Annotated in this window: 92 protein-coding genes and 1 tRNA gene (1 of these 93 only partly in view); 40 read left to right on the forward strand and 53 right to left on the reverse strand. The window is 63.4% G+C overall.

The window, feature by feature from the left end:
- The 7 genes from D1012_RS15760 to uvrC form a co-directional block, all read left to right on the forward strand.
- A protein-coding gene (locus D1012_RS15760) for a MupA/Atu3671 family FMN-dependent luciferase-like monooxygenase (RefSeq protein ID WP_118154368.1) crosses the window boundary here: on the forward strand, positions 1–187 show its 3' portion. Its footprint begins 4,316 nt before the window's first position; the window shows 187 of its 4,503 coding nt (coding positions 4,317–4,503); its start codon lies beyond the left edge, outside the window; its stop codon occupies positions 185–187.
- Entirely contained in the window at positions 180–809 is a 630-nt protein-coding gene (locus D1012_RS15765) for a 4'-phosphopantetheinyl transferase family protein (protein WP_158569371.1), read from the forward strand. Before D1012_RS15760 ends, D1012_RS15765 begins: the two co-directional genes overlap by 8 nt.
- A 103-nt stretch (positions 810–912) precedes the next feature.
- Entirely contained in the window at positions 913–1,122 is a 210-nt protein-coding gene (locus tag D1012_RS15770; RefSeq protein ID WP_118154374.1) for a hypothetical protein, read from the forward strand.
- 60 nt (positions 1,123–1,182) lie between these two features.
- Positions 1,183–1,977 carry a S49 family peptidase gene (locus tag D1012_RS15775; RefSeq protein ID WP_118154377.1) on the forward strand — a complete coding sequence of 265 codons (795 nt, stop codon included), beginning with the start codon at positions 1,183–1,185 and terminating at the stop codon, positions 1,975–1,977.
- On the forward strand, positions 1,978–2,160 hold the full coding sequence (locus tag D1012_RS15780) for a hypothetical protein (RefSeq protein ID WP_118154380.1): 183 nt from the start codon (positions 1,978–1,980) through the stop codon (positions 2,158–2,160).
- A gap of 3 nt (positions 2,161–2,163) precedes the next feature.
- Positions 2,164–2,937 (forward strand): SDR family oxidoreductase, encoded by a 774-nt coding sequence (locus D1012_RS15785; RefSeq protein WP_118154383.1) that lies wholly within the window; start codon positions 2,164–2,166, stop codon positions 2,935–2,937.
- A gap of 285 nt (positions 2,938–3,222) precedes the next feature.
- A complete protein-coding gene (gene uvrC / locus D1012_RS15790; protein WP_118154386.1) occupies positions 3,223–5,133 on the forward strand; it encodes an excinuclease ABC subunit UvrC in 1,911 nt (636 codons plus the stop codon).
- Here the strand turns inward: uvrC and D1012_RS15795 are convergent.
- The 4 genes from D1012_RS15795 to D1012_RS15810 all read right to left on the reverse strand — a co-directional run bounded on the left by D1012_RS15795 (position 5,117) and on the right by D1012_RS15810 (position 9,445).
- Complete coding sequence (locus D1012_RS15795; RefSeq protein WP_118154389.1) at positions 5,117–6,328, reverse strand: winged helix-turn-helix domain-containing protein; 1,212 nt, start codon at positions 6,326–6,328, stop codon at positions 5,117–5,119. The genes uvrC and D1012_RS15795 overlap by 17 nt on opposite strands.
- Positions 6,329–6,379: 51 nt before the next feature.
- Entirely contained in the window at positions 6,380–7,417 is a 1,038-nt protein-coding gene (locus D1012_RS15800; RefSeq protein WP_435530928.1) for a fatty acid desaturase, read from the reverse strand.
- 153 nt (positions 7,418–7,570) lie between these two features.
- Positions 7,571–8,758 (reverse strand): dual-specificity RNA methyltransferase RlmN, encoded by a 1,188-nt coding sequence (gene rlmN / locus D1012_RS15805; protein WP_118154639.1) that lies wholly within the window; start codon positions 8,756–8,758, stop codon positions 7,571–7,573.
- A gap of 162 nt (positions 8,759–8,920) precedes the next feature.
- Positions 8,921–9,445, reverse strand: coding sequence for an invasion associated locus B family protein (locus tag D1012_RS15810; RefSeq protein WP_118154397.1), 525 nt, complete (start codon positions 9,443–9,445; stop codon positions 8,921–8,923).
- Positions 9,446–9,617: 172 nt separating this feature from the next.
- Here D1012_RS15810 and D1012_RS15815 point away from each other — a divergent pair, with 172 nt between their 5' ends.
- Both D1012_RS15815 and D1012_RS15820 read left to right on the forward strand, forming a co-directional pair.
- Positions 9,618–10,610, forward strand: coding sequence for an asparaginase (locus D1012_RS15815; RefSeq protein ID WP_118154401.1), 993 nt, complete (start codon positions 9,618–9,620; stop codon positions 10,608–10,610).
- Between the two features lie 259 nt (positions 10,611–10,869).
- Positions 10,870–11,217, forward strand: a complete 348-nt coding sequence (locus D1012_RS15820) for a DUF2794 domain-containing protein (RefSeq protein WP_118154404.1) — start codon at positions 10,870–10,872, stop codon at positions 11,215–11,217.
- A gap of 47 nt (positions 11,218–11,264) precedes the next feature.
- On the opposite strand, the gene D1012_RS15825 is transcribed toward D1012_RS15820, so the two are convergent.
- From D1012_RS15825 to D1012_RS15835, 3 genes are all read right to left on the reverse strand, one after another.
- Positions 11,265–12,089: a C40 family peptidase gene (locus D1012_RS15825; protein WP_118154407.1), complete on the reverse strand. Its 825-nt coding sequence runs from the start codon at positions 12,087–12,089 to the stop codon at positions 11,265–11,267.
- Between the two features lie 13 nt (positions 12,090–12,102).
- Entirely contained in the window at positions 12,103–13,494 is a 1,392-nt protein-coding gene (locus D1012_RS15830; RefSeq protein ID WP_118154410.1) for a leucyl aminopeptidase family protein, read from the reverse strand.
- Between the two features lie 77 nt (positions 13,495–13,571).
- Positions 13,572–13,961: a hypothetical protein gene (locus D1012_RS15835; RefSeq protein WP_118154642.1), complete on the reverse strand. Its 390-nt coding sequence runs from the start codon at positions 13,959–13,961 to the stop codon at positions 13,572–13,574.
- Between the two features lie 142 nt (positions 13,962–14,103).
- Between D1012_RS15835 and D1012_RS15840 the strand changes: the two genes are divergently transcribed.
- From D1012_RS15840 to D1012_RS15850, 3 genes are read left to right on the forward strand one after another with little or no spacing between them, the layout of a single operon-like run.
- The gene (locus D1012_RS15840; RefSeq protein WP_118154413.1) at positions 14,104–14,748 is read left to right on the forward strand and encodes a carbonic anhydrase; all 645 of its coding nucleotides are present in this window, start codon (positions 14,104–14,106) and stop codon (positions 14,746–14,748) included.
- 50 nt (positions 14,749–14,798) lie between these two features.
- On the forward strand, positions 14,799–15,779 hold the full coding sequence (locus D1012_RS15845) for a sodium-dependent bicarbonate transport family permease (protein WP_118154416.1): 981 nt from the start codon (positions 14,799–14,801) through the stop codon (positions 15,777–15,779).
- Between the two features lie 5 nt (positions 15,780–15,784).
- Entirely contained in the window at positions 15,785–16,093 is a 309-nt protein-coding gene (locus D1012_RS15850; RefSeq protein ID WP_118154645.1) for a P-II family nitrogen regulator, read from the forward strand.
- Positions 16,094–16,152: 59 nt separating this feature from the next.
- Here D1012_RS15850 and D1012_RS15855 read toward each other — a convergent pair whose 3' ends face one another.
- Both D1012_RS15855 and D1012_RS15860 read right to left on the reverse strand, forming a co-directional pair.
- A complete protein-coding gene (locus tag D1012_RS15855; RefSeq protein ID WP_118154648.1) occupies positions 16,153–17,175 on the reverse strand; it encodes an aspartate-semialdehyde dehydrogenase in 1,023 nt (340 codons plus the stop codon).
- A gap of 135 nt (positions 17,176–17,310) precedes the next feature.
- Complete coding sequence (locus D1012_RS15860; protein WP_118154419.1) at positions 17,311–18,477, reverse strand: MFS transporter; 1,167 nt, start codon at positions 18,475–18,477, stop codon at positions 17,311–17,313.
- A 150-nt stretch (positions 18,478–18,627) separates the two neighbouring features.
- Here D1012_RS15860 and D1012_RS15865 point away from each other — a divergent pair, with 150 nt between their 5' ends.
- Positions 18,628–19,680 (forward strand): DUF4424 family protein, encoded by a 1,053-nt coding sequence (locus tag D1012_RS15865; RefSeq protein ID WP_158569372.1) that lies wholly within the window; start codon positions 18,628–18,630, stop codon positions 19,678–19,680.
- Here D1012_RS15865 and D1012_RS15870 read toward each other — a convergent pair.
- The 6 genes from D1012_RS15870 to D1012_RS15895 form a co-directional block, all read right to left on the reverse strand.
- Positions 19,677–20,933 carry an MFS transporter gene (locus D1012_RS15870; RefSeq protein WP_118154425.1) on the reverse strand — a complete coding sequence of 419 codons (1,257 nt, stop codon included), beginning with the start codon at positions 20,931–20,933 and terminating at the stop codon, positions 19,677–19,679. The genes D1012_RS15865 and D1012_RS15870 overlap by 4 nt on opposite strands.
- Positions 20,934–21,066: 133 nt before the next feature.
- A complete protein-coding gene (locus D1012_RS15875) occupies positions 21,067–21,993 on the reverse strand; it encodes an NAD-dependent epimerase/dehydratase family protein (RefSeq protein WP_158569373.1) in 927 nt (308 codons plus the stop codon).
- A 102-nt stretch (positions 21,994–22,095) separates the two neighbouring features.
- Positions 22,096–22,893 (reverse strand): glycosyltransferase family 2 protein, encoded by a 798-nt coding sequence (locus tag D1012_RS15880; RefSeq protein ID WP_118154431.1) that lies wholly within the window; start codon positions 22,891–22,893, stop codon positions 22,096–22,098.
- Positions 22,890–23,462: a DedA family protein gene (locus D1012_RS15885; protein WP_118154434.1), complete on the reverse strand. Its 573-nt coding sequence runs from the start codon at positions 23,460–23,462 to the stop codon at positions 22,890–22,892. The genes D1012_RS15880 and D1012_RS15885 overlap by 4 nt, the downstream gene beginning before the upstream one ends.
- Positions 23,463–23,466: 4 nt before the next feature.
- Positions 23,467–24,597 carry a ceramide glucosyltransferase gene (locus tag D1012_RS15890; RefSeq protein ID WP_233517151.1) on the reverse strand — a complete coding sequence of 377 codons (1,131 nt, stop codon included), beginning with the start codon at positions 24,595–24,597 and terminating at the stop codon, positions 23,467–23,469.
- On the reverse strand, positions 24,594–25,388 hold the full coding sequence (locus tag D1012_RS15895; protein ID WP_118154437.1) for a UDP-2,3-diacylglucosamine diphosphatase: 795 nt from the start codon (positions 25,386–25,388) through the stop codon (positions 24,594–24,596). The genes D1012_RS15890 and D1012_RS15895 overlap by 4 nt, the downstream gene beginning before the upstream one ends.
- Before the next feature lie 189 nt (positions 25,389–25,577).
- On the opposite strand from D1012_RS15895, the gene D1012_RS15900 reads away from it, so the two are divergent.
- The gene (locus D1012_RS15900) at positions 25,578–25,928 is read left to right on the forward strand and encodes a DUF1304 domain-containing protein (protein ID WP_118154439.1); all 351 of its coding nucleotides are present in this window, start codon (positions 25,578–25,580) and stop codon (positions 25,926–25,928) included.
- Between the two features lie 19 nt (positions 25,929–25,947).
- Here the strand turns inward: D1012_RS15900 and D1012_RS15905 are convergent, their stop codons facing one another.
- The 3 genes from D1012_RS15905 to D1012_RS15915 form a co-directional block, all read right to left on the reverse strand.
- Entirely contained in the window at positions 25,948–27,213 is a 1,266-nt protein-coding gene (locus D1012_RS15905; protein ID WP_118154442.1) for an NAD(P)/FAD-dependent oxidoreductase, read from the reverse strand.
- Positions 27,214–27,279: 66 nt separating this feature from the next.
- Complete coding sequence (locus tag D1012_RS15910) at positions 27,280–28,206, reverse strand: 4-hydroxyproline epimerase (protein WP_118154445.1); 927 nt, start codon at positions 28,204–28,206, stop codon at positions 27,280–27,282.
- Positions 28,197–29,156 carry a dihydrodipicolinate synthase family protein gene (locus D1012_RS15915; RefSeq protein WP_118154448.1) on the reverse strand — a complete coding sequence of 320 codons (960 nt, stop codon included), beginning with the start codon at positions 29,154–29,156 and terminating at the stop codon, positions 28,197–28,199. Before D1012_RS15915 ends, D1012_RS15910 begins: the two co-directional genes overlap by 10 nt.
- Before the next feature lie 131 nt (positions 29,157–29,287).
- Here D1012_RS15915 and D1012_RS15920 point away from each other — a divergent pair, with 131 nt between their 5' ends.
- The 9 genes from D1012_RS15920 (at position 29,288) to D1012_RS15960 (ending at position 38,582) form a co-directional block, all read left to right on the forward strand.
- The gene (locus D1012_RS15920; protein WP_118154451.1) at positions 29,288–29,923 is read left to right on the forward strand and encodes a helix-turn-helix domain-containing protein; all 636 of its coding nucleotides are present in this window, start codon (positions 29,288–29,290) and stop codon (positions 29,921–29,923) included.
- Positions 29,924–30,165: 242 nt separating this feature from the next.
- Positions 30,166–31,263, forward strand: a complete 1,098-nt coding sequence (locus D1012_RS15925) for a sulfate/molybdate ABC transporter ATP-binding protein (protein WP_118154454.1) — start codon at positions 30,166–30,168, stop codon at positions 31,261–31,263.
- Positions 31,260–32,261, forward strand: coding sequence for a sulfate ABC transporter substrate-binding protein (locus tag D1012_RS15930; protein WP_118154457.1), 1,002 nt, complete (start codon positions 31,260–31,262; stop codon positions 32,259–32,261). The genes D1012_RS15925 and D1012_RS15930 overlap by 4 nt, the downstream gene beginning before the upstream one ends.
- Entirely contained in the window at positions 32,258–33,100 is an 843-nt protein-coding gene (cysT, locus tag D1012_RS15935) for a sulfate ABC transporter permease subunit CysT (RefSeq protein WP_118154460.1), read from the forward strand. Before D1012_RS15930 ends, cysT begins: the two co-directional genes overlap by 4 nt.
- A complete protein-coding gene (cysW, locus tag D1012_RS15940; RefSeq protein WP_199489529.1) occupies positions 33,100–33,927 on the forward strand; it encodes a sulfate ABC transporter permease subunit CysW in 828 nt (275 codons plus the stop codon). Before cysT ends, cysW begins: the two co-directional genes overlap by 1 nt.
- A gap of 481 nt (positions 33,928–34,408) precedes the next feature.
- Entirely contained in the window at positions 34,409–35,704 is a 1,296-nt protein-coding gene (gene ugpB / locus D1012_RS15945; RefSeq protein WP_118154463.1) for a sn-glycerol-3-phosphate ABC transporter substrate-binding protein UgpB, read from the forward strand.
- Positions 35,705–35,779: 75 nt separating this feature from the next.
- Positions 35,780–36,661, forward strand: coding sequence for a sn-glycerol-3-phosphate ABC transporter permease UgpA (gene ugpA / locus D1012_RS15950; RefSeq protein WP_118154656.1), 882 nt, complete (start codon positions 35,780–35,782; stop codon positions 36,659–36,661).
- The gene (gene ugpE, locus D1012_RS15955; RefSeq protein WP_118154466.1) at positions 36,654–37,523 is read left to right on the forward strand and encodes a sn-glycerol-3-phosphate ABC transporter permease UgpE; all 870 of its coding nucleotides are present in this window, start codon (positions 36,654–36,656) and stop codon (positions 37,521–37,523) included. The genes ugpA and ugpE overlap by 8 nt, the downstream gene beginning before the upstream one ends.
- A complete protein-coding gene (locus tag D1012_RS15960) occupies positions 37,524–38,582 on the forward strand; it encodes a sn-glycerol-3-phosphate import ATP-binding protein UgpC (RefSeq protein ID WP_118154469.1) in 1,059 nt (352 codons plus the stop codon). It abuts the gene before it with no gap.
- A gap of 27 nt (positions 38,583–38,609) precedes the next feature.
- Here the strand turns inward: D1012_RS15960 and D1012_RS15965 are convergent, their stop codons facing one another.
- Together D1012_RS15965 and menC are read right to left on the reverse strand one after the other, a co-directional pair.
- A complete protein-coding gene (locus tag D1012_RS15965; RefSeq protein WP_118154472.1) occupies positions 38,610–39,308 on the reverse strand; it encodes a GNAT family N-acetyltransferase in 699 nt (232 codons plus the stop codon).
- The gene (gene menC, locus D1012_RS15970) at positions 39,305–40,438 is read right to left on the reverse strand and encodes an o-succinylbenzoate synthase (RefSeq protein ID WP_118154475.1); all 1,134 of its coding nucleotides are present in this window, start codon (positions 40,436–40,438) and stop codon (positions 39,305–39,307) included. Before menC ends, D1012_RS15965 begins: the two co-directional genes overlap by 4 nt.
- A 166-nt stretch (positions 40,439–40,604) precedes the next feature.
- Here menC and D1012_RS15975 point away from each other — a divergent pair, with 166 nt between their 5' ends.
- The 11 genes from D1012_RS15975 to D1012_RS16025 all read left to right on the forward strand — a co-directional run bounded on the left by D1012_RS15975 (position 40,605) and on the right by D1012_RS16025 (position 53,435).
- Positions 40,605–41,489 carry a MurR/RpiR family transcriptional regulator gene (locus tag D1012_RS15975; protein WP_118154479.1) on the forward strand — a complete coding sequence of 295 codons (885 nt, stop codon included), beginning with the start codon at positions 40,605–40,607 and terminating at the stop codon, positions 41,487–41,489.
- Between the two features lie 41 nt (positions 41,490–41,530).
- Positions 41,531–43,096 carry an ABC transporter substrate-binding protein gene (locus tag D1012_RS15980; RefSeq protein WP_118154482.1) on the forward strand — a complete coding sequence of 522 codons (1,566 nt, stop codon included), beginning with the start codon at positions 41,531–41,533 and terminating at the stop codon, positions 43,094–43,096.
- Positions 43,097–43,102: 6 nt separating this feature from the next.
- Positions 43,103–44,029 carry an ABC transporter permease gene (locus D1012_RS15985; RefSeq protein WP_118154485.1) on the forward strand — a complete coding sequence of 309 codons (927 nt, stop codon included), beginning with the start codon at positions 43,103–43,105 and terminating at the stop codon, positions 44,027–44,029.
- The gene (locus D1012_RS15990) at positions 44,026–44,907 is read left to right on the forward strand and encodes an ABC transporter permease (RefSeq protein ID WP_118154488.1); all 882 of its coding nucleotides are present in this window, start codon (positions 44,026–44,028) and stop codon (positions 44,905–44,907) included. The genes D1012_RS15985 and D1012_RS15990 overlap by 4 nt, the downstream gene beginning before the upstream one ends.
- Positions 44,907–45,896, forward strand: a complete 990-nt coding sequence (locus D1012_RS15995; protein ID WP_118154659.1) for an ABC transporter ATP-binding protein — start codon at positions 44,907–44,909, stop codon at positions 45,894–45,896. The genes D1012_RS15990 and D1012_RS15995 overlap by 1 nt, the downstream gene beginning before the upstream one ends.
- Entirely contained in the window at positions 45,880–46,851 is a 972-nt protein-coding gene (locus D1012_RS16000) for an ABC transporter ATP-binding protein (protein WP_118154491.1), read from the forward strand. Before D1012_RS15995 ends, D1012_RS16000 begins: the two co-directional genes overlap by 17 nt.
- Positions 46,852–46,854: 3 nt before the next feature.
- On the forward strand, positions 46,855–48,390 hold the full coding sequence (locus D1012_RS16005) for a M81 family metallopeptidase (protein WP_118154494.1): 1,536 nt from the start codon (positions 46,855–46,857) through the stop codon (positions 48,388–48,390).
- A 323-nt stretch (positions 48,391–48,713) separates the two neighbouring features.
- Entirely contained in the window at positions 48,714–50,315 is a 1,602-nt protein-coding gene (locus D1012_RS16010; RefSeq protein WP_118154497.1) for an OpgD/OpgG family glucan biosynthesis protein, read from the forward strand.
- Positions 50,312–50,527 (forward strand): hypothetical protein, encoded by a 216-nt coding sequence (locus D1012_RS16015; RefSeq protein WP_158569374.1) that lies wholly within the window; start codon positions 50,312–50,314, stop codon positions 50,525–50,527. The genes D1012_RS16010 and D1012_RS16015 overlap by 4 nt, the downstream gene beginning before the upstream one ends.
- Positions 50,528–50,530: 3 nt before the next feature.
- Positions 50,531–52,309 (forward strand): glucans biosynthesis glucosyltransferase MdoH, encoded by a 1,779-nt coding sequence (gene mdoH / locus D1012_RS16020; RefSeq protein WP_118154503.1) that lies wholly within the window; start codon positions 50,531–50,533, stop codon positions 52,307–52,309.
- Positions 52,284–53,435, forward strand: a complete 1,152-nt coding sequence (locus D1012_RS16025) for an OpgC family protein (RefSeq protein WP_158569375.1) — start codon at positions 52,284–52,286, stop codon at positions 53,433–53,435. Before mdoH ends, D1012_RS16025 begins: the two co-directional genes overlap by 26 nt.
- Before the next feature lie 143 nt (positions 53,436–53,578).
- Here D1012_RS16025 and mtaB read toward each other — a convergent pair whose 3' ends face one another.
- Positions 53,579–54,862: a tRNA (N(6)-L-threonylcarbamoyladenosine(37)-C(2))-methylthiotransferase MtaB gene (gene mtaB / locus D1012_RS16030; protein ID WP_118154509.1), complete on the reverse strand. Its 1,284-nt coding sequence runs from the start codon at positions 54,860–54,862 to the stop codon at positions 53,579–53,581.
- Positions 54,859–55,701: a diaminopimelate epimerase gene (gene dapF / locus D1012_RS16035; protein WP_118154512.1), complete on the reverse strand. Its 843-nt coding sequence runs from the start codon at positions 55,699–55,701 to the stop codon at positions 54,859–54,861. Before dapF ends, mtaB begins: the two co-directional genes overlap by 4 nt.
- 97 nt (positions 55,702–55,798) lie before the next feature.
- Between dapF and D1012_RS16040 the strand changes: the two genes are divergently transcribed.
- Positions 55,799–55,874 (forward strand) — tRNA-Lys (locus D1012_RS16040).
- A 204-nt stretch (positions 55,875–56,078) separates the two neighbouring features.
- Here the strand turns inward: D1012_RS16040 and D1012_RS16045 are convergent.
- The 9 genes from D1012_RS16045 to D1012_RS16085 all read right to left on the reverse strand — a co-directional run bounded on the left by D1012_RS16045 (position 56,079) and on the right by D1012_RS16085 (position 65,966).
- Positions 56,079–56,870: a metallophosphoesterase family protein gene (locus tag D1012_RS16045; protein ID WP_118154515.1), complete on the reverse strand. Its 792-nt coding sequence runs from the start codon at positions 56,868–56,870 to the stop codon at positions 56,079–56,081.
- Positions 56,867–58,540, reverse strand: coding sequence for an ABC transporter permease (locus tag D1012_RS16050; RefSeq protein WP_118154518.1), 1,674 nt, complete (start codon positions 58,538–58,540; stop codon positions 56,867–56,869). The genes D1012_RS16045 and D1012_RS16050 overlap by 4 nt, the downstream gene beginning before the upstream one ends.
- A 10-nt stretch (positions 58,541–58,550) precedes the next feature.
- The gene (locus D1012_RS16055; protein ID WP_118154521.1) at positions 58,551–59,504 is read right to left on the reverse strand and encodes an ABC transporter substrate-binding protein; all 954 of its coding nucleotides are present in this window, start codon (positions 59,502–59,504) and stop codon (positions 58,551–58,553) included.
- A gap of 13 nt (positions 59,505–59,517) precedes the next feature.
- The gene (locus D1012_RS16060) at positions 59,518–60,612 is read right to left on the reverse strand and encodes an ABC transporter ATP-binding protein (RefSeq protein ID WP_118154524.1); all 1,095 of its coding nucleotides are present in this window, start codon (positions 60,610–60,612) and stop codon (positions 59,518–59,520) included.
- A 179-nt stretch (positions 60,613–60,791) separates the two neighbouring features.
- Positions 60,792–61,601 carry a DeoR/GlpR family DNA-binding transcription regulator gene (locus D1012_RS16065; protein ID WP_199489530.1) on the reverse strand — a complete coding sequence of 270 codons (810 nt, stop codon included), beginning with the start codon at positions 61,599–61,601 and terminating at the stop codon, positions 60,792–60,794.
- Positions 61,602–61,684: 83 nt separating this feature from the next.
- Positions 61,685–62,764 (reverse strand): ABC transporter permease, encoded by a 1,080-nt coding sequence (locus tag D1012_RS16070; RefSeq protein ID WP_118154527.1) that lies wholly within the window; start codon positions 62,762–62,764, stop codon positions 61,685–61,687.
- On the reverse strand, positions 62,761–64,323 hold the full coding sequence (locus tag D1012_RS16075) for a sugar ABC transporter ATP-binding protein (RefSeq protein ID WP_118154530.1): 1,563 nt from the start codon (positions 64,321–64,323) through the stop codon (positions 62,761–62,763). Before D1012_RS16075 ends, D1012_RS16070 begins: the two co-directional genes overlap by 4 nt.
- Positions 64,320–64,964: a DUF2291 family protein gene (locus D1012_RS16080; protein ID WP_118154533.1), complete on the reverse strand. Its 645-nt coding sequence runs from the start codon at positions 64,962–64,964 to the stop codon at positions 64,320–64,322. Before D1012_RS16080 ends, D1012_RS16075 begins: the two co-directional genes overlap by 4 nt.
- Before the next feature lie 60 nt (positions 64,965–65,024).
- Entirely contained in the window at positions 65,025–65,966 is a 942-nt protein-coding gene (locus tag D1012_RS16085; protein ID WP_118154536.1) for a D-ribose ABC transporter substrate-binding protein, read from the reverse strand.
- A 340-nt stretch (positions 65,967–66,306) separates the two neighbouring features.
- Here D1012_RS16085 and D1012_RS16090 point away from each other — a divergent pair, with 340 nt between their 5' ends.
- The 4 genes from D1012_RS16090 to D1012_RS16105 are packed head-to-tail and all read left to right on the forward strand — an operon-like array spanning position 66,307 to position 71,024.
- A complete protein-coding gene (locus tag D1012_RS16090) occupies positions 66,307–67,773 on the forward strand; it encodes an L-fucose/L-arabinose isomerase family protein (RefSeq protein ID WP_118154539.1) in 1,467 nt (488 codons plus the stop codon).
- A 13-nt stretch (positions 67,774–67,786) separates the two neighbouring features.
- The gene (locus D1012_RS16095) at positions 67,787–68,611 is read left to right on the forward strand and encodes a transketolase (protein ID WP_233517152.1); all 825 of its coding nucleotides are present in this window, start codon (positions 67,787–67,789) and stop codon (positions 68,609–68,611) included.
- Positions 68,611–69,573 carry a transketolase family protein gene (locus D1012_RS16100; protein WP_118154542.1) on the forward strand — a complete coding sequence of 321 codons (963 nt, stop codon included), beginning with the start codon at positions 68,611–68,613 and terminating at the stop codon, positions 69,571–69,573. Before D1012_RS16095 ends, D1012_RS16100 begins: the two co-directional genes overlap by 1 nt.
- Positions 69,570–71,024, forward strand: coding sequence for an FGGY family carbohydrate kinase (locus tag D1012_RS16105; protein ID WP_118154545.1), 1,455 nt, complete (start codon positions 69,570–69,572; stop codon positions 71,022–71,024). Before D1012_RS16100 ends, D1012_RS16105 begins: the two co-directional genes overlap by 4 nt.
- A 37-nt stretch (positions 71,025–71,061) precedes the next feature.
- Here D1012_RS16105 and D1012_RS16110 read toward each other — a convergent pair whose 3' ends face one another.
- From D1012_RS16110 to D1012_RS16210, 21 genes are all read right to left on the reverse strand, one after another.
- Positions 71,062–71,388, reverse strand: coding sequence for an ArsR/SmtB family transcription factor (locus D1012_RS16110; protein WP_118154548.1), 327 nt, complete (start codon positions 71,386–71,388; stop codon positions 71,062–71,064).
- Between the two features lie 11 nt (positions 71,389–71,399).
- Entirely contained in the window at positions 71,400–71,603 is a 204-nt protein-coding gene (locus tag D1012_RS16115; RefSeq protein ID WP_118154551.1) for a YgaP family membrane protein, read from the reverse strand.
- A gap of 51 nt (positions 71,604–71,654) precedes the next feature.
- Positions 71,655–74,822: an efflux RND transporter permease subunit gene (locus D1012_RS16120; RefSeq protein WP_118154554.1), complete on the reverse strand. Its 3,168-nt coding sequence runs from the start codon at positions 74,820–74,822 to the stop codon at positions 71,655–71,657.
- Positions 74,815–75,825, reverse strand: a complete 1,011-nt coding sequence (locus tag D1012_RS16125) for an efflux RND transporter periplasmic adaptor subunit (protein WP_118154668.1) — start codon at positions 75,823–75,825, stop codon at positions 74,815–74,817. The genes D1012_RS16120 and D1012_RS16125 overlap by 8 nt, the downstream gene beginning before the upstream one ends.
- Positions 75,826–75,946: 121 nt before the next feature.
- A complete protein-coding gene (locus tag D1012_RS16130; protein WP_118154557.1) occupies positions 75,947–77,011 on the reverse strand; it encodes an acyltransferase family protein in 1,065 nt (354 codons plus the stop codon).
- Positions 77,008–78,048 carry a glycosyltransferase family 2 protein gene (locus tag D1012_RS16135; RefSeq protein WP_118154560.1) on the reverse strand — a complete coding sequence of 347 codons (1,041 nt, stop codon included), beginning with the start codon at positions 78,046–78,048 and terminating at the stop codon, positions 77,008–77,010. The genes D1012_RS16130 and D1012_RS16135 overlap by 4 nt, the downstream gene beginning before the upstream one ends.
- Positions 78,045–79,511, reverse strand: a complete 1,467-nt coding sequence (locus D1012_RS16140) for an O-antigen ligase family protein (protein WP_118154563.1) — start codon at positions 79,509–79,511, stop codon at positions 78,045–78,047. Before D1012_RS16140 ends, D1012_RS16135 begins: the two co-directional genes overlap by 4 nt.
- Entirely contained in the window at positions 79,508–81,607 is a 2,100-nt protein-coding gene (locus tag D1012_RS16145) for an alpha-L-arabinofuranosidase family protein (RefSeq protein WP_118154566.1), read from the reverse strand. Before D1012_RS16145 ends, D1012_RS16140 begins: the two co-directional genes overlap by 4 nt.
- Positions 81,608–82,615, reverse strand: coding sequence for a glycosyltransferase family 2 protein (locus D1012_RS16150; RefSeq protein WP_158569376.1), 1,008 nt, complete (start codon positions 82,613–82,615; stop codon positions 81,608–81,610).
- 10 nt (positions 82,616–82,625) lie between these two features.
- On the reverse strand, positions 82,626–84,665 hold the full coding sequence (locus D1012_RS16155; protein WP_118154572.1) for a GumC family protein: 2,040 nt from the start codon (positions 84,663–84,665) through the stop codon (positions 82,626–82,628).
- Complete coding sequence (locus D1012_RS16160) at positions 84,662–85,864, reverse strand: glycosyltransferase (RefSeq protein ID WP_118154671.1); 1,203 nt, start codon at positions 85,862–85,864, stop codon at positions 84,662–84,664. Before D1012_RS16160 ends, D1012_RS16155 begins: the two co-directional genes overlap by 4 nt.
- Positions 85,864–87,003: a DegT/DnrJ/EryC1/StrS family aminotransferase gene (locus D1012_RS16165; RefSeq protein ID WP_158569377.1), complete on the reverse strand. Its 1,140-nt coding sequence runs from the start codon at positions 87,001–87,003 to the stop codon at positions 85,864–85,866. The genes D1012_RS16160 and D1012_RS16165 overlap by 1 nt, the downstream gene beginning before the upstream one ends.
- A 97-nt stretch (positions 87,004–87,100) precedes the next feature.
- The gene (rfbG, locus tag D1012_RS16170; RefSeq protein ID WP_118154578.1) at positions 87,101–88,210 is read right to left on the reverse strand and encodes a CDP-glucose 4,6-dehydratase; all 1,110 of its coding nucleotides are present in this window, start codon (positions 88,208–88,210) and stop codon (positions 87,101–87,103) included.
- Positions 88,207–89,106 (reverse strand): NAD-dependent epimerase/dehydratase family protein, encoded by a 900-nt coding sequence (locus D1012_RS16175; protein WP_118154581.1) that lies wholly within the window; start codon positions 89,104–89,106, stop codon positions 88,207–88,209. Before D1012_RS16175 ends, rfbG begins: the two co-directional genes overlap by 4 nt.
- On the reverse strand, positions 89,103–89,936 hold the full coding sequence (locus D1012_RS16180) for a sugar phosphate nucleotidyltransferase (RefSeq protein ID WP_199489531.1): 834 nt from the start codon (positions 89,934–89,936) through the stop codon (positions 89,103–89,105). Before D1012_RS16180 ends, D1012_RS16175 begins: the two co-directional genes overlap by 4 nt.
- Positions 89,929–90,972, reverse strand: a complete 1,044-nt coding sequence (locus D1012_RS16185) for a UDP-glucuronic acid decarboxylase family protein (protein WP_118154678.1) — start codon at positions 90,970–90,972, stop codon at positions 89,929–89,931. The genes D1012_RS16180 and D1012_RS16185 overlap by 8 nt, the downstream gene beginning before the upstream one ends.
- 19 nt (positions 90,973–90,991) lie before the next feature.
- Complete coding sequence (locus D1012_RS16190) at positions 90,992–92,050, reverse strand: glycosyltransferase family 4 protein (RefSeq protein WP_147335720.1); 1,059 nt, start codon at positions 92,048–92,050, stop codon at positions 90,992–90,994.
- Positions 92,047–93,024, reverse strand: a complete 978-nt coding sequence (locus D1012_RS16195; RefSeq protein ID WP_118154589.1) for a glycosyltransferase family 2 protein — start codon at positions 93,022–93,024, stop codon at positions 92,047–92,049. Before D1012_RS16195 ends, D1012_RS16190 begins: the two co-directional genes overlap by 4 nt.
- A complete protein-coding gene (locus D1012_RS16200) occupies positions 93,017–94,336 on the reverse strand; it encodes an oligosaccharide flippase family protein (RefSeq protein ID WP_118154592.1) in 1,320 nt (439 codons plus the stop codon). Before D1012_RS16200 ends, D1012_RS16195 begins: the two co-directional genes overlap by 8 nt.
- Positions 94,333–95,505: a polysaccharide biosynthesis/export family protein gene (locus tag D1012_RS16205; protein WP_118154595.1), complete on the reverse strand. Its 1,173-nt coding sequence runs from the start codon at positions 95,503–95,505 to the stop codon at positions 94,333–94,335. The genes D1012_RS16200 and D1012_RS16205 overlap by 4 nt, the downstream gene beginning before the upstream one ends.
- Entirely contained in the window at positions 95,502–96,641 is a 1,140-nt protein-coding gene (locus D1012_RS16210) for a glycosyltransferase family 4 protein (protein WP_118154598.1), read from the reverse strand. Before D1012_RS16210 ends, D1012_RS16205 begins: the two co-directional genes overlap by 4 nt.
- A gap of 980 nt (positions 96,642–97,621) precedes the next feature.
- On the opposite strand from D1012_RS16210, the gene D1012_RS16215 reads away from it, so the two are divergent.
- A complete protein-coding gene (locus D1012_RS16215) occupies positions 97,622–98,308 on the forward strand; it encodes a sugar transferase (protein ID WP_118154601.1) in 687 nt (228 codons plus the stop codon).
- 411 nt (positions 98,309–98,719) lie between these two features.
- Here the strand turns inward: D1012_RS16215 and D1012_RS23030 are convergent.
- Positions 98,720–98,929 (reverse strand): hypothetical protein (locus D1012_RS23030; RefSeq protein ID WP_233517153.1); only part of this gene is annotated, 210 nt, incomplete at its 5' end.

The following is a 98,929-nucleotide window of genomic DNA, read 5'->3' on the forward strand; positions in this document are numbered from 1 at the left end:
GCTGTCGATCACCGATATATTCCGCTTTCCCACCCTGTCGGCCTTGGCGGCGCATCTGGATGACGGCCCGAAGTCTGCCGCCGTGGGGGCCAAGCCTGCCACCTTGGCGACGCAAGCCGATGCGCGCGCCGATGCCATGGCGCGCAGGCGGGCGATGCGGGCGGGGCGGACGGACGTGGATGCCTGACGCAGACTTACTGTCGGCGTTGCGCGGCATCGCGCCTGATTGCGCGGGGGTAGGCTGGTCCGACCCGTGTGCCGTGTATCCGCTGATGCCGGGCGAGGTTTTGCCGGGGGCGGTGCCCGCACGGCTGCGGGAGTTCGCGGCAGGGCGTTTTGCGGCGCGGATGGCGATGGCGGCGATTGGCAATCCGGCGCAGGCAATCCCGCAGGGCGCGGATCGTGCGCCGGTCTGGCCGGTGGGCTTGGTAGGGTCGATCACCCACACTCGGGCCGCCTGTCTTGCTATGGTGATTCCCGCAGCCACCAGCCGGGGGATCGGTATTGATCTGGAAGCGGATACCCCGCTGGAGCCGGATCTGTGGGAGGCGATCCTGCGGCCCGAGGAACGGGCGGGAATGACCGGGGCGCAGGCCAAGGCGGTGTTCTGCGCCAAAGAGGCAGCGTACAAGGCCCAATATGCGATCAGCCGTACCCTGTATGGCTTTGACGCGATGCGGGTTGAGATGCAGGACGATCACTTTTCAGCGGTCTTCGTGCACTCGGTGCCGCCCTTTGCCAGTGGGGACCGGATTGCCGGGAGAATCGTCCGGGCGGGAGGCCATGTGCTGACGCTGGCGCAGCTCTGATGCTGCATTGCAGCGACGAATTGTCGCGACAGGCGCACAATTTGCGCTATCCTGCCCAAAACTGCATGTCCGGAGGAGGGGGTGCGGTCTTTGGGAGGATTATATGAGCAAACTTGTCGCATTGGCCTGTGTGATCAGCTGGTCGGGGTTCTGGGCCTTTGGCTATCTGGCTCTGTCGGCGGATATTCAGGATCAGAACCAGATTCTTGTGGCCAGCCTGTTGGCCGCACTGGGCTTTGTCAGCGGGGTTTTTGCCTATATCAAGCTGGCCCGTGACAAGCCGGAGACGTACACTCGCGCCCGGCACGGCTAAACCGGGGCGAAACGCCGCTTTGCTCTTGTTCGATGGCATGGTCCGACTTACCTCTGGACCATGAAGCACCTCATCCCCTTTTTGCCAAAACATCCCCTCGTGCCTGTCATCCGCCTGCAAGGCGCGATTGGCACCGGGGCACGCAGCCTGTCAGATCAGGCCTTGGCCCCGTTGTTCGAGCGGGCGTTTTCCCGTGGCAAACCGGCGGCGGTGGCGCTGGTCATCAACTCCCCCGGTGGGTCGCCGGTGCAATCGTCGCTGATTGCTTCGCGGATCCGGCGGCTGTCGGACGAGAAAAAGGTGCCGGTGCACTGTTTTGTCGAGGATATCGCGGCATCGGGTGGCTATTGGCTGGCAACAGCGGCGGATCAGATCTGGGTGGACGAGTCGTCTCTGGTGGGGTCTATCGGCGTGATCTATGCCAGCTTTGGCCTTCATGAGCTGATGCAGAAAAACGGGGTGGAACGCCGGGTGCATACTGCGGGCCGCTCCAAGTCTTTCGCCGACCCGTTCAAACCCGAACGCCCCGAGGATGTCGAGCGTATCAACAATATGCTGGCCCCGCTGCACGAGAACTTCATCGCTCAGGTCAAGGCGCGGCGCGGGGCGCGGCTGAAGCCGGATGCCGATCTGTTCAACGCCGATATCTGGGTGGGCCGCGCCAGTGCAGAAAACGGGCTGACCGATGGCGTGGCTCATCTGGTGCCCAAGATGAAAGAGCTGTTCGGCGACAAGGTGCGGCTGGTGCCTTACGGCATTCGCCGTGGTCTCTTGCAGCGCTTTGGTCTGACGATGAGTGATACGGTGATGGCATCGGTCGAGGAGCGCGCGCTTTGGGCGCGCTACGGGCTGTAGATGCTGTTCAAGATCATCCTGATCTTTCTGCTGGCCATGGTGCTGGTCGGCATGGTGGGCAAGCTGGTGTTTCCGTCGGCGATTGACCGGATGAAAAGCAAGGCGCTGGGTCGCGGGCCTGTGTGCCGGGCCTGTGGGCGCTATATCATCGGCAAAAGCTGTGATTGCGGGAAAAAGGGCTGAGACATGGCGGCATTGGTGACTGGGGCAGGTAAGCGGCTTGGCCGCGCTATGGCGCTGTATCTGGCTGGGCGTGGGCATGATGTGGCAGTGCATTACGCCTCGTCAGCGGATGAGGCGGCGGCGGTAGTGGCCGAGATCGAGGCGATGGGGCGCCGCGCCGTGGCGGTGCAGGCCGAACTGCTGGATGAGGCGCAGGTAGAGACGCTGGTGATGCGTGCAGCGGCGGCTTTGGGGCCGCTGACCGTGCTGGTCAACAATGCTTCGATCTTTGAATATGACACGGTGCAGAGCGGCACGCGCACCAGCTGGGACCGCGCGATCGAGAGCAACCTGCGCGCGCCATTCGTGCTGACGCAGGGGTTTGCCGCGCAATGCCCGCCTGCGGTAAGCGATGAAAATGGCGAGCCGGTGGCGCAGGGGCTGGTGGTCAATATGATCGACCAGAGGGTGCTGAAACTGACGCCGGAGTTTGCCAGCTATACCATTGCCAAGATGGGGCTCTGGGCGCTGACGCGGACAGCGGCGCAGGGTCTTGCACCGCATGTGCGGGTCAATGGCATCGGGCCGGGGCCAACCCTGCAGGGCGCGCGACAGTCGGATGGCCATTTTGCCCGGCAGCGCGCGGCGACGGTTCTGGCGCGTGGCGCGCACCCGGCAGATGTGACGGCGGCGCTGGGATTTTTCCTCGATTCCCCCGCTGTGACGGGCCAGATGATCGCCGTGGATGGCGGCCAGCATCTGGGCTGGAAAACCCCCGATGTGGTGGGTGTCGAATGACATTGACGCGCATACACCGGCAAGTTGTCCACTTTTCGCAAAGTATTCACACATGCGTTACACAAGCCTCTGATTTTGCATGGAATTACAGGGCTAACAAAAATATACCATTTATTTTCAATGCGTTATGTTTATGCCTAAAAAACAGGCATCTTAACGAAATGGGCGAAAAACAAAGGAAATCCGCCGATCCGGAAAGTTTTTCCGCAGGGTTATCCACAGAAACGGTGGACTTCTTAACCCTTGCCCCCCGCGCCATATCATTGCAGCGATAAGGCAGAATCGATGACTCAGATCGAGGGTTTTTCAGAGGGGGGCGCGGTGACCGACGACAGCACAGAAACCGGGGCCGGACCGACCGGGCAGGCGGTGATTCACGGCTATCTGAAAACGCTTGATGCCTCGCCGGGCGTGTATCGCATGCTCAACCCCAAGGGCGAAGTTCTGTATGTCGGCAAGGCGCGCAACCTCAAGGCGCGGGTATCGAATTATGCGCGCGGCGCCGGGCATTCGGCACGGATCGCGCGGATGATCTTTGAAACCGCCAGCATGATGTTCCTGACCACCCGGACCGAGGTGGAGGCGCTGCTGCTGGAGCAGAACCTGATCAAGCAGCTGAAGCCGCGCTACAACGTGTTGATGCGGGACGACAAGAGTTTTCCCAACATCCTGATCTCCAAGACCCATGCCTATCCGCAATTGAAAAAGCACCGGGGGAAGAAGACCGAAAAAGGCGCGTACTTCGGCCCCTTTGCCTCTGCCGGTGCGGTGAACCGGACGCTGAACCAGTTGCAGAAGGTGTTCTTGTTGCGCAACTGCTCGGACGCGATGTTCGACTCCCGCACCCGCCCCTGCCTGCAATATCAGATCAAGCGCTGCGCCGCCCCCTGTGTGGGCAAGGTCAGTGCTGAGGGGTATGGCCAGCTGGTCGCCGATGCCGAGCGGTTCCTGCAGGGCAAAACGACGACCGTGCAGGCCAATCTGGCGGGCGAGATGGCGAAAGCCTCGGAGGAGATGGAGTTTGAGCGGGCAGCGGCGCTGCGCGATCGCATCCGCGCGCTGACGCAGGTGCAGCAGACCCAAGGCATCAACCCGCGTGGCGTGGCCGAGGCGGACATCGTGGCGCTGCATCTGGAGGGCGGGCAGGCCTGTGTGCAGGTGTTCTTCATCCGCGCCAACCAGTCGTGGGGGAACCGCGACTTCTATCCGCGCACCGGCGCGGGGGCGGAGGAGGCGGAAATTCTGACCGCGTTTCTGACCCAGTTCTATGACGACAAAGAGCCGCCCCGGCTGATCCTGCTGTCGCACGCCGTGGAGGATGAGGATCTGGTGGTGCAGGCGCTGTCAGACCGCGCCGGACGCAAGGTTGAACTGGCGGTGCCTTTGCGTGGTGAAAAGGCCGAACTGGTGGAAAACGCCACCCGCAACGCGCGCGAAAGCCTTGCACGCAAGATGGCCGAGAGCAGCACGCAGAACAAACTGCTGGCCGGTCTGGCCGAGGCCTTCGATCTGGACGCACCGCCGCAGCGGATCGAGATCTATGACAACGCGCATATCCAGGGGTCTGATGCTGTCGGCGGCATGGTGGTGGCCGGGCCGGAGGGGTTCGTCAAATCGCAGTACCGTAAGTTCAACATCAAATCGGCAGCCGGGGCCAACTCCGACGACTTCGGCATGATGAAAGAGGTGCTGACCCGGCGGTTCGAGCGGTTGATCAAGGAAGACCCGGAGCGGAAGTCGGATATGTGGCCCGACCTGTTGCTGATCGACGGCGGCGCGGGGCAGATTTCGGCTGTGGGCTCAATTCTGGCCGAGTTGGGGGTCGAGGACGTGCCGTTTGTCGGCGTGGCCAAAGGCATCGACCGCGATCAGGGCAAGGAAGAGTTCTACCGCATGGGCGAGCGGCCCTTTGCCCTGCAACGCAACGACCCGGTGTTGTATTTCGTGCAGCGCCTGCGCGACGAGGCACACCGCTGGGCCAATGGCGCCCATGTGGCCAAGCGCGCCAAGCAGGTGGGGGTGACGCCGCTGGATGACATTCCCGGCGTGGGGGCCACGCGCAAACGGGCGCTCTTGGCGCATTTCGGCAGCGCAAAGGCAGTGTCGCGGGCGGGCCTGTCTGATCTGACGGCGGTGGACGGCATTTCCGAAGCGATGGCGCAGGTGATCTACGACTATTTCAACGTGCGGGGCTGAGCGGCGCGCGCTGCCAGTCGGCGGCATAGTCGCAAGCGGCGCAGTTTGCGAACTGCGCTAGTCGGTCCAGCTCGCGGGCGAGTCTGGCGTGGCGGGCCTTGATGTGGCGGATGCCCGGTTCGGGCCAGAACGCGCGGATGCGCAGGGTTGCGCAGGTTCTGTCCGCCTTGGCGTCGATGCGACCGATCAGCTGGGTGCCCTCTAGCACGGGAAAGACGTAATAGCCGTATTGGCGCTTTGCCTCGGGCACGAACACCTCGATCCGGTAGTGAAAGCCGAACAGCCGCTCGATCCGGGCGCGGTCGCGCAGGGCGGGGTCAAACGGCGACAGGATGCGCAGCCCGGTGGGGGCCTCGGGCAGGGCCTGCACCCGCGCGGCCAGATCGGGGCGGGCAAGCGCGGGGCGCAGGCTGCCGTCGGCCTGTTCCACGGTGATGCGGATCAGGCGACCGGCAGAGATTTCGCCTCGCGCCCAGTCCTGCACCGCCGGCTTGTCGACGGCATGCCAGTAGCGGGCGATTTCCGTCTCGTCGGCAAAACCGAGGTTGGCAAGCGCAGTGCTGCAGGCCCAGTCGCAGTGTTCTTCCGGCGAGGTTTCGGCGCGGCGGAATTCGACAGGGATGACGTTTTCGGTCAGGTCATAAACCTTGCGGAACGCATCGCGGCGGGTGACGGAAATCTGCCCGGTGCGCCAGAGCCATTCCAGCGCGGTTTTCGACGGGTGCCAGTCCCACCAGCCGCCTTTGCCGCGCGCCTCGCCCTCACCCACATCGGCGCTGCTGACCGGGCCATGCGCGGCGATGCGGTTCAGGATGGTGTCAAACTGCGCCTCATACCCGTCCCGGAACCAGCGCTGCCAGTTGGCATGCAGCCGGGTCGCGTCGCGGGCAAAGCGGTGCTTCCATTGCGGGAACAGGGCCATGGGGACGATCGAGGCGTCATGCGTCCAATGCTCGAACAGCGCGCGCTTTTGCTCCAGCAGCGGTTTGAGTGCCGGGGGGCGATAGCTGTGACGGCGCGCCCAGAGGATCATGTGATGCGCGCGTTCAACCGTGGTGATGCTGTCGACCTGCACAAAACCGATGCGGTCAATCAGCGCCGACAGGTCAGCGCCCTTGGCCGGGCCATGGCGTGGCTCGGTCAGGGCGTGGTGGTGCAGGAACAGGTGGCGGGCGGTGAGGTTTGGCAGGTGCATGGCGTCAGTGGGACCGCGCCATGCCGGAAAGGTCAAGAGCTTTGGACAGGCTCAGGCCGCTTGTGCCAACCGGACCTGACGCGCCTCGCGGAAGGTGATCAGACGCCGCCCCGCCTCATCCCACAGGTGCAGCCGGGCGCAGGACAGGCTTTCGCGCAGGGTCAGCACCTGTGCTTCGGCCAGCGCGGGATAGTCGCGCAGGATTTCGGACAGGCGGTAGAATGGAATGCGGCTGTACAGGTGATGCACATGGTGGATGCCGATATTCGCGGTCATCCAGCGCAGGGGCTGCGGCAGTTTGTAATGCGAGCTGCCCAAAAGCGCCGCATCATGCATCTGCCAGTCGGCTTCTTGATCCCAGTAGGTGTCTTCAAACTGGTGCTGCACAAAGAACAACCAGACGCCGATGGTTGCGGCAGAGATCACCGTGGGCAGGAAGATCAGCACCGGCACTTGCCAGCCGCCCAGCAGGAACAGGCCGGTCAGCAGCGCCGCGAGCACCAGATTGGTGCCCATGGCCGACAGCCAGTAGCGCCATCCGGCTGTCATCAGGCCCAGCGGCAAACGGTATTCCAGAATGAACAGATAGGCCGGGCCGATGCCGAACATGACAACCGGGTGGCGATAGGCGCGGTACATCAGCCGACCAATCCAGCTGCGCTGATGATACTCCTCCACCGTGAGGGTCATCACATCGCCGATGCCGCGCCGATCAAGGTTGCCGGCATGGGCATGGTGGATCGAATGTGTGCGTTTCCACACGGTATAGGGCGTCAGGGTCAGCACGCCGATGGCGCGGCCCACCCAGTCATTCACATCGCGGTTGGCAAAAAACGACTGATGCCCGCAATCGTGCTGGATCAGGAACAACCGTACCAGCCAGAACCCGTTGAGCACGGCAATCGCCAACGCCAGCCAGGGGCTGACCGACAGCGCCACCCAGGCCAGCGCCCAGAAGGCGAGAAAGCCCGCCATGGTCACCGCCAGCTCAAACAGCGAACGTGGGGTCGAGGGGTCACGGTATTTGGCCAGCAAGGGCACCCATTTTCTGGCGCTTGCCTCTTGGGCTTTCGCCAGATCGTTCTGCATCATCGTCATTCAGGGGCCTTTGCGGCTTTTCGCTCTGCTGTTCCGGTGTGTGTGGACCGCAAAAAAGCGGTCCCAGACTGGTATGTCGGGTAACACAAATTAGCTACAGAAAATTGAACAAGACAGCGGACGCGGCAAAATGCCCGACCAGCGTTACCCATGCGCAAGGCCCGCTTCGGCTGCGATGGCGCGCGAAGACTTGCGCGCACGTTCGGTGGCCGATTTGAGCTGGCCGCAGGCGGCCATGATATCCTCGCCGCGCGGGGTGCGGATCGGGCTGGCATAACCGGCCTGATAGATGATGTCGGCAAATGCGTGGATGCGGTTGCCGGACGACCGTTTGTAGGGCGCGCCGGGCCATTCGTTGAACGGGATCAGGTTGACCTTGGCCGGGATGCCGCGCAACAGCTCGACCAGACGATGCGCGTCTTCCTTGGTGTCGTTCACCCCGTCGAGCATCACATATTCAAACGTGATCCGCTCCGAATTCGACAGGCCGGGATAGGCGCGCAGCGCATCCAGCAGGGTCGCGATGTTCCAGCGCTTGTTGATCGGCACCAGCTGGTCGCGCACCTCATCAGTGGTGGCGTGAAACGACACCGCCAGCAGGCAGCCGATTTCGGTCGCGGTGCGGGCAATCTCCGGCACCACGCCACTGGTCGACAGGGTGATGCGGCGGCGGCCAAGGGCAATGCCCTCGTTATCCATCACCACTTTCATCGCGTCACGGACGTTTTCAAAATTATACAGCGGCTCGCCCATGCCCATCAGAACGATATTGCTGATCAGCCGGGTCTCATCCTTTGGCGCGCCCTGCACCGGCCATTCGCCCAGATCGTCACGGGCCAGCATGACCTGCCCGACAATCTCGCCCGCCGTCAGGTTGCGGACCAGTTTCTGGGTGCCGGTGTGGCAGAACGAACAGGTGAGCGTGCAGCCGACCTGAGATGAGATGCACAGTGTGCCACGGTCGGTTTCAGGGATATAGACCACCTCAACCTCGTGCCCGCCGGCGATGCGCACCAGATACTTGCGGGTGCCGTCTTCGGAAATCTGCCGGGTCACCACCTGCGGCAGCTCGATCACGAAATGATCGGACAGCAGGGTGCGGTAGTCCTTGGCCAGATTGGTCATGGCCGCAAAGTCGCGCACACCCCAGTGATAGACCCATTGCCAGATCTGCCCCAGCCGCATCTTGGCCTGTTTTTCCGGCGTGCCAGCCGCGATCAGCGCCTCGCGCAACTGGTCGCGGGTCAGGCCGACGATATTGGTCAGCCCCCCTTCGGCCAGCTTGCGCGGCAGGGTCAGCACATCCTGAGTGATCGGGGCGGTCGGGGTCATCGGCGTATCCATTGGCGGGGTAAGGCACTCATATAGGGGATTCGATGCCAAAACGGAACCGGGCAAACGAAACCGTGCGAATCAAAGCATCGGAGCACAGTAGCGGGAAATGCAAAACGCCCCGGAGGGTCCGGGGCGCCGTGTCGTGCCTGTGCCGCGCGCTTATTTGCAGCGGGTTTCAGCCTCTTGCATAGCAGCGGTAAAGCCGCGCAGGCTGAAGGTATCCTTGGTCTGGGTGCCCCGGCCCGAGGCTGCGGTCAGCACCGCCGTCGCGCCCCGTTTCATCGCGGTCAGCAGCGCGGCATCTGCCTCGGCACTGGCGGGCCAGGCCCATTCGCCATCGGCAAACAGATCATAGCTTTGACCGTCAATCTCGACCTTGACGGTCGATCCGTTGGCAAAGGGGTAGCCGCCGGTAAATGACACCTCGCCCCGCGCACCTGCGCCGGGCCGGAAGGTGACGAACAACAGGATATCGCCCCGACGCACCGAAACCGGCTGGCCGTCACGGCTGTTCACGGTTTCCTTTGGGCTGGACACGCCCCAGCATTCCTTGGGGCTTTCTTCGGTGAAGACGCTCCAATCGGTCTTGGTGGCGACGCGGTTGGTGGATTCCTGTGCAGTGGCAGACGATGCGGCCAAGGCCATGGCAACGCCAAGTGCGGTGCGCACGAAGATGGATGTCATAATATTACAGCCTCCAAGCTGTCCTTTGCCTCTGCCCGTCTGCCGCCGTCTTTGCATACGGCTTTTCTGTGGCATGGGGGCGTTCAACCCGATATCCCATCCATAACGCAAAAAGACCAATCCGCGAAAGCCCTATGGGCAACAAATCGCGCATCTGTGACGGGAGAACAGGATGTCGAAGGCGCAGCCGATGGTGGAATTGTGGCGGGGCGGCCGGCTGGAAAGCTGGCACGCGGGCCATGCCGTGATCTGGGGCGAAGGCGGAGAGGTGGAAAGCTGGGGCGATCCGGGCGTCGTTATATACCCCCGTTCGTCTTGCAAAATGATTCAGGCGCTGCCCTTGGTGGAAAGCGGGGCGGCGGATGCGGCGGGCTTGACCGACCGGCAACTGGCGCTGTCCTGCGCCAGCCATCAGGGCGCTGCGCTGCATGTCGAAGCGACCGGGCGTTGGCTGGAGGCGCTGGGTCTGGGCGAGGCCGATCTGCGCTGCGGATCGCACGAGCCCTATGACCGCGAGGAGCGTAACCGGCTGATCCGGGCAGGTGAGGGGCCGTGCCAGCTGCACAACAATTGCTCGGGCAAACATTGCGGCTTTCTGACCGCAACGCAGCACATGAAGGCCGGGCCGGAGTATGTGGAGGTGGATCACCCGCTGCAACGCGCCATCCGGCAGGCGACGGAAGAGGTGACCGGCGAGACGGTGGCGGGTTACGGCATCGACGGCTGTTCGGCACCGAATTTCGCGATGTCGCTGACCGGGCTGGCGCGGGCGATGCAGAGGTTTGCCGCCGCGCGCGACACGGGTGACGCGCGTCAGCGGGCGATGGCACGGCTGCGCGATGCGATGGCCGCATATCCAGAGATGGTGGCGGGCGAGGGCCGGGCCTGTACCGAGCTGATGCGCGCCATGGGCGGACGGGTGGCAATAAAGACCGGGGCCGAGGCGGTGTTTGTGGCAATGCTCCCCGAGCAAAAGCTTGGCGTCGCGCTGAAAATCGCCGATGGCGGCACCCGCGCTGCCGAGGCTGCGGTGGTGGCACTTCTGGTTCGTCTGGGCGTGCTGGAGCCTGAGCATCCGATGGCTCAAAAGCGGCTTCCGGGCGTGCAGCGCAACTGGCGCGGGATCGAAACCGGAGAGCTGCGGCTGGCCGACGGATTCATCTGACGGACGGTTGCAACAGCAAAAGCCCCCGTCGTGATGACGGGGGCCCTCTGTCGCCATGTGTTGGTCCGGAGGCCGGGCATCTGGGCGGGGGCAGTCAACACCCGATCCCCGGACCTTACTCACACAACGTATGATCTGTATCGCCGTCCGCTGTGGCGGTATTCAGGTGAGGGCGCGGCAGTTGCAGGGTGTTTTCACGGTGGAATTGTGGCGCCGCAAGCGGGCTTGATTTACCGCTGCCGGGCGGTAAGCTGGGCGAATGACGGTTCAACCCCCGAGCCACTACCCCTTTACCACATCCCTGCCCGAGCAGGTGTGTTTCGACCGGCAGGAGCTGTCGGCGATTCTGGGCCTGTATGGCCGGATGGTGGCGCTGGGGGAGTGGCGGGATTACGGCATTTCCACCTTGCGCGATTTCGCGGTGTTCGAGATCTATCGCCGGACGGCGGAAAACCCGCTGTACCGGATCGAAAAGCGCCCGAAACTGCGCGGCAAACAGGGGATCTATGCAGTGGTCGGGATGGATGGCCAGATCCTGCGGCGCGGCGGTGATCTGGCGCAGGTGCTGCGGGTGCTGGAGCGTAAGCTGATCCGTCCCATTGATTGATCATCTGCCGGGCGGTTGCACGGGCATCGCAGCACGGCAACCGGGCGTCAGAGCGTAATCACCCGCCTTCGGGCAATCACCGGGCCGCCGTCCTGCGCCAAAATGCGGGCGATGGCGGTGGCGATCGGCTCGAATGCCACGCTCATCGTATGGCCATTGGCATGCAGGATGCGCCGCTTGTCGGCGACCCAGGCCACATGGCCCTTCCAGAACAACAGATCGCCCCGCTGCAAGGGCGCGGCGTCGCTCAGCGCCTGACCCAAGGCTTTTTGCTGATCACTGTCGCCGGGGCAGGGCAGGCCGCACGCCAGCATCGCCGCCTGCACCAGCCCCGAACAATCCATCCCCGCCGCCGAATTGCCGCCCCAAAGGTAGGGCGCACCGACAAAACCTTCGGCGACGCGGACCGGGTCGGTCGGGCGGTCTTCCAGCACATGCAGGTGCGCCAGCGGCACAAAGCCCTGTGCGGTTTGCGCAAAGCTGCCGCTGATGTTGGTCACCGCCAGCTTTGCGCCAAAGGGCAGGGCGGCAATTTCGGGAGCCTGCACCTTTGGCGCAGAGTACAGATGGCTGGACCGGGCGCTGACCCAATGGGTCGGCGTGATCGCGGGGCCGATGGCATCGGCGTCCAGCCAGCCGCAATAGCCATCCTTGGCCGCCTGGACAAAGGCCTGACCGTCGCGCAAATCAATCACCGTCACCGCATCGCCCAGCAACACCTGGCGGTCGCGCGCCCCATGCGCATGCGCCAGCAGATCGGCGAGCGGACGGGTGACTGTGGCGGGTTGGCCTTCGGTAAACGTCGCCTCGACCTGCCCGCGCAAGCTGGGCAGGGCGATCCGGCCGGAAAACGGGGTGCTGCGGCGGTCCATCACAGCGGAGCCCTTAAAGATCCAGCATTTCGGGCAGGGCATACAGCAGCGCCCGCGCGCCCTGACCCGCGCCGCCCTTTGGCCGGGCGGGCAGATCGGCGGGGATATGGCCGTAGATGTCGAAATGGGCATAGCGCGGGGTGGTCACAAAGCGGCGCAGGAACAGCGCGGCGGTGATCGACCCGGCAAAGCCGCCCGACGGCGCATTGTCCAGATCGGCGATGCCGGGTTCGATCATCGGCTCATACGCGTCCCAGAACGGCAGACGCCAGACCGGATCAAACCCCGTCGCCGCCCCTGCGGCAATGGCGGTGGCCATCGCGGGATCATCGGTGAAATAGGGCGCAAGGTCCGGCCCTACCGCCACGCGGGCAGAGCCGGTCAGCGTGGCCATCGAAATGATGGTCGCCCCCTCCTCCTCGCTGGCATAGGTGAGGGCGTCGGCCAGGATCAACCGGCCCTCGGCATCGGTGTTGTTGATCTCGACTGTCAGACCCTTGCGGCTGGTCAGGATGTCGCGCGGGCGCATTGCAGCGCCTGACACGCTGTTTTCGACAGCAGGCACCAGCACCCGCAGCCGCAGCGGCAGGCCCAGCCGCATGATCATCAGCGCAAGGCCCATGACCGTGGCCGCGCCGCCCATGTCCTTTTTCATCAACAGCATACCCGCCGATGGCTTCAGGTCCAGCCCGCCGGTGTCAAAGCACACGCCCTTGCCCACCAGCGTAAGCTGCGGGCCGTCAGAGCCCCAGCGCATGTCAAGCAGGCGCGGCGCACGCGGTGAGGCGCGGCCAACGGCGTGGATCATCGGGAAATTCTGCGCCAGCAGATCATCGCCGACAATCGCGCTGGCCGTCGCACCATGCGCTTCGGCCAAGGCAAAGAACGCCGCCTGCAACTCCTCTGGCCCCATGTCATTGGACGGGGTGTTGATCAGGTCGCGGGTCAGGTATTCACCTGCGGCCATGGCCAGCAGGGTTTCGCCATCCAGACCTTCGGGCAGTTTCAGCCGGGGCAGGGCAGGGGCGGGCTTGCCGGGGCGATAGCTGTCAAAGCGGTAGCTGGCCAGCAGCCAGCCCAGCACCGCCTCTTTCGCGGCGGCCTCGGTCAGCGCGCCCGACAGGTGCCAGTCGACCGCTGGCAGGGCCGCGACTGCCTTGGCCAGCCCAAAGCGGCCACGGGCGCGGGTCTGCGCGGTGCCGGTGCCGATGACAGCCCCGGCCAGCCCGGCAGTGCCGGGCAGCAGCTGCACCTCGCCCAAAGCCGCCTTGAACCCTGCGGCGGTCAGCCAGCCCGCCCACTCCGCGCCCGGCCCGGCCAGCCAGTCGGGCAGATCGTCGGGAGAGATCACATGCAGCGGCAGGGAGTCGGCATCGGCGGGGGCAAAGTCGGGAAGGGCGGTCATCGGACGGTTCCTTTTCGGGGTTGGCCAGAGCCTATCCGTTCCGGTGCGGCCTGCAACCCCTGCCAGAGCACGACGCGCTAGATCAGCGACCTGTCCAGCAATGTCTTGTCCGGGGCCAGCGAGCGTTCGGCGACGCGGATGAGCCGCGCCCAGACCGCCGAGAAGGCAGTGGAATCGCCAGAGCCGAGGCAGGCGCGCAGATCGGCGGCGACCAGGGCCAGTGACACCATGCCCAGATTTTCCGACAGACGTTGCAACCTACGCAGATGGCGAGACAGATCGGCCAGATCATGCGCCCGCACCTGATTGGCCAGCCCTGCCATGGTCAGCGCCAGCTGAGCCAAAGCGCGTGTCACCACCTCTTCCGCCGGTTCCGTGCCCAGATCGCGATAGATCGTCGCGATTGGCCTGGTATCCTGCTGCACCCGTTCTGACGGACGCAGCCGTACCACATTGTCAGCCTGCATGGCCCACACCTCTTGTTTCACACCCAAGGGCAGGGTGCGCCCGTCATCCTGAAGAAAAGGTTGCAGGTGCAGAACAATCCCTCTCGAATTTTCTGCAATTGCTGCCTAATAGGACTGTCCCTTTTGCGGAGGCCCGTCGGTTATGGATGTTGCTCGCCCCCTTCCCCACTATCTGATCCAGCGCTTTCATGGCTGGCGCGCGACCACCTATCAGGACAACAAGGCCTGGTTTCGTCGTCTGGCCGAAAGCGGGCAGCACCCGCGCGCGATGGTGATTTCCTGCTGTGACAGCCGGGTGCACGTGACGTCGATCTTTGGTGCGGATGAGGGGGAGTTCTTCATTCACCGCAATGTTGCCAATCTGGTGCCACCCTACTCGCCTGATGGCACCTATCACGGCACCTCGGCGGCGGTGGAATATGCAGTCACCTCGCTAGGGGTGGCGCATATCGTGGTGCTCGGCCATTCCAACTGCGGTGGCGTCAAGGGCTGCCATGATATGTGCATGGGCCATGCCCCGGCGCTGGAGGAAAAGACCTCGTTCGTCGGGCGCTGGATGGACATTCTGCGCCCCGGTTTCGAACGGGTGCGTGACCTGCCAGATGCTGACCGCCCGCGCGCGCTGGAGAAAGAGGCGGTTCTGGTCAGCCTGGAAAACCTGATGACCTTTCCTTTCGTGCGCGAGGCGGTGGCGGCAGACCGGCTGACGCTGCACGGGCTGTGGAATGACACCGGCGAGGGCATGCTGGAGCATTATGATCCTTTGCGCGGATTTGTTTCTGTCTGAACTTGTCATAGGTTAATTGCTTCCCATATCTGCGCGAACAGGGGACACCCATGCAGGATATACTAAGTTTGGCGGCAGATAATCTGCTGTCACCCATGATCTTGTGCTTTGCGCTGGGACTGTTCGCTGCACTGGCGCGATCTGAACTGACGGTGCCCGAGGCGGCGGCCAAGGCGCTGTCGATCTATCTCTTGTTCGCCATCGGCTTCAAGGGCGGGGTTGCGGTGGACGATCACGGCGTCGATGCGCGGTTGATCGCAGCGCTGGCGGCGGGGGTGGTGCTGTCCTTTGCGCTGCCGCTGGTGGCGTTTGGCCTGTTGCGCGGCATGACGCGGCTGTCAGTCACCGATGCGGCTGCGGTGGCGGCGCATTATGGCTCGATCTCGATCGTGACCTTTGTCACCGCCGCCTCGGTGCTGAGCGCGCGGGGGATCGCGTCAGAAGGCTATATGGTGGCGGTCGCCGCTGCGATGGAGGCGCCTGCCATCATCTCGGCGCTTTGGCTGGTCACCCGCGCCGGCGGCGGAGCAGAGCGCATGGATGCAGATCTGTGGCGGGAAATTCTGCTGAACGGGTCGATTGTGCTGCTGATCGGGGCTTTTGTGATCGGCATGGTCACCGGGCAGGATGGCATGGTGCGGATCGAAAGCTTCATCGTCTCGCCGTTCCAGGGGGTGCTGTGCCTGTTTCTCCTCGATATGGGGCTGGTTGCGGGTCGCGGGTTGCGCGCCTCAAAGGGGGTGCTGAGCCTCGGCGCGGTGGCCTTTGGCTTTGTGATGCCGGTGGTGGGGGCCGTGGCCGGGCTGGCCGCTGGTCTGCTGCTGGGCCTGTCCACCGGGGGTGTCGCGCTGATGATGGTGCTGGCGGCTTCGGCCAGCTATATCGCGGTGCCCGCGGCGATGCGTGTGGCGCTGCCCGAGGCGAACCCTTCGGTGTACCTGACGCTGTCTCTGGGTGTGACCTTTCCCTTTAACCTGACGCTTGGGATTCCGGCCTATGTGGCCATCGCCCAGGCCGTGACCGGAGGTTGATGCGCATGCAAACGCACAAGGCCAAACGCGTGGAGATCATCATCGAAGCGCCGATGCAAAGCCGCCTGACCGATGCGCTGCGCCGTGCCGGAGTGACGGGCTATACCGTGTTGCCGGTGCTGGGCGGATCGGGCCGGTCTGGTGACTGGACGCGCGAGGGACAGGTGGGGCGCGCAGGCATGGTGGCCGTCGTCTGCCTCATCAAGCCCGAGCGGCTCGATACCCTGCTGGAGGCCGCCTTTGCCGTGGTCGAGCGGCATATCGGGGTGGTGTCAGTGTCGGATTGCGAAGTGCTGCGGGCCGAGCGGTTCTGAATTGAGCCCATGAAAAAGCCCGCCGGGTGGCGGGCTTTTTTGGTACTCTGGCTGAAGCATTAGCCCTTTTTCAGGCAGCGGCTGCCCAGCACTTCGGCGATCTGCACCGCGTTCAAGGCCGCGCCTTTGCGCAGGTTGTCGGAGACAACCCAGATGTTCAGGCCGTTTTCAACCGTCTCATCCTGCCGGATGCGGCTGATATAGGTGGCATATTCGCCCACGCAGTCGATCGGCGTGATGTAGCCACCGGCCTCGCGCTTGTCGACCACCAGCACGCCCGGCGCTTCGCGCAGGATGTCGGTGGCCTCTTCCCAGTCGAGGTAATCTTCAAACTCGATGTTGATCGCCTCGGAGTGGCCGACGAAGACCGGGACGCGGACGCAGGTCGCGGTGACCTTGATCTTGGGATCGAGGATCTTCTTGGTCTCGACCACCATTTTCCACTCTTCCTTGGTGTCGCCGGAATCGAGGAACACGTCGATATGCGGGATCACGTTGAAGGCGATCTGCTTGGGATAGACCGACGGCTTCACTTCCTGACCCGGCACATAGATGCCCTTGGTCTGGTTCCACAGCTCATCAATCGCCTCTTTGCCGGTGCCCGAAACGGACTGATAGGTGGACACCACCACCCGCTTGATCCGGGCACGGTCGTGCAGCGGCTTCAGCGCCACCACCATCTGCGCGGTCGAGCAGTTGGGGTTGGCGATGATGTTCTTGTTCTTGTAATGCACCACCTGATCGGCGTTCACTTCGGGCACGATCAGCGGGATCTGGGGGTCGTAGCGGTAGAGCGACGAGTTGTCGATCACCACACAGCCCTGACTGGCGGCCTTTGGCGCATAGATCTTGGTCGCGTCCGAGCCGATGGCAAACAGTGCGATATCCCAGCCGGTGAAGTCAAACGTGTCGAGGTCCTTGGTCTTGAGAGTCTTGTCGCCAAAGGACACTTCGGTCCCCAGCGACTTGCGGCTGGCAAGTGCGGTGATCTCATCCACGGGAAACTCACGCTCGGCGAGGATATTGAGCATTTCTTTGCCCACATTCCCCGTCGCGCCTACGACAACGACTTTATAGCCCATCCGGCCCTCCATGCGTCAAACGACGGGGTTCCTTACCGCAAAGGGGGGGGCGGGGGAAGAGTTGATAAAGAAAGAGTGGGGGCGCTGCCCCCACACCCCCAGGATATTTGTGAACAGATGAAGTCCGCGGGCAAATCAGTCAGTGCGGTCTTGTGAGAAGGCATAGACGACAAGGCCAGCGGCCAGCATCAGCGCGATGAAGCCGAAGATGGTGGCATAGGGGGCAGAGGCCGGGTCGGGCGCCGTGCTGGCATGGATGCGCCCGGTGACGAGTTGCAACAGGCCGACAGGGGCGATGCCGAACAGGTTCAACAGTGTGACGCCGCGCCCGGTGAGATGCGCGGGGATGAAGGCACGGCCATGGGCGATGACCATGGGAAAGGAGGCCCCGGCGAAGCCGAGGCCGGCCAGCAGGGCGATGGTAAGGGCGGGGCTTTGTGGCGACAGCCACAAGCCGGTGAGGCAGGCCAGCGCAAGGGCATTGCCGCCGAAGATCAGCCATTTGCGGGTGCCGAGCACGCGCTCCAGCGGGCCATAGGCAAAGCTGCCCGCCACCATCGCCAGCCCCATGATCAGGCTGACCTGCCCGATCCATGCGGCATCGGCCCCGAACACATCGCGGAACAGCGGCCCGACCCAGAGACCGCGGATCGAGGCGGCGGGCGCATAGCACACCGCCATCATGATCAGCATCGGCCAGAGCGCGGGCATGCGCAAAAGGTCCAGCAGACTGCCCTTTTGCCCGCCACCTGTGCGGGGAGGGTCGCGCAAGAGGGTGAGGATCGCCAAAGCGATAAGCGCCGTGATCGCCGCCAGCCCCCAGAGCGAACCGCGCCAGCCGAAGGCCTCGACCGCCAGCGACAACGGCAGCGACGAGCCGATGTTGCCCAGATTGCCGATGCCCACGGTCGCCCCGGCCAGCGTGCCAAACACCGCTGGCGCATAGCTGCGGGCAAAGATGTAATAGGATGCCATCAGCACCGACGAACAGCCTATCCCGATCAGCACCATGGCCAGCTTGATCGCCCCCGGCCCGCCCGCCATGGCAAAGATCACCGCCCCGACTGCGCCGGTGCCGACCAGCGCAGCCGTGGTCAGGCGCGGACCAATCCGGTCCAGCGCCTCGCCCACCGGGATCTGCATCACGGCAAAGGCCAGAAACCACAGGCCCGAGGCGGCGGCCAGATCGCTGGCGGTTGCGCCCAGATCGGTCTGCAGCACCGGGGTCAGAACCGCCAGAAAGGCACGGTAGAACTGGCTGAGCACATAGGCCGCCAGCAGGGCTGCAATTCCGGCGCGCATGTCTGGTCATCCTCCCCGATGGAGCGCGACCATTGCAGGCTCACGAAGGCGGGTCAACCTGCGGACATCAAAGGCCCGAGGCCAAGGATCGGCCTTGCCGAAGCCCCGCGTGGGGGGCAGAGTGGGCGCACATCGGATTGGAGAATTGGGATGCGTTTTCTGGCTGTTCTGGCGGCAGGTCTGGCGATGGCGGTCGCGCCCATGGCGCAGGCCAATGACGGCTTTGGCGGGCTAAGCGCGACCGGGCTGACCTTTGGCCAGACCGACGCCATCGCGATGGAAGAGGAAGACCTGTTCATCAGCCGCGATCAGGTGCGGGTCGATTATGTGTTCCGCAACCTGACCGATGCCGATGTGACGGGCGAGGTGATCTTTCCGCTGCCGCCGATTGCCCTCAGCTATCTGATGAATTCCGAATACAACCTGCCGGATGATCCCAGCCGACCCGATCTGGTCAATTTCCGCGCTGTGGTGGATGGGGGAGAGGTGCCGGTCAGCATCGACCGGATCGCGGTGATCGAGCCGTTCTGGGAAGAGGGCCGCCCGCTGTCGCAGCAATATGACACGCCGGGCGAGGATGTGACGGCGCGCTTGCTGCACTACGGCCTGCCGCTGGTGCCCGATGCCGAGGCGGTGCAGATGGCGCTGGAGCAGATGGACTCCGCTACCCTGCGCGCCATGGCAGATGACGGTCTGCTGGAGGCATTCAACGACGGGCCTGACCTGACCGGCGAAGACGTGATGCCGCTGTGGTCGGTCATCCTGCGCTATCACTGGACCCAGACCTTTCCGGCGGGGCAGCAGCTGCGGGTCTCGCACAGCTACGACAACCGGCCTCCGGGGGGCATCTTTGTCTGGCAGGATCCGCCGCAGGCCGAATGGCTGTCGGGGCTGAGCCAGCAGTATTGCATTGATGCAGCCACCTCGCGCGGGCTGGCGAAACATCTGGCCGCGTCAGAGTCGGACGGAATGGTGACCGGCGTGGCTTGGCACATCGCCTATGTGCTGCGCACCGCCAATTCCTGGGCCGGGCCAATCGGGCGGTTTCGCCTGACGGTGGACAAGGGTGACGCGGGCCATATCCTGTCGCTCTGCGCCGAGGGGGTGAAGAAGACCGGGCCAACCACGTTTCAGGTGGAAAAGCGCGATTTTACTCCGGAGGCAGATCTGGAGATCCTGATCGTCGCCCCGATAGACGGCTAAGCGGGCAGCGCCACCAGCGGCTTTTCCCGGATCGGCAGGTGGACGATGGCCGAAAACGCGCCCACCCCCACGCCGATCCACCAGACCAGCGTGTAATCTCCGGTGATGTCATACATCTTGCCGCCCAGCCAGACGCCCAGAAATCCGCCGATCTGATGCGACAGGAACACCATGCCGTAAAGCGTGCCCATGTAGCGCAGGCCGTAGATGTGCGCGACCAGACCCGAGGTCAACGGCACTGTGGCCAGCCACAAAGACCCCATCACGGCGGAAAAGATCAGCACCGACTCGGGCGTGATCGGCAGCAGGATAAAGGCGGCGGCGGCGATGGTGCGGGCAACATAGATGCCGGTCAGCAGGTATTTCTTGGTATAGCGCTTGCCCAGCCACCCCGCCGTCAACGTGCCCACGATATTGGCCAACCCGATCACCGAAATCGCCACCGCCCCCAGGGCCGAGGTGGTGTTGATCCCCATCCCCGCCAGCATGCCGCCGGGGTCAATCGGCCCGCACAGCTCGGTCACAAAGGCGGGGAAATGCGCGGTGATAAAGGCCAGCTGATAGCCGCAGCTGAAAAAGCCCAGGAAAATCAGGCTGAAGGACGGATCTTTGAACGCGCGGGTCAAGACCGTGCCCATGCTTTCCTCCAGCTCGGCCCGGGTGGCGACATGCGGTGAGCGGATGAAGGGCAGCGCGAACAGGCTGCACAGGATAATCGCGGCAAAGATCACGAACACCTCTTGCCAGCTGTAGGATTGCATCAGGAACTCGGCCAGAGGCGCGCCGAACACCTGCCCCATCGACCCCGCGGCGGTGGCAATGCCCAGCGTCATCGAGCGGTGCTCGGGGGCTGCCGCGCGGCCGACCACCGCCAGCACCACACCAAAGCCGGTGCCGGCAATGCCAAAGCCCACGAGGATCTCAAGCAACTGATGCTGACCGGGCGTCACCGCATAGGATGACAGCACCAGACCGGCGGCATAGGTCAGCGCGCCCGCGATGATCGCCTTGCGGTCGCCAAACCGCTCGGCCATCGCGCCGAACAGCGGCTGGCCGATGCCCCAGGCCAGATTCTGGATCGCGATCGCCAGCGAAAACTCCGCCCGCGCCCAGCCGAATTCTTCGGCAATCGGAATCTGGAACACGCCAAAACTGGCGCGAATGGCAAAGCCAAGCATCAGGATCACGCAACCTGCGATCAGAACCGGGGTCAGGATCGGGGCTATCGCGGGGGCTTTGGCGCTGGTCGACATGGGGCACACTCCTGTCCGGAGGCGGAAGATGTGCCTGCGACGTTCCGGCGTCAAATGCTGTTTTGTGATCCGCACAATCAATCGGTGTGGCAAGGCGGTGCGGTGGCTGCCACGGCGACAGAGGGTGACGCCTTCAGGGGGCGGAGGTGATCATGTCCCGCAGGCTGGCTTCCAGTGTGATCTGCGGCGTCCATCCGGTCGCAGCGGTCAGCCGCCGGGCGTCGCCGATGCTTCGGCTGACACCAGAGTCGCCATGCGTTGCATCCTCGCGCAATACCGGGGGCCAGCCGCCGATCTGGCACAGGGCGAGTGCCATATCTTGCAGGCTGACCCCATTGCCCGAGGCGATGTTGAACAGGCCGCGCGGGCCCTTTGGTTGCGACAACGCAACGAGTGCTGTTGCCACGTCGCGCACATCAATCCAGTCGCGCACCGCAGCTGCGTTTGACAGCGCAAGCGCGGCGGGACGCGCGCGCAGTTGTTCGATAAAGGCCTGCGGCACCAGCCGCCTGGGCTGGCCGGGGCCGATCACGTTGAACGGCACCGCTACCGCCAGATCCAGATCAAGGCGGTCACCCTCGGCCAAGGCATGAAGGGTCGCTGCCGCTTTGCTCACGCCGTAAGCTGCCACGGGGCGCATCGGGTGGGTCTCGTCAATCGCCACGAGACCGGGTGGCATCGGGGCCCAGATCGCCGCTGATGACACGATGACCAGCCGCACGGGGTGGCCCATCCGCGACACCGCAGACATCAGCCGGGCGGTGGCCGTCAGATTGGCGGCAAACAGAGCCTCCCGCCCCGCATCAGTATCCGGGGCGGCAGTGCGCCCGGCACAATGGATGATCGTATTGGGACGCAAACCGGCCAGAAGATCATCGAGCGGGTCAGTGACCAGATCGGCAGCGACCCATTCAAAGCCATTGTCCTGCTGCACAGGGGACAGACTTCGCACCAGCCCGATGGGCACAGCACCGGACTGCATGAGGGTTGTCATCACGTGACTGCCGATAAAGCCACCTGCTCCGGTCACCAGAACCCTTTGGCCTGCTATCTCCTGCACCCAATGCCCCCTTTGGCTTTCGCTCAGACTCTGCTGGCAAGTCCTGCGGAATTCAAACCCATAAACCAACGGGGTGGCCATGAATAGCCGGGCGGTCGGGGGCTAGCGGGTCGCGTCGGAATGCGTTTCACGGTCCCTCTGCCGCTGGACGCCTTTGATCACACGCAGAAGTCGTTCGCGCAACGTGGGGCCGGAGTGGCGCAGGTCGCGCTGTGACCCAAGCCGGGGCGCGGCCCGCCGCAGATACGCAATCTGCTCAAACGTGGTCGCGACCGAGACAGTCCGCAGAATGTCGCGCAACATGCCGATGTCCGCCCGGATACCGGCACGCCACCCGCTTTTCTGCGCCTTGGACGGGCTGGCAACGCCTGCCCAGCGGACAATCGCGACGGACAGGCCAGCGGCCTGAATATGGGTGTTCAAAAATACCTCCAGACCAAAGCGAGGCAAAGCCCCGATGTCGCGCACCAGCGGCGTGATCAGCCACATCGGCAGCACCCGCTCGCCGGTGATGTAATCCACACCCAGCCAGTGCCACAGAAACGGGGCGTTGCCGCGCAGCGACAGCGACACATCCGCCCCGCCCCCGACGACCGGAGCAATCAGCCGTGACAGGTCAGCAGCGGTCAGGCCGGTCAGATCGGCATCCAGCAGCAGCACATGGCTGGTCCTGACCCGCGACAGCGCCTCGGCCAGAGCGGCTGATTTGCCGCGATTGGGCATCAGGCGCAAAACCTCGACGCCCGCCGCCCCGGCAATCGCTGCCGTGTCGTCTTTCGAGCCGTCATCCACCACGATGATCCGGCTGATCATAGGATGGCCCTGAACCGCCGCCAGAACACCGGCAATACGGGCAGCCTCATTATGGGCGGGGATCAGGCAGGTAATCGCACGGGTCATTTTTCACTCCGCTGACGGGTTCTGAGATGGTAAACGGCAAACACGACAACAAAGAAGACAACCATCAGCGTGCCACCCAGCAGCCAGTTGCCGATCCGGTCCGAAATCGCGCCGAACCACCAGCCGAGCGCCAGACAGATCATCACCTTGGGAACGGTCGCCAAAAGGTTCAGCGCCAGAAACCGCCAGAACGGCATCCGCGCCATGCCTGCGGCCAGCAAGACCGCGAACCCCGCCGAATGGGTCAGTTTGCCGATCACCAGAATGCGCGCGTCGTTCTTGCGAAAGGCACGGATGACCTGCGCCAAACGGCGCCGGGTCACACCAAAGCGTGCGAGCCAGGGCAGCGCGACACCGGCGCGCCCCTTGCGGCCCAGACCATAGAGCAGAATGTCGCCCGCCAGATCAGCCACCACAAGCACCACAAACACCAGCTGAAGCGACACCAGCCCCGCCTTTGCCAGATAGCCGGAGATCACCGAAATCACCGGGCCTTCCAGAACAGCAAGGGGCGCGATGATCAGCATCCCATAATCGCGGATCAACGCGCCGACCTCGGCTTCTGTCATGGGATCACTCGGCAGGTACGGCACTGGCCGCCGGTTGCGCAGCCATCGCCGTGCCGCGCCACTCAAAGCCACGGCGCAGGAAGGTGGTCAGCCAGATCGCCGGCATCATAAGATCGCGCAGGACCAGCAGGAACACCCCCTGCACCCCCATCGGCCATCCGGCGCGGGCGGCCAGAAACACCTCGGCCAGATACCACAGCGCGACATAGCCCACGCCAAACGCCAGATCGCCGCCGGACAGAACCAGTGCGGCAATGGCACAGATGACCGGGGCCACACCGCCGTTCAGCACCTCAAACGCAAACAGCAGCGGAAAGGCATCGCGCCGCACCCGGCTCCACCGCAGCTGCCGGTTCCAGACCTGCGCCAGGGTGCGCCGGCCAATCGGCTGCGCATAGGGCAGCGGCGTCAGCGTCACCTCGCGCCCCATCTCGCGCGTGATCAGCGTGGCTGCGGCATCTTCGGCCAGCGTTTGCCCCAATGCCCGCAGGCCCCCGGCATGTTCCAGCAAGGGTTTGTTGAAAAACAGGGTCTTGCCCTGCGCATAAGCGGGGCCGACGCTGCCAGCAGCAAATTGCAGCAATGCCTGATTGCTGTTGAGAAACGCACATTCCAGTTGGCCGCCAAGGGTCTGCGGACGAATGCCGATGGGGGGCGAAGACACGATGCCGGTCGCAGGCCCCCAGGAACCGACCACCGTTGCCAGATAGTCCGGCGGCAGCAGCAGATTGCTATCAGTCATGCAGACCCAGTCACCGCTGGCGGCATTCCAGCCTTTCCAGACATTGTTCAGCTTGGGATTGCCCGAGATCCGGTCATAGCCGACCAGCAACCGCGCGGGCACCTGCGGGTTGCGCGCGATCAAACGGTTCACCAGCCCGATCACCGGGTCATCCGCAGATTGCGCGCAGAAGATGATCTCGTAGCGCGGGTAATGCTGATCAAACGACGATTGCAGCGTTTCTTCGTCAAACGGGTCCAACCCGCAAACCGGGCGCAGCAGCGTCACAAAGGGCTGGCCGATCACCCCGCCGGTCGGCTCGGGGCGGTCAAGGCGGCGCAGATACAGCCAGACCGCCACCAGATGCGCGATCATCAGCACCGTGGCGGCCGTTGCCAGGAACATGGCCGTCATGTTGCGCCCTCCGGTTCCGGCGTGGCCAGCCCGGCATGGATTGCCGCTGCCACCGGACGCCAGGACAGCAGCCGCAGGGTGCCGTCATGGTCTTCGGCAAGGGCGGTCATGCTGTCCAGCCAGTCGCCGCAATTGGCATAGGTCAGGCCATGGTGATCGTGCAGCCCGGCAATGTGGAAATGCCCGCAGATCACGCCATGCACGCCCTTTTGCCGGGCCATGTCCACCAGACGGCGTTCGTGCTTGCGACCACGATACAGCAGCGAGTTCACGCCAGCGAGCAAGGCTTCGATCGTGCTGCGGGCTTCGGCAGACGTGTCCCGCCGCAGCACGGACAAGCCACGGTCCAGACGGCGCAGAATATGGTCAATCCGGCTGCCCAGACGGGTCATGACGTGGGACCGCACGACGCGCGCATCGGCAATGTCACCGTGCAGCACCAGATACCTGCGCTGATCCCCGGCGTGATAGATCAGCTCATCCACCGCGACCACATCCAGACATTTCGGTTTCGGCGCCAGCGTCGGGTCGGGATCGTGGTTGCCGCGCAGATAATGGATCACCGCCCCGGCCTGCTGACGGTCGCGCAGATGATCCAGCACACGCTGCGCATCCTCGGTCCAGTGCGGCAACAGCGGTTGCCACAGGTCAAGAACGTCACCGACCAGAAAGTAGGATTCGGCCCGGTTGTGCTGCAGAAAGGACAAGATCAGGTCTGACCGGCTGCCCAGCGTACCCAGATGCAGGTCCGACAGAAACAGACCTCTGTGATGCCGGATTGATCTGGTCATGCAACTGCTCCGCGCCACCCTTTGCCCCCTCTTTCTCGCAAAAGAGCGACGGGCGTGTGACGGATTTGCTGCATTGCGGCGACAGTTGCGGGGTCAGGGCCAGAAAGACCGGCAGATGCGCCACATTTGTAGCTGTTGCGCTGACCGGACAACACGGGCATGATTTTGGGGCATTGGCGAGGGGCCCTCATGATCTCTGATGTTCTGATTGCCCTGATCGCGGCGCTTCACCTTTGGATTCTCATTCTGGAGATGTTTCTTTGGGACAAACCCGCAGGGCTGCGCGCGTTTGGGCTGAAGCCGGAGTTTGCAACCGCGACCCGCACACTCGCCGCCAATCAGGGGCTGTATAACGGGTTTCTGGCGGCCGGGCTGATCGTCGGGCTGGTGCAAGGGGCCGAAGGCTATGCCTTCAAGCTGTTCTTCCTGATCTGCATTGCCGTCGCCGGGATCTTTGGCGCGGCGACGGCGAGCCGGAAAATTCTGTTTATCCAGACGATACCCGCCGTTTTGGCCATCGCGGCACTGCACTTCGGCTAACTGTCAGCGCAAGGTAAGATCAGCGGCCTGTCCATGCAAACCGCCCCGCCTCAAACGGGGTCAGCGCAATGGCGGGCGCGCGTCGCGCGGCAAGGGCGGCCACCAGCTCTGCCGTGCCCGCCGATTGGGTCAGGCCTAGGTGCCCGTGGCCAAAGGCATAGATCACCCGGTCGGCACGACGCGCACGGGCAATGACGGGCAGACTGTCGGGCAGCGACGGGCGGAAGCCCATCCATTGCGTGCCGCCCTGCGGATCGAAACCGGGCAGAAAGGCCGCAGCCTTTTGCACCAGAACTTCCGCCCGACGGAAATTCGGCGGCAGGGTCAGCCCGCCCAGTTCCACCGCGCCGCCCACCCGCAGCCCCGCGCCGATCCGGCTGACGACAAAGCCGTGGTTGCCAAAGGTCAGATGCGTGCGCAAGCCGATGCTGTCGGTGGGAAAGGTGGTGTTGTAGCCGCGCTCGGTCTCCAGCGGAATGCGCTCGCCAAGCGTGCGTGCCAGATGATGCGACCACGCGCCCGCTGCCAGCACGATCTGCGCCGCCCGCATCGGTCCGGTGGTGGTCTCCAGCGTCACGCCATCGCCGTCCTGCCGCAAGGCGAGAACCTCTGCGATCGCGATCTCGCCGCCCGCCTTGATGAACTGCTGCGCCAGATGCTGCGTCCAGCGCGCGGGATCGGTGGTGTTGATCCAGTCCGGCGTGAACCCGGCATGGGTAAAGCGGGGCGACAGGCCGGGCTGAATCTCGGCAATCGCGCCGGGGCTGTCCAGCAGATCAAAGGCCACGCCATGCTGGCGGCGCAGATCCCACGCGGGCAGGCTGGCCGCGAATTGCGCCTGCCCCTCATACAACTGCAACTGCCCTTCGCGGCGCATCATCGCCTCCCCCGAGACGCGGGAGATCAGCCGCTCCAGTGCGGCGCGGGAATGCTGCATCAGGCTGGCTTGGGCAGCGACCCCCGCGGCGTAGCGGTCGGCCCGCGTGGCCCGCCAGAAGAGCAGCATCCACGGCGCGATGGTCAGCGCATAGCGCGCCCGCAGCGACAACGGCCCCAGCGGGTCCAGCAGCCAACTCGGTGCTTTGCGCATGATACCGGGGCTGGCCAGCGGCTCGATGTCGGTAAAGGCAAAGGCCCCCGCGTTGCCCGCAGAGGTTTCGGCAGCCACGCCCTTGCGGTCCAGAATCCGTACCCGGTGCCCGTCCGTCTGCAACGCCAGCGCGGTGGTGACGCCGATGATTCCGGCGCCGATGACGATGATGTCCAGAGTGTCAGTCGCGGCCATGCTACGGATCTAACCTACGCGAAGGGAGGGGAAGGGCCCGGCGCCACAGCGGCACCGGACCGGGTGTCAGGCGCTGATGCCGTCCTTGAACGGATCGGCGGGGTCAAAGATCAGCGTGCTGTCGGCCATCACAAAGGCCTGCCCGGTGATCAGCGGGATCACACCGCCCGCCGCCCCCTGCCGCCAGGACAGCCGGTAGCTGCTGCCGATGATGCTTTCCTGCACAATCTCGTCGCCCTCGGCCAGCCGCCCGTCGGCGGCCAGACAGGCCAGCCGCGCCGAACAGCCGGTGCCACAGGGCGAGCGGTCATAGCTGTCGTCGGGGCACAGCACAAAGTTGCGGCTGTGCGCGGCGGGGCTGACGGCGGGGCCATAGAGGATCACGTGATCCACCATAATCCCTTGCGCCAGCACCGCCGCGCGCAGCGCGACGGTCAGGTCGGTCAGCTGGCGGATATTGTCTGGGGCCACGGGAATGGGGCTGGGGTCCACCAGAAAGAAGTGATTGCCGCCATAGGCCACATCGCCGGTGATATGCTGTGTGCCAACGCCAAAGCCGTCTACAGCAACGGTAAGCCCTTGGTGCAGACGGCGGCTTTCCACATTGGTGACGGCCACGGTATGCGCGTCGGCCACATCCACCGCCACCACCCCGACCGGGGTTTCGATCAGGTGCCGGCCCGGCCCGATCTGCCCCAGATGAAACAGCGTCACCGCCAGCCCGATGGTGCCGTGCCCGCACATGCCCAGCACGGCTGCGGCGTCAAAAAAAATCACCCCCGCCACGCAGGCCGGATCCACCGGCGGCACCAGCAGCGCGCAGACCATCGCGACCTGACCGCGCGGCTCGGCACAGACCGCGCGGCAAAACGGCTGATGGTCCTGCGCCAACCGGGCCGCGCGATCCGCCAGCGACCCGGAGCCAAGGTCCGGCCCGCCGGTCAGGATCACCCGCGTCGGCTCGCCCCCGGTATGGCTGTCGATCACATGCATTCAGCGATCACCCCACCCTGTTTCGACCAGTTGGCAAACCAGGCGTTGAACTGGTGGAACTGCGCCGTGCAGAACCCGGCCTGCGAGGGCGACAGCGCGTCGGTTTCATAGATATTCAGGCGATACTGTTCTTCGCCCTTCAGCACCATCAGGTGCTTGAAGTACAGCACCAGATCAACGCCTTCGTCGAATTTGGCCAGCACCGAAAACGCCTCGGCCAGCTCGCGGGCGCGCAGATCCGATTCGACACACCCCCCCGCCGCGCGGCGTGACAGGGCGACCTGCAACAGGGTTTCCTTGGGAAAGATCGTGCCGATTCCGGTGATCGCCCCAACCGCGCCACAACGGACAAAGCCGTGATAGACCTCGGTATCAACCCCGACCATCAGGATCACCTCATCCTCCTGCGAGGTGATGTGCTCGGCTGCATAGCTCATGTCGGCCTTGCCGCCGAATTCTTTGAACCCGATCAGGTTGGGATGTTCGGCGCGCAGGGCAAAGAACAGATCGGCCTTGGTCACATAGCCATAATATGGGCTGTTGTAGATGATCGCGGGCACATTCGGGGCCGCGTCCAGAATGGCCTTGAAATGGTTGCGCTGCGCCGCGACCGACTGGCCACGCGACAACACCCGCGGGATGACCATCAGACCCGCCGCCCCGATTTCCTGCGCATGGGCGGCATGGGCCACGGCGGATCTGGTGTTGACCGCGCCGGTGCCGACAATCACCGGCACACCCGCCGCAGTCAGCCGCGCCACGCCCTCCATCCGCTCGGCATCGCTCAACAGCGGCCAGTCACCGCACGAGCCGCAATAGACCACGCCAGACATGCCCGCCGTCATCATCTCCTGCCCCTTGCGCACCAGCGCATCGAAATCGGGACGGCGGTCAGGCGTGCAAGGGGTGAGCAGCGCGGGAATGGTGCCGTGGAAAACATCGCGATTCATGGAAAGCTCCTGTTGGTCAGCATCTGAAAGTGCCGGTGTTGCGGTGCCGGGTCTTGGACACGCCGACAGACTGCTGCTATGTTCGACTCAAATATAAGCATAATCGGTAAAACTGGTAATAAAAGAAAAATATGACTGAAACGGAAAAAACCACAAGGCTCCCGGTCGCGGATGACTGGGACAGGGAACGTCAGCAACTGCGCGTGGATCTGGGCGCGCGGATGAAAACCGTGCGCCAGTCCTGTGGTTACACGCTGGAAATGGCAGCCCAACGCTCCGGGCTGGCCTTGTCGACGATACACAAGATCGAGAATGGCCGGGTCTCGCCGAGCTATGAAAACCTTGTAAAGATTGCCCGCGCGTATGAAATCGGCATGGAACGGCTGTTTTCGGCAGAGCACGAGGCGGCGCCCACCACGCGGTTGACCGTGACCAAAGCGGGCGAGGGGCGCAAGGTGCGCTCCAGGAACTTTGAATACGAAGTGTTGTGCAATGCGCTGGCCGAAAAAAAGATCATCCCGTTGGTGACACTTGTGGAAAAACGCGCGCCCCTGACGCCCGCCGATCTGGAATCGCATACCGGTGAAGAGACGCTTTACGTGCTGTCTGGCCGGGTTGAGCTGACGGTGGAGCATTACCAGCCGGTGATTCTGGACGTCGGCGATTGCGCTTATTTTGACAGCACGCTGAAACACGGTTTGCGCGCGCTGGATGATGTTGAAACCAAAGTATTCTGGGCCTGCACTTATACCGATGTCGCGAACTGAAACGGTGCCCTTTCCCGTCACAGCCGAATGCTTTTGCGAAAAGAACCGCCTTGCTATCCGTTCCGTCCAAGCGGCACAGAATTCCGACAGATGCAGCGGCGAGCGGACAACACAGCGATAGCTTTGATGGATTTCGGAAATATGTTCCGGATAATGGCGGTGTGATCGGCTGATTTTGCCCTAAGAGAGATTGAACAGCCCTGAATGTGGAACTATTTCCCGGTGATCTTGGGAATATCCACATGACAATCGCCATCTCATCGCTGACCAAAAGCTTCGGGCCGACTGCGGTCTTGCGTGGCATTGACCTGAGCATCAACGACGGAGAGCTGGTGGCGCTGCTGGGGCCTTCCGGCTCTGGCAAGACGACCCTGCTCAAGATCATCGCCGGGCTGGACTGGCCCGATGCGGGCGGACTGGTCGTCAACGGCCAGAACTGGCTGGATCTGCCCGCGCAAAAGCGGCGCATCGGCTTTGTGTTCCAGCACTACGCCCTATTCCCGCATATGACCGTGCGCGACAACATCGCCTTTGGCCTGAGCGTGCGCCCCCGCGCCGAGCGTCCCGGCAAATCGGTGATCGCGGCAAAGGTGACCGAGCTGTTGGCGCTGTTGCAGATCCCGCATCTGGCCGACCGCTACCCCACCCAGCTTTCGGGCGGGCAGCGGCAGCGTGTGGCGCTTGGCCGCGCGCTTGCCATCGAACCGGCGGTGCTGTTGCTGGACGAACCCTTTGGCGCGCTGGATGCCGCCATCCGCCGCGACCTGCGCCGCTGGCTGCGCGAGGTGCATCAACAGACCGGATCAACGACGCTGTTCGTGACCCATGATCAAGAAGAGGCGTTTGAGCTTGCCGACCGCGTGGTCGTGATGGGCGAGGGCCGGATCGAGCAGATCGGCAGCGCTGACCAGATTCATGACCGCCCGGCCTCGCCCTTTGTCGCCCGCTTCATGGGGGCCGTGGTCGAGCTTCCCGTGACCCTGCGCGCCGGCCGGGCCGAGGCTGCGGGGCTCGATGCCCGCGCACTGGAACGCCGGGCGATGGCCGATGGCCCCGCGCAGCTGTTCCTGCGTCCCGACGCCATCGCGCTGGAAGCAGACCCGGCAAGCCCATGGGTTCTGGCGCATAAATCCAGCAATGGCGCGATGATCCGCGCCAGCATGCGCCGCGCCGATGGCACCGAAGTTCCCGTCGATCTGCTGCGTCATTCCGCGCCCGATCTGACCCTTGGCACCGCTTACCGCCTGCGCCCCCTGACCGGCGCGGTTTTCGCTTTGGACGGCATCGCCCAGAGCGACGCGCCCCGTCCGCTTCCCATTCTCAAGGAGAAACGCCAATGAAACACGGATTGATCAAGGCCGCCGTTTTGGCCGCCAGCCTCGGGGTCGCCGCCCCCGTCGCCGCACAGGACAGCATCCTGAACGTCAGCTACGACATCGCGCGTGAGCTGTTCGAGGCACTGAACCCGGCGTTCATCGCCAAGTGGAAGGCTGACACCGGCCGCGATCTGACCATTGACCAAAGCCATGGCGGATCGTCGCGTCAGGCCCGCGCCATCCTGGAAGGGCTGGCCGCCGATGTGGTGACCTTCAATCAGGAAACCGACATTGACGTGCTGGCCGAGGGCGGTCTTTTGCCCGCTGACTGGCGTGACAAGCTGCCGAACGGTGCCTCGCCCTATTACTCGCTGCCCGCGTTTCTGGTGCGCGCGGGCAACCCCAAGAACATTCAGGACTGGTCGGATCTTGCCCGTGAAGACGTGGCCCCGATTTTCCCCAACCCGAAAACCAGCGGCAACGCGCGCTATACCTATCTGGCCGCCTACGCCTACGGGCTGGAACAGAACGGCGGCGACCATGCAAAGGCGCAGGAGTTTGTGAAAGCAATCCTGTCTTCGGTGCCGGTGTTCGACACCGGCGGCCGCGCCGCCACCCAAACCTTTGCCGAGCGGGAGCTGGGTGATGTGCTGGTGACCTTTGAGGCCGAAACCGGCGGGATTGCCCGCGAATATGCCGACAAGGGGTTCGAGCGCGTGACGCCCTCGCTCTCGCTGTTCGCCGCGTTCCCGGCGGCTGTGGTTGCGGAAAATGCAGAGAAGAAAGGCACGACCGAGGTGGCGACGGCCTATCTGGAATGGCTGTATTCGCCTGAGGCACAGGATATTCTGGCGCAGAACTTCTACCGGGTGAACGATGCCGAAGTGTCGGCGAAATACGCCGCCGACTTCCCCGAGGTGCGTCTGGTCACGGTGGATGAGGTCTTTGGCGGCTGGGATGCGATCCGGGCCGAGCATCTGGCCGATGGCGCGATCCTCGATCAGGTGTTTGTCAACCAATGACCGCCGTTGCCGCGCCCATCCGCGCCAAGCGTGTTCTGCCGGGGTTCACACTGAGCCTCGGCACGACATTGCTCTACCTGACCGTGATCATCCTGATCCCGGTTCTGGCGCTGATCCTGAAAGGGGCCGAAATCGGCCCGGCGCGGTTCTGGGCCATCGTCAGCGCGCCCCGCGCGGTGGCCGCGTTTCAGATCACCCTGACCGCCGCCGCAATTGCGACGGCGTTCAATGCGGTCTACGGCCTGCTGATGGCCTGGGTGCTGGTGCGCTATGACTTTCCCGGCAAGCGGCTGCTGGATGCGCTGATGGACATCCCCTTTGCCCTGCCGACGGCAGTGGCGGGGCTGTCGCTGACGGCGCTGTTCTCGGCCAATGGCTGGATCGGTGCCTGGCTGGAGCCGCAGGGGATTTCGGTGGTCTACACCATCTGGGGTATTGCCCTGGCCATGGCGTTTACGTCGGTGCCGTTTGTGGTTCGGACCGTGCAGCCGGTGCTGGAGGATCTGGACCCGGCCCTCGACCAGGCGGCCCGCACACTGGGCGCGTCCGAGGTCACGATCTTTACCCGCGTGGTGTTCCCGCAGATCCTGCCCGCGTGGCTGGCGGGCTGCACGATTGCTTTTGCCCGCAGCTTGGGCGAGTTCGGGGCGATCGTGTTCATCGCGGGCAACCTGCCGTTCAAGACCGAGATTGCGGCGCTGCTGGCATTCATCCGGCTGGAAGAGTTTGACTATAACGGGGCCGCTGCCATCGCGCTGGTGCTGCTGTTCTTTGCGCTGGTTCTGCTGGTGGTGTCGAACCGGCTGCAGGCCTGGGCGGCGCGGCACAGGGGGGCGTGATGCAGGCTGTTGCAACGGTGAACCCGAACCAGAGCGCATTGGCGCCCCGTCTGCTGATCGGGGTGGCGGTGGCGGTGACGCTGCTGATCGTGGTGGCGCCGCTGGCCTATATCTTTGCCCGCGCCTTTGCGGAGGGGTGGCGGGTTTATGCCGCGAACCTGATGCATCCGGCGACGGTGCATGCGATCTGGCTGACCAGCATCGTGGCGCTGATCGTGGTGCCGATCAATATTGCCTTTGGCATCGCCGCCGCCTGGGCGATTGCGCGGTTCCGGTTCTGGGGGCGCGGGATATTGGTGACGGCGATCGAGATCCCGTTCTCGATCTCGCCGATCATCGCGGGGATCTGCTATCTGTTGCTCTATGGGCGTCAGGGATTGCTGGGGCCGTGGTTGCAGGCCAACGATCTGCAGGTGATGTTTGCCCTGCCCGGCATCGTGCTGGTCACGATGTTTGTCACCGCCCCCTTTGTCGCCCGCGAAGTGCTGCCCTTGATGCAGGCGCAGGGGTCGGAGCAGGAGCAGGCGGCGGTGACGCTGGGGGCGAGCGGGTGGCAGGTGTTTACCCGCGTGACCCTGCCCAATATCCGCTGGGCCTTGCTCTATGGGGCGGTGCTTTGCACGGCGCGGGCGGTAGGGGAGTTTGGCGGGGTGTCGGTGGTGTCGGGCAATATCCGGGGCCAGACCAACACCTTGCCGCTGCATGTGGAGCTGCTGTTCAACGACCTGAACGCGACCGGGGCCTTTGCGGCCGCCTCGGTCCTGACCTTGCTGGCGCTGGTGGCGCTGGTGGTCAAGGCAGCGCTGGAGGCGCGGCGGGGGGCGTGAGTGCCCCCTGTGTTACAGCAGGTGATGTCCTTTGTTTTCAATAAGTTGATCCCGCGAAATTAAGGGAAATTTAACGATTTCCCCGGATCACAACCGGGGTTGTGGTGGTGGATGACGACTGAAAAGCTCGTGCCGGAACGTGCGCGGGTGCGGTTGGCGAAGGTGATGAGGGACGGCATCGCCGGCCCCTCGGCCTGCAAGCCTGCGACAGGGATGATCAGCCCCTTTGGCCGTCGGGCATCCTGCTGCGTAAGCCCGGCGACGATGCGCAGGGCGACCGAATGGCTGATACCGCTCCATCTGGCGCAGGATGCAGCTTTCGGGCGAAGGCAAAGAGCGTCTGCGCATAGAAATTGACTTTTCGATCAAAAAAGTCGTTTAGTTTGTCATGAAGGGGTGCCGGGGAGGCCGAATGTTACACGACTGTCGTGATTTTCGGGAATAGGTGCCCAGTCAATAGATCCCTAGGAGGAAGACAAACATGAAAACCGTAAACCTGCTGGTTGCAGGGTTTGTGTCGCTGCCGCTGGCAGCGCAGGCCCAGACCGAGATTTCCTGGTGGCATGCCATGACCGGCGCGAATTCCGAAGTGGTCGAAAAGATCGCCGGTGATTTCAACGCCAGCCAGTCGGATTATGTGGTCAAGCCGGTGTTCAAGGGCACCTATCCCGAAACGCTGAACGCAGGCATCGCCGCATTCCGCGCCGGGCAAGCGCCCGATATCATTCAGGTGTTCGACGTGGGCACCGGGGTCATGATGGGCGCGCAGGGCGCGATCAAGCCGGTGGCCGAAGTGCTGACCGAAGCCGGTTTCAGCTTTGACAAGAGCCAGTATCTGCCGGGCATCGTGGGCTATTATTCCAGCCCCGAAGGCGAGATGCTGTCGTTCCCCTACAACTCGTCCTCGCCGATCCTGTTCTATAACAAGGACATTTTCGAAAAGGCCGGTCTTGATGTGAACGCCCCGCCGAAAACCTGGGCCGAGGTCTGGGCTGCGGCGCGTCAGGTCAAGGAAAGCGGAGCGGCAACCTGCGGCTATACCTCGACCTGGCTGACCTGGATCCACACCGAGAACTTTGCCGCCTGGAACAACGTGTCCTGGGGCAGCAACGAAAACGGGCTGGCGGGCACGCCGGAGCTGGCGGTCAACGGTCCGCTGTTTGTCAAGCATTTCCAGGAGCTTGCCGATCTGGGCAAAGAGGGCGTGTTTGTCTATGGCGGCCGCACCTCGGAAGCCAAGCAGAACTTTACCTCGGGCGAGTGCGGGATTCTGACCGAAAGCTCGGGCGGTCTGGGCGATATCGTCAAGGCTGGCATCAACTATGGCATCGGCCAGCTGCCCTATGACGAAACCGCGACAGGCGCGCCGCAGAACACCGTGCCGGGTGGCGCGTCGCTGTGGGTGATGGGCGGCAAGTCGGATGAGGTCTACAAAGGCGTGGGCACCTTCTTCAACTACCTGTCGCAGACCGAAGTGCAGCAGTACCTGCATGAAGTTTCGGGCTATCTGCCGGTGACGATGGCGGCTTATGAGGCCACCAAAGCCTCGGGCTTTTACGACACCAACCCGGCGCGTGAGGTTCCGATCACCCAGATGATGGGCAAGGCGCCGACCGAAAACTCCAAGGGCGTGCGCGCACCGAACCTGCCGCAGATCCGCGACATTCTGAACGAAGAGTTCGAGAAGATGCTTGCCGGTCAGCAAACCGCAGAAGAGGCGATGACCTCGGCTGCGACGCGCGGCAATGCGGCGATCAAAGAAGCCACTGGCGGCTAAGGCTGTTTCCATCAGGCGCGCATCGGCACACAGCCGGTGCGCGCCTTTTCTTTTGACGCAAAGCAAGGAATGTGGATGCGCCGCACCGTCTTTCCGCACAAGTTGTTGCCCTGGCTGCTGCTGGCCCCGCAACTGGCGATCACGCTGATCTTTTTCTACTGGCCTGCCGCGCAGGCCTTTCGCCAGTCTGTGCTGCGCGAAGACCCGTTCGGGCTGTCGAGCACGTTTGTCGGGCTGGCCAACTTTCGCAAGGTGCTGAATGACCCGGCCTATCTGAATGCGGCGCAGGTCACGGTGGTGTTCTCGCTGCTGGTCGCGTTTTTTGCGATGACGATTGCGCTGTTCCTTGCGGTGCAGGTGGAAAAGATCGTCAGGGGCAAAGGGTTTTACCGCACGCTGATGATCTGGCCCTATGCCGTGGCCCCGGCGATTGCGGGGATGCTGTGGCTGTTCATGTTCAACCCGTCCTTTGGCACTTTGGCCTGGCCCTTGCGCCAGTTGGGCATCGCCTGGAATCCGCTGCTGGATGGCGAACAGGCGATGGCGCTGGTGGTGGCAGCGGCAACGTGGAAGCAGATCAGCTATAACTTCCTGTTCTTTGTGGCCGGATTGCAGGCGATACCGAAATCCCTGCTGGAGGCGGCGGCGATTGACGGTGCAAGCCGGCGACATGCGTTCTGGACCATCGTGTTCCCGCTGCTGACGCCGACGACGTTTTTCCTGCTGGTGGTCAATACGGTGTATGCGCTGTTCGACACGTTCGGGATCATTCATGCCGTGACCAGTGGCGGGCCGGGGCGATCCACGGAAACGCTGGTCTACAAGGTTTACAACGACGGGTTCGTGAACCTGATCATGGGCGATTCCGCCGCGCAGTCGGTGATCCTGATGGTGATCGTGATCGCGCTGACCGCGTTCCAGTTCCGGTTCATTGAAAAGCGGGTGCATTATGGATAACGGAGCGACAAGCCCGCTGGCGGCGCGGGGCGCGGCGCGGTTGACGGCGCATTTCTGGATGATCCTTGGCGTGATCATCGTGGCCTTTCCGGTCTATTACGTCTTTATCGCCTCGACCCATTCGGTGCAGACCATCCTGCGCCCGCCGCTGCCGCTGCTGCCGGGGAGCGAGGGGTATGAGAATTACCGGGGCGCGTTTTCCGGTGAGATTGACCGGATCGGCGGGGTCAGCCTGTGGCGGCTGCTGGGCAATACCACGCTGATTGCGATGGGGATCGCGCTGGGCAAGATCGCGATTTCGATGGCTTCGGCCTATGCGATCGTGTTCTTCAAGTTTCCGCTGCGGATGGCGTGCTTCTGGCTGATCTTCATCACCCTGATGCTGCCGGTCGAGGTGCGGATTCAGCCGACCTATAAGGTGATGGTCGATCTGGGTCTGATCGACACCTATGCCGGTCTGATCCTGCCGCTGATTGCCTCGGCCACCGCGACGCTGCTGTTCCGGCAGTTTTTCATGACCATTCCCGATGAGCTGCTGGAAGCAGCTAGGGTGGATGGCGCGGGGCCGTGGCGGTTCTTCAAAGACATTCTGTGGCCGCTGTCGCTGACCAATGTGGCGGCGATCTTTGTGATTCAGTTCATCTATGGCTGGACGCAGTATCTGTGGCCGCTGCTCGTCACGAATTCGAATGAAATGAACACCATCGTCATCGCGTTGAAAAAGATGATCTCTTTCGCCGATGCCGATACCCCCTGGAACCTCGTCATGGTGACTTCGGTGCTGGCCATTCTGCCGCCGATCCTTGTGGTCGTGCTGATGCAGCGCTGGTTCGTGAAGGGTCTTGTCGAGACGGAGAAGTAAATGGCCAATATCTTTCTGAACGACCTGCGCAAAAACTATGCCGGGCAAGAGGTGATCCACGGGATCACGATGACCATCGCCGATGGCGAATTTGTGGTGATTGTCGGGCCGTCGGGCTGCGGCAAATCCACCTTGCTGCGCATGGTGGCGGGGCTGGAGGGGATCAGCGCGGGGACCATCGAGATCAACGACAAGGTGGTGAACGATCTGGAACCACGCCAGCGCGACATTGCGATGGTGTTCCAGAACTACGCTTTGTACCCGCATATGAGCGTGCGGGAAAACATGGCCTATGGCTTGAAGATCGCCAAGATGCCCAAGGCCGAGATTGATCAGCGGGTGGCAAAAGCCGCGGCGATGCTGGAGCTGGAGCCGTATCTGGACCGCAAGCCGCGTGCCTTGTCTGGCGGGCAGCGGCAGCGGGTGGCGATGGGGCGGGCGCTGGTGCGGGAACCGTCGGCGTTTCTGCTGGATGAGCCGCTGTCGAACCTGGATGCGAAACTGCGGGTGCAGATGCGGTTGCAGATCAAGGATCTGCACCAGACCACGGGGCAGACCATGCTCTATGTGACGCATGATCAGGTCGAGGCGATGACCCTTGCCGACCGGCTGATCGTGATGAACAAGGGTGTGGCCGAGCAGATCGCCACCCCGCATGAGGTGTATATGACGCCCGCCAGCGAGTTTGTGGCGGGGTTCATCGGATCACCGGCGATGAACATCTTTACCGTGCAGGTCGAGGCGGGGGTGGCGGTGCTGCCGGGCGGGCATCGGTTGCCGCTGGCCGGGTTGCCTGCGGATCGCGAGGTGCGGCTGGGGCTGCGGCCCGAGGATATGGAGATCGTGGGTGATGATACACCGGGGATTCCGGTGGTGCTGCGGTCGGTCGAATGGCTGGGGGCGGATGCCTTTGGCTATGGCATGATCGAAGGGTCTGACGTGGCGATCACGCTGCGGCTGCCGGGCAGCACGGCTGCGGCGCGCGGTCAGCGGCTGCGGGTGGCCCCGCCCGAGGGGCGGCTGCATCTGTTCGCAAGCGATACCGGCAAGCGGCTGTAAGCGCTTGCGCCCTCGCACCTGTCACGCTTAACCCGCGTGGCAGACCGGTGCGTCGGTCTGGCCAAAGTCATAGCTGCCGGTGGTGGCGTCAAACCCGGTGATCACCAGCCCCTGATCGAACAGGGCGGTCATCGCCTGCCGGGTTTGCAGCCGGGTCTGGGCGGCGGCATCGGGATCGGTGCGCAGCAGCAAGGAAAAATCGCGCGGGACGCTGACGCGGGCCTGCGCGGTGGTGGCGGGGCGGTCGGTCAGGTGCAGTTCGACCACGATGCGGTCACTGTCGATGCCGCCCTGATAGCTGCCTTCGGCGCCGTAGTAATTGACCAGATAGCGTTGGCCGATGCCGCCCAGCCTTGCAATGTTCAGATGGGCATTGCGGGTGATCAACGGGTCGTAGGTCCAGCGCATGATGCGGATGCCGCGCGCCTGACACCACGCGCGTTGATAGAGCTTCAGCCCCACACCGATGCCCGCGCCGCGCCAGTCGGGCAGCACCGCAAGCCGGTGGCTGTGCTGCACCTGCGGATCGCGGGTGGCAAAGCCAAAGACATAGCCCACCAGCTGGTCGCCCTGAAACGCGCCGGCGCAGATGCCGCCTTCGGATTGCACGACCATCATCAGATCGGCGGGGTCGGGCTGATCATCCATGCCCCAGACGGTTTGCTGCATCTGCTGTGCGGCGCGAAATTCGGCAAGACCGGCCAGATCGCGGTACTGGATCGTCACGGGGCAAAGCTTTCGGTCGTGGTGGTGACGGTGTTCAGGAAATCCCAGTCCAGCGTCACCCCGATCCCGGCGCCATTGGCGGGGACCGGCATCAGACCGTCGGTGGTTTCCAGCTTTTCCGCCACGATGTCGCGGTGGAAGTAGCGCGACGACGACGAGGTGTCGCCGGGGCGGGTGAACTGTTCCAGCGTGGACAGGTGGATGTTGTGGGCGCGGCCGATGCCCGCCTCCAGCATGCCACCGCACCAGACCGGTACATCCCAGGCTTGGCAGATGTCATGCACGCGCTTTGCCTCGGTATGGCCGCCCAGACGGCCGACCTTTATGTTGATGACGCGGCCCGCATCGCTGACCAGTGCCTTGCGGCAGTCGGCGACGGAGCGGATGCATTCGTCCAGGCAGATCGGGGTGGACAGCATGGCCTGCAGCCGGGCGTGATCGTGCAGGTCATTCCAGGCGAGCGGTTGTTCGATGTAATCCAGCCCGAACTGGTCCATCGCGCGCAGCACCGGCAGATCGGCCATGGTGTAGCAGCAATTGGCATCCACCGTCAGGTGGATGTCGGGGAAGTCGTGGCGCACGGCTTGCAGCAGGCGCAGATCGTGACCGGGCATCACCTTGAGCTTGATGCGGCGATAGCCTTGCTGAACATGCAGCGCCACCTCGGTCAGCGTGCGGGGAATGTCACGGATGCCGAGCGAGACGCCGACCTCGACCTCGGTTTTGGTGCCACCGAGGACCGAGCGCAGCGGCAGGCCCTGCACCTTGGCCCAAAGATCCCAGAACGCCATTTCCACCGTGGCCTTGGCCATCTGGTGATCGCGCCAGGGCCGGATCAGCCGTTCCACCGCCTGCGGGTTTTCAAAGCTGTGGCCGACCAGCTGCGGCAGGAACACATCGCGCAGCATCATCATCGAGCTGGCGATGGTTTCCGGCAGGTAGTCGGGCAGCACATCGGCGACGCCTTCGGCATAGCCCTCACAGCCTTCGCCGCGCAGAACGACGAGGGGAAAGACCTTTCGGGTCATGGTGCCGGTCGCGATGGTAAAAGGCTGGATCAGCGGCAGTTCGATCAGGCGCAGTTCGGCGTGATCAATGCGCAATGGCGGGCGGATGGGCGGGACGGACATGAACGCTCCTGCAACGACGCCGGGGGCTTTGGGCCGGGGTCAGATACAGGTTTGATGCGATAATTTTAGTTTACAGTCAAGATTGACGGAATGTTATTTAACTGTCACTGATGGAGTCGCAGCCGAAAGGCACGACCATTCTCCGGGCATTTTCCAAGGGAAATCCATGCAGGACGACGCGGGCAACGATCTGAAAGAGCGGCTGGAGGCCATGCTTTCGAGCGGCACGCCGAACGAGCGGGCGATTGCGGCGTATCTTTTGGAAAACATCGCGCGCCTGCCGTTCGAAACCTCGGCCACCATCGCGCAGGCGATCCGGGTGTCAGAGGTTTCGGTGGGGCGGTTTGCCCGCGCGCTGGGCTATCGCAACCTGAAAGAGATGAAAGAGGCGCTGAAAAGCGATGTCGATTTGGCGGCCTTTGCCGGGGTGGGGGACAGCCCGTGGCTGCAGGGATCGGCGCTGCGGGCCCATTTCAATGCCGGACAAGGAGTGGGCGGTGCCGCGCTGGAGCGCGAGTTGCGCGCGGTGATGCGCAATCATCAGTTGGCGACCACGCCGGAGTTTGCGGCCTGTGTGCAGCGGCTGGCGACGGCGCGTCAGGTGCTGGTGGCCGGCTTCCAGACCGAGCGGGGGCTCGCGGCCTATCTGGCGCATAACCTGAGCTATCTGCGCCCCGCCGTGCGGGTGCTGTCGCTGGAAAGCGGGCATTTTGCCGATCTGTTTCTGGATGATCCGCAGGGCACCGCGCTGGTGGTGATCGAGACGCGGCGCTATTCGCGGCTGGCGGTGGAGCTGGTGGCCAAGGCGCAGGCCGAGGGCATTCCGGTAACCGTGATCACCGACCCCTATTGCGGCTGGGCCCCGGAGCTGGCGACCGAGGTGCTGCGCGTCGATACCGATTTCTCGCATTTCTGGGATGCGACCGGCCAGATCGCCGGGCTGATCAACCTGATGGTGATCAAGGTCTTTGAACAGCTTGGCCCCGAGGTCGAGCAGCGCATGACCCGGATCGCCGAAAACTACCGCAGCTTTGTCGGGCATCAGCGCTAGCCGGACAGAGGGATTTCTCCAACAGAATGAGGGTAATAATAATGAAATATAACCTGTCCACCTTGCTTGCCACCACTGCCATCGGGTCTTGTCTGGCGCTGTCTGCCTTTGCGCAGGAGGTGACGGTGGTGATGGCGCCGAACGAGGTCGGGGCCACGTCGTATAACCCGGTGGCGTCGTCGATGCAGCCGGTCGGAACCTATCTGATTTATGACCGGCTGATCGCCAAGGATGAGAATCTGGCCTATGTGCCGCAGCTGGCCGAAAGCTGGGTCGAGGCCGATGACGGCATGGCCTGGACCTTTACGCTGAAGCCGGGGGTGACGTTCCACAATGGCACGCCGTTTGCGGCACAGACGGTCGTGGACTGGCTGGCGCTGTATCCGGGCACCGAAAACGCCTATCTGTTCGATGCGGTCGAGCGGGCCGAAGTGGTGTCGGAACTGGAAGTGCGCTTTGTGATGAAGCGGCCTGATCCGAACCTGCTCTACAACCTGTCCACCGTGTTCGCCTCGATCCCCGATCCGGCGGCCTATGCCGAGGCGGGTGAAGATTACGGCGTGTTTGATGCCGTCGGCACCGGGCCGTTCCGGCTGGAAAGCTTTGAGATCGGTCAGCAGACGGTGCTGGTGCGCAACGATGATTATGCCTGGGGTCCGGGTGCGGCGACCGGAAAACCGGCCAAGATCGAACGCCTGACCCTGCGCGAGATTGCGGAATCCTCGACCGCGTTTCTGGAGTTGAAGACCGGCGGCGTGGACATGCTGCTGAACGTGCCGACCGATTTCGTGGGCGAGGTCGAAGGGGCGTCGGATCTGTCGGTTCTGCAACTGGCCGGGCAAGATCTGGTCTATATGCCGATGAACGTGACGCAGGCGCCGTTCGACGACATCAAGGTGCGCGAGGGCGTGGCATTTGCCATCAACCAGCAGGAAATTCTGGATGCGGTGTTCGGCGGCATGGGCAAGGCGGCGGACGGGTTCCTGATCTCGTCGTTGCCGGAATCGAAGATCGCGGATGAATTCCGCATCTCCTATAACCCGGAACGGGCGAACAAGGCGCTGGAGGATGCCGGTTGGGTCATGGGCACCGATGGCGTGCGCACCAAGGACGGTGCCCGGCTGTCGGTGAAGCTGTGGACCCAATCCGACAGCTTTTTCCGCCGCCTGTCCGAAGTGGTGCAGGCCCAGATGAAGGCTGTGGGCGTGGAGGCAGAGCTGGTCACCTTTGACAGTGCAGCGATCCGCGACCAGTACAAGACCGGCGCGCATCAGGTCGCGGTGCGGTCTTACCTTTGGGACAACGCCGATATTCTGGAGTGGTTCTTTTCGGCCACCCGGCCATTCTATCCCAACGTGTCGATGCTGGATGACCCCAAGGCCGAAACGCTGAAGGATGCGGCGATGACGGGGGCCAAGAATTCGGCCGAGCGGGAGGCGGCCTTTGTTGCCTATCACGAATACATCAACTCGCAGTTCCCCTATGCGCCGATCTACGAGCCGGTGCAGATCATCGGCTACAACGCCGAACGGCTGGTGATGCCCGAGGTGCTGCATGCGCCCCGGTTCAACACGCTGGGGTTCCTTGAGCTTGACGTGAAAGAGTAACGCCAGATGCTGGGCTATGTCATCCGACGCATCCTGATGCTGGTTCCGGTGTTCTTTGCGGTGTCGGTGGTCATCTTTTCGATGATCCACATGCTGCCGGGAGACCCGATCGAGAACCTGCTGCGTGTGGGGTCAAGCCCGGCACAGCGCGAGGCGCTGACGGCAAAATACGGGCTCGACCGGCCTCTGGTCGAGCAATACCTGCTATGGATGGGCAATGTGCTGACCGGGGATCTGGGCACTGCGATCGTGCAGCGCCGTCCGGTGGCGCAGCTGGTGGCACAGGCCTTGCCCTATTCGCTGACTTTGGGCGGGCTGGCCTTGTGTTTCTCGACCGTGCTGGGCGTCGTGGTGGGAACCATCGCGGCGTCCTGGCGTGGATCGTGGCTGGATCAGGGGCTGATGGGCGGCGTGCTGTTCGGCTCGATGCTGCCGAATTTCTGGATAGGGCTTTTGATGATCCTGGTGTTTTCGGTGTCGCTGGGCTGGACCCCGGTGTCGGGGGCGCGCGGCTGGGAAAGTCTGGTTTTGCCGGTGCTGACCATCGGTTTGGGCGGCACCGCGCTGGTGGCGCGGGTCACGCGGATTGCGATGATCGACACGCAGGGCAAGGATTTTGTGCTGCTGCTGCATGCCAAGGGGGTGCATCCGCTGACCATTCAAGTGCGCCATGTGCTGCGCCATGCGCTGATTCCGGTGGTGACCATTCTGGCGCTGCGGATCGGCTGGATTCTGGGCGGCGCGGTCACGGTCGAGGTGGTGTTTGCGCGCCCCGGTCTGGGGTCTTTGCTGATCAAGTCGCTGAACCAGCATGATTACCCGGTGGTGCAAGCCTCGCTGCTGATCCTCGCCATGGCGGTGATGCTGGGCACGCTGATGGGCGATCTGTTGCAGGCGGCGATGGACCCGCGGTTTCGGGACAGTCTGACATGAGCGGGACGGTGCACAAGACGGGTATTCTGGCCACGATCCGCCGGTCGGTGGCATGGCGGGCGCTGGCGACGATCAAGGGCGGCGTGGCGGGTGGCTTTTTGCTGCTGGTGGTGCTGGGCGCGATCTTTGCCCCGGTGCTGACGCCCTATGACTATGACATTCAGGCGCTGACCAACGCCTTTCAGCCGCCATCGCTGGCGCATCCGATGGGGACCGATGAATTTGGCCGCGATGTGCTGACCCGGATTCTGTATGGCGCGCGCACCTCGCTGTCGGTGTCGGTGGTCGCCATCTCGATCTCGTTGGTGTTCGGCATGACGCTTGGCGCTGCGGCGGGCTATTTCGGCGGGCGGTTTGACCGGATGGTGATGGTGGTGGTGGACCTGACATGGTCATTCCCCGAGATTCTGGTGGCGTTGATGCTGGTGGCGATCATCGGGCCGGGGGTGACGGGCACGCTGGTGGCGATCTGTGTCGCCTATCTGGCGCAGTTCACCCGGCTGACCCGGTCACAGGTGATGGCGTTGAAGACTGAGACCTATGTCGAGGCGGCGCGGGGGCTGGGGGCATCACATGCGTTCATCCTGTTCCGGCACCTTTTGCCCAATTGTCTGGGGCCGGTGCTGGTGGCGGGAATGCTGGCCACGGGGGATGCGATCATTCTGGAGGCGACGCTGGGCTTTTTCGGCCTGGGCGCGCAGCCGCCGACGCCGTCCTGGGGCGGCATGATGTCATCCGGCTCGGGGCTGTTGTTCAAAGGGCCGTGGATCATCCTGTTCCCCGGCCTGTGCATCGCGCTGACCGTGGTGGCGATCAATCTGTTTGGCGATGTTCTGCTGGCCAAGCTGGATATCCGTGACCGGCTGAGGGTGGTGTGATGTTGCTGGATGTTCGTGATCTGTCTTTGCGTATCGGCACGGTGGGGCTGCTTGACGGGTTGAGCTTTTCGGTCGACCGGGGCGAGGTGCTGGGGCTGGTCGGTGAAAGCGGGTCGGGCAAGTCGCTGACCGCGCTGGCGCTGACCGGGCTGGCCGCGCGGATGGGGGCGACGATCACCGCAGGGTCGGTGGTGTTTGACGGCACCGATCTGGTCGGGCTGAAGGAAAGCGCCTATCGCCGTCTGCGGGGCAAGCGCATCGGGTTCATCACCCAGAACCCGATGAGCGCGCTGGATGCGCTGGTGACGATCGGCGATCAGGTCGATCAGGTGTCGCGCCTGCATCTGGGTCTGTCGAAGCGGGCCGCGCGGGCGCATACGGTGGAGATCCTGTCACGGCTGCGCATCCCCGAGGCCGAGGTGGTGGCGCGGGCCTATCCGCACAACCTTTCGGGCGGGATGAAACAGCGGGTGGTAATTGCCATGGCGCTGGCGGCAGACCCCGATCTGATCATTGCTGACGAGCCGACCACGGCGCTGGATGTGACGGTACAGGCGCAGATCGTGATGATGCTGGCCGATCTGGTGCGCAAGCGCGATCTGGGGCTGATCCTGATCACCCATGACATGAGCGTGGTGGCGCAGATCTGTGACAAGGTCTGCGTGCTGTATGCCGGGCGGGTGGCGGAAAGCGGGCCGGTGCGGCAGATATTTGCCGCCCCGCGCCACCCCTATACCGAGGCGCTGATTGGTTGCATCCCGCGTGATGGCATGGCGCCGGGCAGTCTGCGCGGGATACCGGGCACGGTGGCGGCGGTGTCGCAATACGGCGCCGACTGCTGCCGTTTTGCGCCGCGCTGTGGCCGGGCGGATGCGCGCTGCAGAACGCAACAGCCATTGCCTGTTGTGACCGGGACGGGCGGGATGCTGGCCTGTCACCACCCGGTCGATAGTCCCGTGAAGGAGGCCGCAGATGCAGATGCCCGCTGACGCTGTGCCGGTGCTGGAGCTTGACGGCTTGGTGCGGACCTTTACCACCGGCGGCGGGCTGCTGCGCAAGGGGCGCAGCATGACGGCGGTGAGCGATGTGTCGCTGCGCGTCGCGGCGGGCGATATCGTCGGCGTGGTCGGCGAAAGCGGCTGCGGCAAGTCCACGCTGGCGCGGCTGGCGATGCGGCTGATCGACCCCAGTGCCGGACGGGTGCTGTTCGAGGGGCGCGACGTGACGCAGGACCACGGCCCGCGTTTGCGCCCGCTGCGCAAAAAGCTGCAGATGGTGTTTCAAGACCCGTATTCCTCGCTCGACCCCCGGTTCACCCTGCGCGACTGTCTGCTGGAGCCGTTTGCCGCGCTGGGCGAGACCGCGCCGCCGGGACGGGTGGAGGCGTTGCTGGATCAGGTCGGGTTGGACCGCAGCTTTGCCGGGGCCTATCCGCATCAGCTGTCGGGCGGGCAGCGCCAGCGGGTCGGCATCGCCCGCGCGCTGGCCTACCGGCCCGAGGTGGTGGTGCTGGACGAACCCACCGCATCGCTTGATGTGTCGATTCAGGCGCAGATCATTGCGCTGTTGCAGGAACTGCACCGCACCTCAGGGCTGACCTATCTGTTCATCAGCCATGATCTGGGGCTGGTGCGGTATTTCTGCACCCGGATCGTGGTGATGTATCTGGGATCGGTCGTCGAAGAGATGGCCGACCCGGATGCCGTGCCGCGCCATCCCTATACGGCGGCGCTGATGGGGTCATCCTTTGTGCCCGACCCGACCGAGCGGGCGCAGATCGTGCCGCTGGAGGGCGAGATTCCGTCGCCCTTTGCCTTGCCGCCGGGCTGTCCCTTTGCCCCCCGTTGCGCGCGCGTGCAGGACCGGTGCCGGGCCAGCCGCCCCGCGCTGACCCAGACCACAGGCGCCAGCAAGGTCGCCTGTTTCAACCCTGTCGAGGCCTGAACCATGACATTTCACGTACTGACCGCTGAACTGATTCAAGAGTGCAACACCTTTCAGAAAGGCCGGACCGGGCTGGAGCAATACCGGGTCGAGGTGCTGGCCTCGGGGGAGGAGGCGCTGTCAAAGCGGCGGCATGCGGTGGCCGAGATCAAGGGCTTCATGGATGTGGCCGAGGCCGAGGGCTGGCAGGTGACACATGCGCTGTCCGCCACCGCGACGCCCGGTCCGATTGTCACGGCAGAGGCGTTCGCGCATCTGGCGGGGATGATCACCGATGCCGCACAGGCGGCAGGCAAGCTGGACGGCGTGCTGCTGGCGCTGCATGGCGCGATGGTCGCCGAAGGGTTTGAGGACCCGGAGGGCGAACTGCTGACCCGGTTGCGCGCGATTCTGGGGCCTGATGTGCCGATTGCGGTGACGCTGGACCTGCATACCAATACCACGCCGGAAATGGCGGCGGGGGCCAATGTGATCGTGTCGTTCAAGACCTATCCGCATGTCGACCCGGTGGAAACTGCCGTGCATGCCGCACAGGCGCTGAAAACGATGATGGAGGGCCGGGCGCAGGGCCGCACCCTGCGGCTGGCGGTGCCGATGCTGGACGAGGCAAACTCGGGCCGGTCGGACGTGCTGCCGACGATGGAATTCTATGACCGCGCCCGGCGGTTTGAGACAGAGCCGGGGATCATGGCGGTGTCGGTCAATGCCGGGTTTTCCGATGCTGACATTTATCATTGTGGCCCGTCGGTTCTGGTCAGCTATGACGCCAGCCTTGACGGGGCCGAAGCGCGGGCAGAGGCGATTGCGCTGGATCTGGGGACGGCGATCTGGGAGGCGCGGCATTCCTGCGCCAACACCTTCCTGACGGTCGATGAGGCCTGTCAGGCGGTGCGCGATTTCCGCGCTGACCGTCCCGGCCCGCTGGTGATTGCCGACTTTTCCGATAATCCGGGCTCTGGCGCTTATGGCGATGCGACCAATCTGCTGGCGGGGCTGCTGGGGCTGGGGTTGCGGGATGCCGCCTTTGGCCCGCTGATCGACCCCGCTGCGGCGGCAGAGCTGCAGGGGCACCGCGTGGGCGAGTCGGTGACGCTGGCCATCGGCGGCAAGGTTGACCCCCATTATGGCGGTGGGCCGATCATGGTGACGGGAGAGATCCGCCATCTGTCGGCAGACGGCGTTCTGGTGGGCGACGGGCCGGTGATCGGCGGCATTACCTTTCGTTTTGGGCCGACGGCGGTGCTGTGGGTCAACGGGATCGACATTCTGATCGTGACCGAACGCGGGCAGGCCTATGATCTGCAACAGTTCAAGGCCTTTGGCATCGCCCCCGAGGCCTGCACGGTGCTGGGCCTGAAATCGCAGCAGCATTTCCGCGCCGCGTTCGAGCCGATTGCGGCCAAGGTGATCGTCTGTGATTGTGGCGGGCTGGCGACGCCGGATTACTCCAAGCGCCATAACGAAAAGGTGCGCCGCCCGATTTGGCCACTGGACGAGATGCCCGACGAATTCCGCCCGCCACTCCCCCTTAGCGCGTAAAATCCGGCAAGGGAGTCGGGGTGCAGGCTACCCTGGCCGTCATGCCCGGCCGGCCTGGCCGGACTCTGACCGGATGCCGGTCAGATTTCGGCGGAATCCAGCCATGAAATCGCGAAGAACGTACCGAAACGTGAAACTGGCATTGACGCTGCCCGGTCTGATACCCCATCTCCGCCACTGATGTGGACAGGGGTTATGCAGACTGTGCTTTGCACTTGCAGCATAGCAGGTTTGCGATTTGCGCATGGCAGTCGCTCTGGCGTGACCCCTGATAACCTGAGAACTTTATTGAGTTTTCACCGAATCGACGTGCGGGAGCCAAAATGCCGGATACTCCGGGACTGCCTATTCTATTGCAACGACGCTCGTTTCTGGGGCTGCTTGGCACTGTGGCATTGCTGCAATGCAGCACGAGCCTTTCCGGCATCGCCAATGCCCAGACTGCCACCGACGCCGTGGCCCCCGGTGAGCCGTTTGATTTCGACCGTCTGAGCGGTGCCATGCGCGAACTTGCCGCCGCGCCGCATGTGGCTCCGGCCCGCGCGGAGGGGTTTTTCAGCGACTTCAGCTATGATGATTATCAGGCGGTGCAGTTCAACCCCAGGCAGGCCCGCTGGTCGGGCACCGAGGCCGGGTTCCATGTTCATGCGTTCCATCTGGGTTGGCTGTTTGCCGAACCGGTGACGATGTTCGAGGTTGCGGGCGGCGTCGCCCGGCCCATGGTGTTTACCACTGATGATTTCCGCTATTACGACCGCATCCGCGACCGGGTGCCACCGCACGAGCCGTTGCCGGGGGTGGCCGGGTTCCGGCTGAACGCGCCGTTGAACCGGGCGGATCTGTTTGACGAAGTGGTGGCCTTTCTGGGGGCCAGCTATTTCCGCGCGGTGGGGCGTGATACCGGCTATGGGCTGTCGGCCCGTGGGCTGGCAATCAACACCGGACTGGGCAAGCCCGAGGAGTTCCCGCGCTTTTCAAAGTTCTGGCTGGAAACGCCCGCGCCATTTGCGCGTGAGGTGGTGGTCTATGCCGCGCTGGAAAGCGAAAGCTGCACCGGGGCCTATCGCTTTGTGATCCGTCCGGGCACGAATACGGAAATGGATGTCACCGCGCGGCTGTTCTTCCGGACAGAGGTAGATCAGATCGGAATCGCGCCCCTGACCTCGATGTATCTTTTTTCCGAGAAAAGCCGGACGCAGTTTGATGATTTCCGCCCCAGCGTGCATGACAGTGACGGGCTTGCCGTGCATCGCCGCGACGGGGATCGCAACTGGCGGCCGCTGAACAACCCCAGCCGGTTGTCGGAATCGTGGTTTGCCGAAGAAAGCCCGCTGGCCTTTGGTCTGATGCAGCGCGACCGGGATTTCGAGAATTATCAGGATGCGGTCTCGCATTACGAACGTCGCCCGTCCTTGCTGGTGGAGCCGATGGGCGAATGGGGCAAGGGCGCGGTGCGTCTGGTCGAGATTCCCACACCGCTGGAGGTGAACGATAATATCGTCGCCTTCTGGGTGCCCGAGGCAAAGCCGGTGCCGGGCGAGATGCTGGAGTATTCCTATCGCCTGCTCTGGGGCGCGCTGCCGGTCGATCCGGCGGCGGATGTGGCCTATGTCAAGGAAACCCGCGCAGGGGTTGGCGGCGTGTCAGGGGTGGAAAACACGGATGGCACCCGGAAATTCGTGGTCGACTTTGCTGGTGGCTTGCTGTCACGCCTGCCGGCGGATGCCGAGGTCAAGGGCGTTGTGACCATCATCGGCGGCGAGATTGTCGTGCAGACCCTGTCAAAGGTCGACGCCAACGGCGTGTGGCGTCTGGTGATGGATGTGCGCCCCGTGGGGGGAAAGACTGTGGAACTGGTCGCCCATGTTGCGGGTTATGGTCGCAAGTTGACAGAAAACTGGCTTTATCAATGGCTGAGCGCATGATGATTGCAAAGACCATGACGATTGCAGACACGTTGGTTAAAGACCCTGCGATTGCAGATCCGCTGACCGTGACCGATGGGCGCGGGGCTGAACCACCGCTGGCGCCGCTGGCGATGCCGAAACAGGTGCTGACACGCGAGGCGCGCCCGATGTGGCGCGGCTTTGGCGCGCTGCTGTCGCTGCTGCGGCGTGATCTGGGGCGCGCGGGCTAAGGTATGACCGCGCTGGCGGCCGCCCTTCCCCCCCAGCAGAAGACCCGCACGACAGGCGCGCGGGCCTTTGCCATCACGTTCAGCGTGCTGGCCGCGGCTGCGGCGGGGATGGTGTTTCACATCTATGGCGCGGCGGACGGGATCACGGTGGTCGATATGGTCCGGGCCGGGCTGATCGGGTTTTCGACCTGGTGGCTGGCCTGGGGTGCTGCGACCGCGATGCTGGGGCTGATCGCCCGTCAACGCCCGGTGCGGGCGGAAGTGCAGGGCGAGATCCGGGGCCGGACGGTGGTGATTGTGCCGGTCTATAACGAAGAGCCCAGCGTCACCTTTGCCCGCATTGCGGCGATGGACGACTCGCTGCGCGCGACCGGCATCAGCGCGCAGGTCGATTTCGCCATTCTGTCAGACACTCGCGATGAGGCGATTGCCGCCGCCGAGCGGGTGTGGTGCGCGCGTTTGCTGACACGGCAGAACGGAGCGGGGCGGATCTTCTACCGCCGCCGGGTGAAGAACACCGGGCGCAAAGCGGGCAATATCGAGGAATTCATCGCGGCCTCAGGCCGGGCCTGGGATTACGCGGTGATCCTGGATGCCGACAGTCTGATGGAAGGCGAGACGGTTCTGACCATGATCCGCCGCATGGAGGCAGACCCGAAGCTGGGCCTGTTGCAGACCTTGCCGCGTGTGATCGGGGCGCGGTCGGTGTTTGGCCGGGCGATGCAGTTTGCCGCCTCGTTCCACTCGCCGGTGTTTGCGCATGGTCTGGCGGCGATGCAGGGGCGGACCGGGCCGTTCTGGGGCCACAACGCGATTGTGCGCATCCGCGCCTGGGCCGAAAGCTGTGGCCTGCCGGAACTGCCGGGCAATCCGCCGTTTGGTGGTCATATCCTCAGCCATGACTATGTCGAGGCGGCGCTGCTGTCGCGTGCGGGCTGGGTGGTTCGGCTGGATGATGATCTGGATGGCAGCTTTGAGGAAGGGCCAGAGAACATCATCGACCATGCCAAGCGCGACCGGCGCTGGTGTCAGGGCAATCTGCAGCATGCCAAGGTGATTGCGGCTCCGGGGCTGAAAGCCTGGAGCCGGTTTGTGTTTTTTCAGGGCATCTTTGCCTATATCGCGCCGCTGATCTGGCTGGGCTTTATTGCCGCGTCGGTGATGGCGTCAGCCACGGCGATCGGGCCGGATTACTTTCCGTTGGAAAACTGGCCGTTCCCGGTGTTTCCCTATGACCAGACCGCCAAAGCGATCGGGCTGGCGCTGGGGATTTTCGGGCTGCTGGTGATGCCAAAGCTGCTGGTGGTTCTGGATTCGGTGGCGACCGGGCGGGCGGCGGCTTTTGGCGGGGCCGGGGCAAGCCTGCGCGCCATGCTGTCGGAACTGCTGCTGTCGTCGCTGATCGCGCCGGTCTTGCTGGCGTTTCAGAGCCGGTCGGTCGTGCAGGTGCTGCTGGGCAGCGACGGGGGCTGGCCGCCTAACAACCGGGGCGACGGCGGTCTGGATTTTGCTGACGCCTGGGCGGCAGGGCGCTGGATCAGCGGCTGGGGTATCGTGGGCCTAGGCGTCGCGCATATGTTTGCGCCCGAGCTGACGCTGTGGCTGCTGCCGGTGGCGCTGCCGATGCTGCTGGCACCGGTGCTGATCTGGTGGACATCGCGCCCGGCGGCGCCGGGGCGCTTTCCGGTACCGGAAGACAGGCGCAGGCCCGCAATTGTGACGCGGCACGATGCGGTGCTGGCCGAGTGGAGCGGCGATGGCGCGCAAGCCGATGTCGCCTGAGGCCGCGCACAGACGGGATTACCGGGTTGATCTGTTGCGCGGCATCGCGCTGATCATGATTTTCATCAACCATATTCCGGGCACCGCCTGGGAGCATGTGACCTCGCGCAATTTCGGGTTCTCCGATGCGGCAGAGGGGTTTGTGCTGATGTCGGGGATTGCCACCGGGCTGGCCTATGGGCCGATCTTTCTACGCAGCCCGCGCCCGTCATGGACGGAGGCGCTCCGGCCCTGGCGGCGGGTGCTGACGCTTTGGTGGGTGCATGTGCTGGTGGTGCTGTGCATTGTGGCGCTGTTTGCGCTGACGGTGCAGCATCCGGCGGTGGCGGTGATGGCGGAAAAACGCAACATCGCCCCGGCGCTGGAAAATCCGGCGCTGTTTGTGCCCGGACTAATCGTGCTTGGCCATCAGTTTGCCTATGCCGATATTCTGCCGCTGTATATCGTGCTTCTGCTGGCGGCTCCGGCGCTGTTGGCTGCGGCGGTGCGCTGGCCGCGCGGGGTGATGGTGGCATCTGTGCTGGTCTGGTTCGCGGTTGGGCTGCTGCGGATCAGAATGCCGACCTGGCCGCTGGATTACGGCTGGTTTTTCAATCCGCTGGCATGGCAGGTGATTTTCGTGGCCGGATTGCTGACCGGGCTTGCGATGCGGCAAGGGCGGCGATGGCTGCCGTTCAGGCCATGGGCATTCTGGCTGGCCGTCGGCTTTCTGGTGCTCGCGGCGGTCTGGGTGCAGGTGCCGGTTGTGGCGGCCACCGGGGGGCATGGGCTTTGGCTGTTGTATGAATACGCGGGTGCGCCGTCGGTGTTCACCTCGTTTGACAAGAGCTTTGCCCATCTGCCGCGCTTGCTGCACATTCTGGCGCTGGCCTATGTCCTGAGCGCGCTGCCAGCCCTGACGCAGATTGCCGAAAGCCCAAAGGTGGCGCCGCTGATCCTGTTGGGGCAACATGCGCTGCCGGTCTTTGCTGTCAGTACGGTGCTGGCCTATGGCGCACAGGTGGCAAAGGCGATGGCGGGGCCGTCATTTGTGCTGGATACGGTGCTGATCGCCTGTGGGCTTGTGGTGCTGTTTGCGATTGCCGGGTGGCAGCGCGGGCGCAAGCCGCGCCGGATGGTGGGCTGAACCGGGTCAGCCTGCCGGTCCTGATCACATATGGGCAGGCCAATGGCGCAGGAATGGCCCAGTGCCGGGTTGAGGCGGGACATAACCCGCCAAGCGCAGGCCGCCGCCGGTTGCTGCTTACAAAATACTCCCGCCGGAGGCTCTCAGGCCAGCCCGGTGTGCGCCATCAGGCGCGTGGTGCCAAACCCGTCGATGCGCGCGGTGATGATCTGGCCCTCGGGCTGATCGGTGCTGACATCCACCTCGGTAAACTGTTCGGTCCGGCCCATGCGTGGGCCTTCCATCAGGATGCGGTGGGTCTGGCCCAGTTGCGCCTGCAGGTGGCGGGTCAGCGCCGCCTCGCCTTTGGCACGCAACTGTGCAGCGCGGGCCTTGATGTCGGGGCCTTTCAGCTGGGGCATCCGGGCGGCGGGCGTGCCCTTGCGCGGGCTGAAGGGGAACACGTGCAGGAAGGTCAGGCCGCAGTCATCCACCAGCTTCAGGCTGTTGTCGAACATTGCTTCGGTTTCGGTCGGAAAGCCTGCGATGATATCGGCGCCGAACACCATGTCGGGCCGCAACCGGCGGGCCTCTTCGCAGAACCGGATGGCATCGTCGCGCAGGTGACGGCGCTTCATCCGTTTCAGGATCATGTCATCGCCCGCCTGCAAGGACAGGTGCAGATGCGGCATCAGGCGCGGTTCCGTCGCAATGGCCAGCATCAGATTGTCATCCGCCTCGATCGAGTCGATTGATGAAATCCGCAGGCGGGACAGGTCGGGCACCAGCCGCAGGATGCGCATCACCAGATCGCCCAGACGCGGCGTGGCGGGCAGGTCAGCGCCCCAGGAGGTGAGGTCAACGCCGGTCAGCACCACCTCGTTAAAGCCCTTGTCCACCAGCCGCTTGATCTGGTCGATCACCACCCCGGCGGGCACCGAGCGCGAATTGCCGCGACCGTAAGGGATGATGCAGAAGGTGCAGCGGTGGTCACACCCGTTCTGCACCTGAACATAGGCGCGGTGGCGCCCGAACCCGTCGATCAGGTGACCCGCCGTTTCGCGCACCGACATGACGTCATCGACCTGCACCTTTTCGGTCTGGCCGATGAAATCGGGACTGGTGAGGGAAGGGTGGGCGAGGCCGGTCCAGGTCTCTGCCTGCATCTTTTCGTGGTTCCCGATCACGCGGGTCACTTCGGCCATGGCGGCAAAGGTTTCCGGCTCGGTCTGCGCCGCGCAGCCGGTCACGATCACCGGCGCACCGGGGTTCTCGCGCGACAGGCGGCGAATCTCTTGTTTGGCCTTGCGCACGGCTTCGGCGGTGACGGCGCAGGTGTTGACGATCACGGCCCCTTGCAGGCCCGCAGCTTCGGCCAGTTCCTTCATTGCTTCGGATTCGTAAGCGTTCAGGCGGCAGCCAAGAGTGGCGAACACGGGCGCGGTCATGGGTGGGCGGCCAGAAAATCGGGCGTGAGCCAGCCGTCAAACACATGTGCGACCGGCCCGGTCAGCCAGACGCCATCGTCGCGCCAGTCCACCTGCAGCACCCCGCCATCAAGGTCGAGCGTCACCTGACGCCCGGTCAACCCGCGCAGATGGGCCGCTACGGCGGTGGCGCAGGCCCCCGAGCCACAGGCGAGCGTGATCCCGGTGCCACGTTCCCACACCCGCATACGCAGGTGGTCGGGGCCGATGAGGGAGGCAAATTCAACATTGGTGTGCTGGGGGAACAGCGGGTCATGCTCAAAACGCTGGCCAAGCCCCGCCACATCCACCGCTTCGGCATCGGCGACAAACAGGACGCAATGCGGGTTGCCCATGCCGACCGCGACCGGGTCGCCGGGCAGCGGCAGATGCAAGGGGTCCACAGCATGGGACAATGGCACCGACTGCCAGTCGAGTTGCGGCGCGCCCATGTTGACCGACACCCGGCCATCGGGCAGGCGACGGGCCGACAGGGTGCCGCGTGCGGTGGTCAGGGTGATCGCATCCTGCCCCAGCCCGCGCATCACCAGATCCGACACACAGCGCGTGGCATTGCCGCAAGCCCCGGCACGGCTGCCGTCGCTGTTCCAGAAATCGAGGGTAAAATCTGTCCCCGCCGCACCATCGCGGATCTCGGCCAGCTGGTCAAAGCCGACACCGCGATTGCGGTCGCCCAAAGCCCGCGCCAGCGCAGGAGTCGTCACCGCCCCGCGCCCGCGCGAGTCGATCACCACGAAGTCATTGCCTGCGCCGTGCATTTTCAGAAAGGGCAGGCCGTTTGGCGGGGTCATATGGTCCATGCGGCGCGATATACGCCCGATCAGGGATATTTGCCAGAGGCTGCATCTTTTGCCCTTGACCCCATCCGTCGCTGACCTTAATCAGCGCCCAAGTTGTGGGCCGGTAGCTCAGTTGGTAGAGCAGCTGACTTTTAATCAGCGGGTCACAGGTTCGAATCCTGTCCGGCTCACCACTTCTTATATTTTTTCTGCAAGGCAACACGATCGCTTTGATTTCATGGCCGCGTGTCGCCTTTTCTGGCAGAGATGGTTTCAGTGTCATGTCTGTCAGGTGCCGGGGGCGAAGATTTATCTGCCTTTCCGCGTAAGTTTGCCTGTTTGCGAGAATCGCATTGGTTGCCCTTGGGGGTGGCTTTTTTCTGATGTGCAGATCCGCTTTATGGTCCGGTGGATGACGGTGCGGAACAGCTCTGCGCCTGATCTGATTCCAGATTGATCTGGTAGCTTATCACGGATCCGGCCTGCAAAAGATGGACTTCATAGGCCGGGGGCAAGCAGCTGGGTTTGTGCTTGTAGGCGCCGGTCAGCGACAGGCTGAGCCCATGGCCGATGGCGGTGCAGGTGCTGGCAGTGACACCAGCCCATTGCGTTTGCATGGCGCGGTGGCTGTGACCTGCGATGATCCTGCAGATTGGGCTGCCCTGCACCAGTGCGGCCAGCGGGGCGGCGCCGGCAAAGCCAGGTTTGTCCAGATGCGGTGCACCGGTCGGAAAGGGGGGGTGGTGCAGTGCAAGGATCACCGGACCCGTCGCATCTGCAAGCGCATCTTGCAGCCACCCCAGCCGCAGGGCATCAACACCACCGCTTCCATCCGGCAGATTGCTGTCCAGCGCGATCAGGATGGCATCGCCGATCCGGCGGGTGAAGCTGAGGTGGTCAGGCGCAAAGTCAGCCCAGTCGGCAAAGGCCTCGCGAAAGTCCTCGGGGCGGTCATGATTGCCGGACAAAGGCAACAGCGGCACCGGGGCGGCGCGCAACAGGTCTGCGGCGGCGGTATAGTCAGCGGCGCTGCGGTCGATGATATCGCCGGTCAGCACGATGGCATCGGGCCGCCGGTCCATCGCCGCGATCTGGGCAAAGGCCTGCCGCATCGCCTGTGCCGGGTCGTGGCAGGGATCGGCCCCGTCGTCGCGAAGATGAGGATCGGTGATCTGGGCGATCAGCGTCACAGCAGGCTCCCCCGCCGCCCCATCAGGCTGAGGACGATCAGCGGCAGCGCTGTTGTGATCAGGATTGTCAAAAACGCCATTGCCATACCCAGCCCGACCGAACCTTGTTCAAACTGTCGCCAGATATAGGTGGAGATGGTCGATACGCCAACCGGGGCCACCACCACCGAGGCCACCAGCTCGCGCGTGGCAACGGCAAAGACCAGCAGCATCGCGGCCAGCAGGCTGGGCGCGATCAGTGGCAGCAGAATGCGGCGAAAGGCTGTCAGGGGCGAGGCCCCGAACACCCGCGCTGCCGCCTCCAGATTGTCGCCGATCTGGTGAAAGGCGGCGGTGGCATAGCGCACCGGCTGCGGCAGCAGGATGCAGCAATAGGCCAGCAGCAGGATCAGCGCGGTGTTATAGGGGGTGACCGGCAGCCAGGGCTGGTTCCACGCCAGGATCAGCCCCACCGCCACCACGATGCCCGGCAGCGCATTGGGCAGGATTGTCAGCACATCGAGCACGCCGCGCCCGCGCGCGCGTGATTTGACCACCGCATAGGCTGACAGCGCACCCAGCAGCCCGGTAACCAGTGCCGCCGCCACGCCCAGCGACAGGCTGGTGCCCAGAGCCCGCAAGGCGCCGGTGGTATCGCCCAGAATGGCGGCAAAATTATCCGGCCCGAGGTTGGACCAGACCAGCCCGCCAGAAATGGTTCTTGACAGCGCCCCGGCCAGAATCGCCAGAAGCGGCAGGCCGGTCGCCACGAATGCCACCAGTCCAAACGTCAGCAGCACCGGCCATTTCCATGGCCCCAGATCCCGTTTGGCCGTGCCTTGCGGTTTGCCGGTGGTCGCCTCATAAGACCGGCGGCTCAGAACCCAGCGCTGCAGCATGAAGGCCCCGAAGGACAGCGCCACCAGCACCAGCGACAGAATCGCAGCCCCCGGCAGATCAATCGGCCAGTCCGACACGCGCAGGTCAATGGCCGTGACCAGCACATCGAACCCGGCGCGCGAGCCAAGCGCTGCGGGGGTGCCATACTCCTCGATAGCCATGGCAAACACCAGCAGCAGGCTGGCGGCCAGACCGGGGGTGGACAGCGGCAGCGTCACCCGCCAGAACGCCCGCATCGGGCTGGCCCCGAACACCCGTGCCACGTCGGCATAACGCGAGCCTACGGTTTCCAGCGTGCGCGACACGGCGAAATAGACCACCGGAAAGCTGTTCAGCGTCATGATGAAGACGATGCCGGGGACCGAGAACAGAAACCCTGTCAGATTGAACCCGGCCAGCTGCTCCAGATAACCGCGCGGTTGCAGCGTCATGATCCAGCCCAGCACGGCAATATAGGGCGGTATCATGAAGGGGATCAGGAACAGCACATCCCAGACTATCGCACCCGGCACCCTGAACAAGGCCCGCGCCACCGCCAGAGGGATCGCGATCAGGGCAGACAGCACAACCACCAGAACCCCGAGCAACAGGGTGTTGCCGGTCATGCCGATCAGCTTTGCATCGCCAAGCGCACCCGCAAACGCCGAAAAGGGCGCGGTGAGCGAGCCGCGCCCCAGTTCGGGAAAAATCGCCTGCAGGACGATGAACAGAAATGGCACGGCCACGACCAGACCCAGCCCCACCGCCGCAATGATGACAGACGGGCTGACCGTCTCGACTGACCGTGCCATAGCTGTCTTCTTACTTGCCAAAGGTCTTGGCAAAGGACTCCAGCGTTTCGGCGCGTTTGCCGTAAACGGTGGCGGCGTCAATCGGCAGGATCTTGAGGTCGCCGATCAGAGGGCGGTCGGCGGCAACATCGGTGCGCGCGGGCATCAGGTTCTGCTTCGCCACGATGGCCTGCCCGGCATCCGACAGCATGTAGTCAACAAAGGCCTTGGCCTCGTCCTGATTGTCCGACCACTCCATGATCATCACCGGGCGTGGCGCAATGACGGTGCCACTTGACGGAAAGATCACCTCGATCGACTCGCCCTTGGCCTTGCCGTTGAGCGAAATGTAATCGACCGCACCAAACACGGCGGCCTTGGCCCCTTGCAGCACGGGGTTCAGGGCATCGGCATTGGCACCGGCAACAATGGCACCATTGGCAGCAAGGCTTTCAAACATCGACATGTCACCATCAGCCGAAAGCGCTGCGACCAGTTCAAACGCCGAGCCTGACTGGGCCGGATCGGGCAGGTTCACCAGATCCTTGTATTCCGGCTTGGCCAGATCGGCCCATTCCGCCGGGCGCGGTGTGCCGGAGTTCGGGTTCCACGCGATGGCCAGCGCGGCCACGCCTTGCGCGACGGCGGTGTCGGTTTTCAGGAAATCGGGCACCATGGCCGCATTCGGGCTGGTATAGGGCACCAGCCAGCCGCGTTCCGCAAAATCGGTCGCGGTGTCCCACGAAGCCGAAATCAGCACGTCGACGACCGGATTGGCAGCTTCCGCCTCGATCCGGGCCATGACCTTCCCGGTGGTGGCCTGAAAGAATTCAACCTTTATGCCGGTTTCGGCGGTAAAGCCCGCGGCCAGATCGGCGATCAGCTTTTCCGGGCCTGCTGTATAGACGGTGACATCGGCATATGCCGTGCCGGTTGCAAACAAGGCGGTTGCGGCCACGGTCGCGTGAAGGGCAGTTTTAAACATGGGTCTATCCTGATTACATGGGGACATCGGCGCGCGCCGGAAACCAGCGCAGACGCTCGGGGAGAATCTGAAGCCCGATACGCTCCCCGGTGCGCATGCGGGTATCGCTTGAAATCTGAACGGTCCGGATCGCGCGCCCGGGTTCAGCCGCGCCGTCCAGCCGGACGGTCACGGTATAGCCGGTGTCACGGAACTGCGCCGCCAGCACCTCGCCCGTCAGCGCCGCCTGCCCGATCTCTGTCACCCGCAGTGCGCGGGGCGTGACCAGAACATCGGCCAAGGCCACTTCTGGCCCGCCAAGAGGGCCAAGGGCGCGTCCCGCACAGGACCAGCCCTGTGCGTCCCGCACGAGCCGCAGGATAGCACCCAGCCGCAGGAATTCGGCCACTTTGGGGCTGGCAGGCTGCTCGACCAGATGTTCGGGCGTGGCCAGCTGGGCAATCTGCCCGGCCTCCATCACCGCGACCTGATCGGCCAGCGTCAGCGCTTCGGACTGGTCATGCGTCACATAGATCGCGGTCAACCCAAGGCCCCGGATCAGCGCACCCAGTTCCGCCACCATGGTTTCGCGCAATTCGCGGTCCAGGTTCGACAACGGCTCGTCAAACAGCACGATGCGCGGCTCGCCCACGATGGCGCGGGCGATGGCGACGCGCTGCTGCTGCCCGCCCGACAAGGCTGCAGGGCTGCGCGCGGCCATGGCACCCAGACCGACCCGGTCCAGTGCGGCGGTCACGCGGGCCTCACGCTCTGCCCGTCCGATGCCCGCCATTTCCAGCGGAAAGGCCACATTGCCCGCCACCGTCAGATGCGGCCACAGGGCGTAATCCTGAAACACCATGCCAAGCTGTCGCTTTTCCGGCGGCACGAAAACACCCGGACCGGCAACCATCTGGCCATTGATCGAGATGTCGCCGGTGGTCGGGGCCAAAAGTCCCGCAACCAGCCGCAACAGTGTGGTTTTGCCACAGCCTGACGGCCCAAGCAGTGCCAGCGTTTGTCCGGCAGGCAGGGCCACGTCAATGCCACGCAAGATCTGTATGCCGCTATAGCTCAGCGTCAGGTTTTGCGCTGATATCGCCTGTTCTGAATTCCACTCGCCGCGCAACGGGGTCTTGTCCTTTTCGGGGTTACCACTCCCCTAGGCGCATGGTGTGACGCGCAGATGACAATTCTGCACAACACAGGTCTGAAGTTCGGCCGCCCCGCGCCTGTGCGTCCATGACGAAAGGTCACGCCAAAGAACCTGCGGGCAGGGTCAGAACACGGCGGGGGCGGGCCGGGCGGTCAGCTTGCGATCAGCAAGGCGATGCCGCGGGCCTCGAATTCCTTGGCATCGGCATCCGAGATGCCGTCATCGGTGATGAAAGAGTGGATCACCTCCAGCGCGCCGAGGCGGGTGAACGAGCTTTTGTTGATCTTGGTCGAATCCGCCACCAGAAACACATGCGAGGCCGCGCGGATCATGGCCTCTTTCAGTTGCAGGTCGGCAAAGCTGGGATAGGTCAGCCCCGAATCCAACCCGACGCCCGCAGTGGCAAGAAACAGTTTTCCGGCAAAGATGTTGCGGAAGTAATCCACCGACTTGTCACCCGACAGCGATAATGTCGGTGCCTTGAACTGACCGCCGGGCATGTGCACCTGAAACCCCGGCACGGCACCAAGAGTGATGGCGATGTTGAGCGCATTGGTGATGACCGTCAGGTTCTTGCGGTTGACCAGCCGCAGCGCCACTTCGGTCGTGGTGGTGCCGGCATCAAGGATCAGGGTTTCGCCATCCTTGACCAGAGAAGCCGCCAAAGCACCGATCCGGCGCTTTTTGTCCATGTTTTCCTGATGGTGCAGCACAAGGCTTTGAACTTGCACCGGCATGGAGTTGAGAAAAGCGCCGCCGTGCTCGCGGGTGACATGGCCCTCCTGGTCCAGCTTTTCCAGATCCTGCCGGATCGTCGCCTCGGACACCTGAAACGCGGCGGCCAGATCGCGGACGCGGGCTGCGCCTTCTTCCTGAATCCACTCCAGAATGCGGCGGCGGCGCGGCTCAGACAGCAGCCCGACCATCGTGTCGTCGCGTGCGATGATGGGCTTTTGCTGCAAGAGGTCAGGCTCCGTTTGGCATGAATGACAGGGGCAGGGTCTGTCCGGGTTCTACGTCATTGGCGTGTTCTGGCAAAGGGGCGTCACGCGGCGCGACTGGCCGCCGCCTCTTGTTGCAACGCGACGCGGGCCTGTAGCTTGCTTTGTGCCTGATCAATCACCACCGCAGCGATGATGACAAGGCCCTTGATCACCGTTTGCCAGAACGAAGACACGCCCATCATGATCAGCCCGTCGGACAGGATGCCGATGACAAACGCCCCGACGATGGTGCCGCCGATCCGCCCGCGCCCGCCCGCCATCGAGGTGCCGCCCAGCACGGCAGCGGCGATGGCGTTCAGCTCGAAGGTCTCGCCGGTGGCGGGGTGCGCGGCCTGCAACTGGCTGGCGATGATGACGCCGACCAATGCGGCACAAAAGCCGGAGAAGACGTAGACAAAGATCTTGACCTGATTGACCTTTACCCCCGAGAGCGCGGCCCCACGCTCATTGCCGCCCACGGCGTAGATGTGGCGGCCCAGCGGGGTGCGGTTGGCGAGGTAGGCCGCGACCAGCGCCACCACGATCAGCATCCAGACCATGAAGGGGAGGCCAAAGACTGTGCCCGATCCGATGAAGGGAAAGCTGTCGGAGCCGTAGTCGGCATTGCCCTGCAGGTTCGGGAAGGTCCGCCCGCCCGATGACAACAGCGCAGCCCCGCGCGCGACATAGAGCGTGCCAAGCGTTGCGATGAAGGGCGCCACGTTCAGCCGTGTGATCAGCAGCCCGTTGATCAGCCCGACGAACATGCCGACGATCACGGTCAGCACCGCGACCTCCAGAGAGTTGAACTGGATCGAATAGCCGATCCCCAAAACGCCCAGATCAATGCCGTTGATTACCAGCCACCCCGCCACCATGCCGCATAAGCCGACGATGGAGCCGACAGACAGGTCAATGCCGCCGGTGATGATCACAAAGGTCATGCCGATGGCCAGAAACGCATTCAGCGCGACGTGTTTCGAGATGATGACGGCGTTGGCAAGGCTGAGGAAATTCGGAGCCATCACCGCGAAATAGGTGAACACAAGGATCAGCGCGACAAAGGTACGGGCGCGCAGCAGGAACAACAGGGCAGAGGTGCCGGGGCTGATCGCGGAGGCGGAAACGGGTGCGGCGGTCATGCGGCGGACTCCTTGGTCTTGTTCCGGGCGGTCGTGTCAGGGGTTTGGGCGGTGTTGGGCGAGGTCGCGGCAATCACGCGCGCGGCATCGGTGCCAGCGGCGAATTCGCCGGTGATGCGGCCATTCGCCATGACGATGATGCGGTCGGACAAGGCCAGAACCTCATCCAGATCCGAGGTGACGAACAGAATGCCCAGACCCTGCGCCGCCAGTTTGCGCATCAGGCGGAACACCTCGGCCTTGGCCCCGATGTCTATTCCGCGTGACGGCTCATCCATCAGGAGGATCTTGGGGTTGGTCATCAGCGCCTTGCCGATCACCACCTTTTGCTGATTGCCGCCCGACAGGCTGGAGACCGGGTTTTCGGGGCTGGCGATCTTGATCGTCAGATCCTTGATAAAACGCTGGGCGGTTTCCGCCTCGGCTTTCAGATCCAGATGGAAGACCCGGGCAAAGCGCTGCAGCGCCGACAGGGTGATGTTTTCACGGATCGCCATGATCTGCACCAGCCCGTCGCGCTTGCGGTCTTCGGGGATCAGCGCGATGCCGCGTCTGATCCGGCCGGTCACATCCGTTTCGGTCAGGGCCCTGCCCTCGACAAAGAACCGACCGCCGGAATGCGGGTGCTGTGCCATGATGCATTCGACAAATTCGGTGCGTCCCGCGCCCATCAGCCCGTAAAGGCCGACGATTTCCCCGGCGCGGATCGACAGCGACAGGTGATCCACCGCATAGCCGCCACCCTTGCGGGGCAGGGTGATGTCTTCGGCACGGAAAATCTCGTCGCCGAAAGCGGCGGCTTCGGTGCGGCCGAATTCCTTGGAACTGCCGCCGATCATCGCCTGTACGATCCACGGAATATCCACCCCCGCCATCGCCCGCGCGCCGGTGATCTCGCCATCGCGCAGCACGGTGATGTAATCGCCGACGCGGATCAGCTCTTCGAGCCGGTGGCTGATATAGACAATGCCGACGCCCTGCGCCTTGAGGTCATCAATGATGCGGAACAGCACTTCGCATTCGGCGGCTGACAGCGCCGAGGTCGGCTCGTCCAGAATCAGGATTTTCGCATCCTGCGCCAAGGCCTTGGCAATCTCGACAATCTGCTGCTGGCCGATGCGCAGATGGCCCAGCGGAGTGTCGGGGTCGATCGGCTGTTCCAGCCGCTGCATCAGCGCTGTGGTTTCGCGGCGCTGCTGGTCACGGTCAATGTCGATGCCTGCGCGGGTTGGTTCGCGACCGATGAAGATGTTTTCGGCCACCGTGAGGTTGGGAAACAGGTTCAGCTCCTGAAACACGATGCCGATGCCCGCCGCCACCGCCTCGGCCTTTGAGCGGAAGTTGACCGGCTGACCGTTCAGGAACACCTCGCCCTCGGTCAGATCCTCGACGCCTGCAATCACCTTCATCAGCGTGGATTTGCCCGCGCCGTTTTCGCCGACCAGCACATTGACCGCGCCCATACGCAGATCGAAATCCACGCCTTTGAGCGCGCGGGTGCCGGGGTAAACCTTCACCCCGCCGCGAATGGTCAGGCCGATGGGGTGGTGCCCGGTCATGGCATCACCTCGACCGAGATCGGCGTGACCAGCCAGGTTTCGGTCGGGGATTTCAGGGCGAGAACGCCGGTAAAGCTGACCGTTTTGCCGGTGGGGTCACCTTCGGGCACGGTCAGGCGCGCAGAGGCGGCGTCGTTCAGCGCGCGGCCCAGCTTGGCAAACTCGATCTGATCGCGGAAGCCGGAGAAGTCGTAGAACGGAGAGAAATCGCGCAAAGCGCTGCCTTTGACCACCGGGCCCAGCTGCAGGGTCAGGTCTGCGGTGCCATCGCCATCGGTATCGACATCCAGCACCCGCGCGCGGGTGTCGAGCTTGGCGGCGGTCACCGTGCCTTCGCCCGCGATGGCAAAGTTCCATGCGGCACCAACGCCTGATCCGGCCTTGCCATGGGCTGTGCCTGCCGCTTCCAGCCCGCCCGCGAGGGCGGTGCGCAAGGCGGCGGGGGTCAGGGCGCGTTCGGTGATCGCGGGGATCAGCTTTGGCTCCCATGTCTCGGTCATCAGCGCGGCGATGCGGGCATCGTCGCCGCTGGCATCGGCCGCTGGGGCCTTGTCAGTATCACCGCCGGTCTTGACGATCTTGCAGGCGGAAAGAGAAAGGACCGCCGCCACGCAGGCTGCGGTAAGGGCAAGCTGTTTCATGAGATCCCGTCACTGTGAAAGCTCCGGCGCGCGCAAAAGGGCGCGCGCCGGTCTCTGTGCTCATTCGGCCAGAGCAAAGGTTTCCAGTTTCGCGGCATTGTCCGCGGTGATCAGCACGCAGTCCATCAGCTGCTTTTCCTCCAGACCTGTCGCCCCGGTCTTGAGGAACTGATCGGCCTGCATCACCGCCATCTGCGCCTGAGCAAAGGCGGGTTGCAGCACGGTGGCCTTGATGCCGCCCTTGGCGATGCTGTCACGCACGTCATTCGAGCCGTCAAAGCCGACCACGATCACGTCCGTGCGCCCCGCAGCTTCCAGCGCGGCCCATGCGCCCATTGCCATGGTGTCGTTGCCCGAGATCACGCCCTTGATGCCTGGATTGGCCTGCAGCATCGATTCCATGACCGTATAGGCCTCGGTCTGTGACCAGTTGGCGGTTTGCTGCGCGACCATCTTCATGTCAGGGTATTGGTCGATCACATCGTGGTAACCTTGGCTGCGGATCCCGGCGTTGGTGTCGGATTCCCGGCCCAACAGTTCGGCGTATTCACCACCCTCGCCCATCAGGCGGACGAATTCTTCGGCACCCAGTTGCGCGCCCTGATAGTTGTTCGACACGATCTGGCTGACGGCCACGCCGGTCGAGGTGATTTCGCGGTCGATCAGGAACGACGGAATGCCCGCATCCTTGGCCTTTTGCACGGCAGCAACCGAGGCATCGGCGCCGGCGTTGTCAAGGATGATCGCCTTGACGCCCGCCGCGATGGCGCTGTCGAACAGCTGGCTTTGCTTGTTGGCATCGTCGTCATGCACAAGGATCATGGCCTCATACCCCAGCTCGACCGCCTTGGCGGCAGCGCCGTCGGCTTCGGCCTTGAAGAACGGGTTGTCATGGCTGGGGGTGATGATCGCGATGGTGCCTTCGGCGGCGGCAAAGGATGGCAGTGCCCCGGCAAAGGCAAGCGCAACAGTCGACACCAGAAGGCGGCGTTTCAGGTTCATTGGTTTTCCTCCCTTATGCCCCCGGAACTGGGGGCGACTCCTCTGCCGTATTTCTGCGACTCGTTTACGTTTCCCGTCAAGTGTTTTCGTTTGATGCGTATTTAATTCGGGTCACTTCCAGATCGAAAGTGGTCGCATTCTGCAGATGCAGCCAGATATGCTGCATCTGCGGCAATAAATACAGGGCGTTAAGATTCTTTGGCGGGTGCGCTGCTTGGATATCCCTGCGCAGCTTTCGCTTGCATCAGGATTGCGACTCGGATTAAAAACACATCAATCGAAAGTAATCGAAACTTTCGCGCGGTGGCATGAGGGGTGCGCCGCTTTTCGGAGGAGCGACATGACACTTACCATCCGCCGCAAGGTCAGCCTTGGCGTGGTCATCGGTAGCCGGGCGTTTTTCAGCCCCGCACCGTGCAAGGCCGCGCGCGAAGAGGTTCTGACCCAGCTGGAGCGCCTTGGCGTCAACGCGGTTATCCTGCCGTTCGAGGCGACGGCAAACGGGGCCGTGCAGTCGATTGCCGATGCCCAGCTGTATGCAGAGCACTTCAAGACGCACCGCGACAGCATTGACGGGCTGGTGATCTGCCTGCCGAACTTTGGTGATGAGATTGCCGTGGCCGAGCTGGTGAACCGGGCCAAGCTGAATGTGCCGATCCTGTTGCAGGCGTCGAATGACGCGGTGGACAAGGTCTCGGTTGCCGAGCGCCGCGATGCGTTTTGCGGCAAGCTGTCGGTGTCGAACAACTTCTGGCAGTACGGCATCCCCTTTACCGAAACCACGAACCACACCTGCGACACCTGGGGCGAAGAGTTTGGCCGCGATCTGGACCGGTTCGCCCGCGTCTGCCGCACTGTTCGCGGGCTGACAAACGCCCGGATCGGGTCCATCGGGGCGCGGACCGGCGCGTTCCAGACCATGCGCTATTCGGAAAAGCTGCTGCAGGCCTCTGGGCTGACGGTGGTGACCGTTGATCTGTCCGAGATGATGCAGGCGGCAGGCGCGATTGCCGACACCGACCCGGCGATGATCGAAAAGATGGAGCGGATCAAGGCCTATGGCACGATCCCCGCCCATATCCAACCCGAGCAGATCATCCGGCAGGCCAAATGGACGCTCGCCGTCAACCGCTGGATCGAGGAAAACGAATGCGATGCCAGCGCCATTCAATGCTGGCGGTCCTTGCAGGACAATTTCGGCTGCGCCACCTGTGTCACCATGTCGATGATGGGCGAAGAGCTGCTGCCTTCGGCTTGTGAGGTCGATGTGATCGGCGCAGTGTCGATGTATGCGCTGGCCCTTGCCTCTGGCGCGCCGCCGGCGCTGCTGGACTGGAACAACAACTACGGCCACGAACCCGATCTGTGCGTCTGCACCCATTGCGGCAACTACCCCAAGTCGTTCATCGGCGACACGCCGGAAATCAGCGAGCTGGATGTGCTGGGCGCGACCATTGGCAAGTCCAAATGCTTTGGCGCGGTCAAGGGCAAGGTCAAACCCGGCCCGATGACCTATTTCCGCCTGTCCACCGATGACCGGATGGGAAAGATGAAATGCTATCTGGGTGAGGGGGAATTCACCGACCATCCCTTTCCGATGGATGGCGGCATCGCCGTCACCCGGGTGCCGGACCTGCGCAGGCTGATGCGCTTTGTCAGCCAGAATGGCTTCGAGCATCACGTCGCCATGGTGCGCGGCAATCACGCCGACGTGGTGAACGAGGCGGTCACCCGCTATCTGGGCTGGCCGATCTACCATCACGGGGCCGAACCCGAGCCGCAGCTTTTCCATCCGAACCGTTTCTGACCGAGTGACTCACATGATGCACGCAAATGACCCGACCGACCTGATCCACGAAAAGGCGCTGTGGATGCGCCGCCGCGCGTTTCAGATGGTGTATGAGGCACGGCTTGGCCATCCGGGCGGCGACTTTTCCGCCATCGACATCATGGCCACGCTGTATTTCGGGGTCATGCAGTATGATGCGACCCGGCCCGACTGGGCGGAGCGGGACCGGTTCATCATGTCAAAGGGCCATGCGACCGGCGCGCTTTACACCGCGCTGTGTGCCGCCGGATATTTCCCCGAAGATTGGCTGCCCACCTATATGCAGCCGCGCTCCATGCTCAACGGCCACCCGAACCGCAATTATCTGCCGGGGGTCGAGACGAATACCGGGCCGCTGGGGCATGGGTTTCCGGTGGCATTGGGGATTGCGATTGCCGGGCAGATGTCGGGGCAGGATTTCCGAACCTTTGTGCTGACCGGCGATGGCGAACAGCAGGAAGGCTCCAACTGGGAGGCGGCGCTGAATGCCGGGCACCGCAAGCTGGAAAACCTGACGCTCATCATCGACCGCAACCGGCTGCAACAGGGGGCGGGCACGGAAGAGACGATCGGGCTGGACCCGCTGGATGACAAATACCGCGCGTTCGGCTGGCATGTGGAAATGGTGGATGGCCATGACGTGGCGGCCCTGCACCGGCTGCTGTCTGCCTCGGCCAAGGGGCGGGGCAAACCACTGTGCGTGATCGCCAACACGGTCAAGGGCAAGGGTGTGTCTTTCATGGAAAACAAGGCAAGCTGGCACCATGGCGTGCCCGATGCCGCACAATTCGCGCAAGCGATGGAGGAACTGGTCTGATGGCTGCGCCCACCCAAACCGCCGCTGGCCTGTCGGATTGCCGCACTGCCTGGGCCAAGGCATTGGCCGAACTGGCGCGTGCCGATGACCGCATCGTTGCGGTGGTGAACGATTCCGTCGGCTCGTCCAAGCTGGATGCGTTTGCCAAAGAATTTCCCGACCGGCTGATCAACGTGGGGATTGCCGAACAGGTGATGGTCGGGGTCAGCGCGGGGCTGGCCAATGGCGGCAAGGTGCCGTTTGTCTCCGCCGCGTCGTGCTTTCTGACAGGGCGCGCGCTGGAGCAGGTCAAGGCCGACATTGCCTATGCCAATTTCAACGTCAAACTGATCGGGCAGTCCTCGGGCGTGGCCTATGGCGAGCTGGGGGCCACGCATCATTCGATCGAGGATTTTGCCTGGCTGCGGCCCATGACCAATCTGATCGTAATAGCGCCCGCCGACCCTTGGGAAACCGCCGAGGCGGTGAAATGGGCGGCAGGCCATGATGGCCCGGTCTATCTGCGCCTGTCCCGGATGCCGGTGCCGGATCTGGTGGTCGAGGACCGCGTGTTCCGGCCCGGCAAGGCCGAGCTGTTGCAGCAGGGCAGCGATGTGACGCTGATCGGCGCGGGCACAACCAGCCATATTGCGCTGGCGGCGGCACAGGTGCTGGCGGCGCAGGGCGTGTCGGCGCGGGTGCTGAACATGGCGACCATCAATCCGCTGGATGACGTGGCCGTGCTGGCGGCGGCAGAGGAGACCCGGGCGATTGTCACGGTCGAGGAAGCCTCGGTGCGCGGGGGTCTGGGCGGGGCGGTGGCGGAACTGATCACCGCCAACCGTCCTGTGCCGCTGGAGCGGGTGGGCTTTCCCGGCTTTGTGGTCACCGGATCGGCGGACTGGCTGTTTGCGGAATACGGGCTGACGGCGGACAATATCGCCGCCCGCGCCCTCGCCGCTCTGGAGCGGGCAAAGCGGTGAGCGCGCTCGTCCTTGCCATTGATCAGGGCACAACCAACACCAAGGCGGTGCTGGTGGATGCGGCGGGCGTGATCCACGCGCGGGCCTCTGTGCCCCTGACCACCGATTACCCGCACCCTGGTTGGGCCGAGCAATCGGCCAGCGCGATCTGGGATTCGGTCAAGACGGTCATCGCCGCACTTGCCCCGCAAGGGGCGGGGCGCATCGCGGCCATTGCCATCGCCAACCAGCGCGAAACGCTGGTGTTGTGGGATGCGCGCACCGGTCAACCGGTTGCGCCCGCGATCCTGTGGCAATGCCGCCGCACGGCTGCGGCCTGCGCGGATCTGCTGGCGCAGGGTCATGACGCGCGTGTGGTGGAACTGACCGGGTTGGGCATCAACCCGTTGTTTCCGGCCTCAAAACTCGGCTGGGCGATGGCGCAGGTGCCGGGCGTGGCCGATCTGGCGCAGGCGGGCCATCTGCGCGCGGGGACGGTGGATGCCTGGCTGCTCTGGAACCTGACCGGCGGAGCCAGTTTTGCGACCGACGCCTCAAACGCCTCGCGCACGCAGCTGTTTGACACCAAGCGGCTGGAGTGGAGCACAGAGCTGTGCGCGCTGTTCGGGGTGCCGATGGGCGTCTTGCCAACGGTGCTGGCATCGGATGCAGCGTTCGGGGTGACGGCGGACACGACTGCGCTGCCCGCAGGGATTCCGGTCCGCGCGATGATGGGCGACAGCCATGCGGCGCTGTATGGCCATGGCGTGCGGGCGCCGGGTGCGGTCAAGGCCACCTTTGGCACCGGATCCTCGCTGATGACGCTGATGCCTGCGCGGGCGGCCTCAGCCCATGGGCTGTCGGGCACGATTGCCTGGCGCGACCGCGCTGGCACTGCCTATGCGCTGGAGGGAAATATCACCGTCTCAGCACAGGCTGCGGCGTTCATGGCGGGCTTGCTGGGGGTTGGGGGTGCAAAGGCGCTGTCGGATCTGGCGCAAAGCGTGCCCGATGCGGGCGGCGTGGCTTTTGTACCCGCGCTGGCCGGTCTTGGCGCGCCGCATTGGGATGACCGGGCAACCGGGCTTGTCACCGGCATGACCCATGGCACCACGCCCGCGCATCTGGCCCGCGCCACGTTTGAGGCGATTGCGCATCAGGTTGCCGATGTCTTTGCCGCGATGGAGGCTGATGTGGGCCACCCGCTGAGCGATCTGCGGGCCGATGGCGGGGCGTCGGGCAATGCGTTTCTGATGCAGATTCAAGCCGATCTGCTGGGCCGCCCGGTGCTGCGGGCCGAGGTTGAAGAGGTGGGCGCGCTGGGCGTTGCCGCGATGGCATTTGCGACGCTGGGTGTTGAACGGTTTGCGCGAGAAGAACATGTGACTGTCTTTGCGCCAGACTTGTGCGTTGCATCCCGCGAGGCCGCGCGTCTGCGCTGGGCCCATGCCGTCGCGCAGGCGCGTCGCTAGGGTAAAGACAAGCAGGCCGCACAGGTATCCGTCGGCCTCACCGAAAGAGGGCGTCAGCGTCATCCCCACAATAGCTGCTGCGCAGCGCCTGAATCACCGGAAGCACCCTTGGGTCAGCGATTTCATACAGCATGGTTTTGCCGTGGCGGCTGGCCCGCACGAACCCCTCGGACCGAAGCCGCATCAGCTGTTGCGAGACCGCTGCCTGCGGCTCACCCAGAACCGCGGACAGGGCGCCGACATTCATCCTGCCATCAAGCAAGAGGCACAGGATCTGCAGCCGCCCGGTATGTGACAGCACCTTGAGCACCGTGACGACGCTTTCGGCATCATTCTTGCGGCCCGGCTCAGATCCTGCGGCCATCTGCGTGATCCTTACTTGAAAGCACAGCCCGGCTTTGCGCCCATGGCGCGGAATACCATGGCTGCCGGGCAAAATCCGGTAAAGGACGACTGTATCAGGTTCAGGCCGATAAAGACGGTGAACAGCATGAACCACTGCGACACCCATAGGGTCAGCGCCACCGAGAGCAGCACCATCACCCCGGCAAACAGCAAAACGGAACGGTCTAGTGTCATGGTAATCTCCTTGTAAAAGCCAAAGCATGTGGCTGGCGGATGGATGCGGTTTCAGGTCCGGAACACGCGGTAGATGGCGGGAATGACCAGAACGGTCAGCAGGGTGGAGGTGAGCAGCCCGAACAGAAGCGAAATCGCCAGACCCTGAAAGATCGGGTCGGCAAGGATCACGGCCGCGCCGATCATCGCGGCGACGGCGGTCAGGAAGATCGGCTTGAAGCGGATCGTGCCGGCGCGGATCAGGCTGTCGATGGTGACGTCGCCTTCACCCCGGATGAAATCGACCAGCAGGATCGAGTTGCGCACGATGATGCCTGCCAGTGCGATGAACCCGATCATCGAGGTGGCCGAAAACGGCGCACCAAACAGCCAGTGGCCGAACATGATGCCAAGGAAGGTCAGCGGGATCGGGGTCAGGATCACCAGTGGCAGCCGGAAAGAGCCGAACTGCGCCACCACAAGAATGTAGATGCCCAGCAGCGCCACGCCAAAGGCCGCTCCCATGTCGCGGAAAGTCACCCATGTCACCTCCCACTCGCCATCCCACAGCACCGTGACACGGCTTTCGTCATCGGGTTGGCCATTCAGCGCAATCATCGGCGGATCGGGCAGGTCGGCCAGCAGTTTGTTGACGGCCAGCATGCCGTAAAGCGGGGCCTCAAACGCACCGGCCAGTTCGGCGGTGACCATTTCGGCGGCGCGGCCATTGTGACGGAAGATCGGGAAGGAAGCGGCCTCTTCGGTGATGGTGATCACATCGCCCAGCTCGACCACGCCGCGCGCACCGGGCAGGGTGTTGGCGGGAATCGGGGTGGTCAGGAAACGCTCATCCATCACCCGGTCCGCTGTCGGGCGTTGCAGCAGAAGCGGGATCGGCGTGCGCCCGTTGCCCCGATGGGAATAGCCGACCACCTGCGCGCCGTTCAGGGCGGCGATGGTGTCGAACACATCCTGTTCCTGCACGCCGAAGAATTCCAGATCATCGGTCGAGATGGTCGCCCGCAACCGGCGGGCCTGGGTGCCGAAACTGTTGTCGACATCGACGATGAACGGCACCGCCCGGAACGCGGCCTCGACCTCCCGGGCCATGGCGCGGCGGGTGTCGGGGTCTGGTCCGTAGATCTCGGCCAGCAGGGTGGCCATGACCGGCGGGCCGGGGGGCGGCTCCACCACCTTGATTGACGTCCCCTCGGGCAGGCTCAGGTCATTGATCCGGGTGCGGATGTCCAGCGCGATGTCATGGCTGGTGCGGTCGCGGTCGGCCTTTGGTGACAGGTTCACCGCAACTTCGCCCATCTGTGGATCGGCGCGCAGATAGGTGTGGCGCACCAGCCCGTTGAAATTGGCGGGCGAGGCGGTGGCGGCATGGGTCTGGACAGACGTGACCTCGGGCAGCGTCAGCACCAGTTCGGCGATCTCTTGCGCCACGCGGTCCGTGGCCTGGGTCGAGGCCCCTTCGGGCAGGTCAATCATCACGGACAGTTCGGATTTGTTGTCGAAGGGCAGCAGTTTGACCGTCACATCCTGCGTATAGAGCAGCGCCAGTGAGCCAAACGACAGCACGGCAGAGATCAGCAAGAACCAAAGGCTGCGGGCTTTGGTGGCAAGGATCGGCGTGGCTGTGGCCTGATAGGCGCGCTCCATCCAGCCGATATGGGTGGTGTGCGCAACCTTGGCCTTGCCCGCGATTCTGACCATCAGCCATGGCGTGATGATGACGGCCACAAAGAACGACAGGATCATCGCGGCCGAGGCGTTGGCCGGGATCGGCGACATATAAGGCCCCATCAGGCCGGAGACGAACAGCATCGGCAACAGAGCCGCCACCACGGTCAGCGTGGCCACAATGGTCGGATTGCCCACTTCGGCCACGGCGTCGATTGCCGCCTCTGCGCGGGGGCGGGAGTCGCCCATGCCCCAGTGGCGGGCGATGTTTTCAATCACCACGATGGCATCGTCGACAAGGATGCCGATGGAAAAGATCAGTGCGAACAGCGACACCCGGTTCAGCGTGTAGCCCATGATCCAGGACGCGAACAACGTCAGCAGGATGGTGACCGGGATGACGATGGCCACCACGATCCCTTCGCGCCAGCCGATTGCCACCAGCACCAGAAAAATGATCGACACGGTGGCAAGCCCAAGGTGGAACAGCAGCTCATTGGCCTTTTCATTCGCGGTCTCGCCATAGTCGCGCGTGATCGTCAGCTGTACCGTGTCGGGGATGAGGATGCCGGTTTGCGCCTCGATCCGGTGCAGGGCGGCCTCGGCCACCACCACGGCATTGGCGCCTGCGCGTTTTGCGACGGCCAAAGTCACGGCCGGGCTGCGCTCCACCCCATCGGCGCCCATGGTCAGGTGCGAGACGACCGCCTCGCCGGTGTCGGGCACATAGGCGACATCGGCCACGTCCGACACATAGACCGGGCGACCATCGCGGGTGGTCAGCAGCAGATTGGCAACCTCGGCCGGGGCGGTCAGGGTCTGGCCCGCCACCAGATCGACCTGCTCGCCCTTGTCACGCACCTTGCCGGTGATCAGGGTGCGGTTGGCCTGCGCGACCTTTGCCGCCAGCTGCTGCAAGGTGACGCCATAGAGCGCCAGACGGTCCGGGTCGGGGGCGATGCGGATGGCCTCCTGCGCCTCGCCCACCAGATAGGTGAGCCCGACATCATCGGTCTTTGCCACTTCGGCCTGAAGGGCGCGGGCAATCCGCGACAGGTCATTGGCGGCAACGGTCTGGCCCGGCTTTGACGACAGAGTGACGGCCAGAATGGCCACATCATCAATGCCGCGACCGACGATCAGCGGCTCCGGTATGCCGACGGGAATCCGGTCCAGGTTGGCTCGGATCTTGTCATGCACGCGCAGGATGGCATCTTCGGACCGCGTTCCGACCTCGAACCGGACCATGACCAAAGCGCCATCGTCGCGGGTCTGCGAATACACATGTTCGACGCCCGAGATGCCTTTGACCACCACTTCCAGCGGTTCTGTCACCAGCTTTACAGCATCTTCGGCCCGAAGTCCGGGTGCAGCGATGTGAACATCGACCATCGGCACCGAGATCTGCGGCTCTTCCTCGCGGGGCAGGGCGCCGAGTGCCAGCAACCCCGCCGCAAGGGCCGCCAGAATGAACAGCGGCGTCAGGGACGAGGCGATAAAGGCGCGCGTCAGCCAGCCCGCGATGCCAAGCGGCGTTTTGACAAACTCACTCATGATCTCCCCCGGTGGCGGTCTGAGCAGCAGTCGGAGCAACGGTCAGAATACGGTCGCCGGCAACAAGTCCGGACAGGATTTCGACCTGCGCGACCCCGTCCTGGGTAAAGTGCAGGCCCGGCACCACAGTTCGCAGTGATACGCCTGACGGGGTTTCGACGCCGACAAAATCCAGACCGCTGCGGGTGGCCAAGGCGCTGTGCGGCACGACCAGCGCGGCATGGCTGCCGACCGGCAGACGCACCAGAACGCGCGCATCCACAAAGCGGTCGGGCAAAGCTTCGACTTCGACATCGGCAGTGACGCGACCGTTTTCGATCAGCGGATAGACCTTTGCCAGACGGCCCGTACCCGCCACCGCACCGTTTTCGATCTGGATCTCATCCCCTTCGTTCAGGGAACTGGCCAGACGTTCCGGCACCGACAAGCGCAGAAAGCTGCCACCCACCGCCAGTGTGGCGATCGCCTCGCCGGGGAGGATCACCGCGCCTTTTGCCACCGGCACCGCCAGTACCCGCCCGGCAGCAGGGGCCAGCACCTGACCTTCGGTCTGGCTTTGGCGTGTCACATCCATCTGCGCCTCCAGAGCCGACACTTGTCCCGCCAGCACATCGGCCTGCGTGCGCAACGCGTCAAGCCGCTGGACCGTTGTAACACCCTGCTTCAACAGATCTTCGCCCCGCCGCACCTCGGCTTGCGCATTGGCAAGCTGGGCTGCAATCGCGATTTTCTGCGCCTCAAGCGCAGAAAGCTGGAAGCCGAGCTTTTGGTCGACGATCACTGCAAGCAACTGGCCTTCGGCGACCATATCGCCTTCGGTCACTTGCAACTCTGTCAGCGTGCCACCGATCCGCGCCCGTGCGGGTACGCGGTTGCGGGTCTCGATGCGGCCATAGACTGCTTTCCAGTCTGTGACCTGCACCGGGGTCAGGGCTATTCTCTCTGCAGAACCCGCAATGGGAAGTGAGGCGAGAATCAGAGCGAGGATCAGGCGGTGTGTCATGGCCGTGCTTTCTTTGCGTCGGCCCATACATATAATAAAATATGAATATGTCAATATGACAGAGCGTGCGTCCGGCACTGACAGTCCGTCCACCTGTGCGGCGCTTTGGCGCTACCCGGTGTCAGCGCAGTGCGACCGATGGAGCTGATGACGGCGGGCGGGGTCGTGATGGTGACTTTGCCAGCCCCAGCACTCCGGCCAGCCCCAGACGACGGAAGATCAGCAGCATGACCACCGGCCCCAACACGCCCGCGATCAACCCAACCACCCCGTAAACCCACAGCGTTTCCAACCCCATCCGATCAAGGGCGATGCGCGTGATCCCGGCGGCCATGTGGTGCATGACATAGACCTCGAGGCTGATCAGACCGATGTAAACGGCAGGGGCCATAAGGATACGCGGGGCGCGGCTTTCGCCCATACGAAAGATCGCGAGAAACATCGTTGTCATGCTGAGCCCGGCGATGGCGCCAAAGGGCGTGTCAATGCTCCAGCCATGGCCGATGATCGCATACCAGCACAGCAGCGACACGATTGCGGTTATGCCAAGGACGGGCAGAGTCAGACCATGGGTCCGGGTGCTCAGCCAGTTGCCCCAGCAAAAGTAAAAGAAATACAGCAGGAACATCGACACCTGAAACGCCTCGATCGGGCCGAACCGGGCGCGCAACACGTAGCCTATGCCAAGGCCAAGGACAGAGGCGGCCAGCAACTGACCGCTGCCCAGACCGATACGCTCGCGCAGCAGGGCGGCTGCGATCTGGCACATCGCAAAGACATAGAGGAACCAGAAGATGCTGTAGGGCCAGATGACCATGCCCAGAACCGTGCGCAGAAACTGACTGGTGCCCAGCGGCTGATTCACCACCCTTGCCATGGCAAGGGTCAGCCCCGCCGCGATCACGGTCCACACGACATAGGGATGGATCAGGCGGCGCAGCCGGGCGCGCCAGTTCGCCAGATAGGGCGATGTGGTGGTCGAATAGGCGAAGGTGAAACCGCCGAGCACGAACAGCATCGGCCCGTGAAAGGCATAAAGCGCCATATCCCACAAAAGATACTCGGGCGAATCTATCCGGCCAGCGGCCCACAGGCCGCGCGCCACATGCCCCGCGACCATCAGGACAATCGTGACCCCGCGCAGCGCGTCCAGCCAGGCCAGCCGGGTTTGCACCGGGGCGCTCATCTTGCGCCCTCGGTCAGTCGGTCGTCGCGCAGCGCGCAATCCGACACGCTTTGCCGCCGGTTTGGTCGTCGGCGCATCCCTTTCAGCCGGACCGCCGGGAACCAGCTGTCGGCGAACAAGGCCTGAATGGCCGTGTCATGCCGCCGCAGCGGGGCAAGCGCGCGGCGTCGCGCCAGCGTGGCAGGCAGATGGGTCAGGTTCCACAGCAGCGCCCGCCATTTTGGCCCACGTGGCGCGCGCAACGCGGCATCGGCCACGCCATAGGCGACCGCCACCGGAAGCGCCCATGCCAGATGGCGCGCGCGTGCGTTTGCGATCAGCGAGGCGAGGCGGTTCTTGCTGCCGTGAAAGACCAGCGGACCAGCTGCGCGCCCGATGGTATCGCCGACGTTGTGAAAACTGCGCGCTGTCGGGATGACTCTCTGCGGCCCAAACGCCACCGACAACCGCCAGCCAAAATCGCTGTCTTCAAACCCGTAGAAGAAATCCGCTCCAAAGCCACCGATGGCGCGCGCCGCCTGCGCCCGGACCAGCAGGGCGGAACAGTTGATCCAGAGCCGTGTCGCGGGTGCAGTCAGGCTGGTGACCGGCTCACCCTCGCACGCGTCCCACGCAAGGCCGATGCGGCTGAGGTTTCCGCCATAGGCGTTCACAAAGTCGCGGTCGTTTTCGTAGATGACGACCCCGCCCACGGCGGGAACTGTCGGGCTGCGGATCAGCTCTGCGAGGGTCAGGCCCAGCCAGTCGGGCGCAAGTGCCACGTCGGAGTCGACAAAAGCGAAATATTCGCCCCGAGCGGTCTTCATCCCGGCATTGCGCGCACCTGCTGGCCCGCTTGGGGCAATCGGAAGGTGGATCAGCGGCTGGCGATCGGTCTGCGCCCGTGCCGCCAACAGAGCGGCGGTGCCGTCGGTCGAGCCGTTGTCTACGACGATCACCTCGAAATCCGGCATGGTCTGGCAGGCCAGCGCATCCAGAACGCGCGGCAGGTCACCGACACGATTGTACGTCGGAATAATCACCGAAACACGGATCATGGTACTCTCCTTTCGTCACGCACGAAGGCAGCCAGGGCCAAGAGAAGGGTGAGGATCATCAGCTGGTGATCCCACCACAGCGAAAAATCCGTCAATTGAACGGCACACAGGCCAAGAAATCCCCAGAATACACCGATGAAAAACCTGTTCACAGGCCGCTCACCGCGTCCGGCTTGCAAAAACAACCGGGCCGCTGATGCCAGAAACAACACAAAGGCCGTCAGACCCAGAATTCCAAGTTCCGCCAATATCCACAGATAGACATTATGGACCGGCGCAATCGCCCGCACATTTGCCACCTTTCGGGCGGGCTGGATGTCGGCGTTGACGCGAGCGTAATCGGGGTGAAAGGCAGGCAGGTTCGGCACAAACCCGGCGGGGCCGACGCCCAGCACCGGATCCAGCCGCCAGATCCCTATGGCCGCGGCGTTGTAATCGGCGCGGAATTCGACCGATCCTTTCAGATCGCCGGTCAGACGGTCGATGATCTTTCCGGCCAGCGGGGCGACAGCCAGCAGGCCAAGCATGGCGCAGACCACGGCAGCACCGATGACACGGGGTGCCGGCAGAATCCGGCGGGCAAGAAACATGCCCGCAAGGCAGGCAAGGCCGACCAAAAAGGCCGCCACCGGCGCGCGCGACTGCGACAGAACGATTGCCAGCGCCCCGGCCCCGCCAAGGCCCAGCGACAGACGATGCACCAGCAGGCTGCGCCCGCTGGCCCCGATGGCGATAAAGCCAAGGGCGGGCATCAGCAGGAAAGGGGCATACATGTTCGGATGCCCGGTGGTGCCCGTGGCCCGGCGCGCCAGCTCGCCGGTCTGCTCGGCAAGAGAGCCGATCCCGCTGCCGCCCGCGCCCAGTGCGACTTGCACCGCGCCAAGCGCGAACTGGAGCGCCACCATCAGGCCCAGGCCAGCCAGCAGCACCCGGGCCAGATCCCTGTCGAGAACGGCACGCAAAACCAGAAAATAGATCAGATACTTGCCGATCCGCAGCGTCTCGAACACGGCGGGTGGCAGAGGATCGGTTTGCAAGGAAGACAGCGCCATGACAGTGATTAGCAGCAGCAGCGGGATCTCGATGCTCAGCTGACGCGGCGGGCTGAGCAAGGTGCGTGCTCTAACGCCGCGCCGGGCCAGAGCCGCCAGCATGATCACAAGCATCATCGCATCTGACATGGTCCAGAACAGGCCGAAGGAGCCGTAATCGCCCAGCAGGGTGTCAAAGCTGTAGAACTGCCGGTTGTAGGACAGCGCAATGCAGAGGGTGAAAAGCAGCGTCGCAAGCAGGTTGCGCACAAGCATCGCTGTGATCGCAAGGCAAAAGACCAGACCCACCGCCGCGATGGCACGGCTGCCAGATTGCACTGCGACGGCTGACAAGGCTGCCGTGCCAAAGGCCACGACCGAGAGCAGGGTCAGCGGCGCGATCAGGCGCAGGGGTTGGGCGCTCCACGTCATGGGGACACCAATGTGACAGCCATGATCCCGGCAGGGGGAAGCTGCAGGGTCAGCGTGCCGTCGGCCCACCCGGCGGTGCCGGTCTCCAGTGTTATGCTGTCGGCGCTCGCGCGGGCGAACCAATCCCCGTTGCCGAACTGGCCCGGTGCGGCAAACGGAACGCCGGGCACGTCGATATGAATGGTGTCACGGTGGGCGACGGCGCTCGGACCGGACATGCTGTGCGCGGTAACCTTGTAGTCCGCCGCGCCACCGGAAAGGGTGAAGCGGGCCTCGCGCGGTTGCTCAAGGTCAGCATTGCTGGCGATGAGGGTGATCTTTCCGGCCGCGTCCCGAAACGCCACGGCATCGACCAGCGGTGCCGCCTCGACCGCAGGCTGAAAGCCGAGGTGCGAGGAGGCAAAGGTCGGCCCTTCCCGACGGTCCAGCGGCAGCAGCGTGGCGCCCGGTGCGTCGCGGTACAGCCCAAGCGCCATAAGGGCGGGCGTTTCCCGCCAGCCGCCGCCCTTGACCGGGCCGATCCACCCCATGTTCAGCCAGTCCGACAGTTTGAAGAACTGGGCCGAATCCACCCGCGCATCGCGCATGAACACATTCAGGGTGCGGGCAACGAACAGCGCCGAACCCATGGTTTTTACATGATCGAAATACGGGTTCTTTGGATCATAGGAATAGGATGGCCCCCATTCAGTGACCGCGATAGCAATCTTGCCGCGTTTGGCGGGTGATACGCTGGCATCTATCAGCGCCGCGGTATCGGACAGGTTCTGCGCAATCGTCACCGGCGAGGCCAGCATGGCCCGGTACACCTCTGCCCACCTGCGGGAAGACGATTCTACCACCAGCGGGGCATAGGCATTGTGCACCGCAAACACATCTATCACATCGCCGGCCTGTTCCAGCACGATCCGGTTCCAGTCGTCATGGGCGTTAAAGCGATAGGGGCCATAGTTCACCAACCCGATCCCGGCGATCCGTGCGTCAGGCAGTTCGGCGCGGATCGCCGCCTCAAAGGCGCGCAGCTTTTCGGCATAAACCTCGGGCGTCATGGATCCGCCCGACATGTCGTTTTCCATGTAAAGCTCATTGCCGATCTCCCACACCGGGGCGATGGCGAGGCCATGGGTGTCGCGGATATGCGCGGCCCAGGCGGCAGCCTGTTCCGGGGTGCCATGGCCTGCGTTGACCGTGATCATCAGCTGCGCGCCGATCCGGGTGGCAAAATCCACGATTTCCGGCGTGCCGATCGAATGGTGCGAGGTTTCGTCCTGATCGGGAATGTGGCGCGTGGTGGGCCGGGCGGATTGCGGGCCGATGCCGTCGCGCCAGTCATAGGTGTCGGACCAGACCCCACCCGGAAACCGGATCATCCGGATGCCTGCTTGCGCGGACATGGCGATGATGTCAGCGTCCAGCTGGCCCTGCGCCTTGTTCCATAACCCGTTGCCGTCGCGGATCCATTCCACGTTGGTTCCAAGAATGTCCGCCGGGATCGTGCGGCCCTTGCCGTCGGCTTGCAGGGTGAAGAAGGTAAGGGCCTCGTCTGGCGTGGTCGGTTGGGTTGCTGCCATCCCACCTACGGCCACATCATCTATCGTCGCGGTTCCTTTCGTGCCTTCGGCGGAGACAAAGACGATCAGCGTCTTCACAGACTCGCTCAGCGGTTCGGCATCGGTCGTGGTCTGGTTTTGTTCGTCCCCCGGCGCGGCGCGCAGCACCACAAAGCGTTCGACCTGCCCCGCCGTGTCCAGTGCCGCCACCCCGACCACGGCCACCGCCCCATCAGCGCCCGATAGCCGGGCCGACAGGGTTAGCCGCTGACCGCGCAGCGATGTGGCGTCGATGGCCTGCCCCAGACCCAAGGGGGTATCGCTGGGGGTGTTGAGCTCGTTTGGCCGCAGGACCAATTCGCCTTTGACCACGGCAACTGTGCCCTTGGTTGCGGCCACGTCGGACAAGGACCAGCCAACCGGGCGATCATTTTCAACCGTTTCGAAATCGCCGTTTGCAAAAGTACCGGCCTGTCCTTCGTCGGCACAGCCGGGAAGGACAAGGACGGCAAGGATCACAATCAGACGCAGGAACCTTGCCAGCATTTACAACACCAGACGACGATAGCGCAGGCTGCCAGCGATCAACGTTGCCGCCAGCACCACCATTCGTGAAAAATGCAGGCCGATATCGCGCAAGGCCGCAAAAATCCGCCGGGGATCGGGGCTGCGGGCCTTGAGCACTGCGAGCAGTGACATGCCGACGACGACAGCACTTAGAAACAGCCACGGATCAATCAGAACCAGAACCAGCGACAGGATCAATGCGCCGTAAACCCGCAATGTTCCCGGATAGAAGATGATGTTCCAGCGCAGCAGGCGGGGCGCGATTTCCGGGTGCAGCCGGATCAGCAACGGCAGCAGGATCAGCCGTGTGGGTTCAAGCATCCATTGCAGGGGCGACAGATCTTCAACCTCGTGCAGGATCAGCGCCTTTGGAGCGAACACGTTTTTCCAGCCCGCTTTTCGGATACGCCACGCCAGATCCGTGTCACCGCATTCCGTGGCCCTGCCCAGAAAGTCGCGCACGCCAAGGCGTTCGTCAAAACCGCCCATCTGAAGAAACAGGTCGCGGCGATAGGCGACGTTGGCGGTGGGATAGGTCGGATGTTCGATCAGCGTTTCCGCCGTCAGCTTTGAAAAGAACGTCTTTGGCTGTTCCGGTTTGTAGGTCACTGGCCCGGAAACGAACCCCACCGCAGGGTCAGCCATCGGGGCGGTCAGCGCCTGCAACCAGCCGGGTGTTGCGCGGCAATCGCTGTCGGTAAACGCGATGATTGCGCCCTTGGCATTGGCCACGCCCAGATTGCGCTTGGACACCGGGCCGCGATCTTCTTCGACCTTCAGATATCTGATGGCAAACGGGGCCCGGCTTGCCGCCGCCAGCACGGTTTCCTGCACCGGCTCTGCACTGTCGCCGTCAACGACGATCAGCTCCATTTGCCCCGGCGGAAACTGTTGGGCGATCAGGCTGTCCAGCAGATCGTTCAGCATCCCGATCCGGTTGCGCACGGGCACAACGATGGTCACATCGGGCTTGGTCTCGGTATCCATCTTCGTCTCCTCAGACGGTGACTGCCGGTCCGTAGACCGCATATGTGCGTGCGTCGGCCAGGATCATTCCGACCGAGCGGGCGTTGTTCAGTTTGATCCAGCGCGCGGCGGCTTCGACATTGGCCAGATCTTCGGAACCGGCCGCGATGTCGAACACGACCGCATCCACCGTCCACGCGATTTTCATTGAATGGACACTGGAGAACAAAGGCGGCGTGGCGATCACCCGGAAGGCGCCGCTGTCGTCGTCTGACAGCGTTGCCAGTTCCTTCATCAGATCATCCGGGGTCATATTGCGGACACTGACAGATGCGGTGGGGTCAAGGGCGGCTTTGCCATTGTCCCACCGGCCCGCGTTGATGATCTGAACCTCTGCCAGGCCCATGGATCGCAGCCCTTTGGCAAGGTCGCAGGTCCGCAGCGCGGGACTGTGGCTTTCCTTCGAGACGGCCATATAGGCGATAGAGCGATAACCACGGCGGACACAGACCGATCCAATGCTGGCCGCGGTCAGGGCCATATCTTCGCGCACCGGTCTGCGCCAGCGTCGCCGGGTGGTGCCCAGCAGCGACACACCGTTGATTTCCTTGATATCCTGAGGACGCCACACTCTGGAATCCAATGCCTCGCGCAACACCACCCACGAGGCGGCGAGCAACAGAGCAAACACCCCGCCGACACCAAGCACCACCGCGTTGCGGGTTCCTGTCGCAAGATGGGGTTCGGTGGGTTCCTGTATGATCACCACGTTGCTGATCCGCTCGCTGTGCAGATCCTCGGCGCGACGTGCTTCGGACAGGCGGCGGGCCGTGTCCTCATAGGTTTCAGCGGCAAGATCAAGCTCGACCCGGAGCGCATTCCATTCGGCCTCGTTCTCCGAAAGCGCGGCAAGCCGGGCGTCGGTTTCGGCCAGTCCGGCTTTGGCGTCTGCCAGATCTTCGGTGATGCGGGCCTCATGGTCGCGGATCGACAGCAGGGTGGATTGCGTCAGCGAGGCAAAGGACTGATCCAGTGCCGCCAATGCTGCCCCGTCAAGACTGGGTTGGGACTGAAGCCGCAACCGTTCGTCGCGCAGGGCGATGGAACGCTCATCCAGCAGCCGCAGGATTGGATTGTCGGGCAGATCGGCCAGCACCAGTGCCGCGCCTGCATCGCCCCGCGCTTCCAATGCGGTCATCCGGGTGCGGATGCGGGCGAGCGACTGTTCGATGTCATGAATCTGGCTCAACGCCTGTTCACGCGCGCCGATCAACAGTCCGCGCTGAACCGTGACATCTTCGATCCCGCTGCCGGTGCGCAAAGACACGATGCGGGATTCGAGATCATTGACCCGTGCGCGCGCGAGTTCGGCCTGCCGTTCGAAATACGCAGTATCGCCGCCCTGAAAGGCATTCAGACGAAAGGTCATGAAGGCATCAATGTAGTATTGCAGCAACGCTTTGGGCACGTCGCGGTCGGGCCACGTCACGCTGACCACAACCACATTGGACCCACGGCTGTTTTCAACACCCAGCGACATGCGGATCTGGCGGATCAGGGCCTCACGCGGGGTCAGTCTGACTTTGACACCCAGAGCATAGGCCACCTCGTCGACCGAGCTGCGCAAGCTCTCAGACGCTGATCTATAGGCGGCTTTAAGATGATCGACCACTGTCACCGGCGGCGGCCGGGGTGTTTCCATCGCTTCCAGCAAGCGGGCCGTATCAATCACCTGATTGGCCAGATCAGAGTTCAGGAACAAATCAATCTCGGACGTGACATCACTGGTGGCCGGGGTCAGCAGTGTGGTGCCCTCCTGGGTCACCAGCGTTCGTGGTGCCGTCTGTTCCTGACTCAGCCGCACAAAAAGCCGCGCCTCGCTGACAAAGGCCGGATCACGGAAGATCATGATATACAGCAATGTCGCAAGGATGGTGGCACTGGTGACCGCCAGAAACTCCCACTTCCATTTGCGGACCCAGAACATGACGTCGTGCAGGGTCAGTGACTGAAGCTGGGCGATGCGATGTTCCAGAGGTGTTGTGATGGGTTCGTTCGGGGAATAATTCATTGCTCGGCCCTGACACTCTCCGCTGCGGTTTCGCGTTGTGGCGACCGGATCTGGGCCTTTTGGGCGACGATCCGGTCGATCTCGTCATCAAAGACGGCGATGAAGTTTTCCCATGTGAACAGGCTCACCCGGTCCTGCCCACGCAGACCCATCGCGCGGGCAAGGTCGGGATTTTGGTCCAGACGCAGCATGGCCTCGGCAAAGGGCTGCGGTTGGGGCTCCACCAGAAATCCGGTCTGACCATGGATGACAGACTCGCGGGGGCCGCCGCGGTCGATGGCGATTGTCGGTTTGCCGACCGCCATACCTTCGAGCGGGGTTAGCCCCTGATCTTCGTTGAAGGCCGCGAGCAGGACCGCGCGGCACCCGCCGTACAGCGCCTGCATCCGGGCATCGCTGACCTCGGTTTCAAAGCGGATGCCATCCAGATCCGCAGCCTGCGCCTGCAAGGATTCATAATACGGGCCACTTTTGCGGTCGACCATGCCGGCGATCACCAGCCCCAAGGTTCCCCCCTGCGCGCGGTAATCACGATAGGCATCAATCGCCAGTTCGATATTCTTGGTCCACATGATGCGGCCGGGCAGAAAGAAGTAATCACCGACCTGTCCTGCGGGGCGGATCGCTGCAGCGGCGATGCCCGGATAGGCCACGATCATCTCGCCCTTGGCGCGCAGACCGCCATCAACAGCGCGGGCGCGCGTGGTGCGGCTGTTGCAGATCACGCTGTCAAATTTGCGCCATGCGGCCCGGTCAAGCAGCCGGAACAGTTTTTCGGCCACAAGCTTGGCCGTCCGTGGCCCGTTGCGCGCCAACAGGCGGTCGCGATAATCCATGTCATACACGGCGCGCAGCGGCGTGAAGCACAGGTTCATCAGCGGTAAATTGCGGTTGCGGAACGTCAGCAGAGGGCCCAGCCCGTCGCAACAGATCACGAGCGCGTCGTAGCCAGCGCGGTCGAACCGGAGGTTTGCCATGGTCAGCGCCGCCTTGGCGGCCTGCAGATAGGTGCGTTTGACCGATACCTGCCCGCGCTGGACGATGTTGCACCCGGCCAGCTCTTCGAACGTGGCGTCGCGGTCATAATGCGACGTCACGATGATCACGTCGTGACGGGACCGGCGGTAGATTTCAAGGATCGTGCGCTCGACCCCGCTTTTCAGGTAAATCCATGGATAATACAGGGCGATCCGCGCCATCATGCGACCCCGCTCTGGTCGCGCGCCCCATGCCGGAGGGCAGGGTCGGCGAGGACTTGCCGCAGCCGGCGCGCGATCTGGCTGGCGTGTTCGGGGGGCATGGTGTTGTAGGTCGGCAGGCTGAAGCCATCCCGCGCCAGACGATCGGTTACAGGCAGGTCGGCGCGGGGCTGGCCCTTGGGTGGGCGATGAAACGCCATCCGGTGGATCGCCGGAAAGAATGGCCGCGCCTCGACTCCCAACCGGGCCAATCCTGCGATGATGGCGTCGCGCGGCGGGGCACCAGCGGCTTCGTCGCAGAGCACAGTGTACATCCATGTTTCACGTCGTTGGCCAGCCAGAACCGGCTGCACCTGCAATCCGGGTGTGCCTGCAAGCTCTGCGCCATAGGCGGCGGCCACGGCGTCACGGCTGTCGCGGATGTCTGCAACATGATCGAGCTGCGCGCACAGGATCGAACAATGCAGATTCGACAGCCGGTAGTTATACCCCACCTCATGCAGCAGGTGGCGCGTGTGGTAATCCATTCCGTGGCTGCGCAACCGGCGGGCGCGTTCGAACAGGGCATCGTCATTGATGGCAATCGCCCCGCCTTCGCCACAGGTGATCGTTTTGTTCAGATGAAACGAATAGGTGCAAAGCCTTCCGAATGATCCGCTTCCGGCCCCGTTCAGTGTGGACAGTGCGGCATGGGCCCCGTCGTAGATCACCCATAGCCCTTTCGCTTTGGCGAGGGCTTCCAGCGCCTCTGTATCTGCAAGGTTGCCATACAGGTGAACCGGCAGGATGCCTTTGGTGTTCGGGGTGATCCGTGCCGCGACATCGTTCGGGTCAAGGCACCAGGTCAATGGTGATACATCTGCAAATACAGGTGTTGCCCCGGTGTGGCGGATAGCATTGGCCGTGGCCACATAGGTCATGGACGGGACGATAACCTCGTCCCCCGGTCCCGCGCCCATCAACAGCAAGGCAAGGTGCAGCGCCGTGGTTCCGTTAGACGTCGCCAAAATATGGCGCGCGCCCACAAGGTCTGCAAAACGGGCCTCGAACATATCGCGATACGGCCCGGCGGGACCGACCATGCCACTTTGCATGCATTTATAGGCATTCAGCCGCTCTTTACGCCCGATATCGGCCACGCAAAGCGGATACTCCACATATACGGGTGCACTTGGGCCGGGCACCGGATCTGTGACGCAAGGTATCACAACGGTGTGTTTTCTCGCACCGCGCCAGTCATCTAAACGCATCGACGCTCCCCCCCTCCCGGTATGCCTTGATCTGGTCACGTGTCAGTGCAGCGATGTCGGCATCGCCAGACAAATGGGCGCGGTGCCAGTCTGCGATCCGCACGATGGCTTGTTCCCATGACCACGCCGGGGCCCAGCCAAGACTGCGCCGCGCGAGGGAGGAATCGACCATCAGTTTGGTGGCCTCAGCCCCGGATGTGTCCGGCTCGATCCGCAGGTCTGCGGCAAAGGGCTGCATTTCGGCCAGGAAGCGCCGCACCACGGTTTCGACATCCTGTTCCGCCTCGGCGCCGGGACCAAAGTTCAGCGCGGGCGGCATCGCTTCCGGCGATGACAAAAGCCGGTCAGCAAACAACAGATATCCGCCCAACGGTTCCAGAACATGCTGCCAGGGCCGGGTGGCGCGTGGATTGCGGATCACAATCGGCGTGCCTTCGGTGATCGCGCGCACCGCATCAGGGATCAGCCGGTCGGCGGCCCAGTCGCCGCCACCGATGACATTGCCCGCGCGGGCGGTGGCCACGACGCAGGGGTTGGCTGACCCGGCGCCGCGATGAAAACCGGCGGAACGATAGGTCGCCGTGACAATTTCTGCCGCCGCCTTGCTGGCACCATAGGGTTCGTGACCGCCAAGGCGATCGTCTTCGGTAAAGGCGCGACCGGCATTGTCGTTCAGGTAAACCTTGTCACTGGTGATCACCAGACAGGCGCGCACAGAGGGTGTCTGCCGCACCGCTTCGAGCACGGCGGCGGTGCCAATCACGTTGACCGAAAAGCTCTCCAGCGGATCACGCACCGCCCGCCGGACAATCGGTTGGGCGGCAAGGTGAAACACCAGATCCGGCGCAAACTCCTGCATGGCGGCAAGGACAGCGGGCACATCGGTGATGTCGCCGCGCAGATCCCGCTCGACGGCACCGGCACCGAAAAGCTCAAACGCAGAGGGGGTGGTGGGAACAGACAGGCTGAAGCCAGCCACATGCGCGCCCATTTCGGACAGCCATAATGATAACCACGCACCCTTGAACCCGGTATGCCCGGTGACCATGACGCGCAAGCCGTTGTAGGTGTTAGCGATTAACGGTGTCTTCGTCATGCTGCCGACCTTTCAAGAAGATCCCCAAGCCCTTGTTCAAGCGTGATTTCCGGCTGCCAGCCAAGCGCTTGCCGGGCAAAGGCTGCGCTGGCCAGACGCACCGAAGCAGCCTGCCCGCTGTTGGAAAGGTCGGGGTGCAGATCGTCACGCCCGGCTTGCGCCAACAGCAGTTGGACCAGATCCAGATTTGTGATGCCGTGCTCGTCACAGATGTTGACGGCCCGTCCGTCAAGCGCGAGCCCGCGCTCGCTTCCCAGCGCGATCAGCCCTCTGACGCAATCTTCGACATGCAGATGGCTGCGCAAGGAATTCGGCGCGCGCAGGACCGGAGCACGGTTGGTGCGGATCGCCTCAAGGGTGTCGGGGATCAGCCGCCCGACCTTGCGATCAGCCGGGCCGTAGACATTCCCGATCCTCGCGATCCGCGTGGCCAACCCAAGAGCGGCAAAAGCCCGCGCGCCGCATTCGCCCGCGATCTTTGACAGCTCATAGGGGCCCTCGCCGAGCAGCCGGTCTGTCTCTGACGCGGGGGCGCCCCGGTTTTCGCCATAGACAGCGATGGAGGATGCCAAGACAACTGCCGGTCGCCGGCCGGACTGGAGAACAGCGTCCATCAATTGCCAGACGGCGCGGCCATTCACCTCCAGCGCGTGCGCGGGGTCTTTGCGCGCCGCCGCCTCTTCCGAAACGCCCGCAAGATGAAACACCACGTTTGGATTTGTATCGGCGATCAGAGCGGTCAGGTCTGAGTCCTGCGCCACCACCCGGATCACCCCCGGCCATGGGCCGGAGGTTCGCCGCGAGATGGCCGTGACCGATACACCACGACGCACCAGCGCAGCGATCAGCCTGCTGCCGATGAACCCTGTGGCCCCGGTGACAATCGCAGTCTTCATGAAGCGACGCTTTGCTGGGCAACGGCGGGCAGCCAGGGTGTTACGCCCGCGGCATAGCCATCGTTCAGTTCGCGGTAATCCTTGAACGTATCCATGCAGCGCCAGTACCCCCGGTGGGTATAGACCTTGAGCTGGCCATCCGCCGAAAGCCGCTCCAGCGGCTCACGCTCCAGAATGCAGTTCACCTCGGGTTTCACGTAATTCAGAAACCTGCGCTCAAAGATGAAGAATCCGCCGTTGACCATGTCCGGCGACCGCGGCTTTTCTGCAAAGGCGCGCACTCTGTCGCCTTCGACCGCCATGACACCGAACTGCGATGACGGCTGCACGCCTGTCACCGTGCCGACACGACCATGGGCTTCGTGAAAATCCAGTGCGGCATGCAGGTCGATGTCTGACAAGCCGTCGCCATAGGTCAGCATGAAGCGGTCGCCCGTCACATAGGGTGCAATACGTGCGACACGGCCGCCGGTCTGGGTGGTTTCGCCGGTTTCCGCGAAGGTGATGCGCCAGTCTTTGTAGGCCGAGGTTTCCGAGCCGATGAATTTGCGTTCGCCCTGACGGAAATCCAGCACCATATCGCGGCTGCGCACCTCGTAATCCAGAAAGGATTCCTTGATCAGAATACCCTTGTAGCCAAGGCAGAGAATGAAATTCGTAAAGCCCTGCCGGGAATAGATTTCCATGATGTGCAGCAGGATCGGCTTGCCGCCGATATCGACCAGCGGTTTGGGAATGCGATCGGTCATTTCGCGCATCCGTGTCCCTTCGCCGCCGCACAAAATGACCACGGGGATGTCGGAACGCTCCTTTGAAACGGGCTTAGCCATGATGAGCTCCTGCGTTGAAAGTGGTTTTGGACGTGTCTTGATAAGCAAACATTTCGGGTGGGGCTGAGAGCAGCCCGTCAAAATAGTCGATGGTGCGCTGAAGCCCCTCGGCGAGCTCGATGGTGGGTGCCCAGTCGAGAGTACGGCCTGCCAGGGTGATATCGGGCCGCCGCTGTACCGGGTCGTCCTCTGGCAGCGGCATGCGGATGATCTGCGACCGCGAGCCTGTCATTTCCAGAACCAGCGTTGCCAGCTGGTTCATGGTGAACTCGTTCGGATTGCCGACATTGATCGGGCCGGTCAAGTCGGCGGGGGTGTTCATCAGCCGGATCATGCCGCGGATCAGATCATCGACGTAGCAGAACGACCGCGTTTGGCTGCCATCGCCAAAGATGGTGATGGGCTGCCCGGTCAGTGCCTGAACGATGAAGTTTGACACCACGCGCCCGTCGTTGGGGTGCATGCGCGGCCCGTAGGTGTTGAAGATGCGGATCACCTTTATTTCGACGTTGTGTCGCCGGTGATAGTCAAAGAACAACGTTTCGGCGCAGCGTTTGCCTTCGTCATAGCAGGACCGGGGGCCGATCGGGTTGACGTTGCCCCAATAGCTTTCAGTCTGCGGATGAACGACAGGATCGCCGTATACTTCGGAGGTCGAGGCTTGCAGCACCTTTGCCTTCAGCCGTTTTGCCAGACCCAGCATGTTGATTGACCCCAACACGCAGGTCTTTGTCGTCTGTACCGGATCGGCGCGGTAGTGCATGGGCGAGGCGGAACAGGCCAGATTGTAGATCTCGTCCACCTCGACATAAAGCGGGTTGATGACATCGTGGCGCAGCGTGTCAAAATGCGGATGGTCCATCAGATGGGCGATGTTGCTGCGCCGCCCGGTAATGTAGCTGTCCACGCAGAGCACCTCGTGGCCTTCGCTCAAAAGCTGTTCGCACAGGTGACTTCCCAGAAAGCCCGCCCCGCCGGTGACCAGAATGCGTTTGGGAGAGGCTCCGTTCACCCAGCGTGTGTCAGGTCGTGACATCGCACGAATATCGCCGCTATCATTGGGGCTCATTGGCTGATCCTTTGAATTTGGGTTCTGAAAGAAGTTTTCGGTAGATGGCGAGCACAGCGTCGCTGCTGGCCTGCCAGGACAGGCTTTTGGCGGTTGCGCGGTTGCCACGCCCCTCGCTCAGGGCGAGGCTGGGGTCGTCGGTGCGGGCACGGATCGCGCGGACTGCTGCGTCGTGATCCCATGGGTCCAGCAAGACACCGTGGTAGTCCGCCGGAATGGTCGACACGATGCTGCAACCGGCCTGCATCGCCTCGAAAATCACGAGGCCAAAGGTCTCGGCACGCGATGGCATAAACAACACGGATGCCCGTGCCAGAGCCGCACGATAGACCGCGCCGCGCCCTTCGATGATGGCGACGTTATCGGGCGCGCTTGGTAATGGGCCGTCTGACCAGCCGACCGCCTCGAACCGGATGTCGGGCATCGACTCTGCCACGGCGCACAGACGGTCAAATCCCTTGCGCCGGTCCAGTTTGCCCGCAAACAGCACCGGGGCCGCTGCAGGTTTGTCCCACGCTCCGGCAGACGGTGCGTCTATGCCCGGCGTGACGATACTGCCGGTTCCACCGAACCCCAGGCGGCGGGCCATGTCGAACGATGCCGGGCTGAGAAAGAGATGATCGTCAAACCGAAGCCGCAGTTGCCAGCGCTCGATCCGTTCAAGGATTCGGCCGGCAATCCCTGCACGCATTTCGCGCCAGGCGGGGCCGAACAGGCCAAGCTGTTCGCAAACCACCGGACGCCCGGCAATACGGGCGGCGGCATAGGCAAGGGGGGCCGCGTGAAAGGTAAAGGCGTGCACGATGTCGGCGCGCCGCGCCTCGGCCACCGCCTGTGGCAGCAAGAGCAGCATGGCCTGACGCGGTACGGCAAAGCGGCGTGTGGGAATTCCGTCAACCTCGGTGATCGACGGATCGCCCGCACACAGCACCCGGACCTGACACCCGCTGCGCATCAGCCAGCGGGCACGTTCCAACGCCACGTATTCGCCGCCGCCTCCGCTGTCTGGCGAAAACCGTTCGTGGATCAAAAGCACCTGTGTCACAGCACGATCCCCCCCTCGCGAGGGGAGCCGTGGCGCACCGATCCGGTCACCAGCGCGGCAAAGGTCACGGCGGATCGTGGCAGACCAAAGGCCGCCCGCAATGCGACCACAATGGGATTCCGGTACCGCCCGGGTTCCAGCATCCGCACAAAGAAGAACGGCACAAAGGCCAGCAAGCCCGAAGAACCGACCAGCGGCACGGACAGCAGGCCCAGCACACCCAGATCAAAGGCCGCAGTCTGCCGGTTCAGAAAGACACCAAGAAACAGGGCATCGCGCAGTCCCGGCCAGCGCCGCACAAGCATGGGGATATTGCGCAGATGCCAGCATTCCATCAGCCAGCGGCGAACGGACTGGGCTGTGATGTCGTGATATACAACGGCATCCGGCGCAAAGCCCGCGTCATACCCAGCCGCGAGAACACGGCGGCCCAGATCGGTATCTTCGCCATAGAAGAGATCCCCAAAGGGGCCGGTGAAGCCCTGAACGGCCTCAAATGCTTCGCTCAGATAGAAGATGTTGCAGGTTTCGAACCAAGGCGATGGTGCGGGGATATGCACCGTCTTTTCAAAGATCCGCCGCTGGTGTGCCGGGTTTGGGTAGGTTGCCCCCTGCACAAAGCCGGTTGAGGGGCCAAATCCGGCAACCCCGGAAGTGATCCAACCCGGAAGCGGCACGCAGTCGTCATCAATAAAGGCCAGAACAGATCCGATGGCCGCCTGCGCCCCGAACTGACGGGACGGGGCCGGGCCGCGACCGTTGCGCCGGGCATAATGAATCGGCACAGGTGCCGTTTGCGCGATGGCAGCGACCGCTGCATCGGTGCCGTCATCGCTCCAGTTGTGGACAACATGGATCTCGTAACGGTCAGGCGGGTAGTCTTGCGCAAGCAAACCATTGAGGCAGGTGACCAGCGAGTCGCGTCGGTTATGGGTGGGCACGATCACGCTGACAAAGGGAAGGCGATCAGGCATGGCCCACCCCCACGTTTGACACTCTGCGGCCAATGGGCAGCAACGTTGCGCGCAACCCCAGACGCAGGCTGCACCAGATGCCGATCACGGCCTGAGACACCGCAAACCCGGCGACAACGCCGATGGCGGCGCCGGTCATTCCAAGCTGTGGAACCAGCAGAATGCCGATGATCGCGTTCACCACCAGCCCGAGGGCCACCCCGGTCAGAGCGATGTGCGAATTGCCGGAAATGACCGCCAGACCGCTGGCCATTCCCATCGCCCCGACGGTGACCTGCGCTGCCAGTAGGATCGTCAGCACTGTGGCACCCGCCGGGAATTCCGGTCCGAACAGCGACAGCACGAAATCGCCGGAAATATAGGCGCCAAGTGTCATCGCAACCGTCAACGCCGTGCCTGCCAGCGCGCCTTCGCGACACAGCCGCTCGACCTCAAGGCGGTCACGTCTGGCCCAAGCGGCGGCGATACGCGGCGTATAGGCAGCGCCCAGCCCGGCCAATGCGAGGATCGCGACCGAGGCGATCCGCACGGCGGCGGAATAGATGCCCAGTTCGGTGGGGGTCGCCAGCCAGCCCAGCACAAACAGATCCACCCGTTCATTCAGCGCAGCCATGATCAGGATCACCAGAATCCCCGCGCCTGCGCCCATCCACAGCCGCAGCCCTTCGCGCGTTGCTGCGGTGGGGCGTGGCTCGTTGCGTCCCAACCGCATGAGGTGAAACCACAGCGCGAAGGCGGCCAGTGCGACGGCCAATGCCGCAAGCCCGAGCGCGCTGCGGAAATCCAGCGCCCCGCCAAGCGCGATCCATACCCCGATCAGGCCCAGAGTGGCCCCCTGCCGCACCAGACTTTGCACGATCTCTGGCCCGGCCACGTGACCGCGGGCTTGCAGCAGGGACGCAAGGCTTTGGGCCAGCGCTGCCGGCAACACCATGAGCGCCGCCCATGGCAGTACCGGCACCATCAGGTTGGTCTGATCCAGCAGCGATACGCTCAGCAGCATCGCCGCTATGCAAAGCGCGCCACCAAGTACTGTCACGACAAGGCTGGCCTGCAAAAACCCCCGCAGGGCCGCGAAATCGCCGCGCGCAAGGTAGTCCGGCAGGAAACGAACCGCCCCAAAGGGCATTCCCCCCGACGCGACGACCGCCACGATCGACCCCAAGGCGATGCCCAAAGCATAGAGGCCAAAACTCTCTGGCCCCATGAGGCGGGCCAGAACGACATTCACAACGATTCCCAGAGCCGCCCCGGCAAGCTTGGCAATCAGAGCCAGCGCCCCGGCGCGTGCGGATCCGGTCCGGGCCGTCATTTGCGGATCACCTGAATGATGTCGCCCGGCTGAACCGCTGTGTCTGCCTCGGCGGCAAGGGCAACGACTCCGGTCTCGGCTTTACGGTGGATCGCATAGGCCGTCTTGGCCGGTTCAAGGCTGACGGCCCCAAGGATCTGTTCGCTGGCCGCCAGATCCTGACGGGCAAGCGCCAGTGCGTTGCGTGCCGAGATCGCGGTTGCCTGTGCCGTATTCAGTTCGGTCGTCAGATCGAGCGTCCAGCTCGTGCCCAGTTCATTGATCAGGCTGTCGATCAGAATCTGCCGCGACTCGGCCTCGGCCCGTTCAGATATCAGTCGCACCACCAGAAGCTGGGCGTTCATCAGGTCTGCCTGACGGTTGCTGACACGATCCTGAGTTGAAAGGCCGCGTGCGGTGAGGGTTTCCGCCGTCACCAGCTGCTCTTCGAACAGGCCGACGCGCCGGCGCTGCAGATCCAGTTCCTCGGCCATCGAGTCAATCTGGCGGGTGACCGCAAGCCGCTGCGAGGCCAGGTTTTCCCGTTGTTGTGCCAGACGCTCGCGCCGCAAGGCGTGCACCTCGGCTTCGATCACGCGGATACGGTCCAGCACCGCAGGATCAAGCTCATCTGCGCCCGCATCGGCCAGAGCAGCCCCGTCATCCAACTCAGCCTTGAGAATGGAGATTTGCACCAGCGCACGTGCCAGCCGGTCGGTTTCATCCAGAATCCGGGTTGCCGCCCGCTGACCTTCCAGAACCTCGATCAGCTGCGGGCTGTCGTCGTCGCGCAGGCGGCTGTCAACGGTCGCAACGGCGCGGCGTACGGTCATGTCGGGCCGCCAGGGAACATCCCCGCTGCGTACCCCGGCGCCGTAAATCGCCACAGGCCGCCACTCCAGCACGTCGACCAGAACGAAAGGCGGTGCGGCCCCGGTTTCCTGCTTCACTGCGGTCACAATGGCGTTGTGCGCGGCATCGAGATCCATCCCGGACACCGCCACTGCGCGACCTGCAATGCGAATGGTGCCATCCGGCCCGATCATGGCGTCGCGGTCCAGTTCGGGCAGACGTGCCACGCGGATGGTCAGCACATCGCCTGGGGCAAGGCGCGGCATCTGTTCCTGTGCTTGCGCGGCTCCCGCCAGCAGGACGCTGCAAAGGGCAAGTATTGCGGTCAGATATCTCATGCGGCCACCTCTGCCCGATGGCCGGTCAGGGCTGCTTCGTACAGGGGGCCAAGCCGTTCCCAGCTGAATGCGGCGGCACGGGCGCGGCAGATCTCTGTCGTTTTCCGCCGCGTAGATAGGTCCAGCCCATGCTCCAGCGCTTTGCACAGCGCGCGGGCATCTGTTGCGACACCCTTTTGCATCTGCGGCGCGAACAATGCGCCAACGTCATCGGAGGTGATGATGTCAGGAATGCCACCGTGATCGCAGCCAACAACCGGGGTTCCCGTGGCCAAGGCTTCGATCAGCACATTCCCCAGCGCCTCCCATACCGCCGGATTTACGGCGACTGCCGCGGACGCGTAAAGCGCTGGCAGGTCTTCAACCTTTCCAAGCCCATGGAAGATAACGCGGCTCTGCATGGCCATCGGCAGACAGGCCCGGATACGGCGCTCTGTCTCTGGCGAGCAGCGCCCCGACAGATGAAGTTCGATATCCGGCCGGTCCAGCCGCGCAAAGGCCCTCGCCAGCAAAAGCGCGCCTTTACGCGGCTCGTCGGCATCCCCGCAAAACAGGATGCGTGGGCGGTCAGGGATGATGCGTTTCTGGGCGTTGAAGGGGGCCGTATCGGTGGGCGAGGGAATCAGAATGCTGTCACGCCCAAAGTCGCGCTTCATACTGTCGCGCGCGAAATGCGACAGGCAGATCACGTTATCCGCGCCGCGCATCACCCGGTCAAACATGATCCGGTCAAATGGAACCGCACGAAAGTATTGTGCCAGCGGAATGCCCGTCATCTGGTAGACAAGGCGCGGGCGGGGTTTGCCGCGATACTGGCGCAGAATCCCCCATGCCTCATGATACCCAAGGCAATGAACGGCATCGAATTCCCCGTCGCGCACCGCACGTGCGCAGTCAAAGGCAAAGGCGTGAAAGCCGTTGATCTGTCTGACTTTTCTAAACTTTTCAAGACGTTGGGGCAGAAGAACCCGTCTGACCCCCTCCGCGCGGTCTTCGCCAGGTCCGTCCGGAGACGAGGTGATGACGGTAACGTCGTGCCCGCGCGCCGCAAGATAGACCGACAGATCATTTAAAAGTCTTTCGGATCCTCTCCGAACCCAAGGCCAGGAAGTAGGATGGGTAATAGCAAAGCGCATGAACAACTGTCCTGATTGCAACCTATAATTGAGTGACCGCGTTAAAATGCACGGAGCGAAGGAATTTTTGGCTGTGCCTCCAGGAACGCTTAACGACTGGAGGCCTGTGTATGGAATCGCATTGGCTTGATCTTATTTTAAGGAACGTATCATTAAATTCTGATTTCGTAAAATATTATGTACGTACGCTATTTGTTCCTTGCGGCGGCCACTGTGAATATATGTCAGGGGACATAATCTCTGCGCAGAATGCAGGCAATCAGCCCAGCTTCGTATGCGCTCTGCCAGACGCATCTGACCCGATGCTTCGCCCGCAATCTGGTCCCGCTCCGTCTATTGGTATCTGTTCAAAATGAAAGCGCCTGACCGGAGTGATATCTCGCTGCTCAGTCAGGTAGAGACAGTGCCCGGATGTATGCAATGAAAGCCGGTCCGGCACAGTGCGAATCAGTATCGTGCACCACCCATTCGTTTCAGAACGGTGGCACCTTGTCGTTGCAGAATCGGTATCGGCACGTAAGGCCGGACCGGATCAGCAATCACTATGGCAATATGAGGCCTGCCAACCTTAGAGGATAAGGCGCGATGGCACTATCATAAGGGCTGCATGCTGAAATGCAGCCTGCGCATAGTGAGTACAGGCTGTTACCAATTGTTTTACATGTATTTTTTGAAGTATCCACCTGTGGCGCGGTGTATTGATGTTTGATCGCTTCATCGGTTTTTCCACATGTTTCGTGTAAAATCCATCGGTGCCAGATCAATAGAACATACTGAAGTACCTATCCGCATACTAATGATAGAGGCTATCGCGCGTTCTGGGGTGAATTGACGATTCATCTTAAAATTGCACCTCCATCCGATAATCAATCTATGGTTAACAATCGTTAACAAGTGGTTAACATTTTCTTGACTCACTCTGGCATCACGGTATCCTTCAGAGAGTTATTGCCAATTTAGCGATCAACTTGGATAAAGTTATGATCAAGGAAGATAGTCCCGGCGTTTTGCTGGGTGTTTCAACTGATACCTATGAGCTTTCTGCTGGCGCGATGGGTGGCCAATCATGGACTCATATTAAGCCATGGTTTGACAAGGTCTTTGCAATCACCGCTTTGATCTCAGTCGCGCCGCTTATTCTGCTTATTTCGGCTGCAATAAAGGCTGAGTCTTCGGGTCCGGTATTCTTTCGTCAGCCGAGGTTCGGTCTGGATCGAAGAGTTATTCTCGTCACAAAATTTCGCACCATGCATCACGCGGCAACCGATATTGGCGGGCGCCAACAAACAATGCGTAATGATGCGCGTGTTACCCGCTTGGGTGCCCTTTTGCGGCGGACCTGTCTGGACGAACTGCCGCAGTTCTGGGATGTCCTGTGCGGGCGGCTCTCGGTCGTTGGCCCGCGCCCGCACCCGCTTGATATGGAAGTTGAGGGTGTGCGGGCCGACAGTGCTATAGCCTACTACCACTCCCGCCATGCTGTCAGGCCCGGAATAACCGGTCTTGCACAGGTCCAGGGTAACAGCGGGCCGGTTGAGACCCTGGAAAAGGGGCGTGATCGCATCTTGTACGACATCGAATACATCAACAGCATGTCGTTTCGTATGGATATGGCGATCATCGCCAAAACGCTGGGTGTCGTTCTGTCCCAGAAAAGCAACTACTGACGGCCGTCGCCGCTTGCCGGCGGGATGGGCAAAGCGGATCATACTTATTGTCTGAGGGGCCACAGTGTCATGTGGGTGCGGGCCCGCTCCTCGTTCACGCCCATTGATCGACCGTCCAGCGACACTGCATGTACCTATATGACACTGACCGTACCGCGACCGGGGGGGGGCATCGCTTTGCCAAGGCGGCGACTCTTGTCCGGCGTTCGGGACGGATCTTGATTGATCTCGCCGCGTTCAGCTGAAGTGGGGCTGTCGTTGACTGGCCGCACGACGCCAGAGGACTCACGACATGATGCCCGGACCAGAACGCCGAAAACAGGCCCCGTCAGATCGGCCGAGGGATTCTCGCGCTGGCATGACGAACACAACGCGCAAGATCTGAGGGCGGCCTGTCGGCCGGGAATCGCCTCAGTATGCGGTTTCCAGCAAAAGTCCGGGCTTTCGGCCGGGCATGGTCAGCCGCGCAGGGTGTTCCCTGCAGAAAGTTTGCGCGTTTGGGTCAAGGAAACATAGGGTACTGGAGAAAAACGACGGTTGTGTGAAGATTTCCTCTTGCAGGTTTTTTGTTGTGGGCCTAAACACCGCCTTACCGAAGCGGAGGGGATGCGGAAACGCGGT

The organism is Pseudotabrizicola alkalilacus (assembly GCF_003443995.1).
Lineage (GTDB): Bacteria > Pseudomonadota > Alphaproteobacteria > Rhodobacterales > Rhodobacteraceae > Pseudotabrizicola > Pseudotabrizicola alkalilacus.

What these genes read in the sequence shown, in the direction of transcription:
- D1012_RS15765 (WP_158569371.1), top strand. Translation starts at nt 180, where the DNA reads ATGCCTGACGCAGACTTACTGTCGGCGTTGCGCGGCATCGCGCCTGAT.
- D1012_RS15770 (WP_118154374.1), top strand. Translation starts at nt 913, where the DNA reads ATGAGCAAACTTGTCGCATTGGCCTGTGTGATCAGCTGGTCGGGGTTC.
- D1012_RS15775 (WP_118154377.1), top strand. Translation starts at nt 1,183, where the DNA reads ATGAAGCACCTCATCCCCTTTTTGCCAAAACATCCCCTCGTGCCTGTC.
- D1012_RS15780 (WP_118154380.1), top strand. Translation starts at nt 1,978, where the DNA reads ATGCTGTTCAAGATCATCCTGATCTTTCTGCTGGCCATGGTGCTGGTC.
- D1012_RS15785 (WP_118154383.1), top strand. Translation starts at nt 2,164, where the DNA reads ATGGCGGCATTGGTGACTGGGGCAGGTAAGCGGCTTGGCCGCGCTATG.
- uvrC (WP_118154386.1), top strand. Translation starts at nt 3,223, where the DNA reads ATGACTCAGATCGAGGGTTTTTCAGAGGGGGGCGCGGTGACCGACGAC.
- D1012_RS15795 (WP_118154389.1), bottom strand. Translation starts at nt 6,328, where the DNA reads ATGCACCTGCCAAACCTCACCGCCCGCCACCTGTTCCTGCACCACCAC.
- D1012_RS15800 (WP_435530928.1), bottom strand. Translation starts at nt 7,417, where the DNA reads ATGCAGAACGATCTGGCGAAAGCCCAAGAGGCAAGCGCCAGAAAATGG.
- rlmN (WP_118154639.1), bottom strand. Translation starts at nt 8,758, where the DNA reads ATGACCCCGACCGCCCCGATCACTCAGGATGTGCTGACCCTGCCGCGC.
- D1012_RS15810 (WP_118154397.1), bottom strand. Translation starts at nt 9,445, where the DNA reads ATGACATCCATCTTCGTGCGCACCGCACTTGGCGTTGCCATGGCCTTG.
- D1012_RS15815 (WP_118154401.1), top strand. Translation starts at nt 9,618, where the DNA reads ATGTCGAAGGCGCAGCCGATGGTGGAATTGTGGCGGGGCGGCCGGCTG.
- D1012_RS15820 (WP_118154404.1), top strand. Translation starts at nt 10,870, where the DNA reads ATGACGGTTCAACCCCCGAGCCACTACCCCTTTACCACATCCCTGCCC.
- D1012_RS15825 (WP_118154407.1), bottom strand. Translation starts at nt 12,089, where the DNA reads ATGGACCGCCGCAGCACCCCGTTTTCCGGCCGGATCGCCCTGCCCAGC.
- D1012_RS15830 (WP_118154410.1), bottom strand. Translation starts at nt 13,494, where the DNA reads ATGACCGCCCTTCCCGACTTTGCCCCCGCCGATGCCGACTCCCTGCCG.
- D1012_RS15835 (WP_118154642.1), bottom strand. Translation starts at nt 13,961, where the DNA reads ATGCAGGCTGACAATGTGGTACGGCTGCGTCCGTCAGAACGGGTGCAG.
- D1012_RS15840 (WP_118154413.1), top strand. Translation starts at nt 14,104, where the DNA reads ATGGATGTTGCTCGCCCCCTTCCCCACTATCTGATCCAGCGCTTTCAT.
- D1012_RS15845 (WP_118154416.1), top strand. Translation starts at nt 14,799, where the DNA reads ATGCAGGATATACTAAGTTTGGCGGCAGATAATCTGCTGTCACCCATG.
- D1012_RS15850 (WP_118154645.1), top strand. Translation starts at nt 15,785, where the DNA reads ATGCAAACGCACAAGGCCAAACGCGTGGAGATCATCATCGAAGCGCCG.
- D1012_RS15855 (WP_118154648.1), bottom strand. Translation starts at nt 17,175, where the DNA reads ATGGGCTATAAAGTCGTTGTCGTAGGCGCGACGGGGAATGTGGGCAAA.
- D1012_RS15860 (WP_118154419.1), bottom strand. Translation starts at nt 18,477, where the DNA reads ATGCGCGCCGGAATTGCAGCCCTGCTGGCGGCCTATGTGCTCAGCCAG.
- D1012_RS15865 (WP_158569372.1), top strand. Translation starts at nt 18,628, where the DNA reads ATGCGTTTTCTGGCTGTTCTGGCGGCAGGTCTGGCGATGGCGGTCGCG.
- D1012_RS15870 (WP_118154425.1), bottom strand. Translation starts at nt 20,933, where the DNA reads ATGTCGACCAGCGCCAAAGCCCCCGCGATAGCCCCGATCCTGACCCCG.
- D1012_RS15880 (WP_118154431.1), bottom strand. Translation starts at nt 22,893, where the DNA reads ATGACCCGTGCGATTACCTGCCTGATCCCCGCCCATAATGAGGCTGCC.
- D1012_RS15885 (WP_118154434.1), bottom strand. Translation starts at nt 23,462, where the DNA reads ATGACAGAAGCCGAGGTCGGCGCGTTGATCCGCGATTATGGGATGCTG.
- D1012_RS15890 (WP_233517151.1), bottom strand. Translation starts at nt 24,597, where the DNA reads ATGACGGCCATGTTCCTGGCAACGGCCGCCACGGTGCTGATGATCGCG.
- D1012_RS15895 (WP_118154437.1), bottom strand. Translation starts at nt 25,388, where the DNA reads ATGACCAGATCAATCCGGCATCACAGAGGTCTGTTTCTGTCGGACCTG.
- D1012_RS15900 (WP_118154439.1), top strand. Translation starts at nt 25,578, where the DNA reads ATGATCTCTGATGTTCTGATTGCCCTGATCGCGGCGCTTCACCTTTGG.
- D1012_RS15905 (WP_118154442.1), bottom strand. Translation starts at nt 27,213, where the DNA reads ATGGCCGCGACTGACACTCTGGACATCATCGTCATCGGCGCCGGAATC.
- D1012_RS15910 (WP_118154445.1), bottom strand. Translation starts at nt 28,206, where the DNA reads ATGCATGTGATCGACAGCCATACCGGGGGCGAGCCGACGCGGGTGATC.
- D1012_RS15915 (WP_118154448.1), bottom strand. Translation starts at nt 29,156, where the DNA reads ATGAATCGCGATGTTTTCCACGGCACCATTCCCGCGCTGCTCACCCCT.
- D1012_RS15920 (WP_118154451.1), top strand. Translation starts at nt 29,288, where the DNA reads ATGACTGAAACGGAAAAAACCACAAGGCTCCCGGTCGCGGATGACTGG.
- D1012_RS15925 (WP_118154454.1), top strand. Translation starts at nt 30,166, where the DNA reads ATGACAATCGCCATCTCATCGCTGACCAAAAGCTTCGGGCCGACTGCG.
- D1012_RS15930 (WP_118154457.1), top strand. Translation starts at nt 31,260, where the DNA reads ATGAAACACGGATTGATCAAGGCCGCCGTTTTGGCCGCCAGCCTCGGG.
- cysT (WP_118154460.1), top strand. Translation starts at nt 32,258, where the DNA reads ATGACCGCCGTTGCCGCGCCCATCCGCGCCAAGCGTGTTCTGCCGGGG.
- cysW (WP_199489529.1), top strand. Translation starts at nt 33,100, where the DNA reads ATGCAGGCTGTTGCAACGGTGAACCCGAACCAGAGCGCATTGGCGCCC.
- ugpB (WP_118154463.1), top strand. Translation starts at nt 34,409, where the DNA reads ATGAAAACCGTAAACCTGCTGGTTGCAGGGTTTGTGTCGCTGCCGCTG.
- ugpA (WP_118154656.1), top strand. Translation starts at nt 35,780, where the DNA reads ATGCGCCGCACCGTCTTTCCGCACAAGTTGTTGCCCTGGCTGCTGCTG.
- ugpE (WP_118154466.1), top strand. Translation starts at nt 36,654, where the DNA reads ATGGATAACGGAGCGACAAGCCCGCTGGCGGCGCGGGGCGCGGCGCGG.
- D1012_RS15960 (WP_118154469.1), top strand. Translation starts at nt 37,524, where the DNA reads ATGGCCAATATCTTTCTGAACGACCTGCGCAAAAACTATGCCGGGCAA.
- menC (WP_118154475.1), bottom strand. Translation starts at nt 40,438, where the DNA reads ATGTCCGTCCCGCCCATCCGCCCGCCATTGCGCATTGATCACGCCGAA.
- D1012_RS15975 (WP_118154479.1), top strand. Translation starts at nt 40,605, where the DNA reads ATGCAGGACGACGCGGGCAACGATCTGAAAGAGCGGCTGGAGGCCATG.
- D1012_RS15980 (WP_118154482.1), top strand. Translation starts at nt 41,531, where the DNA reads ATGAAATATAACCTGTCCACCTTGCTTGCCACCACTGCCATCGGGTCT.
- D1012_RS15985 (WP_118154485.1), top strand. Translation starts at nt 43,103, where the DNA reads ATGCTGGGCTATGTCATCCGACGCATCCTGATGCTGGTTCCGGTGTTC.
- D1012_RS15990 (WP_118154488.1), top strand. Translation starts at nt 44,026, where the DNA reads ATGAGCGGGACGGTGCACAAGACGGGTATTCTGGCCACGATCCGCCGG.
- D1012_RS15995 (WP_118154659.1), top strand. Translation starts at nt 44,907, where the DNA reads ATGTTGCTGGATGTTCGTGATCTGTCTTTGCGTATCGGCACGGTGGGG.
- D1012_RS16000 (WP_118154491.1), top strand. Translation starts at nt 45,880, where the DNA reads ATGCAGATGCCCGCTGACGCTGTGCCGGTGCTGGAGCTTGACGGCTTG.
- D1012_RS16005 (WP_118154494.1), top strand. Translation starts at nt 46,855, where the DNA reads ATGACATTTCACGTACTGACCGCTGAACTGATTCAAGAGTGCAACACC.
- D1012_RS16010 (WP_118154497.1), top strand. Translation starts at nt 48,714, where the DNA reads ATGCCGGATACTCCGGGACTGCCTATTCTATTGCAACGACGCTCGTTT.
- D1012_RS16015 (WP_158569374.1), top strand. Translation starts at nt 50,312, where the DNA reads ATGATGATTGCAAAGACCATGACGATTGCAGACACGTTGGTTAAAGAC.
- mdoH (WP_118154503.1), top strand. Translation starts at nt 50,531, where the DNA reads ATGACCGCGCTGGCGGCCGCCCTTCCCCCCCAGCAGAAGACCCGCACG.
- D1012_RS16025 (WP_158569375.1), top strand. Translation starts at nt 52,284, where the DNA reads ATGGCGCGCAAGCCGATGTCGCCTGAGGCCGCGCACAGACGGGATTAC.
- mtaB (WP_118154509.1), bottom strand. Translation starts at nt 54,862, where the DNA reads ATGACCGCGCCCGTGTTCGCCACTCTTGGCTGCCGCCTGAACGCTTAC.
- dapF (WP_118154512.1), bottom strand. Translation starts at nt 55,701, where the DNA reads ATGGACCATATGACCCCGCCAAACGGCCTGCCCTTTCTGAAAATGCAC.
- D1012_RS16050 (WP_118154518.1), bottom strand. Translation starts at nt 58,540, where the DNA reads ATGGCACGGTCAGTCGAGACGGTCAGCCCGTCTGTCATCATTGCGGCG.
- D1012_RS16055 (WP_118154521.1), bottom strand. Translation starts at nt 59,504, where the DNA reads ATGTTTAAAACTGCCCTTCACGCGACCGTGGCCGCAACCGCCTTGTTT.
- D1012_RS16070 (WP_118154527.1), bottom strand. Translation starts at nt 62,764, where the DNA reads ATGACCGCCGCACCCGTTTCCGCCTCCGCGATCAGCCCCGGCACCTCT.
- D1012_RS16075 (WP_118154530.1), bottom strand. Translation starts at nt 64,323, where the DNA reads ATGACCGGGCACCACCCCATCGGCCTGACCATTCGCGGCGGGGTGAAG.
- D1012_RS16080 (WP_118154533.1), bottom strand. Translation starts at nt 64,964, where the DNA reads ATGAAACAGCTTGCCCTTACCGCAGCCTGCGTGGCGGCGGTCCTTTCT.
- D1012_RS16085 (WP_118154536.1), bottom strand. Translation starts at nt 65,966, where the DNA reads ATGAACCTGAAACGCCGCCTTCTGGTGTCGACTGTTGCGCTTGCCTTT.
- D1012_RS16090 (WP_118154539.1), top strand. Translation starts at nt 66,307, where the DNA reads ATGACACTTACCATCCGCCGCAAGGTCAGCCTTGGCGTGGTCATCGGT.
- D1012_RS16095 (WP_233517152.1), top strand. Translation starts at nt 67,787, where the DNA reads ATGATGCACGCAAATGACCCGACCGACCTGATCCACGAAAAGGCGCTG.
- D1012_RS16100 (WP_118154542.1), top strand. Translation starts at nt 68,611, where the DNA reads ATGGCTGCGCCCACCCAAACCGCCGCTGGCCTGTCGGATTGCCGCACT.
- D1012_RS16110 (WP_118154548.1), bottom strand. Translation starts at nt 71,388, where the DNA reads ATGGCCGCAGGATCTGAGCCGGGCCGCAAGAATGATGCCGAAAGCGTC.
- D1012_RS16115 (WP_118154551.1), bottom strand. Translation starts at nt 71,603, where the DNA reads ATGACACTAGACCGTTCCGTTTTGCTGTTTGCCGGGGTGATGGTGCTG.
- D1012_RS16120 (WP_118154554.1), bottom strand. Translation starts at nt 74,822, where the DNA reads ATGAGTGAGTTTGTCAAAACGCCGCTTGGCATCGCGGGCTGGCTGACG.
- D1012_RS16125 (WP_118154668.1), bottom strand. Translation starts at nt 75,825, where the DNA reads ATGACACACCGCCTGATCCTCGCTCTGATTCTCGCCTCACTTCCCATT.
- D1012_RS16130 (WP_118154557.1), bottom strand. Translation starts at nt 77,011, where the DNA reads ATGAGCGCCCCGGTGCAAACCCGGCTGGCCTGGCTGGACGCGCTGCGC.
- D1012_RS16135 (WP_118154560.1), bottom strand. Translation starts at nt 78,048, where the DNA reads ATGATCCGTGTTTCGGTGATTATTCCGACGTACAATCGTGTCGGTGAC.
- D1012_RS16140 (WP_118154563.1), bottom strand. Translation starts at nt 79,511, where the DNA reads ATGACGTGGAGCGCCCAACCCCTGCGCCTGATCGCGCCGCTGACCCTG.
- D1012_RS16145 (WP_118154566.1), bottom strand. Translation starts at nt 81,607, where the DNA reads ATGCTGGCAAGGTTCCTGCGTCTGATTGTGATCCTTGCCGTCCTTGTC.
- D1012_RS16150 (WP_158569376.1), bottom strand. Translation starts at nt 82,615, where the DNA reads ATGGATACCGAGACCAAGCCCGATGTGACCATCGTTGTGCCCGTGCGC.
- D1012_RS16155 (WP_118154572.1), bottom strand. Translation starts at nt 84,665, where the DNA reads ATGAATTATTCCCCGAACGAACCCATCACAACACCTCTGGAACATCGC.
- D1012_RS16160 (WP_118154671.1), bottom strand. Translation starts at nt 85,864, where the DNA reads ATGGCGCGGATCGCCCTGTATTATCCATGGATTTACCTGAAAAGCGGG.
- rfbG (WP_118154578.1), bottom strand. Translation starts at nt 88,210, where the DNA reads ATGACGAAGACACCGTTAATCGCTAACACCTACAACGGCTTGCGCGTC.
- D1012_RS16175 (WP_118154581.1), bottom strand. Translation starts at nt 89,106, where the DNA reads ATGAAGACTGCGATTGTCACCGGGGCCACAGGGTTCATCGGCAGCAGG.
- D1012_RS16180 (WP_199489531.1), bottom strand. Translation starts at nt 89,936, where the DNA reads ATGGCTAAGCCCGTTTCAAAGGAGCGTTCCGACATCCCCGTGGTCATT.
- D1012_RS16185 (WP_118154678.1), bottom strand. Translation starts at nt 90,972, where the DNA reads ATGTCACGACCTGACACACGCTGGGTGAACGGAGCCTCTCCCAAACGC.
- D1012_RS16195 (WP_118154589.1), bottom strand. Translation starts at nt 93,024, where the DNA reads ATGCCTGATCGCCTTCCCTTTGTCAGCGTGATCGTGCCCACCCATAAC.
- D1012_RS16200 (WP_118154592.1), bottom strand. Translation starts at nt 94,336, where the DNA reads ATGACGGCCCGGACCGGATCCGCACGCGCCGGGGCGCTGGCTCTGATT.
- D1012_RS16205 (WP_118154595.1), bottom strand. Translation starts at nt 95,505, where the DNA reads ATGAGATATCTGACCGCAATACTTGCCCTTTGCAGCGTCCTGCTGGCG.
- D1012_RS16210 (WP_118154598.1), bottom strand. Translation starts at nt 96,641, where the DNA reads ATGCGCTTTGCTATTACCCATCCTACTTCCTGGCCTTGGGTTCGGAGA.
- D1012_RS16215 (WP_118154601.1), top strand. Translation starts at nt 97,622, where the DNA reads ATGATCAAGGAAGATAGTCCCGGCGTTTTGCTGGGTGTTTCAACTGAT.